Annotated in this window: 84 protein-coding genes, 1 tRNA gene, 2 pseudogenes and 2 riboswitches (1 of these 89 only partly in view); of the genes and pseudogenes, 48 read left to right on the top strand and 39 right to left on the bottom strand. The window is 38.0% G+C overall.

What is annotated here, in order from left to right; all coding sequences use genetic code 11:
- From GWJ05_RS15855 to GWJ05_RS15770, 17 genes are all read left to right on the top strand, one after another.
- Positions 1–300: lysis protein (locus tag GWJ05_RS15855; RefSeq protein WP_202612569.1), on the top strand; the 300-nt coding region annotated here is incomplete at its 5' end.
- Positions 297–716 carry a hypothetical protein gene (locus GWJ05_RS15850; protein WP_161681352.1) on the top strand — a complete coding sequence of 140 codons (420 nt, stop codon included), beginning with the start codon at positions 297–299 and terminating at the stop codon, positions 714–716. The genes GWJ05_RS15855 and GWJ05_RS15850, both read left to right, overlap by 4 nt.
- Positions 717–786: 70 nt before the next feature.
- Positions 787–1059, top strand: a complete 273-nt coding sequence (locus GWJ05_RS15845) for a DUF2829 domain-containing protein (RefSeq protein WP_161681499.1) — start codon at positions 787–789, stop codon at positions 1057–1059.
- A gap of 114 nt (positions 1060–1173) precedes the next feature.
- Positions 1174–1401 carry a DUF2560 family protein gene (locus GWJ05_RS15840; protein ID WP_161681498.1) on the top strand — a complete coding sequence of 76 codons (228 nt, stop codon included), beginning with the start codon at positions 1174–1176 and terminating at the stop codon, positions 1399–1401.
- 94 nt (positions 1402–1495) lie between these two features.
- A complete protein-coding gene (locus GWJ05_RS15835; protein WP_069368037.1) occupies positions 1496–1879 on the top strand; it encodes a ubiquitin carboxyl-hydrolase in 384 nt (127 codons plus the stop codon).
- A gap of 1 nt (position 1880) precedes the next feature.
- Complete coding sequence (locus GWJ05_RS15830; protein ID WP_124743771.1) at positions 1881–3293, top strand: PBSX family phage terminase large subunit; 1413 nt, start codon at positions 1881–1883, stop codon at positions 3291–3293.
- 2 nt (positions 3294–3295) lie between these two features.
- Positions 3296–5497, top strand: a complete 2202-nt coding sequence (locus tag GWJ05_RS15825) for a portal protein (protein WP_161681497.1) — start codon at positions 3296–3298, stop codon at positions 5495–5497.
- A gap of 10 nt (positions 5498–5507) precedes the next feature.
- Positions 5508–6407: a phage capsid protein gene (locus GWJ05_RS15820; RefSeq protein ID WP_161681496.1), complete on the top strand. Its 900-nt coding sequence runs from the start codon at positions 5508–5510 to the stop codon at positions 6405–6407.
- A gap of 14 nt (positions 6408–6421) precedes the next feature.
- Complete coding sequence (locus GWJ05_RS15815; RefSeq protein ID WP_115065253.1) at positions 6422–7693, top strand: P22 phage major capsid protein family protein; 1272 nt, start codon at positions 6422–6424, stop codon at positions 7691–7693.
- Positions 7694–7746: 53 nt separating this feature from the next.
- The gene (locus GWJ05_RS15810) at positions 7747–7938 is read left to right on the top strand and encodes a hypothetical protein (protein ID WP_161681495.1); all 192 of its coding nucleotides are present in this window, start codon (positions 7747–7749) and stop codon (positions 7936–7938) included.
- Positions 7919–8401 carry a packaged DNA stabilization gp4 family protein gene (locus tag GWJ05_RS15805; protein WP_161681494.1) on the top strand — a complete coding sequence of 161 codons (483 nt, stop codon included), beginning with the start codon at positions 7919–7921 and terminating at the stop codon, positions 8399–8401. Before GWJ05_RS15810 ends, GWJ05_RS15805 begins: the two co-directional genes overlap by 20 nt.
- Positions 8373–10154, top strand: a complete 1782-nt coding sequence (locus tag GWJ05_RS15795) for a packaged DNA stabilization protein (RefSeq protein ID WP_237585134.1) — start codon at positions 8373–8375, stop codon at positions 10152–10154. Before GWJ05_RS15805 ends, GWJ05_RS15795 begins: the two co-directional genes overlap by 29 nt.
- On the top strand, positions 10154–10852 hold the full coding sequence (locus tag GWJ05_RS15790; RefSeq protein ID WP_161681493.1) for a phage tail protein: 699 nt from the start codon (positions 10154–10156) through the stop codon (positions 10850–10852). Before GWJ05_RS15795 ends, GWJ05_RS15790 begins: the two co-directional genes overlap by 1 nt.
- Positions 10852–11313 carry a DUF2824 family protein gene (locus GWJ05_RS15785; protein ID WP_161681492.1) on the top strand — a complete coding sequence of 154 codons (462 nt, stop codon included), beginning with the start codon at positions 10852–10854 and terminating at the stop codon, positions 11311–11313. The genes GWJ05_RS15790 and GWJ05_RS15785 overlap by 1 nt, the downstream gene beginning before the upstream one ends.
- Positions 11307–11987, top strand: coding sequence for a DNA transfer protein (locus tag GWJ05_RS15780; RefSeq protein WP_161681491.1), 681 nt, complete (start codon positions 11307–11309; stop codon positions 11985–11987). Before GWJ05_RS15785 ends, GWJ05_RS15780 begins: the two co-directional genes overlap by 7 nt.
- Positions 11987–13435 (top strand): phage DNA ejection protein, encoded by a 1449-nt coding sequence (locus tag GWJ05_RS15775; protein ID WP_161681490.1) that lies wholly within the window; start codon positions 11987–11989, stop codon positions 13433–13435. Before GWJ05_RS15780 ends, GWJ05_RS15775 begins: the two co-directional genes overlap by 1 nt.
- Positions 13435–15465, top strand: a complete 2031-nt coding sequence (locus GWJ05_RS15770; RefSeq protein WP_161681489.1) for a lytic transglycosylase domain-containing protein — start codon at positions 13435–13437, stop codon at positions 15463–15465. Before GWJ05_RS15775 ends, GWJ05_RS15770 begins: the two co-directional genes overlap by 1 nt.
- Before the next feature lie 22 nt (positions 15466–15487).
- Here the strand turns inward: GWJ05_RS15770 and GWJ05_RS15765 are convergent, their stop codons facing one another.
- Both GWJ05_RS15765 and GWJ05_RS15760 read right to left on the bottom strand, forming a co-directional pair.
- Entirely contained in the window at positions 15488–16420 is a 933-nt protein-coding gene (locus GWJ05_RS15765) for a hypothetical protein (RefSeq protein ID WP_161681488.1), read from the bottom strand.
- A gap of 17 nt (positions 16421–16437) precedes the next feature.
- Positions 16438–16689, bottom strand: a complete 252-nt coding sequence (locus tag GWJ05_RS15760) for an Arc family DNA-binding protein (protein WP_115065261.1) — start codon at positions 16687–16689, stop codon at positions 16438–16440.
- Between the two features lie 109 nt (positions 16690–16798).
- Here GWJ05_RS15760 and GWJ05_RS18630 point away from each other — a divergent pair, with 109 nt between their 5' ends.
- The 4 genes and pseudogenes from GWJ05_RS18630 (at position 16799) to fliZ (ending at position 21575) form a co-directional block, all read left to right on the top strand.
- Entirely contained in the window at positions 16799–18805 is a 2007-nt protein-coding gene (locus GWJ05_RS18630; RefSeq protein ID WP_237585133.1) for a phage head-binding domain-containing protein, read from the top strand.
- Positions 18806–19065: 260 nt separating this feature from the next.
- A pseudogene (locus GWJ05_RS18755) lies at positions 19066–19821 on the top strand (flagellin); the annotation flags it as partial.
- Between the two features lie 442 nt (positions 19822–20263).
- Positions 20264–20986 (top strand): RNA polymerase sigma factor FliA, encoded by a 723-nt coding sequence (locus GWJ05_RS15745; RefSeq protein ID WP_036912728.1) that lies wholly within the window; start codon positions 20264–20266, stop codon positions 20984–20986.
- 58 nt (positions 20987–21044) lie between these two features.
- Positions 21045–21575, top strand: a pseudogene (gene fliZ, locus GWJ05_RS15740) (flagella biosynthesis regulatory protein FliZ).
- A 440-nt stretch (positions 21576–22015) separates the two neighbouring features.
- Here fliZ and putA read toward each other — a convergent pair.
- Positions 22016–25978: a trifunctional transcriptional regulator/proline dehydrogenase/L-glutamate gamma-semialdehyde dehydrogenase gene (gene putA, locus GWJ05_RS15735; RefSeq protein ID WP_161681487.1), complete on the bottom strand. Its 3963-nt coding sequence runs from the start codon at positions 25976–25978 to the stop codon at positions 22016–22018.
- A 469-nt stretch (positions 25979–26447) separates the two neighbouring features.
- Here putA and putP point away from each other — a divergent pair, with 469 nt between their 5' ends.
- Complete coding sequence (gene putP / locus GWJ05_RS15730; RefSeq protein WP_036935943.1) at positions 26448–27932, top strand: sodium/proline symporter PutP; 1485 nt, start codon at positions 26448–26450, stop codon at positions 27930–27932.
- 121 nt (positions 27933–28053) lie between these two features.
- On the opposite strand, the gene GWJ05_RS15725 is transcribed toward putP, so the two are convergent.
- The 3 genes from GWJ05_RS15725 to GWJ05_RS15715 all read right to left on the bottom strand — a co-directional run bounded on the left by GWJ05_RS15725 (position 28054) and on the right by GWJ05_RS15715 (position 31324).
- A complete protein-coding gene (locus GWJ05_RS15725) occupies positions 28054–28887 on the bottom strand; it encodes a hypothetical protein (protein WP_161681486.1) in 834 nt (277 codons plus the stop codon).
- 554 nt (positions 28888–29441) lie between these two features.
- The gene (locus tag GWJ05_RS15720; RefSeq protein WP_036935949.1) at positions 29442–30272 is read right to left on the bottom strand and encodes a hypothetical protein; all 831 of its coding nucleotides are present in this window, start codon (positions 30270–30272) and stop codon (positions 29442–29444) included.
- A gap of 218 nt (positions 30273–30490) precedes the next feature.
- The gene (locus GWJ05_RS15715; protein ID WP_158482377.1) at positions 30491–31324 is read right to left on the bottom strand and encodes a hypothetical protein; all 834 of its coding nucleotides are present in this window, start codon (positions 31322–31324) and stop codon (positions 30491–30493) included.
- Between the two features lie 346 nt (positions 31325–31670).
- On the opposite strand from GWJ05_RS15715, the gene GWJ05_RS15710 reads away from it, so the two are divergent.
- Positions 31671–32114: a DUF6386 family protein gene (locus GWJ05_RS15710; protein ID WP_052038479.1), complete on the top strand. Its 444-nt coding sequence runs from the start codon at positions 31671–31673 to the stop codon at positions 32112–32114.
- Positions 32115–32349: 235 nt separating this feature from the next.
- Here the strand turns inward: GWJ05_RS15710 and GWJ05_RS15705 are convergent.
- Positions 32350–32425 (bottom strand) — tRNA-Lys (locus GWJ05_RS15705).
- Positions 32426–32684: 259 nt separating this feature from the next.
- Between GWJ05_RS15705 and cycA the strand changes: the two genes are divergently transcribed.
- From cycA to GWJ05_RS15690, 3 genes are all read left to right on the top strand, one after another.
- On the top strand, positions 32685–34097 hold the full coding sequence (gene cycA, locus GWJ05_RS15700) for a D-serine/D-alanine/glycine transporter (protein ID WP_036935958.1): 1413 nt from the start codon (positions 32685–32687) through the stop codon (positions 34095–34097).
- Positions 34098–34386: 289 nt separating this feature from the next.
- On the top strand, positions 34387–34821 hold the full coding sequence (locus GWJ05_RS15695; protein WP_036935960.1) for a universal stress protein: 435 nt from the start codon (positions 34387–34389) through the stop codon (positions 34819–34821).
- Positions 34822–35013: 192 nt separating this feature from the next.
- Complete coding sequence (locus tag GWJ05_RS15690) at positions 35014–35832, top strand: MBL fold metallo-hydrolase (protein ID WP_036935963.1); 819 nt, start codon at positions 35014–35016, stop codon at positions 35830–35832.
- Positions 35833–36019: 187 nt separating this feature from the next.
- Here GWJ05_RS15690 and GWJ05_RS15685 read toward each other — a convergent pair whose 3' ends face one another.
- Entirely contained in the window at positions 36020–36466 is a 447-nt protein-coding gene (locus GWJ05_RS15685; protein WP_036935966.1) for a universal stress protein, read from the bottom strand.
- Positions 36467–36702: 236 nt separating this feature from the next.
- Here GWJ05_RS15685 and psiE point away from each other — a divergent pair, with 236 nt between their 5' ends.
- Positions 36703–37116 (top strand): phosphate-starvation-inducible protein PsiE, encoded by a 414-nt coding sequence (gene psiE / locus GWJ05_RS15680; RefSeq protein ID WP_036935969.1) that lies wholly within the window; start codon positions 36703–36705, stop codon positions 37114–37116.
- A 144-nt stretch (positions 37117–37260) separates the two neighbouring features.
- Positions 37261–38076 carry a 23S rRNA (guanine(745)-N(1))-methyltransferase gene (gene rlmA, locus GWJ05_RS15675; protein ID WP_036935972.1) on the top strand — a complete coding sequence of 272 codons (816 nt, stop codon included), beginning with the start codon at positions 37261–37263 and terminating at the stop codon, positions 38074–38076.
- A gap of 95 nt (positions 38077–38171) precedes the next feature.
- On the opposite strand, the gene mntP is transcribed toward rlmA, so the two are convergent.
- The 4 genes from mntP to pabB all read right to left on the bottom strand — a co-directional run bounded on the left by mntP (position 38172) and on the right by pabB (position 42930).
- The gene (gene mntP / locus GWJ05_RS15670; protein WP_052038480.1) at positions 38172–38759 is read right to left on the bottom strand and encodes a manganese efflux pump MntP; all 588 of its coding nucleotides are present in this window, start codon (positions 38757–38759) and stop codon (positions 38172–38174) included.
- A gap of 59 nt (positions 38760–38818) precedes the next feature.
- A riboswitch (yybP-ykoY riboswitch) is annotated at positions 38819–38957 on the bottom strand.
- A gap of 497 nt (positions 38958–39454) precedes the next feature.
- Positions 39455–40816, bottom strand: coding sequence for an L-serine ammonia-lyase (locus GWJ05_RS15665; RefSeq protein ID WP_036935978.1), 1362 nt, complete (start codon positions 40814–40816; stop codon positions 39455–39457).
- A 184-nt stretch (positions 40817–41000) separates the two neighbouring features.
- Positions 41001–41564 (bottom strand): CoA pyrophosphatase, encoded by a 564-nt coding sequence (locus GWJ05_RS15660; RefSeq protein ID WP_036935981.1) that lies wholly within the window; start codon positions 41562–41564, stop codon positions 41001–41003.
- Positions 41551–42930: an aminodeoxychorismate synthase component 1 gene (pabB, locus tag GWJ05_RS15655; RefSeq protein WP_087802195.1), complete on the bottom strand. Its 1380-nt coding sequence runs from the start codon at positions 42928–42930 to the stop codon at positions 41551–41553. The genes GWJ05_RS15660 and pabB overlap by 14 nt, the downstream gene beginning before the upstream one ends.
- Before the next feature lie 118 nt (positions 42931–43048).
- Here pabB and GWJ05_RS15650 point away from each other — a divergent pair, with 118 nt between their 5' ends.
- Positions 43049–43231: a YoaH family protein gene (locus GWJ05_RS15650; protein WP_036935987.1), complete on the top strand. Its 183-nt coding sequence runs from the start codon at positions 43049–43051 to the stop codon at positions 43229–43231.
- Positions 43232–43327: 96 nt separating this feature from the next.
- Positions 43328–43717, top strand: a complete 390-nt coding sequence (gene yebF / locus GWJ05_RS15645; RefSeq protein WP_036935990.1) for a protein YebF — start codon at positions 43328–43330, stop codon at positions 43715–43717.
- Positions 43718–43816: 99 nt separating this feature from the next.
- Here the strand turns inward: yebF and GWJ05_RS15640 are convergent, their stop codons facing one another.
- Entirely contained in the window at positions 43817–44050 is a 234-nt protein-coding gene (locus tag GWJ05_RS15640) for a DNA polymerase III subunit theta (RefSeq protein ID WP_087802196.1), read from the bottom strand.
- 1340 nt (positions 44051–45390) lie between these two features.
- Here GWJ05_RS15640 and GWJ05_RS15635 point away from each other — a divergent pair.
- Complete coding sequence (locus GWJ05_RS15635) at positions 45391–46863, top strand: alanine/glycine:cation symporter family protein (RefSeq protein WP_036935996.1); 1473 nt, start codon at positions 45391–45393, stop codon at positions 46861–46863.
- A gap of 100 nt (positions 46864–46963) precedes the next feature.
- Positions 46964–47803 carry an N-acetylmuramoyl-L-alanine amidase gene (locus tag GWJ05_RS15630; RefSeq protein ID WP_036935999.1) on the top strand — a complete coding sequence of 280 codons (840 nt, stop codon included), beginning with the start codon at positions 46964–46966 and terminating at the stop codon, positions 47801–47803.
- A gap of 107 nt (positions 47804–47910) precedes the next feature.
- Here GWJ05_RS15630 and brnQ read toward each other — a convergent pair whose 3' ends face one another.
- The 3 genes from brnQ to GWJ05_RS15615 form a co-directional block, all read right to left on the bottom strand.
- On the bottom strand, positions 47911–49257 hold the full coding sequence (gene brnQ, locus GWJ05_RS15625; protein ID WP_036936002.1) for a branched-chain amino acid transport system II carrier protein: 1347 nt from the start codon (positions 49255–49257) through the stop codon (positions 47911–47913).
- A gap of 302 nt (positions 49258–49559) precedes the next feature.
- Positions 49560–50366 (bottom strand): sugar-phosphatase, encoded by an 807-nt coding sequence (gene yidA / locus GWJ05_RS15620; protein WP_036936005.1) that lies wholly within the window; start codon positions 50364–50366, stop codon positions 49560–49562.
- A 127-nt stretch (positions 50367–50493) separates the two neighbouring features.
- On the bottom strand, positions 50494–50880 hold the full coding sequence (locus GWJ05_RS15615) for a helix-turn-helix domain-containing protein (RefSeq protein ID WP_006533085.1): 387 nt from the start codon (positions 50878–50880) through the stop codon (positions 50494–50496).
- Positions 50881–51219: 339 nt separating this feature from the next.
- On the opposite strand from GWJ05_RS15615, the gene mgrB reads away from it, so the two are divergent.
- Together mgrB and GWJ05_RS15605 are read left to right on the top strand one after the other, a co-directional pair.
- Complete coding sequence (mgrB, locus tag GWJ05_RS18750) at positions 51220–51396, top strand: PhoP/PhoQ regulator MgrB (protein ID WP_164526450.1); 177 nt, start codon at positions 51220–51222, stop codon at positions 51394–51396.
- 148 nt (positions 51397–51544) lie between these two features.
- A complete protein-coding gene (locus tag GWJ05_RS15605; protein ID WP_036936012.1) occupies positions 51545–52927 on the top strand; it encodes an amino acid permease in 1383 nt (460 codons plus the stop codon).
- Between the two features lie 104 nt (positions 52928–53031).
- On the opposite strand, the gene pagP is transcribed toward GWJ05_RS15605, so the two are convergent.
- Positions 53032–53667 carry a lipid IV(A) palmitoyltransferase PagP gene (gene pagP, locus GWJ05_RS15600; RefSeq protein WP_087802197.1) on the bottom strand — a complete coding sequence of 212 codons (636 nt, stop codon included), beginning with the start codon at positions 53665–53667 and terminating at the stop codon, positions 53032–53034.
- Between the two features lie 1072 nt (positions 53668–54739).
- Positions 54740–54828, top strand: a riboswitch (TPP riboswitch).
- A gap of 51 nt (positions 54829–54879) precedes the next feature.
- On the opposite strand from pagP, the gene thiD reads away from it, so the two are divergent.
- Positions 54880–55677, top strand: coding sequence for a bifunctional hydroxymethylpyrimidine kinase/phosphomethylpyrimidine kinase (thiD, locus tag GWJ05_RS15595; protein WP_036936018.1), 798 nt, complete (start codon positions 54880–54882; stop codon positions 55675–55677).
- Between the two features lie 48 nt (positions 55678–55725).
- Here thiD and fbaB read toward each other — a convergent pair whose 3' ends face one another.
- The 8 genes from fbaB to GWJ05_RS15555 form a co-directional block, all read right to left on the bottom strand.
- Positions 55726–56775: a class I fructose-bisphosphate aldolase gene (gene fbaB / locus GWJ05_RS15590; protein ID WP_036936021.1), complete on the bottom strand. Its 1050-nt coding sequence runs from the start codon at positions 56773–56775 to the stop codon at positions 55726–55728.
- Between the two features lie 49 nt (positions 56776–56824).
- A complete protein-coding gene (gene yegS / locus GWJ05_RS15585; protein ID WP_036936024.1) occupies positions 56825–57718 on the bottom strand; it encodes a lipid kinase YegS in 894 nt (297 codons plus the stop codon).
- A gap of 302 nt (positions 57719–58020) precedes the next feature.
- On the bottom strand, positions 58021–59400 hold the full coding sequence (trhP, locus tag GWJ05_RS15580; RefSeq protein ID WP_036936027.1) for a prephenate-dependent tRNA uridine(34) hydroxylase TrhP: 1380 nt from the start codon (positions 59398–59400) through the stop codon (positions 58021–58023).
- Positions 59401–59520: 120 nt separating this feature from the next.
- Complete coding sequence (gene baeR / locus GWJ05_RS15575) at positions 59521–60228, bottom strand: two-component system response regulator BaeR (RefSeq protein WP_036936029.1); 708 nt, start codon at positions 60226–60228, stop codon at positions 59521–59523.
- A 23-nt stretch (positions 60229–60251) separates the two neighbouring features.
- Complete coding sequence (gene baeS / locus GWJ05_RS15570) at positions 60252–61628, bottom strand: two-component system sensor histidine kinase BaeS (protein WP_161681485.1); 1377 nt, start codon at positions 61626–61628, stop codon at positions 60252–60254.
- Positions 61625–64708, bottom strand: coding sequence for a multidrug efflux RND transporter permease subunit MdtC (gene mdtC, locus GWJ05_RS15565; RefSeq protein ID WP_036936035.1), 3084 nt, complete (start codon positions 64706–64708; stop codon positions 61625–61627). Before mdtC ends, baeS begins: the two co-directional genes overlap by 4 nt.
- Complete coding sequence (locus GWJ05_RS15560) at positions 64705–67836, bottom strand: MdtB/MuxB family multidrug efflux RND transporter permease subunit (RefSeq protein ID WP_036936038.1); 3132 nt, start codon at positions 67834–67836, stop codon at positions 64705–64707. Before GWJ05_RS15560 ends, mdtC begins: the two co-directional genes overlap by 4 nt.
- The gene (locus GWJ05_RS15555) at positions 67836–69071 is read right to left on the bottom strand and encodes an MdtA/MuxA family multidrug efflux RND transporter periplasmic adaptor subunit (protein WP_036936041.1); all 1236 of its coding nucleotides are present in this window, start codon (positions 69069–69071) and stop codon (positions 67836–67838) included. The genes GWJ05_RS15560 and GWJ05_RS15555 overlap by 1 nt, the downstream gene beginning before the upstream one ends.
- Positions 69072–69634: 563 nt before the next feature.
- On the opposite strand from GWJ05_RS15555, the gene dtpA reads away from it, so the two are divergent.
- A complete protein-coding gene (dtpA, locus tag GWJ05_RS15550) occupies positions 69635–71101 on the top strand; it encodes a dipeptide/tripeptide permease DtpA (protein WP_036936044.1) in 1467 nt (488 codons plus the stop codon).
- 175 nt (positions 71102–71276) lie between these two features.
- Here the strand turns inward: dtpA and GWJ05_RS15545 are convergent, their stop codons facing one another.
- Positions 71277–72650, bottom strand: a complete 1374-nt coding sequence (locus GWJ05_RS15545; protein WP_036936047.1) for an MFS transporter — start codon at positions 72648–72650, stop codon at positions 71277–71279.
- Positions 72651–73419: 769 nt separating this feature from the next.
- On the opposite strand from GWJ05_RS15545, the gene GWJ05_RS15540 reads away from it, so the two are divergent.
- Positions 73420–73641, top strand: coding sequence for a hypothetical protein (locus GWJ05_RS15540; RefSeq protein WP_036936049.1), 222 nt, complete (start codon positions 73420–73422; stop codon positions 73639–73641).
- A 74-nt stretch (positions 73642–73715) separates the two neighbouring features.
- Here GWJ05_RS15540 and mgtE read toward each other — a convergent pair whose 3' ends face one another.
- The 6 genes from mgtE to purM all read right to left on the bottom strand — a co-directional run bounded on the left by mgtE (position 73716) and on the right by purM (position 81457).
- Positions 73716–75179: a magnesium transporter gene (gene mgtE, locus GWJ05_RS15535; protein ID WP_036936052.1), complete on the bottom strand. Its 1464-nt coding sequence runs from the start codon at positions 75177–75179 to the stop codon at positions 73716–73718.
- 232 nt (positions 75180–75411) lie between these two features.
- Complete coding sequence (gene ppx / locus GWJ05_RS15530) at positions 75412–76944, bottom strand: exopolyphosphatase (RefSeq protein WP_036936055.1); 1533 nt, start codon at positions 76942–76944, stop codon at positions 75412–75414.
- 4 nt (positions 76945–76948) lie between these two features.
- Positions 76949–79030, bottom strand: a complete 2082-nt coding sequence (gene ppk1 / locus GWJ05_RS15525; RefSeq protein ID WP_036936058.1) for a polyphosphate kinase 1 — start codon at positions 79028–79030, stop codon at positions 76949–76951.
- A gap of 46 nt (positions 79031–79076) precedes the next feature.
- A complete protein-coding gene (gene speG / locus GWJ05_RS15520; protein ID WP_036936060.1) occupies positions 79077–79667 on the bottom strand; it encodes a spermidine N1-acetyltransferase in 591 nt (196 codons plus the stop codon).
- Between the two features lie 106 nt (positions 79668–79773).
- Positions 79774–80403 carry a phosphoribosylglycinamide formyltransferase gene (gene purN, locus GWJ05_RS15515; RefSeq protein ID WP_036936063.1) on the bottom strand — a complete coding sequence of 210 codons (630 nt, stop codon included), beginning with the start codon at positions 80401–80403 and terminating at the stop codon, positions 79774–79776.
- Positions 80404–80416: 13 nt separating this feature from the next.
- Positions 80417–81457 (bottom strand): phosphoribosylformylglycinamidine cyclo-ligase, encoded by a 1041-nt coding sequence (gene purM / locus GWJ05_RS15510; protein ID WP_036936066.1) that lies wholly within the window; start codon positions 81455–81457, stop codon positions 80417–80419.
- 232 nt (positions 81458–81689) lie between these two features.
- Between purM and upp the strand changes: the two genes are divergently transcribed.
- The 4 genes from upp (at position 81690) to hda (ending at position 86136) form a co-directional block, all read left to right on the top strand.
- Positions 81690–82316: a uracil phosphoribosyltransferase gene (upp, locus tag GWJ05_RS15505; RefSeq protein ID WP_036936069.1), complete on the top strand. Its 627-nt coding sequence runs from the start codon at positions 81690–81692 to the stop codon at positions 82314–82316.
- Between the two features lie 116 nt (positions 82317–82432).
- A complete protein-coding gene (gene uraA / locus GWJ05_RS15500) occupies positions 82433–83734 on the top strand; it encodes a uracil permease (protein ID WP_036936071.1) in 1302 nt (433 codons plus the stop codon).
- 268 nt (positions 83735–84002) lie between these two features.
- Positions 84003–85208 (top strand): mechanosensitive ion channel family protein, encoded by a 1206-nt coding sequence (locus tag GWJ05_RS15495; RefSeq protein WP_036938960.1) that lies wholly within the window; start codon positions 84003–84005, stop codon positions 85206–85208.
- Between the two features lie 220 nt (positions 85209–85428).
- Complete coding sequence (gene hda / locus GWJ05_RS15490) at positions 85429–86136, top strand: DnaA inactivator Hda (RefSeq protein WP_036938961.1); 708 nt, start codon at positions 85429–85431, stop codon at positions 86134–86136.
- Between the two features lie 201 nt (positions 86137–86337).
- Here hda and GWJ05_RS15485 read toward each other — a convergent pair whose 3' ends face one another.
- From GWJ05_RS15485 to GWJ05_RS15475, 3 genes are all read right to left on the bottom strand, one after another.
- Positions 86338–87588: an MFS transporter gene (locus GWJ05_RS15485; RefSeq protein WP_036936074.1), complete on the bottom strand. Its 1251-nt coding sequence runs from the start codon at positions 87586–87588 to the stop codon at positions 86338–86340.
- Positions 87589–88278: 690 nt separating this feature from the next.
- Positions 88279–88635, bottom strand: a complete 357-nt coding sequence (gene arsC, locus GWJ05_RS15480) for an arsenate reductase (glutaredoxin) (RefSeq protein WP_036936077.1) — start codon at positions 88633–88635, stop codon at positions 88279–88281.
- A gap of 8 nt (positions 88636–88643) precedes the next feature.
- A complete protein-coding gene (locus GWJ05_RS15475; protein WP_087802199.1) occupies positions 88644–90116 on the bottom strand; it encodes a beta-barrel assembly-enhancing protease in 1473 nt (490 codons plus the stop codon).
- 154 nt (positions 90117–90270) lie between these two features.
- Between GWJ05_RS15475 and GWJ05_RS15470 the strand changes: the two genes are divergently transcribed.
- The gene (locus GWJ05_RS15470) at positions 90271–91347 is read left to right on the top strand and encodes an AI-2E family transporter (protein ID WP_087802200.1); all 1077 of its coding nucleotides are present in this window, start codon (positions 90271–90273) and stop codon (positions 91345–91347) included.
- 70 nt (positions 91348–91417) lie between these two features.
- Here the strand turns inward: GWJ05_RS15470 and bcp are convergent, their stop codons facing one another.
- Both bcp and GWJ05_RS15460 read right to left on the bottom strand, forming a co-directional pair.
- Positions 91418–91888 (bottom strand): thioredoxin-dependent thiol peroxidase, encoded by a 471-nt coding sequence (gene bcp, locus GWJ05_RS15465; protein WP_161681484.1) that lies wholly within the window; start codon positions 91886–91888, stop codon positions 91418–91420.
- A gap of 18 nt (positions 91889–91906) precedes the next feature.
- On the bottom strand, positions 91907–92464 hold the full coding sequence (locus GWJ05_RS15460) for a glycine cleavage system transcriptional repressor (RefSeq protein WP_036936091.1): 558 nt from the start codon (positions 92462–92464) through the stop codon (positions 91907–91909).
- A 215-nt stretch (positions 92465–92679) separates the two neighbouring features.
- On the opposite strand from GWJ05_RS15460, the gene dapA reads away from it, so the two are divergent.
- From dapA to purC, 4 genes are all read left to right on the top strand, one after another.
- Complete coding sequence (dapA, locus tag GWJ05_RS15455) at positions 92680–93579, top strand: 4-hydroxy-tetrahydrodipicolinate synthase (protein ID WP_036936093.1); 900 nt, start codon at positions 92680–92682, stop codon at positions 93577–93579.
- 16 nt (positions 93580–93595) lie between these two features.
- Entirely contained in the window at positions 93596–94642 is a 1047-nt protein-coding gene (gene bamC, locus GWJ05_RS15450; protein ID WP_036936096.1) for an outer membrane protein assembly factor BamC, read from the top strand.
- A gap of 281 nt (positions 94643–94923) precedes the next feature.
- The gene (locus tag GWJ05_RS15445; protein WP_036936098.1) at positions 94924–95514 is read left to right on the top strand and encodes a phosphatase PAP2 family protein; all 591 of its coding nucleotides are present in this window, start codon (positions 94924–94926) and stop codon (positions 95512–95514) included.
- Between the two features lie 532 nt (positions 95515–96046).
- The gene (gene purC / locus GWJ05_RS15440; protein WP_036936100.1) at positions 96047–96760 is read left to right on the top strand and encodes a phosphoribosylaminoimidazolesuccinocarboxamide synthase; all 714 of its coding nucleotides are present in this window, start codon (positions 96047–96049) and stop codon (positions 96758–96760) included.
- 142 nt (positions 96761–96902) lie between these two features.
- Here the strand turns inward: purC and GWJ05_RS15435 are convergent, their stop codons facing one another.
- Positions 96903–97514 (bottom strand): glutathione S-transferase family protein, encoded by a 612-nt coding sequence (locus tag GWJ05_RS15435; protein ID WP_103004671.1) that lies wholly within the window; start codon positions 97512–97514, stop codon positions 96903–96905.
- Positions 97515–97592: 78 nt separating this feature from the next.
- The gene (locus tag GWJ05_RS15430) at positions 97593–98291 is read right to left on the bottom strand and encodes a helix-turn-helix transcriptional regulator (protein WP_036936103.1); all 699 of its coding nucleotides are present in this window, start codon (positions 98289–98291) and stop codon (positions 97593–97595) included.
- A gap of 260 nt (positions 98292–98551) precedes the next feature.
- Here GWJ05_RS15430 and ypfJ point away from each other — a divergent pair, with 260 nt between their 5' ends.
- Positions 98552–99436 (top strand): KPN_02809 family neutral zinc metallopeptidase, encoded by an 885-nt coding sequence (gene ypfJ / locus GWJ05_RS15425; protein WP_161681483.1) that lies wholly within the window; start codon positions 98552–98554, stop codon positions 99434–99436.
- A gap of 61 nt (positions 99437–99497) precedes the next feature.
- On the top strand, positions 99498–99768 hold the 5' portion of the coding sequence (locus GWJ05_RS15420; protein ID WP_036936105.1) for a DUF441 domain-containing protein. The gene runs 182 nt beyond the window's last position; the window shows 271 of its 453 coding nt (coding positions 1–271); the start codon lies at positions 99498–99500; the stop codon falls past the right edge of the window.

Raw genomic sequence — 99768 nt, 5'->3', positions numbered from 1 at the left:
CAAGCCCGTATCACTCGATTAAATCAACTCGATATTCGTCACTCACAGGAGTTAGCCAGTGCAAAGAATGAAATCAACACTCTTCGTGATGCTGTTAGCTCTGGCTCTAAGCGGGTGTACGTCAAAGCCGAGTGTCCAACAGTTACCAAGAATTCCACCGAAAGCGGAAGCGATGAAGCCACCGCACGACTTAACAAAGCAGTTGAACAAGATTATCTACGTCTCAGAGAAATGATAGTCGAGAACGAACAGCAAACTTTGTATTTACAGGATTACATTAAAACGGAGTGTTTACGATGAGCGAGCAAGCATCAAAGGTGCTGATTGATTTACTGGAAAAGGCATCTAGTGGTATCGATTCTGCGGTGGCATTTAGTCAGGCGCAAATTCCTGAAGTGATTAGTCAGTTATTAGCATGGAAGATGGCGATGGGTATCATTTGGTTTGCTTTTGGCTTGGCGACTATTGCATTCGCTATATTTATTCCCGTATGGGCTGGTCGTCAGCGTCGAAAAGGTGCTTTATGGACTTATTATGATGGAGATGCTCGATTTAATCTGAGTTCAATTTCGTATGATTTCATTAGAACACCATTTCCACTTGGTTTGCTTTTTATTGGTGTGCTCATTTCAGTTGTGAGCTTAAATTTTTGGCTGAAAATACTAATAGCTCCGAAGTTATATCTAATCGAATACGCAGCTTCACTAATTAAGTGACAAACAATAAGGCAGAACAAAACAAACCTCGCTCAATAGCGGGGCTTTTTAATACCTAAAGGAGTATGAAATGGTTAATTTTGGCAAGGCGCTTGAAGCTGTCAAGGCAGGAAAAAAAATCTCACGGTCAGGATGGAATGGTGCGAATCAATTCGTAATTAAAGCAGGTGGCTACACAGTAAGCGAGCCTCGTGAGGGGAGCGATTACCATCGAGCAGGAATTACTGGTGAATTTATTATTGCCCCACACCTTGATTTAAAGAATGCGCAAGGAATTATGCAGCCCGGCTGGGTTCCGTCGCAAGGTGATTTATTCGCAGAAGATTGGGTAATTCAAGAATAACCCCGACAAGGTAACAGGAGGTGATCCTTCTTGCTGACGGGTAAGCCGTAAGCGACCAAAGTAACGTAGTGATACGTGATGATGGTTGCGATTAACTTCACACAGGAACATCAAATGACAGAAATTACAGCACAGAATCAAATGCGCTTAGAGCTATTACGACTGGTTGGCAATGATACTGCAGCGGCTCAAGCGGCTATCGAGTTCGTAAAAGACGACGCTCTCAAGTTTGAGTTATTCAAAGACTCATATAAGCAGTGTCAGACTGAAAGTGAATTTGTATCACGAGCACAGAAAGCGGCGCGAGAAGCTCAAGAAGCACTGGACCTATTCGCAAAGTAGTTAATTACACAGCTCATTTACGAGTGGGCTGGATAATTGATTAAAGGAGGTCACTGTGACAAAGAAAAATAAAGGTGGTCGCCCGTCTGATTACATGCCTGAGACTGCTCATGACATTTGTTCAAAGCTTGCAGAGGGAGAAAGTTTGCGATCGGTTTGCAGGAGACCTGGAATGCCAAGTAAAGCGACAGTATTCCGTTGGTTATCCGAAAATGCAGAGTTTCGAGACCAATACGCGAAGGCAACAGAGCAAAGGGCTGATGCATTATTTGAAGAGATTCTAGAAATAGCTGATGACGTGCTTCCTGATTCCGCTGAGGTGGCTAAGGCTAAGCTTAGGATCGACACTCGAAAATGGTCGCTGGCTAGAATGTCTCCCAAGAAGTATGGCGACAAAGTTACACAGGAAATTACTGGTGCTGATGGCGGCGCAATTCAAATAGAAACATCACCTATGAGTTCATTATTCGGTAAATAGCATGACACAGATAAACCCTATCTTTATGCCATTCATTGAGGCGCACCGTTACAAAGTCGCTAAAGGTGGCAGGGGTAGCGGTAAATCTTGGGCGATAGCTAGGCTTCTCGTTGAAGCAGCAAGGAGGCAGCCGGTACGTATACTTTGCGCTCGTGAATTGCAAAACAGTATTAGTGACTCAGTTATCAGGCTTCTTGAAGATACGATAGAGAGAGAGGGCTATAACAATGAGTTCGAAATTCAGCGCACTATGATTAAACATCTTGGCACTGGCGCTGAGTTTATGTTTTACGGCATCAAGAATAACCCGACAAAGATTAAGTCACTTGAAGGTGTGGATGTTTGTTGGGTGGAGGAAGCAGAGGCGGTAACAAAAGAGAGTTGGGATATTCTGATCCCGACAATTCGAAAGCCTAACTCTGAAATATGGGTGAGCTTTAACCCGAAAAACATTCTTGATGACACCTATCAGCGTTTCGTTGTTAACCCACCTGATGATATTTGCTTGCTTACTGCCAACTATACCGACAACCCTCACTTCCCTGATGTATTGCGATTAGAGATGGAGGAATGCAAACGCAAGAATCCAACGCTATATCGGCATATCTGGTTGGGTGAGCCAGTAAGCGCTAGTGATATGGCTATTATTAAACGTGAATGGTTAGAGGCTGCTACCGACGCACACAAGAAGTTAGGATGGAAAGCTAAAGGTGCGGTCATTTCAACTCACGACCCGTCTGATACTGGCGGTGATGCCAAGGGGTATGTTTCACGCAGGGGATCAGTAGTTAACAAAGTTGCAGAAGGTTTGCTAATGGATGTTAACGAGGGCGCTGATTGGGCTACGGAGCAAGCTATTCAAGATGGCGCTGATCACTTCCTATGGGATGGTGACGGATTGGGTGCGGCATTACGCAGGCAAGTTACTGACGCATTCACTGGAAAGCAAACAACAGTAACCATGTTCAAAGGTAGTGAGTCTCCTTTCGATGAGGATGCGTTATATCAATCTGGCGCATGGGCTGATGAAGTAGTTAGCGGTGACAATAGTCGAACCATCGGCGATGTATTCAGAAACAAGCGCGCACAATTCTACTATGCATTGGCTGACAGGCTCTATTTAACTTATCGAGCAGTAGAGCATGGCGAATATGCAAACCCTGACGACATGATTAGCTTCGATAAAGAAGCGATTGGCGAACAGATGTTAGAAAAACTATTCGCAGAGCTTACGCAAATTCAACGTAAGTTTAACGGTAATGGCAAGTTAGAGCTAATGACCAAGGTTGATATGAAAGTCAAACTTGGCATTCCATCGCCTAACTTGGCTGACTCCCTCATGATGTCTATGTATTGCCCTGTGATTATTCATGACGATACAGAGATTTACGTCCCATCATCTTCTAGTTGGTAACTATGGCTGAAACACTACAACAAAGACATGAGCGAATAATGCTCAGGTTTGACCGTGCGCACTCACCGCAAGAAGATGTGAGAGCGAAATGCGTCGAAGCAACACGGTTTGCACGAGTTCCCGGTGGTCAATGGGAGGGTGCAACTTCTGCGGGTACTAAACTCAATGATCACTTTGAGAAATACCCTAAGTTTGAAATAAACAAGATAGCCACTGAGCTAAACAGGATCATCAGTGAGTATCGCAATAATCGAATCACAGTTAAGTTTAGACCGGGTGACAAAGAAGCAAGCGAAGATTTAGCCGATAAATTAAATGGTTTGTTTCGTGCTGACTACGAAGAGACTGACGGTGGTGAGGCTTGTGATAATGCATTTGATGATGCAGCAACAGGTGGATTTGGTTGCTTTAGGTTAACAACAAACTTGGTCAATGAGTTAGACCCGATGGATGACAGACAGCGAATTTCTATCGAGCCTATTTATGATCCGTCTCGTTCTGTGTGGTTTGACCCTGACGCCAAGAAATATGACAAGTCTGATGCCGAATGGGCTTTTTGCATGTACTCGCTATCCACCGAGAAGTACAAGGCTGAGTACAAAAAAGACCCAGCAACGTTAGATGTAGGCATTGATAGATCATGGGATTATGACTGGTTTGATTCTGATGTCGTCTATATTGCTAAGTATTATGAGGTAAGAAAAGAATCAGTTGATGTTGTCAGTTTCCAAAACCCAATTACTTCAGAGGTTGTTACCTATGACAGCGAACAACTTGAGCAGGTTGGTGATGAATTAATTGATATCGGCTTTGTTGAAGTTGCTCGAAGAACAGTTAAGCGCCGTCGAGTTTATGTGTCAGTGGTCGATGGTGATGGATTCCTTGAGAAATCTCAGAGAATACCCGGTGAACACATTCCTTTAATCCCTGTTTATGGTAAACGCTGGTTTATTGATGACGTCGAGCGAGTTGAGGGGCATATTTCAAAAGCAATGGATGCACAACGCCTTTATAACTTGCAGGTGTCAATGCTTGCTGACTCAGCAGCGCAAGACCCAGGATCAGTTCCTATTGTTGGCAAGCAACAGATTAAAGGGCTTGAAAAACACTGGGCTGATAGAAACTCAAAAAGGCCTGCATTCCTTCCTCTGAATGAGATAACCGATAAGCAAGGCAATGTTATTGCTCCAGCATCAGCAATTGGTTATACGCAACCACAGCCACTTAATCAGGCAATGGCTGCGCTGCTGCAGCAAACAAGCTTAGATATTCAGGAAGTAACTGGTGCTAGTCAGGCAATGCAGCAAATGCCTAGCAATATTGCCAAAGAGACCGTTAATAGTCTTATGCACCGATCGGACATGGCTTCGTTTATCTATCTGGATAACATGGCTAAGAGCTTGAAACGTGCTGGTGAAGTATGGCTGTCGATGGCTAGAGAAGTATATGGATCTGATAGGCAAGTTCGCGTAGTTAATGAGGATGGTACTGATGATATAGCGCTGATGTCTGTGATGATACGAGATAAACAAACAGGCGAAATTGTAGCCATGAATGATTTATCTACTGGTCGTTATGATGTCACGGTTGATGTAGGCCCATCTTATACAGCAAGGCGTGATGCCACTGTTTCAGTGCTGACAAATCTTCTTGCTGGGATGCTTCCTCAAGATCCTATGCGCGCAGTTGTTCAGGGGATTATCTTGGACAATATGGATGGTGAAGGTCTTGATGAGTTCAAGGAGTACAACCGCAATCAGTTGCTTACTCAAGGTGTCGTAAAACCTCGCAATGTAGAAGAAGAGCAAATTGTCGTTCAGGCACAGCAACAGGCGCAACAACCTAACGCTGAGTTATTGGCAGCGCAAGGTGTGTACTTGCAAGGACAGGCAGAAGTCCAGAAGACGAAAAACGAAGAGCTATCCATCCAGGTTAAAGCATTCCAAGCACAAACAGAAGCTAGAGTTGCAGAGGCTAAAGTTGTCCAGCTTCTGGCATCAGCAGATAGCACAAAGCGCGCTGAAATTAGAGAGGCGCTTAAAATGTTACATAACTTCCAGAAAGAACAAGGCGACTCATCACGAGCAGATGCCGAGTTAATTCTAAAAGCAACAGACACGCAGCATAAGCAAAGCCTAGATGTTGCGAAAACTATTCAATCACAAAGTAACCAACAGTCTCCTGCGGACTTCTCGCAGAGTTAAGGAGTAATAAATGGAAAACGAACTGATCATTGATGGTCAGGCTGTACCCATGTCTGAAAATCAGGAATCACAACAGCAGGAAAATACAGAACAATCAACGCAAGTTAGTGAGAATAATGCCGCTAATAATGCCGAGGTTGTCACTGGTGATTCGGCTGAAGTAAAACCAGATCAGAGTGTCGAGCAGGAGCAAGATTACTCCTTGCAAATCGGCGATGAAGAAATATCGTTGACTGATGAAGAAGATTTAATTGAAGACCAGTCTACGGCTAAATGGATTAAAGACCTTCGAAAAGGCTTTAAAGATACTCAGAAAGAAAACCGTGAACTAAAGCGCCAACTTGAGGAAATTACAGCCAAGCAAACGCAAGATCCAGCGGTTAATCATAATGATGAAATACCTCAGAAGCCAACACTAGAGTCATGTGATTGGAGTGAAGAGGCATACGAGAAAGCATTAACTGATTGGTATGAGAAAAAAAGCCGTGCTGATCAGAGCAAAAAAGCCAAGGAGAAAGAGCAGCTCGACTATAAGGAAAAAATCCTTAAGCGACTGGAAGATCATAAGCAACGAGCATCTAAGTTACCTGTAAAAGATTACGCTGAGATGGAAGAGATTGTCACCAATGAAGTTCCTATCATCCATCAGGAAATTTTACTTAGAGCTGCCGATGAAGGTACAGAGCTAATTGCTTATGCACTTGGTAAGAATAAAGAATTGCGCCAGCGGCTTACAGCTGAGAAAGACCCAATACGTGCAGCATTCCTACTTGGTCAGCTTAGCCAGAAAGTTAAGTTAGCACCAAAACCAAAGAAAGCACCTAAACCTGAGCCGGAGGTTAAAGGTGGAGCGGGAAGCGTCACGACTGATGAATTAAACAAACTGTGCCCTGGCGCAATTATTGAATAAACAAGGTGTAAAACATGGCTAATAACTTAGATTCAAACGTAAGTCAGATTGTACTTAAAAAGTTTTTACCGGGCTTTATGTCCGACTTAGTTTTATGTAAGACAGTTGATCGCCAATTGCTGGCTGGAGAAATCAACTCAAGCACTGGCGAAAGTGTCAGCTTTAAGCGCCCGCATCAATTCAGCTCTGAGCGTACGGCTGATGGTGACATCACTGGTAAAGCAAAAAATGGTCTTATTTCAGGTAAGGCTACTGGTCGGGTTGGTAATTATATCACTGTCGCTGTTGAGTGGGCGCAAGTTGAAGAGGCGTTAAAGTTAAATCAGCTCGACCAAATCTTAGCACCAATTCATGCCCGAATGGTCACTGATCTTGAGACTGAATTAGCTCACTTCATGATGAATAATGGTGCATTGTCACTTGGTACGCCAAATTCGCCAATTGCTAAGTGGTCAGATGTTGCTCAAACAGCTACATTCCTGAAAGACATTGGAATTAAAGTTGGCGATAACTACGCAGTAATGGATCCGTGGTCTGCTCAACGTCTTGCTGATGCACAAACTGGCCTACATGCGTCTGACCAATTAGTGCGTACAGCGTGGGAAAATGCACAAATTCCTGGTAACTTTGGCGGTATTAAAGCCCTAATGTCAAATGGCTTGGCATCTCGTGAGCAAGGTGATTTTGGTGGAACACTGACTGTTAAAACAGCTCCAACAGTGGATTACACTGCTATTAAAGATTCCTATCAGTTCACCGTCACTCTTACTGGCGCAACAGCAAGCAAGACTGGATTCTTTAAGGCTGGTGATCAGGTTAAATTCACTGCAACACATTGGTTAAATCAGCAAAGCAAGCAAACTCTGTATAACGGTTCCACTGCTATCAGTTTCACTGCTACCGTTCTTGAAGATGCAAACTCTGATGGTACTGGTGATGTCACTGTTAAACTTTCTGGTGTTCCGGTGTATGACGCAGTAAACACACAGTACAACGCAGTTGATCGCAAAGTAGCAGCAGGTGATGAGGTTGTGGTGATCGGTACTGCTAAGCAGCAAATGAAGCCTAATCTATTCTTTAATAAAATGTTCTGTGGTTTGGGCACTATCCCACTGCCAAAATTACACAGCATTGATTCAGCAGTGGCCACATATGAAGGTTTCTCTATCCGTGTACACAAATATGCTGATGGTGATGCTAACAAGCAAATGATGCGTTTTGACTTGCTGCCTGCCTATGTGTGCTTCAACCCACACTTTGGCGGTCAGTTCTTCGGGAACGTCTAATATCCTCGTTGTTTATTTGGGGGCTTCGGCTCCCTTTTTTATTTGAGGTAAATATGGAACGTAAAAGCGTTTTCGCATGGGCTAACAATGAAAATGGTTATGTACAGGCTGTCATTGTGGCTAGTGATTTTCCTGCATTTAAGGAACTTGGCTTCGTCGCTTCGGTTGATGAGGTTGTTAAACCAGAGGTAAAGAAATCTAAGGCAACTAAGAAGGCAGAAACAAATGGCAGTGACACTGACTAAAGGTGAAATTGTTCTATTTGCGTTGCGCAAGGCTGGCGTTGCTTCCGATGCGACGCTAACTGATGCTGAGCCGCAATCGGTAGAGGATGGTATTCATGATCTAGAAGATATGATGTCCGAACTACAAATAACATTTGGTGATTTGGGTTATAAGTTTTCACTAGAAGATGAGCAACCAGCACCAGGTGATGATTCTGGCTTACCTCGCAAATACAAACAAGCTATCGGCTATCAATTGTTACTCAGAATATTAACTGATTACGGGCTAGAGACAACACCAAGACAAGAGGCATCAGCGTCTTCTTCTTATGATGCATTATTACTTGATACGCTTAAGGTTCCATCTATTGATAGGCGTGGGGATATGCCAGTTGGTCAAGGTAATAAATACACAGCTTTAGGCGTAGATAGCTATTACGTCGAAAGGGGGTTTAATGCCACAGGTAAAGATTCCTCTTGCTAGAGGTTTGCGAAAAGACCCGCACACAGCAGATTACATTGACGGTCTTCCAGTTAATATGTTGGCCACACCAAAAGAAGTATTAAATGCGTCCGGTTATTTGCGTTCGTTTCCTGCATTAGAAAAACGTCATAGTGTTGATGGTGTATCTCGTGGTGTTCAGTACAACACGAAAAACAACACGGTCTATCGAGTGTGTGGTAACAAGCTTTATCGTGGACAGAATGCCATTGCTGACATTCAAGGTGAAGATAGGGTTACTATGGCGCACTCTGGTTACAGTCAAGCAGTGGCGTCAGGCGGAAAGTTAAAACTCTATCGTTATGATGGTGAGGTTAAGGAGTTATCTAACTGGCCTGAGGAAAAGGTAATTACCGAAGGCTATAAACGCGACGTTAAAAAATGGACTCATAAAGACGGCAATGATGATTTCGTGCCACTCACAAAGGATGGTCTGGATGGGTTCTTAACGTTAAAAATCACGCCTAAAACTTCTGATGGTAAAACCGGTAATGAAATGCTTATTACTGAGCAGATGGTGGGCGTTAAATTATCTCAGCAGGAAGATGACGAGAAACCTTATCTTACTGACGTTCTGGTAGAAGGCATTAAGCGTGCTGGAGGTAAAATTACAGTCACGTATAAAATTAACCTTGCTAAATCCAGCGAACAAACAGCCAAAGACGTTACTGAATTTGTAATGACACAAGAAGTGTTAGAGGTAGTCGAAAAATATACTCAATACGAATTAGGTGATGTTGTTGACGTTGCTCGTAACCGAGGTCGTTACATTTGGTTACAGAAAGGCGGTGAAAGGTTCGGAGTTACTGATTTAGATGATGAGTCAAAGCCTGATAAATTCCGTCCATTTTACACCGCTGAATCTCAACCTGACGGCATTATTGCTATCGATTCTTGGCGTGACATGGTGCTTTGTTTTGGTTCATCAACTATCGAATACTTTACAATTACCGGCTCAACGAGTGCGTCGCAAGTAATATATGCGCCACAGCCATCTTACATGGTTCAGACAGGTATTGCTGGTCGTGATGCTAAGTGCAAGTTCGGTGAATCATTTGCGTTCATTAGTAACCCAGCTAACGGTGCGCCATCTGTCTATATCCTTGGCTCTGGTTCTGCTAGTCAAATATCTACCGCAAGCATTGATAAGATCATCCGTAGTTATACTTCAGACGAGTTGTCACTGGCAGTTCTTGAGACTATTCGCTTTGATGGTCATGAGTTACTCATTGTTCACTTACAACGTCACACGCTTTGCTTTGACGCAGCAGGAAGTCAGCAATATCCGCAATGGTGCATTCTAAAGTCTGGACTGTATGACGAAACCTATCGTGCAATTGATTTTATGTATGAAGGTAATCAGATCACTATCGCAGATAAAACCGAGGGGGTTATTGGCAATCTTGCTTTCAATAAATCATCTCAGTACGACAAGCAGGTAGAGCATATTCTATACACACCTATGGCTAAAGCCGATAACGCAAGGGTGTTCGATTTAGAGCTTGAGGCATCAACAGGCGTTGCTCAGATTGCCGATAAGTTATTTCTCTCTGCAACAACTGACGGCATTAACTTTGGTCGAGAGCAAATGATTGAACAAAACTCACCATTCCAATATGACCGCCGTGTGTTATGGCGACGAGTAGGAAGAGTGAGAAAGAACATAGGGTTTAAGGTTCGCGTTATTACTAAGTCGCCTGTAACACTGAGCGATCTATCGATGAGGGTTGAATAATGGCTAATGAAAACCTTTCTAACCCCATAGAGATTCAAGCCTCTTATATTGTTCCAAATATCCTGCCTGATAACTTTAGCGAAACCTATCGACGCATAGTCTTGAGTGGTGCTGATGACATGGCTAAGGTAGCTGGTCGTGCAAATGAGGCTGGCGCCGAAGCTTTTGATGCTCAAAAGAGGAATGATGATCAAGATATTATTCTTGAAGATCATGAGGAAAGGCTTGGTGATGCCGAACAAACAATTGTTGAGCATGGTATTCAGCTAGCGAATCATGAAGAGAGAATCACAAAAACAGAAGAGGATTTATCTAAGTTAGAGGTAAGAGTTCTTAACGTTGAGCAGGACATTGATGGGCTAAAAATAAAGATACAAGACCTTGATGGTCAAATATCTGAAATTAAAGTTGATTACGTTTCTCTCAGTAAAACAGAAAAACAGAAGCTTTTATCTCCTATCGATGTTTCAACATCCTACTCAGTAAACGGAACTAAAGTTGTCGGCACTCGTGTTACTGGCTTTACATCAGCAACAGGTACATCACTTAAGGGCTCGTTTAACGCTAACCAGTCCTACTCATTCAGCGCCGATTACACTCGCTCAGAAATGCAAACTCTAGCAAGTGGGTTGGTTGAGGCGAGGCAACGTATCAAGGCGCTTGAAGATGCGCTTCGATTACACGGATTAATAGACTAATGGAAATTAAAATTATTGATAATCCTATTCGACTATCTGAGTTTTTAAATGATAAGTCGAACACGGGAAATATCGTTGATAGCAATGATCAGTATTTCATTAAACCTGATGCGCTTTACTTGGGTATTTATGAGGGAGTTCTGTTGGTTGGTGTTTTCGAGGTGCGCAATTTTTGGCATACAGTTGTTGAGTGTCACGCCATCTTTGAGGCTGGGTTCCGTGGTAAGTACGCATTTGATGCACACAAATTATTCTGCAAATGGTTACTGGAAAACAGTCAATTCACTAACTCAGTAACTATGGTTCCTGATACCACAAAATATGGTCGCGTTATTGTGAAAATGCTTGGCGCTACTCGTGTCGGTCATTTAGATGATGCGTATATCAGTAACGGTAAATCAGTAGGTGTCACCATCTATCAACTAAAACGCGAACAGTACGAGGAGTTATTAAAATGCTGATTATTTCAGAGAAATTCAGAAACTCACTGCTACCAATGCATGGATATATGAAAGGTGGTGGTGATGGTGGTGCAGGCGCTCAAGCTGATGCGACTCGTGAAGCTACTGCGTTACAGCGTGAAATGTGGCAGACGAACATGCAAAACCTTGCACCGTTTACGCCACTCGCTCAACAGTATATTGGTCAATTGCAAAACTTATCTTCTTTAGAAGGTCAAGGACAAGCATTAAACCAATACTACAACTCTCAAGCATTTAACGATTTATCAAATCAAGCGCGTTATCAGCAATTAGCTGGAGCGGAAGCTACTGGTGGGTTAGGTTCGACAGCAACAAGCAATCAGCTTGCATCTATTGCCCCTACGCTTGGTCAAGGTTGGTTGGCTGACCAAATGAATAACTACCAGAACTTAGCCAACGTTGGGCTTGGTGCTTTGCAGGGTCAGGCTAGTGCTGGCCAAAACTACGCAAACAATATGGGGCAATTGCTACAACAAAATGCAAACGCTCAAGCGGCTATTGCTAATCGACCGTCATCTATGCAACAAGGAATGATGGGAGGTCTTGGTGGTGCTATGGCAGGCGCTCAACTAGGTAGCGTTGTTCCCGGTCTTGGTACTGCGTGGGGTGCTGGTATTGGCGCTGGTGTTGGTTTATTGGGAGGATTGTTCTAATGGCTACATGGCAACCATCAGTTAACTCAGGTGGCTTTCTTGGTTCGATAGGTCAATTTAATGACAACGCACCAAGAGCCAGTGATGCAAATCCTGTTATCAACTCAATTAATCAAAGCAATGAACTAGCTCGCTCTGGTGCTAATAATATGGGCTTACAAGCATTAAATGGACTTGTAGGTCTTGCTGGTATCTATCAGGAAAATAAAGCCAAAGAGCGACTAGGTGAATTCCAAAAAGCATGGGGTGAGGCATACGCAAATAGTGATCGTGATGGCATGAGGCAATTACTAGCGACTTATCCTGAATACGCTCAAGCTATCACTGGCGGTATGCAGGGTGTTTCTGCTGATGTTCGTGAATCTTTGGGTAACTTATCATCTGGCTATCGCAATGCGGTAATGAATGGTAATGCCACTGATTACGTTAGACAAAATGCAGATACATTTCGCCGCCTTGGTATTGACCCTGTGGAGGCGGTTTCTATTGCAGAGAAAGACCCTAAGGCGGCTGTACAGTTAGCAGATCACATTGGCATGTCATCACTTGGTATTGATGATTACTTTAACTTGCAAGATAAACAACTTGGCAGACAGATTGACCAAGGTCGTTTAGATGAGCAAATCAGAAGCAATCAAGCTGGTGAAGCACTAACAAGAGAAGGTCATCAGATACAGGTTCGTGGCCAGAACATCTCTGCTCAAAACTCGATGCGATCCGCTAGCTCAGCAGGAAGTAAGCCAGCGGCAGTTCAGGAGTATGAGTACATGATGACACTTTCACCCGAACAACGTAAACAGTTCCTATCATTAAAAGGCAAGTCGGGAACTGAAATGCAACAAGCTCAACTGTCTAACGGGCAGACTGTGATGATAGACCCCAATGCGCAAGGCGCTGGTGATTCCAAATATTACAAAGGTTTTGATGCGAATGGCAATGTGGTAACTATTCCAGTAAAAGCATTATCAAGCATTTCTCAGCCTGAAGGAATGGCTACAACCAATATGATGAGTTCTGATATGAAGAAGTTGCTTGATGCAGATGATAAAACCCTGTCTTCAATAACGGGCATTACTGGTGGTGCTGGCAAACTTCCTATCACATCGGACTATAGAACCAAACTAAACGATGATGAGACAAGAGACTTATATAATGCAGCTGAAAGGGTTTTAGGCAACATGCAAAATATGAGTATTGAAAAAGCAAAAGCAATGGGTGCCAGTGGCATTAATACTGTAGCTGAATTAGAGATATACAAGAAAGGATTGCCACAGCCTGACTTCTCCAGCCCAAGAGCCATACGTGAGACTTTAAAGGCAATCGAGCAATACAACAAGGACTTCAACTCTGGGAAAAATGCCAACTTAAGCGCACCAGCAAGTCAGAAACCAACACAACAAGCGCCTGCTAATAATCAAGGTGGGTATTCTAATCTCTGGGGTGGGTAATGGCTAAACCATGGAAAGAGGTGATCTCATCACCTGAGTATCAATCACTATCTAACGAACAAAAGGTATCAGCACAGGAGCAATATTTTAATGAAGTAGTTGCTCCTAATGTTGGCAATGATGTAGATAACGCAAGACAACAGTTTTATACGGCATACCCACTCCCTCAATCACAGCCAGAACAAGAAACCCAGCAACCACAGCCAGAAAACAGCTATATTGCTGGCATGAAACAAGCCAACCAGAACCTTTCACAAGGTTTACAACGATCATCTGAGGATGCTAAAGGTTTCCGTGAAAACGTAATAGATGCATTTACTGGTGAAAGCAAGATGACTCCCGAGGTTCAAGGACTTGAGGGGATCATGTCTTCGCCAGAAATGAACGCATTTAATACTGATGCAATGAAAGCGGCTTGGGTGCAAATGTTCGGTAATGATAACGACTTTGTAAAAGTTATCGGAAATATGGGCGGGCAAGTATCTCAAGATGAGAAAGGGAATTTACTAGTTGATTTACCTTCGGGTCGCTACGCATTAAACAAGCCCGGTTTGTCATCTGAAGATGTCATGCCATTTATCGCGAACGCAGTTGCATTCACTCCAGCGGCCAGAGCGCCAACAGTGTTAGGTGCTACTGCAAAATCAGCAGGTACAGATTTAGCTCTACAATCGTCTGTTAATATGGCAGGTGGTGGTGATATCAATCCATTGCAAACAGCTCTGTCAGCTGGTCTTGGAGGTGGGTTTAAAGCGGCAGAGAAGCTTGTTAATAGTGGTTATCGGGTAGCAACCGGTAAGCCAACTCAAGAGGCATCTGAGCTGTCAGAATTCGCTAAGCAGAATAATGTCCCTTTATACACGACTGACGTTGTTCCTCCGCAATCAAAAACTGGAAGATTAGCTCAAGGTGCCGCTGAAAACATTCCTTTTGCTGGTACGGCAGGTTTGCGATCAAATCAACAAGAGGCTAGGAGTAAACTTGTTCGTGATTTTGCAGACAGGTTTGGTGAGTACGATCCTAGCCAAGTTGTTGAAAGCTTGAAACGAAAAACTTCAACAATAAAACAGGCGGCGGGTGAAAGGCTGGAATCAATCCAGAATGCGTTATCCGGTGTACCTATCACACCTAACCGAGCAATAAATCAGATTGATAGCGAAATATCTAAATTATCTAAACTTGGTGAGGTTGCTGATACACAGACCATCTCAAAATTACAGTCTTACAGAAATGAACTTGCATCTGGTAATGTTGATATTTCTCAACTAAGAGACTTAAGAACTCAATTTAGACAGGACGTCAAGGGTGAGAGAATGGCTATGCCTAATCGCTCTGATGCCGCGATAAATAGAGTTTATAAAGCTATGTCTGATGATGCTGGTGATGCAATATCAACAAACTTAGGCGCTGATGCTTTGCGTAAGTATAACCAAGCCAATGCTATCTACGCAGATGAAGCTAATAAGATATTAAATACTAGACTGAAGAGCATCTTAACCAAAGGTGATTTGACGCCAGAGGTGGTTAACAATATTTTATTTAGCAAAAACAAATCTGAAATTAGAAGTTTGTATAACTCAGTTGACACCCGAGGCCGTGCTCAAATGAGGAACGCCATTATTGGTAAAGCAATTGAGAAAGCGGGTGATTCTCCTGATCAGTTCTTAAGGCAACTAAATATCATGTCAAACCAAACTGGAATAGCATTTAGAGGTCAAGAAGCTATTTATATAAATGGGTTGAAGAAGTATTTAGAAGCTACACGTCAAGCGTCAAAAGCTGGTGTCACAACGCCAACTGGTCAGCAAGCAATCCCATTCATACTTGGTTTAGGTGCGGCAATAAAACCATCAACGGCAATTGGCGCTGGAACTTATGGCGCACTAGCTCGCATTTATGAAAGCAAACCGGTTAGAGAAGCAGTGATGAGATTGGCAGGAACTCCAGCAGGAACAAGTAAGTTCGAAAAGGCAGTCTCTACAATCTCACAAAGTTTAAGTGCTGGTTCGCAATCTGAGGCTAGGAAATAAAAGGAAGGGCAATAGCCCTTCTTTACCAGATAAACTTAAACAAAAACAAGGCAATCAAAAATATTAACAGGTATGACATCACTCTAATATTTGAGTTTATAGATGTTAGCAAAACGGTATTTTCATATGTATTTCTATCTATAAGCTCAATTTTAGATGATACTTCCTTAATAATTTCATTGTTATCATCATCCACTTGATAATCATTTGTTTCTACTTCAGACATGTCGTTGCTATCATCATTTGTAGAAATATCTTTTGATAACAATGATATGTTTTTTAGCGCTACAAAGTTATCTCCCATGCAGGATGCGTCTATAACACATGTGGAAGGGGCGATTATTGCTGACATTCTATTAATAGTATCTGCATAGCCAAGGAAATAAATCGACACATAAATGGTATTGTTACCATTCTCAACCCCTGTAAAGATATTAGAAAATATTTCTGAGCTTACAGGCAATAGTATCTCAAGAGAGTCATTCCCTTCCTTTATTGAATACTCTCTTTCTTCTCTTTTATCATCAAAGTAACAATGACCTACAATGTTGCTCATTGCTTTTTCAGGGTTGGATTCTTTTAGTATCAGATGTATTGATTTTGGTTTTACTGCTAGCATTTCATCATTAAAGTTAGATAGGCAATACAGGTTATCAGAAAGGGAATCTGTGTCTATTTCAACTCTTATTTGCTTTGATGTTGACTCTTCAGAATCAAAAAGAGACTCAAAATACTTACGAGATTCAGAGTGTTTTTCATTGAATTTCTTTAATTCACTTTCAATAAATTTTTTAGATGATACAGAGTGATTTGTAATTGCTGACACAAGCTTTGATTTCATATGCACTGATGTTATGCAATATTCAAAGTCAGGATAATTTTGTTCTTCACTTGCGTTTTCTGGGCTACTAAGTCCATTTTTATGTGGAACTAAAGTTTTATCACTAAATATCATCACCACAGCCTCACTGTTTATTTTTTATCATTATATAGTTTAACTAATGTATCGAACACCACCTTTTTAACTTCTTCTGCTTGGTGATTTGCTAGTTTTTCAGCATCACTTCTATACCCAACTACTGATGAAGGAGTTGATAAATAAATATCAATTATGTGAACAAGCTCAGAGTTCAAAGATCTACCATTCATCTTTGCTCTTTGTTTTAGCTTCTCTTTTGTTTCAGCAGTAAGTCGTAGATTGAACTGCGTATCTTCTCTTGCCATTTGTCTCACCCTATTTTTTGGTGGACAAACATAATATAACCTACTGTATTTATTCACAATAAGACCACGGTGATATCATTGCCGTGACTACTCACGCTTGGAGAAAGCAATGTCAGATATTATCCCTAATGTCGTCGTGTCAATGCCGTCACAATTATTCACTCTCGCAAGGAAATTCCAAGCGGCGAGTAATGGTAAAATTTACATTGGAAAAGTTGATACCGACCCAACACTACCAGAAAACCAAATTCAGGTTTATTTAGAGAGCGAAGATGGATCTCACATTCCAGTTCCTCAGCCATTAATTATCAATCAGGCTGGATTTCCTGTTTACAATGGTCAGATTGCTAAGTTCGTGACAGTTGAAGGCCATAGCATGGCTGTGTACGACAGTTACGGAGCACAGCAATTCTATTATCCTAACGTATTGAAATATGATCCTGACCAATTGAGGGCTGAAATAGGTATTATCCATCGTAGATTTAAATCTATAAATGACGCTATTAATGACATCAGTTTGAAAATTAGAGATAGGGTATCAGTCGAGAATTACTACGAAAATGGGAATTCTGGTGAATTATTTTTTACGGTTGTTGAGTCAGGATCTGGTGTTGAAGATGGCGGTAAATTTATCAATTTGCATAACGGTTTGCAATTGAGGCAAAACATAAAGATGCCGTGCGATCCTCGTGCGTGGGGTGCGGTTGGTGATGGAGAAATTAGCAATGCAACAAAAGATACGAAAGGCCTACAGGGGGCGATAAATTACGGCTCAGTTTATGTTAATGATGGTAAGTATTTTATTAATAAAACAACAAAAATAACAAGTAATAATGGCGTTAATTCTAGTCGTGGAGCTGTTCTTCATTACATCAACGAAGTCGGTGAGTGTATTTACATAAATAATGGAAATAATGAGATTGCTGATACTGAATTTAGAGTGCGCATCATTGACGGCGGAAAAGATAGAACAAATTCATGGTCAGTAGTATGTGAAAAAGTTACTAGATCAGTTATTGATTTTGAAATAATTCCAGACACCAAGGAGTACGCCAATAACTATGGTTCATTATCAGAAGATGAAAAACTAGACTTGAAATTTGGTTTGCATCTGGCTGGCATATCTTATACGAATTCAGTTATATCACATATTTATGAGGGAACCATAAGAGTTGATTACTCAGATAATAGTATTATATGGCCATGTGTTGTTTGGTCAAACAATCGGCGCCATTCAATAGTATTAAATGCCGCCAGTACTTTGATTAGTGAAGTTCAAATTGTTCCTGGAATGGATGCTGGTATTTACTCAGAACTTAACGATGTTACCCACACTCAGGTTTTAAATAACTATTTTGATGGCAATACCAGACTTGTGTCTGTAATTCCAACTGGAACGCCAATAAAGCTCAAAGGAAATTTAAGAAGAAGTCTAATTAACGATAATAGATTTTTCATTTCAGCGACTGAAAGTATCAATATTAGCGGTAGTCTACAGAGTTCAACAATCAACTCTAATTTCTTTTCTAATGGTGACTCTGCTGACACTGGTGCTGGTGATATTATCATAAATCACTCAACAGGTAGTAGTATTGTAGGGAACACATTCTTTAGAAATAGCGTGGCGGAGAAAACAGGAAAAGCAAGAATTAAACAACCTCAAGCGCCTATTACAATAAAAACATCTCAAGAATATGATGAGCCAACAATAATTACAGGGAATGGGTTACAAGGAAATAATTTTTATGCCGATTCATCTTATCCAGAAGTGAGTTCTATTCTAACAAAAAACAATCACAGAAGGATTAATAATAAAGGAACATTTAGCAGTTATTACTCTGATAACCAAGATTTAAAATGTTACAAAATATCTTTAACAAAGTCACAACTGGATAATTTGCAAACAAGTGAGTTATATACCGATTCTTTATACGCACTTGGTATTACAGGGCAACCGGATCTCAATTCTGGATATGTTAAAACAACAATAGTTCAAGATAGTGCTAATCTGAAGCCTCAAAAATATGGTAAACAAGAGATCATGGTTGAAAAAAATATGTCGGTATATTTGCGAACTATGATTAATGGTGTTTGGGGGCAATTTAGAATGATGTGAAATTTGTTAATAGCTAACAGATCTGATTAGTTTTTGGAGAGTATAGCAGGGTGTGGAATTAAAAATGAGGAGGTGTGACATACTGTGTCGAGATTGTGACACAATATATGTGAAATGATGGTAAAAATGATTAAATTCTGCAAAGTCAAAATTTGCTGGCTGGCATGGATAGTGGCTTTGTAGGCTAAATAGCGTTAATCAATACTTTCACATCATCCGACATTAAATCTATTCAGGAAGAAGTGAATCAACGTACCGCAGAAATTAATCGTATCTCAGAACAAACACAATTTAATGGCGTAAAAGTGTTAAGCGAAGACAGTACATTAAATTTACAAGTGGGTGCGCATGATAAAGAACAAATCAGTGTTGCTCTGAAAAAAATGGATGCGACTACATTAGGTATTGATAAATTGGATTTATCAGTAAAAAGCAAAATTGGTTCTAAAGCAACCAACGTGGAAGTGACTCCAACAGGGGGTACAACACTACCTAAAGAAATGCAACAGCTTAATACTCAAGCGCTAGATGACAAAGTTACACAAGGTACAATTAAAAGCTATAATATTTATTATGTAAAAGGTGCCGATGGTAAAGACGATAAATCAAAACTTATCGTACAAACTGTAGATACAAAAGGCGTTGAAGGTTACTTCAATGCAATGGTAACCTCAGGTGCCACAGGCGATAAAGCAACAGTGGATGTTACTACAACAGCGGTAGCAGGTTTAGATATAGTTAATGAACAACCATTATCAACACTAGATAAAGCATTATCTCAAGTTGATAGCTTACGCAGTGCCATGGGTGCTGTGCAAAACCGTTTAGATTCTACCATTGCTAATTTAGGCAACACTGTTAATAATCTGACCGCATCACGTAGCCGTATAGAAGATGCCGATTATGCGACAGAAGTGTCTAATATGAGTAAAGGTCAAATACTGCAACAAGCAGGCACTTCTGTATTAGCGCAAGCAAACCAAATGCCTCAAAACGTATTATCACTGCTTCGTTAATTTCAATCTTAAATAATCCTCAAATGACACCCATTACATTATTCTGTAGTGGGTGTTTTATCATCAAAACAATCGTTTTTTTAATTAATCATTTATGAGTATTCCAACTCATGAATTAGACGCTAAAATCCCACAAAATAAAATACTATGATTTATATGTTATTTTTTTATGAACAGAATGCACATTCAATGCATCAATTTCTTTTAATGAGATAAATTATCAATTTAATTAACGGTTTTTCCAAGGATTAGCAGTGGATGTTTTAAGGTAAAGTAGTTCTCGTAATGCAATGACAAATTAATTTATCAATGAAAACCCGATTATTGCTAAAAATTTGGCATAGGTGAAAAAGAGACGCTTTTGCTTCACTGTTCAGCCGATTGCTAAATTTATTTCGCCAGATAATGGTTTCCGGTCTTTTATCCAAAGGTGTCTTTTGTTGTGAGTGATTTGTATACCGCCGAAGGCGTGATGGACAAAAATAGCCTCTGGGAGCGATATGTCCCGTTGGTTCGCCATGAAGCATTACGATTACAGGTCAAGTTACCTGCGAGTGTTGAATTGGATGATCTTTTGCAAGCGGGTGGAATTGGGTTATTAAACGCCGTTGAGCGTTATGACTCAATGCAAGGCGCTGCCTTTACCACTTATGCTGTTCAACGTATCCGTGGCTCTATGTTAGATGAGCTACGCAGTCGAGATTGGGCGCCACGCAGTGTGCGTCGCAATGCAAGAGAAGTGACTCATTCTATTCATCAACTTGAGCAGGATCTAGGACGACCACCATTAGAACAGGAAGTTGCTGATCATTTGCAGATTGAGTTAGCAGAATACCGGCAGATCCTATTGGATACGAATAACAGCCAATTGTTCTCTTATGACGAATGGCATGAAATTTACGGTGAAAGCTGTGAGCCGTCTCAAGACGAAGATCATGATGACAATCCGCTACAGATGTTATTAGAAAGTGATATTCGCCAAAGAGTCATAGACGCGATAGAATTGCTTCCCGAAAGGGAAAAAATGGTTCTTACCCTGTATTATCAGGAAGAACTTAATTTGAAAGAAATAGGCGCAGTGCTTAATGTCGGGGAATCCCGCGTGAGCCAGCTACACAGCCAGGCCATAAAAAGGTTGCGAGCACGCTTAAACCCAGAGAAATAGAAGTTTTGCTTATTTTTGTTTTTGTTTATTAAGACTACAACACAGGGCTTTATCTCTTATGTCTGTTTCAACACAAAAGAAACGGCCGCTAAGCCGTTACATTAAAGACTATAAACACAGCCAGACTCATTGTTTACATTGCCACAAGGCGCTTGATCGGATCTCTCTCGTATTCAATCGCCAAGTTATCAATAAAGAAGCCATTTCTGAAATGACGGATTTAATTGATGATGAAACGTGGGAAACGTTACAAGAGAAGTTCTCTGCGCTATGCCGTTTTTGTAGTGAGATTTACTGTAATAGTGAAACTGACTACTTTGACATTATGTCTTTTAAGCAGTATTTGTTTGAACAAACGGAGATGAGCCACAGTACTGTTCGTGAGTATGTGGTTCGTTTACGTCGGCTCGATGAATTACTGACTTCAACTAATTTTCCTCGTCAAGAGTTTACGACGGAGAAAATTCAGTAAGACCTGAGTAAAAAGCTCACTCCCTCTGCATTTAGTAACTACAATATTGCACTACGTAAGTACGAGCAATATCTCGACTGGTGTCAAGAGCCATCATCGATCAGTAGTAGTCACTAATTGCGTTCAAGAGAGACCTTAAAAGGAGTAGCTTAGCCTACTCCTTTTTTCTTTTGACTTAATTCAACATCCTTTCTGTTTTTTCTTGCTTCATCTTTGTTTTTTCTATTTTTTATCGATGTATTAAATACAATATTGTGTTGATGGTATGACAACAATAAGTAAAAAAAACGCCCCGGAGGGCGTAACTTTTAAGGTATACATAAAGATATAATTCAATCAACTTCTAGGCTTTGGTTGACTTGGTAATCAGTATATTTACTAAATAGATTGTCGGCGATAGATAAAGATTAAAAGAGTGAGAACAATCACAGCATTGAAACTACTATCATCTTAGTTATTTCTTTAGAAATAATAATTTAACAAAAGAAAAAACCACCTTTAAGAAAATGATATTTAAAGGTGGCCTCAAAATAACAAGAGAAAAAGAGGAGTGTTAATTAACTAATAGTCATTAAACTCGCATTACCACCTGCGGCCGCAGTATTAATGCTTAATGCTCTTTCATGTAGTAAACGTTCTAACAATAAGCCCGTATCACCTCGTGAAAATCCTTGAACAGAGATGATTGCGCCTTTACGTTGTGCAATTTTCTGACAAGTTTCACGTAACTGATCACTATCACCATGATAAATTACTGCATTAATTTTCAATCGATCATCTGTCCAGTTTTCAGTAAGCGTAATTGTTTTTCTGACAATATCAGGTAATTCACGGTATGTTTTCTGTGAGAATGAGCTATTGGCGACAATAGCATGACAACCCGAAGCAAGCACACCTGCAATTTGGGTTAATACATCTTGTTCATTATCTGAAATACACAGTACATTGCCGCAAGGAACTAGTTGGTAAGTATTACGTTCACCCGTAGGACCGGGTAATACTCGTAAGGTCCCCGTTTGTGATGCAAGTGCGTATTTCTTTAAGGCATCGTAATGCACTTTTTCCGTTTTGTTTTCAAGCCATTCCATATACTTATTATAAGTTTGTAAGTTACGCATGGATGTATCAATAGGGTATTTTTCATCTTGGTGCGCGAGTGTTTGTGTTGCCGCATTTTCGGGGCGTTTTGATAATAGGCGATACAGATAAACCGGGCCACCTGCTTTCGGGCCTGTACCAGATAATCCTTCACCACCAAAAGGTTGAACGCCAACGACTGCACCGACCATATTACGATTAACATATAAATTACCTACTTTGGCATTTGAGGCCACATAAGCAATAGTTTCATCAATACGTGTATGGACACCCATTGTTAAGCCATAGCCTGTTGCATTAATTTCTTCAAGTAATGCAGGTAAATCTTGGCTTGCGTAGCGCACAACGTGTAATACAGGACCAAAAATTTCTTTTTTTAGTGAACTGACTTTATCTAACTCAATTAAAGTAGGTTGAACAAAGGTACTGTTATTTTCAAGTTGTTTTGGCAGACTATTGTGTGAAGCTTGATAAATCTCGTGGCCTTCAGCGCGCATTGTTTTAATATGCTTTTCAATGCCAGTTTTTGCATCTTTATCAATAACTGGACCAATATCAGTCGATAATAAACTCGGATCACCTATCATCGCTTGCGCCATTGCACCTTTAAGCATCTCGATAGTGTGGTCAGCCACTTCTTCTTGAATACATAAAAGACGCAATGCAGAACAACGTTGACCGGCACTATCATAAGCTGAAGCCATAACATCCGTAACAACCTGCTCGGTTAATGCGGAGGAGTCAACAATCATTGCATTTAAACCACCCGTTTCTGCAATTAAAGGCACTGGACGGCCTTCGCTGTCTAACCGACCTGCTAAGGTTTTTTGTAAAATATGAGCAACATCCGTTGAACCTGTAAACATTACGCCACGTACACGCTCATCAGCCACTAAACGTGCACCAATGGTTTCTCCTTGACCGGGTAAAAGTTGTAATGCAAAGCGAGGAATACCTGCTTGATGGAAGAGTTCTACTGCTTTTGAGGCAATTAGCGGTGTTTGCTCTGCCGGTTTAGCCAGTACAGTATTACCCGCAGCTAAAGCAGCTGCAATCTGCCCACTAAATATGGCTAATGGGAAGTTCCAAGGGCTGATACAAACCACAGGCCCTAAAGGTCGATGTGTATTGTTATCAAAATCATGCGTAACTTGTGCTGCGTAGTAATAGAGAAAATCAATGGCTTCACGGACTTCAGCAATGGCGTTACTGTAAGTTTTCCCCGCCTCACGAACTAAAACGCCCATGAGAGGTCCCATTTGTTGTTCCATTAATTCCGCAGTTCGGATCAAGAATAATGCTCTTTGCGCTGGGGGGGTTGCAAACCAGATTTCACCCTTTTCCTGAGCAATGGTTAAAGCAAAATCTACTTCAGCTTCTGTAGCTTCTCGTACAGTACCCACTGTATCAGCATGATTTGCAGGGTTTAAAATAGATTGAGTTTCTTGAGTAGTTTCTGAAGAGTTATAGGTATCACCTAACAACGGTTCACAATGTCTATTTTCAGAGGCTGAGGTTAATAATGCACTAGAGAGTGATGCCAAACGGTGCTCATTTGACATATCAATACCGGGTGAATTTTTACGTTCATCACCATAAAGTTGATGAGGGAGTGGAATTTTAGGATGCGAAAGCCCAATTTGGCCTTCTGTTTGCGCCATTCTATTCACTTCTTTTACGGGATCAGCAACTAATTCATCGAGGGAAATTGTGTTATCTGCGATTCGGTTTACAAATGAGGTGTTAGCCCCATTTTCAAGCAAGCGACGCACTAAATAGGCAAGTAATGTTTCATGCGTTCCTACAGGGGCATAAATACGACAAGGGCGACCTAATTTTCCATCAACAATTTTACCCACAACTTGCGCATAAAGCGGTTCTCCCATACCGTGTAAACATTGGAATTCATATTGTCCTGGGTAATAGTTTTGTCCTGCCAAATGGTAAATTGCAGAAAGGGTGTGTGCGTTATGTGTTGCAAATTGAGGATAAATAAAGTGTGGAGATGCAAGTAGTTTCTTTGCACAAGCAAGATAAGAAACATCGGTATACACTTTGCGAGTATAAACAGGATAATCTTCAAGGCCATCAATTTGAGCGCGTTTCACTTCGCTATCCCAATAGGCGCCTTTAACTAAACGAACCATCAAGCGGCGACGACTCCGACGTGCTAAATCAATGACATAATCAATGACTAATGGACAACGTTTTTGGTAAGCTTGAATAACGAAGCCAATTCCATTCCAACCCGCTAATTCAGGTTCAAAACAGAGTTTTTCAAGTAGATCGAGTGAAATCTCAAGTCTATCTGCTTCTTCTGCATCAATATTAATACCGATATCATATTGTTTTGCTTGTAATGTTAATGAGAGCAGGCGAGGGTAAAGCTCTGACATAACACGTTCATATTGTGCACGACTGTAGCGAGGGTGTAATGCCGAAAGCTTGATAGATATTCCTGGGCCTTCATAAATACCTCTACCATTAGACGCTTTACCAATGGCGTGGATAGCTTGCTGATAAGAAACTAAATAATCTTGTGCGTCTTTTTCTGTTAATGCTGCTTCTCCTAACATGTCATAAGAGTAGCTAAAGCCTTTTTCTTCAAGTTTGCGTGCATTTGCGAGTGCTTGAGAAATAGTCTCACCTGTAACGAATTGCTCCCCCATTAAACGCATGGCCATATCAACGCCTTTACGCACTAATGGCTCACCACTTTTGGTCAAGATGCGATTCAAAGAGTTAGAGAGTTTTTCTTCATTATGAGTCGAAACTAATTTACCTGTGAATAATAAGCCCCACGTTGCAGCATTCACAAACATCGATTGGCTTTGTCCTAAGTGTGAGCGCCAATTTCCATGACTAATTTTGTCACGAATAAGAGCATCACGCGTGGCTTTATCTGGAATACGCAGTAATGCTTCCGCTAAACACATCAAAGCTACACCTTCTTGTGAGGAAAGTGAAAACTCTTGTAATAGACCTTGTACGAGCCCTGATCGCCCAATGCCGTTTTTTTGTTTACGAAGTTTTTCAGCAATGGAATAGGCTAATTTATGTGTTGCTTGAGCTTCATTTTCAGGTAATGTCGCTTGTTGCAATAACATAGGAACAGCCTGTATTTCAGGCATACGATATGCAGATGTAATGGCGGAGCGTAAAACAGATTGCGGGTGAATATGTTCAGCAAACTCTAAGAAAGGCTGATAATGATTCGTTGGTGTTTCAGTGTCTTCGTTAATATCTTGTTCATCAAATGTGGTATTGCCAATATTCACCTGATTATTTTCAATTTGTTCAAGATAGTTGAAGATGGCTTGCTTAATTAACCAATGCGATGTTCTATCTAATTTCTGTGCAGCCTCTTTTAATCTATTGCGGGTTTCTTCATCAAGTCTAACACCCATTGTTGTGCTACTCATGCAGTGCTCCTCATATTCTATTTCTAATTCACAAGTACAGTTACCCGTTATTTTTATTAATATCATTCATGTTGCAACTTTGTGCAACATTGTTAACAATTTATTTATAAATAATGTGAAAGTAGTCAGGTTTTATGAGTGATTAAAATAGTGTAATTTGTTTTATTTTTAATATTTAATTATAAATCAATAAATTATATTTATTTTATTGATATTTGCATTTATAATGCAACCTCGAATTAAGACAAATAGTGTGAAGTCATAAACAAAATTTAAACATTAAAACGTTAATTTCTTGTTAAATGCGGTTAACCTATTCTAGGATTGATGTGAATGACTTATCTGTTGCTGTAAGAAATTATTTTAATTAAAAACTGAAAAGATCATTAATGCGCAACGAAGTGCAACGTTCCTGTACAAGTCAAAAGCATATCGATGATCGGAAACAGATTTATGGAGAACTGCAATTATGGCCTTAACTTCGCCAATGCTAATTACATTTACTATTTATATTCTGGGTATGCTTTTTATTGGTTATCTAGCCTATCGTTCAACCAAAAATTTTGATGACTATATTTTAGGGGGACGACGGTTAGGGAGTTTTGTTACTGCTCTTTCAGCGGGTGCCTCTGATATGAGTGGGTGGCTATTAATGGGGCTACCCGGTGTGGTTTTTTTTGCGGGTATTTCTGAAAGTTGGATAGCTATCGGCTTATGTTTAGGTGCATGGCTAAACTGGCGTTTAGTTGCAGGTCGTTTACGTTTACAAACTGAAAAAAATAATAATGCATTAACATTACCAGATTATCTGACATCGCGTTTTGATGATAAAAGCAAAATGTTGCGTATTGTCTCAGCATTAGTGATCCTTACTTTTTTTACCATCTATTGTGCGTCAGGTGTGGTTGCTGGTGGAATGCTGTTTGAGTCAACCTTCCATATTCCTTATCATGAAGCAATGATTTATGGTGCGCTTGCAACCATTGCTTATACTTTTTTAGGTGGTTTTCTGGCGGTAAGTTGGACTGATACTGTTCAGGCCACATTAATGATTTTTGCCCTGATCTTAACGCCTATTATTGTTATTTTCTCTGTTGGTGGCATTGATACCTCTATTGCAATTATTAAAGCCAAAGATCCTTCTTACCTTGATATGTTCAAAGGACTTGATTTTATCGCTATTATCTCTTTATTAGCGTGGGGATTAGGTTATTTTGGGCAACCCCATATTCTTGCTCGTTTTATGGCCGCTGATTCTAATCAAACTATTCGTAAAGCACGTCGTATAGGGATGACATGGATGATCCTTTGCTTAGGAGGAACGGTTGCTGTTGGATTCTTTGGTATTGCTTACTTTGAAATGAATCCTGCACAAGCAGGTGGTGTAACAGCGAAAAATGAACGCATTTTTATGGAGCTAGCTTCACTGCTCTTTAATCCATGGATTGCCGGTATTTTACTGTCAGCAATTTTAGCCGCCGTAATGAGTACATTAAGCTGTCAGTTATTAGTGTGTGCTAGTGCGTTAACAGAAGATTTATACAAGCCTTTCATTCGTAAAAGTGCAAGTCAAAAAGAGCTGGTTTGGGTAGGGCGTGGTATGGTGTTGCTCGTTGCAATTATTGCAATTTTCTTAGCACGTGATCCTAATAATAAAGTTCTTGATTTAGTTAGTAATGCATGGGCAGGATTTGGTGCCGCTTTTGGCCCAGTTATTCTTATCTCTGTGATGTGGAAGCGTATGACGCGTAATGGTGCTTTTGCTGGGATGCTGATTGGTGCTTTAACCGTATTAGTGTGGATGCAATATAAATGGTTTGGATTATATGAAATTATTCCCGGTTTTGTTTTTGCGTCTATCGCGATTGTTGTTATCAGCTTAATGGGAGAAGTGCCAAGTAAGGCGAATCAACAACGTTTTGATGAAGCAGAAACTCAATATCGTAATACGTAATAACTCAGAGACTTAATATAAAATTCAGTATAAGTTAGATTGGAGGTCACTGAAGACAATAAAGTGACCTTTATTTTTTGATAACAGGACATATTTAAAAGTAAATTAATAAAAATTTAACTTATTCATAATATTCTAATTTATAATATACCGTAGCTGTACTGGTATCGATTAACTTACCGCGTTGTTTAATTGTACTAACCATGTCCCATATCACACAATTATTATATTCATCCCATTCTTTACATGTTTTATCATACTCTCTTATATCATCATATAAGAGAGTATATATTTGTACATGCTGTAAAATTTTACCATCTTCGCCATAACGAAACTCTGACATAACATCATTGTTTTTATTTGTTGTTTTTAATAAGCGACCTTGCTTATCGTAATAATAATGAATGACATTTCCTTTGTTGTTAGAGTTAGAGTCAATAATTGTTGATAATGTAATTTTATTATCTTGGTATGAAAATTGGCTGATATCAGTACCCATTAATGAACCATCATTATCGTAAAAAAAAGATGTTTTTCCTGTTAATTGATTTTGCTTATTTTTATTATAAAATTCACTGAGGTAGAGAGTATGAGTTCGATGCCGATTTTTTAATTGATATATCTGTTTTATATTATCAGATGTTGGCATTCTTAATAGATTTGTCTCTATATTTTCATGGATATATTCTTGTGTAGAGAAGCTATATTTGGTGATAAAACCACACTCATCAAATTGAGTTTCACCTTTAAAGGCTTTTAATCGACCATTCTCAGGTAACTTGCTGGTAATACTAATTGACTTTATTGGTCCATAAATAAAATTGATTGTAATGAATGTGCTATTAGTGGTATTTATCTGCTTTTGTGATTCATTACAAGACGTTTGTATCGCAAAAGTAGAAGGTGTAATAAAAAGAGTGCAGAGAGAAAAAGTAAAAATTAATGGTAATTTCATGTAATGAGCCATTTCAAATTTTTATTAAAGAAAATCGCGCTACAGAGCATATCATCACTAATTGACCTAGGTAGTTTTACATAAATCATTTTTTAATGAAAGTATCATAGGAGAGTATTTATCATGTGCTGAAAAATATAGGATAAATATATTTAAAACCAATCTAAATGTGATGATTGATAAGTGACTTTTTTTGCATAAAGAGTTGCATTATTACATTAATTCGTTTTTCAGTAATTTACTGTTATCTAAATTATTTTAAAAAGTTATCGCTAATAACCATTAAAAGTAACGAGTGAGTTTGTAATTAATTTATTGATTTATCATTAATTTTTTATTTTTATGACTTATATAGCATTCTTTGTAATTAGAATAATAAACAATATTTTGGGTGAGTTGAAGTCAAATATAATAATGCATCGTATAGCTAATACAATGTTTTATCAAAAAAAGAGTATTGATATAAATAAGTACTTTTTTCTTACATAAAAACCTTATTTTTTGACAACATAATAGATTTAAATAAAGCTTTTTTATCTGCGAAATTCGAAAGTTTATTCATAATATTCAAATTTGTTATAGACAGTTGCGGTACTAGTATCGATTATCATGCCATCTTTTCTTACTTCACTTACCATATTCCAGATTAAGCAATTATTATATTTATCCCACGCTCGACAAGTATTGTCATATTCTCTTATATCATCATATAAACTGGTGAATATTTGCATTTGGCGCAAAATCTTACCATCTTTACCATAATGGAATTCTAAGGTTACTTCATCATTATCAATTGCTTTTAAAAGACGTCCTTGCTCATCATAAAGATAATGAATTGAATTTCCTTGGTTTGCTGCTGTAGATTCAATAATAGTTTCTGCTGAAATTTTATCACCTTTATAACTCAGTTTAGCAAAATCAGTACCCATGAGTGAGCCGTCATCATCATAAAAATAAGATGTTTTATCTACCAATTGATTTAGATTATTTTTATCATAATATTCAACTAAATAGAGCGTGTGTGTTCTATGACGATTTTTTAACTGGTATTTATATTTGATATTGTAAGGTGTTGACATTCTTAAAAGATTTGTCTCAATATGCTCATGAATATATTCTTGTGTAGAAAAGTCATATTTGGTAAGCATTCCACATTCATCAAATTGAGTTTCACCTTTAAAGGCTTTAAACCGGCCTTTTTCAGGTAATTCGCTGGTGGTGGTGATTGTTTTTATCGGTCCATAATTGAAATTAATCGTTATGAACATATTGTTAGATGCATTCACTTGTTTTTTTGATTTATCACAAGATATTGACATCGCAGAAACGGGGAGTGTAATAAAAAACGTACATAAAGAGAAAATAAAAAATAATGGAAATTTCATGTAATGAACCATCTTAAAAATTTATTAAAAATAACTCTTCAGAGTCTATTTATCATTTATTGATTTAAGTAGTTTTACACAAATTGTTTTTTAATGAAAGTATCACTTAGTTTAATTGTAGATAATTAATATAGTAGTAAATATAAAAACCAGTCTATTTTTGATAGTCTGATTTTTATATTAATAGTTTATTATGGGAATAATAAAGTATCTTTATATTATTCGTAGTAAGTAAATTCGTTATGAAGCACAGCTTTACTGTAATTAATCATTTCATCATCAAATTTTATAGTGCTTTCGAGTTGCTCTTTCGTACAGTTATCAAAATCATCCCATTCAAGGCAGGTAGAGATAAAAGCTTTATCTTCACCATTCATTCCTTTTATATAGTTTGCTTGTTTAATAACTTTCCCTTGATCGTCATAATGGTACTCAACGTTTATTTTTTCATCTTCTTTTACTAAACGTAGTCTTCCTTGTGGATCATAAGTATATTCTGTTGTAAAAAACTCGTCGGAAGAGGTTGAAGAGTGTGCAATCTCTTTAACAATACGCCCTTCTTTATAGTCGAATTGGCTAGTGAGTGTATCTATTAATTCGCCATCATTAGCGTAGTATTGAGTGATCTTTTTATTGAGTCGATTTTGCTGATCTTTACTATAGGTTTCCTGCATATATATAGAATGCGAACCATAGGCATTTTTTAGTTGGAATTGATACCGAATAACGAAAGGATTATCAGGAGTTGTTCTTATTAAATTAGTTTCTACGTTGCCTTCAATGTATTCTTGCATTGATGTGCTATCTTTCAGCAAGTTTCCACATTCATCAAGCTGAATTTCGCCCTTAAATGCTTTAAAACGACCATCATTGGGTAACGTGCTTGTCATCATGACTGACTTTACCGGACCATTAAAGGAAGTGAGTAACATAATTTGCGTATTAGCAATATTTTGTTGTTTTTCAGCATCCGTACATTGAGTTGAAGTTGCGATAGCTGAAAATGAGGAGAATGCATATAGTGAAAGGGTTAGGAGTAATTGTGATTTCATAAGACCGTCCATGTATATACTCATTATACTTCAAGCCACAGCGTTACTCGTCATACTTCAAGTTGCTGTAGCGTTATTGCTACGTTCATTCACACTAGTTGCATATTATATATGCCCTTAGTGACTCATTCACTTGTCATCTGGCTACATCTTAGTGCCTATTTGTATGCATTTAAGTTGTCGCCTGGCTGTATCTTGAATTATTTAGAGTATAAGTAGTGTATAAATATAGGCTCAGTATAGGTAATTGGTTTACTAAATAGTATAGATAAAATCCTATATGATTAACTGATATAAAAGGAAAAAATATTTTGGTACGATCAGAGCGACTTTTTGGAGCATTAAGATGTCAAACGTGTTTTCTTTTACGACAGATACGGCAACGCTAGCTATTTTTGATTTACAAGCGATCCAGCATCGAAAATCAGATACTGCAGATTGGTGGAGTATATTGGATGATGAGATAGGTGAAATGAATAAAGGCAATATTGCCTTTATTGGTCTAGGTTGTGATGGTTTCTACACAATCAATTTATGCGACAACATTGAAGAAGCGGATGTGAAGATAAATATAAGTTGTCCTTCAGGGCGCTTATTTATAGGGGCAGGAGAAGACACAACGGGCGGTGATTTAGAGCCAGATGCTCCTGAATATCGTTCTGGTGAGGTTATTTTTTTACCAACAGGTAATTATGAGATTTCGGTAAAAAAGAAAGATGATAATTTATTAATTGCTTTTAATAAAAGTAAAATAGGTATTAATTTATTTAAGAGCACACTTCGTATCTAATCGGTAGCGTTAATGACTATTAATGAATGACAGGTTAGATGAATATTTTATATTCTTATTCTGTGTTTTTTAAACAACTGTGCGAATTATAAGCAAAGTTGTAATTAGATATCATTGTAATTCTAATGCAAAAAGTAAAACTAAAAAAATAGCCATTTTGTCGCCACTTTCTTCCAGATACAAAAAAGCCACTTATCTCTAAATGGCGTAAATGTCTGATTTATCAGCTTAAAATTGGTGGGTTGTGGGAGGCTCGAACTCCCGACCAATTGATTAAGAGTCAACTGCTCTACCGACTGAGCTAACAACCCGATGCGCAGATTATTCTCCTCTAAAAAGCGATGGTCAAGCTCTTATTTTAATTTTTTTTCAAATGGATAAAATATCGCCAAGTAAATTAAAGAAAGGATCTTATCTGGTTATCAAAGCATCATTCATTTTACTAAAAGTGATCTTTTCATTACTTATACTGAGATTTGTGTCACAATAATTTCGCAAACACATTGCCACGTCAAAAAATAAAATAGTGGCAAAACAACATCAAAAATATGAACACATTTCAGGTATGGTATGGAAGAGCAAACAGAAATTTCTCCTCCCGCTAGAGTGAAAAATGCCACTCTACAACGCGGGCTAACAAATCGTCATATTCAATTAATTGCTATTGGTGGAGCTATTGGTACTGGTCTATTTATGGGATCAGGGAAAACCATTTCATTAGCAGGGCCATCAATTATTTTTGTCTATATGATAATCGGCTTTGTCTTGTTCTTTGTCATGAGAGCGATGGGAGAGTTATTATTATCAAATTTAGAATATAAGTCATTTAGTGATTTTGCTGGTGATTTATTAGGGCCTTGGGCTGGTTTTTTTGTTGGTTGGACTTATTGGTTTTGTTGGGTCATTACAGGGATTGCCGATATTGTTGCCATAACGTCTTATATTAGCTATTGGGCACCGAATTTTCCTGAATGGGGAACATCTTTTATTTGTGTGCTGACACTGCTTATTTTGAACTTAGCGACAGTAAAATTATTTGGGGAAATGGAATTTTGGTTCTCCATGATAAAAATAACAGCAATTGTTTCTTTGATTGTTGTGGGGATTGTTCTTATCAGTATTGGGTTTGAATCGCCAGCAGGGCACACAGCCGCGTTACAGAATATCTGGAATGATGGGGGGATGTTCCCCAAAGGGTTAAGTGGTTTTTTTGCGGGTTTCCAAATTGCTATTTTTGCTTTTGTCGGAATAGAGTTGGTAGGAACCGCTGCCGCTGAAACGCGTAATCCAGAAAAATCGTTGCCTAAAGCGATTAATGCTATTCCTATTCGTATTATTACTTTTTACGTATTGGCCTTAGCAATTATTATGTCGGTGACACCATGGCGCTCAATTTTGGCTGATAAAAGCCCATTTGTTGAACTGTTTGTTATGATAGGAATACCAGCCGCGGCAAGTTTGGTGAACTTTGTCGTATTAACGGCTGCAGCATCTTCTGCTAATAGTGGTATATTTTCCACAAGCCGTATGTTATTCGGTTTATCAAAAGAAGGCGAAGCACCAAAGCAGTTTAGTCAATTATCTAAACGGGCTGTACCTGCCAATGGACTGTTATTCACCAGCTTATGTTTATCATGTGGAATTGTATTAATTTACTTTATCCCTGATGTAATGCATGTATTTACCTTGGTCACGACAGTGTCGGCGTTATTATTTATGTTTATCTGGAGTATGATTTTATGCTCTTATTTAGCGTATCGTAAAAAACGCCCACAACTGCATGAGAAATCTATTTATAAAATGCCATTGGGTATTATTATGTCATGGCTATGTCTTGCTTTCTTTGTCTTTATGACCGTGCTCTTAGCCTTTGAGCATGATACTCGCCAGGCATTAAGTGTGACACCATTGTGGTTTATTGCTCTAGCAATAGGCTATCAATATGTTAAAAAGAACAAACAGAAAAAGAATGTTCAAAAATAACATGTTAATTGCATAATAAAAGAGAAAAGCCTTATTTATTTAATAAGGCTTTTTTTTGTGGATTTTATTATTTATAAAATGGAATAATTTTAAATAAAAACATAAAATTTATATTTTAATGACTTATTCATAGCCTTATTTCTTAATTTAATAAGTTAACGGTTTATTATTTATTAAGTGAAAGGATAGACATTATTTGTACCTGATAAAATATTTTTAAATTATGTTAACTGCATCCAGCAATTTTTTAAAAATACACTATCCTACAATTAAAATAAAAGGAGGCGGTATGTATAAGAATATTTTGGTTCCCATTGATATTGATGAAGATAACCTGATGAACAAAGCAATTCCGTTAGTGGAAGACATTGCAAAAAATGAAGATCCTTATGTTCACTTTTTGTATGTACTCCCGAAGCTTCCACAATCTTCTTATTATCGACTAGTTATGAGCGGTGATCAATTAGATCAAGGATGCTTAAAAACGTCAGCTAAGAAAGAGCTAAAAAAAATTATTGAACGGTTTGATTTACCTGAAGATAGAATGCAAACACATATTTGCATAGGCACACCACGAGATGTCATATTGCAGGTTGCCGATGAAGTAAACGCAGATTTAATCGTGATTGGTTCGCATAATCCTGAAGATGATTCTTATTATTTAGGTTCAACTGCTGCAGATATTACACGTTATGCAAAGCGTTCTGTTATGGTAGTAAGATAAGTCTAATGTACCTATAAGCGTTAAATAAGAATATTTGTAGGTCTAGTGTTATCGCTGTTATGTTTAGCTAACACATAACAGCGATTATGTAACTAGAGATATAAATTAACCATGTTAATCAGCATGTTTTATATTTGGAAAAATTTTCTTAATGACTATAAATGATCTCCTGATAATAATTAAAAAATCCCTATGTTAAAAATCACTGCATTACTAGAAAACAAATCAATTAATCCTGAACTTAGTCATTACCCAGGTCTGTCATTCTTGTTGGAAGATGATGAGTATCAAACTAATATTCTCTTTGATACAGGAAAAGATCTAACGTTTATCTCAAACGCAAAAAAAATGGGGATTGACTTAACTACACTAAAAACAATTGTTGTTTCTCATGGGCATTATGATCACTTCGGTGGCTTAACACACTTACCAGTCGATTTTTTTACTCATAAACCACGAATTGTCGCTCATCCTTACCTATTTTCAGTCCGCTATTCAGCGCTTTTTTTAGGTAATAAAAATATTAAATTTAAACGTTTAGCACCTTTATTTGATCGAGCAAAACTTGAAGCTCAGTTTTCTTTTGAATTAACGCAAACTCCGTTAACAATTGACGAAAAATTTATCTATTCAGGGCAGGTAACTCAACGACAAGTGAATAAACGCTATGGCGTTATTATTCATGAATCAGGTGAGGAAAATGATTACGTGCTTGATGATAGTTTTCTGGTTTGGCAAGGAAAGAAAGGTTTAGTGCTTATAACCGGTTGTAGTCATTCTGGTATTGAATCCATTATTGAGCACGCAAAAAAAATAACAGGGAATAGCCAAATTCAAGCGATTGTAGGAGGGCTACATCTGCGTTGTGCAACGCCTTTTGCATTACAACGCGCTAAAAAAGCAATAGACAAAAATATTGATGTGTATGGATGTCATTGTACTGGCGTATTAGGGCGAAGATATCTTAATGCGAAAGATTTTAATGCAGGACAATCTTTATCTTTTGAGTAGAATTAATGTAAATATGGAAATTAAAACAGGTATGAAAATTTTGTTTTTTGAACCATAATTTAACAAATTAATGCATTGAAACAAAAAAATAAAAGTACTTTTAGTGCTATTTGTAATAAGAATACGCTAATAGCTTTGGCAATAATTGATTTAGTATTATTGCCAAAAGAGAAGCGCGCAAGTGACTTTACTTACGAATAACCATCACTGAACGTGAGGTGTTATTGACAATATAATCCGCAGTAGAGCCTAACAATATATTACGTTGATTGCGTGAGCTTGAACCTATAATGATAGTGTCAGCATCAATATTTTCAGCTAGCTCTAGAATATTATAGTTGGGTGTGCCAATAACGGCATGGCATTGATATTGCTCTTTGGGTAGGTTAAATTGTTGTTTTACACATCGCTCTAATTTCTCAGTTAATAAAATTAAAGCTTGTTGTTTTTTTTCAACGACAGAAGGGCTGTCACAATTAAGCCCATAAGCTTCTAAAGAGCGTAAATTAGGCATCACTGTAATAAAATGGAAATAATTTTCTGGTTTTGAACCAAGAAATTGAATATCTGCGATCATACGTTGAATTCTGTTATCTTCTAATAAATCAATTGCAACAAGGTATTTGTTAGCCATAGTTTGCCTTTTCAATAAATTAGCGCTTAAATTAAGTATAAGTAAACAAGCTTATAAGTTGAAATTTAAAAGCAAATATTGCGATTATTGCATCATTATTTGGGGTTTTTAGGCTCTAAAAGATAAAAAAATGATGTAGTGAATGCATAAATCCTTTAAAATTTATTCGAATTGCCTAATAGGCATTTTTATCATTTTTACACATCATGGAATGATCCCATTAGGTTATAGTTTATATGAGAAAATCAAGCGAAGACTTACTGAAATGTATTGCTACCATATTACAGTGGGTGCTTAATATTGGGTTACTTATTTTAGCGATTGTATTAGTCAGTTTTCTTATAAAAGAAACGTATGTAATTGCTTCATTATTATTTAATTTAGGTGCCGAAGAGTCCTCTTATCAACTACTCGAAGGTATTTTAATCTACTTTCTTTATTTTGAGTTTATTGCACTTATTGTTAAATATTTTTTATCTGGTGGGCATTTTCCACTTAGATATTTTATTTATATCGGTATAACCGCAATTGTACGTCTAATTATTGTTGAGCATAAAAACTCAGTTGATACGTTAATTCAATCAGGTGCAATTTTACTGTTAGTTATTGCGCTATTTATTGCTAATACTGAAAAACTAAAACGAAGTTGATCATTTGATAATTATGCTTGCTGAGCGACTTAGCATAGAAAGCGAGACGTAAGGCAAAAAATAAAAATAAGGTTTTCCGCATGATTGAGAGAGGTATGTTATTATCTTTCTCAATTTTATCCGGGGTTATACAAAAATATTACTATGTCTTATCAATGTCCATTATGTTATCAGGCACTTTCTCTTCGGGCACACAGTTGGGTATGTGAAAACAATCATCAATTTGATTGTGCGAAAGAAGGGTATGTGAATTTGCTACCAGTGCAATTTAAACGCTCGAAAGAGCCGGGTGATAGCGCTGAAATGATAAATGCTCGCCGTGAATTTTTAGATGCAGGCTTTTACCAGCCAATGAGAGATAAAGTGGCTGATTTAGTACAAACATTATTGCCTGAAAAGAATAGCGTTGTGTTGGATATTGGTTGTGGTGAAGGTTATTACACTAACCAGTTTTATCAAAATTTAAAATTACATAATCCACAAGTTTATGGTTTAGATGTTTCTAAAGTTGCGATTAAATCTGCTGCTAAACGTTATTCATCAATTCATTTTTGTGTAGCATCAAGTCAGCGTTTGCCTTTTTGTGATGCTTCTTTAAATGCAGTTATTCGTATTTATGCGCCTTGTAATAGTGATGAATTAGCAAGAGTGATTGCACATAATGGTTATATTATTACAGTTACACCCGCGCCTCGTCATCTCTATCAATTAAAAGCATTGATATATTCAGACGTACATCTTCATCCATTAAAAGAAGAACATTTTGAGGGATTTAATAAAGTATCAGAACATCAAGTTGCTTATATGATGAATTTAAACGGCAAGCAAGCAAGTGATTTATTGCAGATGACGCCTTTTGCATGGCGAGCAAGTGAAGAAGTAAAAAAACAATTGGCTGACAGTGCACAGGTTGAATGTGAAACAGATTTTTTAATTCGTGTTTACCAACGTCATGCTTAATAACGAAAAATAACAAATATTTTATGATGTAAGTAAAAAGCTTAGGCGTAATATTTCAAACCTAAGCTTTTTATTGGGCTCGATTAGACTGACACTTATTTAGCGTACATAAATAATTCAAGATGTTCGAATACAATATTAAAGCCAATAGCAATTAATACGATCCCACCAATAATTTCTGCTTTTTTTCCAAGCACTGGGCCAACATAGCGACCGATTAGCATACCCAATGTAGCCATAATCATGGTCATCATACCAATCGTCATTGCAGTATGAACGATATTGACTTGAAGGAACGCTAAACCAACACCAATTGCCATTGCATCAAGGCTTGTTGCAATACCTGTTGCAATTAAAGACAGTGAGCCGTGGCGTTGTGGTGCATTTTCTTCACAAGGGCACTCATCACCACGTTTTACGCTTTGATAAATCATACGGCTACCGAGTACAAATAGTAGTCCAAAAGCGACCCAATGATCCCATTGAATAATATATTGGCTAGTATATAAACCTAACGCCCAACCAATAACGGGGGTGCTGGCTTCAATAATACCAAATATAAATCCAGTGCGGAGTGCTTCACGAAAACGAGGTTTATGTAATGTGGCACCTTTACAGACTGCAACAGCAAATGCGTCCATAGAAAGGGCTAGGGCGAGGATGATAGTAGCATAGAAACTCATAATAAAGCCTCGGTTGGGGTATTTCCATATACACACAATTGACCCCCAACCAAAGAAGTACAATTATGTGTCTATGGTCTTGCCAACCGTATTACGGCATCTGCACCACGCTAGATGAAAATAAGCGAGTATGTTGATACAGATTTCTTAGAATAATAATTCTTATTTTAAGACAGGCTACTCCCCAATGACTTGGTGCAGAAGATAACATATTATTTCTGAAAGGCAACATATTATTTATTATATTTTAAAGATGATATTGATAATAATTATCATTATTAAAGGTGACGATTTTAAATATATTAAAATTGTTTTGTTATTGTTAAAAAAAGGATAAATATCAATGTGATAAATTATTAACCCTATAATAAACAATGGGTTTAAATTATATTTATGATAAAAAATTAATTTTTAAATTAAGATAATACACCTAAAAATAATAAGCTTTAATTTCTCTAAATATTAAATGGACATTAAATGAATCTATATTTAATACACCTATATTTAATACGTATATTTTATATTTAATAAAAATATGAAAATAAAAATTTAGAGTGTAAAAATAGAGGTTATTTGGTTTTAAATATTATTTTTTTTGTTTTTCTTTATTTATAGGTTAAAAGATAAATAAGAATAAAATTAATAACCATAAAAAAGCCATTCAAAATGAATGGCTTTTTGTCGAAAAAGGTTAATTAGTCACATTGTACTTTGATTGCCAGACCACCGCGTGATGTTTCACGGTATTTAGCATTCATGTCTTTACCTGTTTCATACATAGTTTCAATGACTTTATCGAGAGAAACACGAGGTTCACTGGTACGACGGATAGCCATACGTGCGGCATTAACGGCTTTAACAGAAGCAATAGCATTGCGTTCAATGCAAGGAACTTGAACTTGGCCTGCAACAGGATCACAAGTTAAGCCAAGGTTATGCTCCATACCGATTTCAGCGGCAATACAGACTTGCTCTGGGCTTCCACCTAATAATTCAGCGAGTCCTGCGGCAGCCATTGAACACGCAACACCGACTTCACCTTGACATCCCACTTCTGCACCTGAAATAGAGGCATTCATTTTGTAAAGAATACCAATTGCTCCTGATGCTAAGAAATAACGTAAGTAAGTTTCTTGTGTAACTGGTTCGATACAACGATCGTAGTAAGCTAATACTGCTGGCACAATACCACATGCGCCGTTAGTTGGTGCTGTTACAACGCGCCCGCCTGCGGCATTTTCTTCATTCACGGCCAGTGCAAACATGTTGATAAGATCAACGACTTTCATGGGATCGTTTGACAGGCTGTTGCTTGATGTTAATAAACGATTTAACGCTGCTGCACGGCGAGGTACACGTAATGGCCCTGGCAATACACCTTCTGTATTTAAACCATGCTCAATACATTCTTGCATTGTTTTATAAACATCTGCGAAATAAGCATTAATTTCTGCTTGTGTGTGCAGATCTAGCTCGTTTTTCATCATTAAGCTAGAAATGGATAAACCTGTTTCTTTGCAGTGCTTTAATAACTCTTCTGCACTAGCATAAGGGTATGAAACTGGTTTACTATTAAGTGTTGATTTACCAAAATTTTCTTCATCAACGATAAAACCACCACCAATAGAGTAGTAAGTTTTTCTATACACTTCTTCGTCGCCAGAAAAGGCATGAAGAGTCATACCATTTTCATGTAATGAGAGGTTGTCATTACTGAAATGCATACTTTCTGCTGGGAAGTCGACAACTTTTAAGCCATTTGCTAATGATAGTTTACCGGTTTCTTCAACGTTACGAATAAAGCCGGGAATACTGTCAATATCGACAGTCGCGGGTGCATTACCTGCTAATCCCATAATAATGGCGATATCAGTATGGTGACCTTTGCCTGTCAAAGACAAGGAGCCGTAAACATCAACAGCTACGCGAGTGACAGACGCAATCAATTCCTGGTTGACTAAATCATCGACAAATTCTTTACCCGCTTTCATTGGCCCTACGGTATGAGAGCTAGAAGGTCCGATGCCCACTTTAAACATGTCGAAAACGCTAATCACGTCAGACTCCTTAATAATAAGAGAGAGGGTTAAAAAGAATAAAATATAGTTATTTATAGTAAAGGGATCGTTTTTACGATTATATCGTCCCGTTAATGATGTAGTTTACAACATTTTTTTAAAATAGCTAAGTACAGTTGTGAAGGTGATGATAAAAAGCACAAGCTGAATATAAAATATTGTATTAAGTGATATGTAAGGCGAGTTTATGCAAAATGGCTGCGGTTAATCCCCAGACTAGATGCCCATTATAGGGATAAAAATAGATACGGTGATTTTTACCAGAACGGTGAAAATCGAGGGGTTGATAATGTTGGGCGTTAAGTGCGTGACTTAGTGGCATTTCAAAGATAGATGCGACTTCAGCAGGGTTATGGCGTAGAGGTAAGCCGGCAGGAATAACCCCTACAATAGGGGTGACGAGATATCCACTAGAACTTTGTAAAGGCGCTAATTGGCCAATAACGGATACCGCACTGGGAGGGATAGCGATTTCTTCATGTGCTTCTCTTAATGCAGTTGCAATAAGATTGATATCTTCAGGATCTCGTTTACCTCCGGGTAACGCAACTTGCCCTGCATGAGAGCGCAACGTTGACGCTCGTTCTGTTAATAATAAGGTTGGATTAGGTTTATTGATAATCGGCAACAAGACTGCTGCCGTTTTTTGAGTATGGGGCGACTGATTTACCTTATCATCAGGTAATGTGAGTTGAAAACGATTGATAAAGGTATCAATGGGGGTCATCGATAGTAGGCTCACTTAAAACAGTTAATATTTTCCCAAGTTTATCGAATGTTTCTTGGTACTCTTTTTCAGCAACGCTATCAGCAACAATACCACCACCAGCCCAGCAGTAAATCTTATTTTTTTCCGTCAATAATGTACGAATACTGATATTGGTGTCCATTGTGCCACAAAAGCTAATATAGCCGATAGCACCACAATATCCATGACGTCGATGTGGTTCTAATTCTTCAATAATTTCCATAGCTCTGATCTTAGGCGCGCCAGTGATAGAACCGCCGGGAAACGCTGCTTTTAATAAATCTGTTGGCATTAAATGCGAGGGAAGTTGTGCTGTAACGGTACTGACTAAATGGTGTACCGCAGGAAAACGCTCAACTACAAATAATTCTGGTACTTTAACGGAACCTGTAACCGCAACTTTTCCAATATCATTACGCATAAGATCAACAATCATTAAATTTTCAGCGCGATCTTTACGTGAGTTTTGGAGAAGTAGAGCTTGTTCATCATCTTCTTCTGGCGTTGTTTTGCGAGGTAGTGTTCCTTTTATAGGACATGTTTCTATTTTATTATCCGCTAAATGAATAAAACGCTCAGGTGACACACTTAACACAAAATTATTAGGTAAACACATAAAAGACGAAAACGGTGCTTTATTTGCTTTATTCAATGTTAAGAATGCACTCCATTCACTACCAGTATAATTTGCGCAAAAACGTTGGGCTAAATTAACTTGATAGCAGTCACCAGAAAGTAAGTATTGATGAATTTTAGCAATTTTTTCGTTGTACTCATCATTGCTAATATTTGATTGCCAGTTTGTGGTTAAGGAAAAATGAGTATCGACCGATTCGGGGGCTTGATTTTCTAGCCACTGTAAGCGGTCATCAATATTGTCATAGCTGATTAAAGTGGCTTTTTTTAATTGGTGGTCAACAATTAATGCCCAGTTATAAATTCCAATCGCCATATCTGCAAAATTGAGTTCATTTTTAGCGTTTTCAGGTAATTTTTCAATGCGACGACCTAAGTCATAGCTCCAAATACCCAAAGCACCGCCTAAAAACGGTAATGAGTCATTATGTTCTGGATGAAAATTAAACTGTTCTAATGCACGTTGTAGCAGTGTAAAAGGATCTTTTTTAGAACGTTTGACTGTGCCATTTTTTTCTTTGATTGTTGTGGTTTGTTTGCGTGTTTCTAAAGTGACAAGAGGATCAGAGACAATAATATCAAAACGGTTATGAGGATGTTCGGCAAAGCCAGAATGAAGTAAACTAGACCAAGGCAATGAAGCAATGGGAGAGAATATCCGTAATGCTAGGTCTGGGGTATAAGTGAGTTCACGTTGTTGTAATTGCATATCTATCTTATGACCATGTAAACAAAGTATGTAGTATCATTCGCACAATGAATTGTAATCAAATAGATTACGTTCATGTAAATACAAAATAGAAGTTGATAAAGATAAGAGTAACATTATGTTTCTAGGAATGCCTACATTAACACATGAAGAACAACAAAAAGCAGTAGAAAAAATTCAATCTCTTATGGCTGAGGGAATGAGCAGTGGAGAGGCTATTCAATGGGTTGCTCAAGAATTAAGAGAGAAACACATAACTCGTGAATCGGTTTCTATCATATTTGACGACGAGAATGAATAAAACATTTTTTTAACAAATGTCACAAATATGTTGTTAACCCTATGCTATGCTTAATGGAAATACATCCTGTTTTAAGGGATATTTTCGGGAGGTTATATGAAATTAAGCAAGTTAGCAGGTCAAACAGGGATACTTGGTGCAGCTCTTTTACTTGCCGTTTCTTTTGGAGCATTTGCAGAAAGTGTCGATAATGTTAATAAAGATATTGTGCGCTCTGCACCCTTTTCGAGTTGTGTTAATTTAGATAATAATCAACTTGTTACTAGAGTGAAAAATGATTATCTACAAAATCGCCTCCCTCGTTGGCAAGAGGATAAAAAGGCGTTAGGTCCAAAGCCTGTGGCAAGTATTAATGCTAATGAAGTTATCAAGATGGATAATAATTATCAGATGGTATTAAATGTCAGAGGGGCGAGAACCGATCTTCGTTACAATGTTCAAGTTAATTGTGACGACAACACCATCACTTATGTTTCACCTAAATAATAAACAAGTGATACTTTTTCGTTATTGATAGATTGTAAAAAGAGATAAACGGAGGTTTATCTCTTTTTTTTGCGATTAAAAATAATAAACAACGTTTAATTATTTTTTCATTTGAGGTTCATAAGGCAAACGAGAATAGTGTTGGCTTCTTGTACGATAAAACACCAGCCTTTCTTGAAAAAAAGCATGGAAAGCTTGAGGCTGTTCTCTTAAGACGGTATCAGCAACAACAGGCATATTATATCGCTCTTTAAAGGCAACGCCAGAAGCCGCCAAACTTACATTTATTTTGTCTTTTTCTTCCTGTGTTAATTCTGAAAGATTATAACCCATCATTCCTCTCCTATAACAATAGGGATAAGGTAAAAGAGCATGCTTATTAATGCAAGTAAATAAAGATATTAGTCATTATATAATGATAAAAAAGGTGTGTTTTATTTAGGTGGATTTTTAATCAATAACATTAAATATAGCAATAAATAATATCATTTACTAATGGGTATACTACTTTATAGTTAATAAATATAATGCAAATGATAAAAATCGCATTTATTTAAATTACTAAATTGATTTTTGAAATAGCATAAAAAACAAATATTCTCATAAAGAGTAAATAAATATAATGTTTATCTTGATTTAGATCAATGAAAAAAACAATGAATTTTGCATTAAAAATAGATAAATATTTTTAATTTATTAAGAGCTTATTACCTCGGATTTATTTTGTATTGCTTGACAATGGGTTGCAGTAAGATACTGAAATATTAAGATAAAAAAATGCCCTGTTGGGGAAACAGGGCGAAAAATAATACAACACCAGGGAAAAATGTAGTATAAATAAAATTAACCAAATGGTTAATAAGTAAATTTACGTGATTCTTCATTTTTTTATTAATAAAAAATAAAGATTTATTAAATTTTATTTCCTGTTCAAAAAAAAAAGAGTGCTATTAATGAATAGTTAGTGAATAAAAAATAGAAAGAAAATCCATCAATAGAATTCGTAAAAATGAGAAATGAAAAGATATATTAGAATCTAAATATTTGGATAAAACTATAAGAAAATTATAAAGTATACTTTTTTTCTTATTTCAATATCTTATTAATATTAAAGTATTTTATCGATTAAGCGATATAAAATGTTTATTGTTAATTGTTACATAAAAGCTTATTTCTTAAATGTTAATAATAATATTGATTAATCAATATTTCAAAATATTACTTTACCAAATCATTTTGATTTTTCGTCTTTGATCTTATTTTAGATAAATAAAGAAAGTTATTGTCTGATGTTTTTTTAAGCTATTTGTTTTTTTTCTAAAATGACTGATTAACTTCATTACTAAAGTGTTTATTTTTCTGTTTTGAGTTAATGGAAATAAAGAGAAAGTTATTTATCTCAATGATATATATGGTTTTTTTATTTTAAGCTACTGTTTGTTTTGGTTAATGAAATAATTAAATTAAAATACTAAAATGTAAAAAAATAAACAAAAAATATACATGGTGCACAATCTTGTGTTACATTTAATTCGCTTTTCACTCAGTAATTTTTGATATTACATTAAGATATACTCGAATCATTAATTGATTCTATTACACGGTGTTTATTCGTTTTATTTCAATAGCGATGTAAGGATAGGTTATATACGTTATCATACAGGGGGATTAATTTGACTGGGCTAATAAACGTTGCAAATAACATTTTATGGGGATATGCCCTTATCTACTTACTCTTAGGAGTCGGTATTTATTTTACTATTCGTACTGGATTTATACAAATCCGACATTTTAGCCATATGTTCTCTATTTTAAAAAATAGCCATAAGTCAGATAAATCAGGGATCTCTTCCTTTCAGGCATTATGCACAAGTTTAGCTGCGCGCGTGGGGACAGGAAATTTGACCGGTGTCGCCATTGCATTAACTGCAGGTGGACCTGGCGCTATTTTTTGGATGTGGGTTGTTGCTCTAATCGGTATGGCAACATCTTTAATTGAAAGTACATTAGCACAACTTTATAAAACAAAAGATGATGAGGGTAATTACCGCGGAGGCCCCGCTTATTATATGACGAAGGGATTGAAAATGCGCTGGATGGGCGTTCTCTTCGCTATTTTCTTAATCATCGCTTTTGGTTTAGTTTTTAATGCAGTTCAAGCTAATTCGATCGCGCAAGCGACAGCATCAGCCTTTAATTTTGATCCATTTTATGTCGGTATCTTTTTAGTGGCAACCAGTGGGTTTATTATTTTTGGTGGTCTACGTTGGGTTGCTCGTGTTGCAGAATTAGTTGTTCCTATTATGGCAACAGCTTATTTATTATTGGCATTCTGGGTTGTTGCTGATCATATTGACCGCTTACCTGAGGTTTTCCTCTTAATCTTTAAAAGTGCTTTTGGTTTACAAGAAGCAGCAGCCGGCGCAGTCGGTTATGGCATTAGCCAAGCAATGACTCAAGGTATTCAACGAGGCTTATTTTCTAACGAAGCAGGGATGGGATCTGCGCCTAATGCTGCTGCGTCTGCCACACCTTATCCGCCACATCCTGCATCTCAAGGATATATTCAAATGCTTGGTGTATTTATGGATACATTGGTTATCTGTAGCGCAACAGCGGTGATCATTTTGTCATCAGGAGTACTTGATAGTTATCCTGATGGTATTAACGGTATTCAATTGACACAATTAGCACTGTCATCAAGCGTTGGCGGTTGGGGAAGTACCTTTATTGCTATTGCTATTTTCTTCTTTGCCTTTACGTCGATTATTGCCAATTATGCTTACGCTGAAAGTAATATGATTTTTCTGGGACGTAATCATACAACGGGGTTATTCCTTTTACGTTTCGCAGTATTAGCGATGGTGATGTTCGGGGCTTTAGCAGATATGCCCCTTGTTTGGAAAATGGCTGATCTCTCTATGGGATTAATGGCAATGACGAATTTAATTGCCATTATCTTACTTTCTGGTGTCGCATTAAAATTAGTCAAAGATTATAACCAACAACGACAAGCCGGTTTATTGCCAACTTTTGATATACGCCAATATCCAGAATTACAAGCTGATATTGAAGACGGTATCTGGGAAAATAATATCATTCCAGATGAGCCTTTAGTTCGATGTGAAAAAGTAAGCAATAATTGAAATAAATAACAAAAAAACGACAAAACTCAAAACCCATATTCTTTAATATGGGTTTTTTTATTACAATTTAACTTTGGGAATAGTTAATCAAGGATCAGAAATGCGATTTAGTCGATGTTATATAGGATTATTTATTGCAATAAGCATCTTAACCGGTTGTGCCAAACAATCAGAGTTTATTGATAGGGGCGATTACATAGCTAAAATTATTCCTAATAAACAGGACGCTAATGAGTGTGTAAAATATCTTGTGATGCATTATACCGCACTAGATGATGAACGCTCACTTAAGGTACTTACTGATGGTCGAGTCAGTAGCCATTATTTGATCCCTACACACCCTTCGTCTATTAATGGAAAACCTGTTGTTATCTCTTTAGTGGATGAAAAACAAATCGCTTGGCATGCAGGAGTTAGTCAATGGGGAGAAGCAACTAGCTTAAATAATTGCTCTATTGGTATTGAAATCGTTAATCTTGGTTACCGTGACAAGGGTAAGTTTAGGTATTGGTATTCTTATACCGCAGATCAAATAGTGACGATCTCAGTAGTGATGAAAGATATAATTACACGTTATGGCATCAAACCTCAAAATGTTTTAGGCCACAGTGATATTGCGCCTCTAAGAAAAGTCGATCCTGGTCCTTTATTCCCTTGGGAAAGGTTGGCAAGTCAAGGAATAGGAGCCTGGCCTGATAAACAGCTAGTACAATTGTATTTGGCTGGTCGAGATCCCTTTGAACCCGTTGATATAGCAAGTTTTCAAAAATTATTACAACAATATGGTTATCAGACGCCAACAAATGGTGTATTAGATGAAAAGGCGTTAAAAGTAGTGAAAGCTTTTCAAATGCACTTTAGGGCTACAAGAGCAGATGGTATTCCTGATGCACAATCAGAGGCGATTTTAAAAGCGTTAATTGAGAAATACCGAACTTAACACCTCCTGTTATGGGGAGAAAATATAAATAATAAAAAAGCGCCTCCAATATAAAATTGAGAAGACGCTTTTTTAATCTGTGTGACGAATGATGTGTTACACGCTGATTATTGCGCAGTATTTTCTACAGAGCGTGGCTCTTCTTTCAAATTTAAACTCACTATTAATGAGATCGCGAAAGCTATCACACCAGGTAATACCCAACCTAGCCCATAATCAGAAAGCGGGATATAGCTAAATAATTGTAGTAAGTCAGCATTTAACCACTTTAATTGTTTCAATGTGTCGAAAAGACTCATTAATACGATGATGGCAATAGTAAAACGATAGGTAAAGCGCGGTGATTTTAATTTATTACGAATAAATTGTAGCAATACCAATGTGACTGATGTTGGATAAATCATTAATAACGCAGGAATGGTCACACGTAATAAAGTATCAAGGCCGAACGTTGATACAATTGTTGTCATTAATGTAAAGACAACAACCCAAAAGCGATAGCCTAAGCGATGGTGGAATGTCGCAAAATAATCAGCCGCCGCACTTGTTACACCAACGAGTGTAGTCATACTCGCTAATAAAACAATTCCACCCATTAGCCAAGTACCAATAGGGCCAAATAAGGCATCAACATAGCGAGAGAATATCTGACCACCATTAGTTGCATTGAGTGCAGGATCTGCAAAAACAGAAACAGAATGGCTAGTGGCGCCTAAATAGAAAAGGCATAGATAAAGTGCAGCTAACAGTAAAACTGATATCAATCCGGCCTTTACGGTAATAAAACCGATTTGGCGAGGTTCAGTTATCCCTTTGGTATACAGCGCTCGTGCAACAATACCACCAAATGCCATAGCAGAAAGGACGTCCATGGTTTGGTAACCGTCTATAAAGCCAGAGAAGAAACCATTAACAGCATAAAGGCCTGTTGGTTCACCGATAGGTGAAATAGGTTTTGCGACAACGGCAATGCCTACAACAACCAGTAAGATTAACAGTGCTGGAGTCATAAACTTACCAATAGCACTTATCATCGTACCTTGTTTTAGCATGAAGAACATACTTGTGATATTGAACACAAGTGCAAAAGTAAGATGTGTTGCCGTATTTTTTTCAATAAGCCCTAAAGGTAAGAAACCCATTTCATAAGCGGTATTGGTGACACGAGGCATCGCAAAAGTAGAGCCTACGATAAGGTACAGTGCTACCCAGAAAATGACGGCAACCCATGAAGGTAAATCAACAGAAAGGCGCTCACCACGTCCACGAATTGCTACAATAACCAAAGTAAGGAAAGGGAGTAAGACACCCGTAACAAGAAAACCTAAGGATGTACTAAACCAGAGGTTTCCCGATTGAAAACCCGCCATAGGGGGGAAAATAATATTACCAGCGCCGAGGAAGAGTGCAAAAACCATCATTCCAAGAACGAGCATGTCTTTTGTAGAAAGCATAACTAAAACTACCTGTCTGTGAAGAAAATATATTAATGATTTATATGTGTTATTCTACTTTTAGCCTATTTAATAGCTGAATATGTTGTAAAAACGCAGTTTGAATAACGAAAAGTGAATTGATAGTAACAAATTCTGAAGGATATGTAAGAAGAAAGGCAGATTTAACGCTTATTTAACAGCAATTATAGAATAATAAAAGGCTATATTTTTGGTCAAAAAGCAGTGTGATCCTCTACTAAGGATCACAATTACTATATAATTTTGTAGACATTCGCGATAAAACACAAAAAAGATCGTGTTTAAATAAATTTATTAATAGCGACTGCAACACCGTGCTCTTCATTAGAAAGTGTGACGAATTTGGCGACTTTTTTCACTTCGTCAGGTGCATTGCCCATGGCAACCCCTAAAGCTGCATATTTCAGCATGGCTAAATCGTTACCTTGATCACCGATACACATAATTTTTTCTGGCGTAATTTTTAAATGTTCAGCTACTTTTTGGACAGCACTTCCTTTATTGACATGGGTATTTAGCACTTCAATAAAATAAGGGGCACTACGTAATATACTGTATTGTTCGTAAATGTTAGTGGGCAAATATTGGATGGCGTTATCTAAAACGGCAGGGGCATCAACAATCATAAATTTACTAAAATACATATCAGATTGCATTTCATTAAGAGGGCGATAATAAAGCGGTGTCCAAGATAAGAACGCCTCTTGGCAGGTGAAATGGCTAATATGGCGATTAGTGGTATAAATTTTATTGTCACTAATGACGTGAAAATGAACGCCTATCTCACGAGCGAGATTTTCAAAATAGAGGTAGTCTTCAAAATTGAGTAAATCCTGAATAATGACTTCACCATTATCTGCTTGATGAATTTGGCTACCATTATTACTAATACAGTAACAATCCGAAGTATCAAGACCGAGTATTTTTAAATAAGGGGAGATGCCATTAAAAGAGCGCCCTGAAGCCAGTACAATCTTAACACCCGCTTCTTTGGCTCGTTGAACAGCATCTTGTACTTCGGGTGTGATTTCGTGTTGTTTGTTGAGTAAGGTTCCATCTAAATCAATAGCGATAAGCTTAATACTCATTAGCATCCCCATATAAAATAAAAGCAATCATGATAAAGGAAGGACGAAGCGGTCTATCATCACATAGCTTGAGTATTATTTATGTGACATTTAAGGCTATCTGCATAATGCCACACAAATAGAAGGGTTAATCACAACAAGGTGATTGTAAATGTAAAGGTTGTTTGGTTTCTAATACGATCTCTTGATTTTGCCGAAAGTCGAAAGGCGTAATGCCATACTCTTTACGGAACATATAAGTAAAGTGAGATTGTGAACCAAAGCCAAAATCGAGGGCGATATCAAAGATAGAACGTTCACTTGTACGTAATAAATGGATAGCGCCAGCAAGTCTACGTTGACGAATATACTTTCCTAAAGAGGTGCCTGTGACTTCTTTAAAGATTTTCTGCATGTGCCAAAGAGAATACCCAGAATAAGCCGCCAACTCCTCAAGATGGATAACACGGCCTAAATGCTCCTCAATCCATTTACTTAGCGCGCAAACTAATGCGAGATGATTATCTTGTGGCATTACAGTTCCATTTTATCAATGAAGTTAAGGTAAAAATCAAAATTAACTCCCTAATCTTATACAAAAAGTGGCAGACAGAGAAATCCATATTAATGGATAGCTATCTCTTCTCGTTGGCAAAATGTGTAATTAAAATAAAAAGTGTTCATTTTGCCGACTGTTTAAAGAAAAAAAGTACAAATTATCGAGAGTCTGTCGAGGAAGCGTTTACCTTTCATTATGAAAGGTATGCTAAATTTACTCATAGAGATAATTGATTGCGAATTTTATAACAACAACTCCCCGTGTTGTTATCGTATTTAAGCGAATGCTTATAATGTTATTCATCATACTAACAAAATGTATTTAAAGGATTTTAAATTGAACGCAAAGAAAATAATTATTAGTTTAATTATTGCATTAGCCATCAGCTTTGGTCTCTATCTTATGGCTTTAGATAACTTTTGCGATCGCGGAGAAGATTTTCAGCAAGGTCTTTGTCGGTTTACCACATTATTCCCCTCCAAACATAGCTAGAAAATCACTTTTCTTATTATTTTTCGCCTAGCATAAAATGTATTTGTTATTCAAGTCAGATTAGTGTTTTAATGGGGGCTTGAAATAAACAAAATCGTAAATATTAGTTTACATGTTAAGTTGATAAAATAATAAGAGAAGAGGATGTATGGCGAGAAAGTCGCAACAGACAGAACTTAAGCGCGGTCTAAAAAATCGACATATCCAGCTCATTGCGCTGGGTGGTGCTGTCGGCGCTGGTCTGTTTCTTGGTATAGCGCAAACCATTAATATGACGGGCCCATCAGTAATATTAGGATATGCTATTGGTGGTTTTATTGCGTTTATGATCATGCGCCAACTGGGCGAAATGGTTGCCGAAGAGCCAGTTGCGGGCTCGTTTAGTCACTTTGCTAATAAATATTGGAGCCCTTTTGCTGGATTCCTATCTGGTTGGAATTATTGGGTGATGTTTATTCTTGTCGGTATGGCAGAGTTAACTGCCGCAGGAAAATACATTAACTATTGGTTACCCGATATCCCTGTTTGGGTTTCTGTGGCTATCTTCTTTGTCGCAATTAACTTAATTAACCTGATTAACGTCAAAATGTATGGTGAAACAGAATTCTGGTTTGCCATTATTAAAGTGTTGGCGATAGTCGGTATGATTTTATTTGGTAGCTATTTACTGGCCAGCGGTAATGGTGGCCCACAAGCATCGGTCAGCAATTTATGGGAGTTAGGTTTCTTCCCCCATGGTTTTACTGGTTTTATGTCGGCTTTAGCGATTGTTATGTTCTCTTTTGGTGGGCTTGAGTTGGTGGGGATCACTGCAGCCGAAGCTGAAAATCCGAAAGTGAGCATCCCGAAAGCGACTAACCAAGTTGTTTATCGTATCTTAATTTTTTATATCGGTTCATTGTTGGTACTACTTTCACTTTATCCTTGGACTCAAGTTGTGAAAGGTGAAAGCCCATTCGTACTGATTTTCCATAATTTGGATAATTTCTTAATCGCTAATATTTTAAATGCTGTGGTATTAACAGCAGCATTATCTGTTTATAACAGTGGCGTTTATTCTAATAGCCGTATGCTTTATGGTTTGGCAAAACAAGGTAATGCACCACATTCACTTGCTAGTGTGAATAAGCGTGGTGTGCCTGTGATGTCATTACTATTATCAGCAGTTGCAACTTCATTAGGTGTTTTAGTTAACTACTTATTACCCGATCAAGCATTAGAACTATTAATGGCGTTAGTGGTGACAACATTAGTCCTTAATTGGATCATGATCTGTTTAGCTAATTTAAAATTCAGAGCAACAAAAATTAAAGAGGGTGTAGAGCCTTCCTTTAAAGCGCTTTGGTATCCATATGGTAACTATATTTGCCTTGCTTTCTTATGCATGATTTTGGTGATTATCTTATTTATGCCACAAGTGAATATTTCAGTTATTTTAATGCCGTTCTGGATTGCGTTCTTGTGGGTTGGATTTAAGATTTCCCGTATGAAGAAAGCACCAGAGAATGCTCAAGCAAGCCAGGATATTTAAATATTATTGGCTTATTTGATAATAAAAAACGCATCATTAGATGCGTTTTTTTGTGTTTTATTTATATTGTTTGTATTTCTTCTGATAGGAAAAAAGTAAGAAAATTATTGCCAACGTAACCAAGCAAATAATACGTTACCATTGTTGTACGTACCAGGTACATATGTTGCTTGTAGTGAAAGATGACCGTAACCCACAGAGACTAGCGGTAATGGCAGTGGCATCGGAATATAGTCATATTCATGGCGTGCTGTAATACTTAGTGTAAATCCTGCCCCCATACGGAAACCGTCTTTATCACCGGGATACCACATTTTCTCAAAACCATAACCTATAATAGGTTGTACTCGGTTATTTGAGTCCATAAATGCCATCGCATAAAGAGAGTGCCAATCACCATCATTGTCATAACGATATTTCCCCATACCAAAACCCCAAGGCGTTTCGTTATAGCGATCCGTTTTTTCTTTATCGTAAGTAAAACGGTTATGCCAAGTCCACACAGGCAAATAGTAGTTATATTGGTCGTTGTCCCAAGTCTGATTGATATTACGTTTGAATTTCCCCCAGTAACTCTCTTCGCTATTAGATTGAGACATATTATTGGTTGTTTGGTGGTTTTCTGTCGTAATAATCTGATGTGGGGTTGAATTATTTTCAGAAGCGAAAGCAGTAGTTGTTAACGCAAGCGAAAACAACGTAGTTGCTAATACGCTAGGGTGAAAATAGGTTGAAAACATAATATAACTCCGAGTACGGCATTGCTATGATTCTGGTGATGACAAATAAACGTTACTAATAGTGTTATTTAATCGACAAGTATTTAAGATAAGAGGTATCTGAAACTTGACTTCTTAACTAAAATCTTAAGGGATAAGAATCGGTTATAAAAAAAATAAATAAATTTGTTATATTTATGAATGCATTTATTTGGAGCATTCAATATTGTTATCTTTTAATGGTAACGTATTGTTTTTAATTTAAAATTAAGTTTTTATTAGATTGAAAGTAAATAGCTGATAAATAAGGATAAAGAGATATTATTTAAGATGAGTCATTTTCAATATAAAAAATTGACCAAATATCTATTTTTATAAATTTATTGAAATATTAGTAAAAATTGATATTAATAACATTAACTTATAAAAAAAGTATTTATTTTCGACGGGATAATAAAGTAATGAATAAAAAGAGTTAAATAAAAAAAAGAAAAATTCCGTGTTGGTTTATAAATTGTTTAAGTTAAGTGAGTTTTATTTAGTGGTGTGTCGATTTTTTGTGCAGATTATCCTAAGGCAAAAACGTGTGAATAATGTTTACTCACATGTTTTCAGGAAATAGATTACTTATTATTGAGATAATTTTTCTTGGCTTATGATAAGTAGCCGATATGGGTATGAGTATCGCGATCTTTGCCCCAGCAGAAAGCATCCCAGTTATTATAGAAATCTTCAATACTGCCAATTAAGTATAGTGGTCTATCTTCCTCAGTTCCATCTGAAGCATAAATATAATGGCCTTTGCTAAAAGCCCATAAAATCATATCAACCCAAAAACCTTTACCATCAGAGATTTGTTCTTCATCAGTAACGACGATATTATGAACTTTAAAAAGATTACAGAAAAAAGTACGAGGTAATTCTCTGATCTCATCACGATGTTTAGGTATACGGGAATGCCAAACTTTTACTTGAGCTGATTTATCTTACTGAATAACAAGCCTCAAAAGTAGGGAGTTAATAAATCGAGATTAGCTATCAAACTAGCATCTTTATCTTGAGCATGCGATACTCCTTATCGCCTGAATTTATAGGCTTTGGCTCGGGGCGCCTTATGGCTGAGATGAACCCGTATAACCTGATCTGGATAATGCCAGCGTAGGGAAGTCAAGGTAACTCTGCTGATTAACAGAGTCCGACTTTTCTGTAACTGGTGAAAGGAGGAGTTAATCAGTGAGATTCAATGCATTGTCTATCGCAGGTACTGACCCTAGTGGTGGCGCAGGTATTCAGGCTGATCTGAAAACATTTTCCGCACTGGGTGTTTATGGTACAACAGTAATGACAGCACTTGTTGCTCAAAATACCTGTGGTGTCCGTAGTGTCTATGATTTATCCCCTGATTTTGTTGCAGCTCAATTAGATGCTGTTTTGTCTGATGTTCGAATTGATAGCGCCAAAATAGGTATGCTCTTTAATGCCTCAATTATTGATGTGGTTTGCGACAAAATTCAGCAATATGCCATTCCTTTTGTTGTGCTTGATACGGTTATGATTGCAAAAAGCGGTGATCCTCTATTACAGCCTGATGCGGTTAATAAAATGGTCAGTCAGCTTTTACCGTTGGTTGATTTGATCACACCTAATTTACCTGAAGCAGCTACACTGCTAGGTTGTGAAGTCGCTCAAGATGAAACAACGATGAAGCAACAAGGTTATGCATTGCTAAAGCAAGGATGCAAAGCCGTGTTAATGAAAGGAGGACATTTAACTGAAGATGAAAGTCCTGATTGGTTATTTACTCAAGATGGCGAGTGGCGATTTACCTCAAAACGCGTTAATACGAAAAATACCCACGGTACAGGATGCACGCTTTCAGCCGCTTTAGCCGCTATTCGTCCTCAAGTCGCTAATTGGCAAATTTGTGTTGAACAAGCAAAAGCCTATTTACAACAAGCGCTAGAACATGCGGATAGTTTAGAGGTTGGGCAAGGTTTTGGTCCTGTACACCATTTTCATCGCTGGTGGTAACAATAAAGCCCCTAAATAATAAGGGGCTTTCATCGTTGAACTTATTAATTAAGCAATAGTGACAGATTTATTCAAATAAACATCTTGTACTGCATTAATCAGGGCAACCCCGTCTTTCATTGATTTTTTGAACGCTTTACGGCCTAAGATCAGCCCCATACCGCCAGCACGTTTATTAATAACGGCGGTGCGAACGGCATCTTCAAGGTCATTATTACCAGAAGCGCCACCAGAGTTAATTAATCCTGCACGGCCCATATAGCAGTTTGCTAATTGGTAGCGAACTAAATCAATTGGGTTTTCAGTAGTGAGTTTCGTGTAAACACGCTCATCAGTATGACCAAAACCAATCGCTTTAAAGCCACCGTTATTTTCAGCCATTTTTTGTTTAACGATATCAGCACCAATAGTTGCCGCTAAATGATTTGCCTGACCCGTTAAATCTGCACTTGCATGGTAATCTACGCCATCTTTTTTGAATGCTGGGTTGCGTAAATAAGCCCATAGTACAGTGACCATACCCAATTCATGAGCACGTTCAAAGGCCATTGAAATTTCTTCAATTTGTCGACGGCTTTCTTGTGAACCAAAGTAAATAGTTGCACCCACTGCAACAGCACCCATTTCAAAGGCTTGCTCTACGCTAGCATACAGTGTTTGGTCATATTGCGCTGGGTAGCTTAGGGTTTCGTTGTGGTTTAATTTCACAAGAAAAGGGATTTTGTGTGCATAGCGACGAGAAACAGAAGCAAGAACACCATAAGTAGAGGCAACACAGTTACAACCTGCTTCAATTGCTAATTCAACAATATTTTTTGGATCAAAATAGAGAGGGTTTGCTGCGAAAGAGGCTGCCGCAGAGTGCTCAACACCTTGGTCAACAGGTAGAATAGACAGATAACCCGTTCCCGCTAAACGTCCGTGATTAAACAGGGTTTGCATTGAACGTAACACGCTATTAGGGCGATTATTATCAATCATGACACGATCAACAAAGTCAGAACCTGGCAGATAGAGATTTTCGCTCGGGATGGTTTGGCAACGATGGTCTAATAATGATTTTGCATCAGCACCTAACAAACTTACTATATCAGTCATTACATACTCCAGTTCATGATGAGATGAGAGTGATTGTCATTTATCTACATTAAGATAACAAGTCACATTGAGGCGGTAACCGGCAGTGGATCGCTTCAGGTAACACAATAAATTCAAATTTATTCCCTAAAAGGGGTTCTCCATCTAAATTAAATACCATTTCATGAGAAGCGCTAATGTTTACCCAGTGACTTTCAAGCTCGATTATCTTGTCATTCTTTTTACGATCAAACAGGCTACTTAGAATAGAAGGGAGCAGTTCGTGAGCTTCTACAATGGTGATATTGAGTTTATTGTCGTTAATTAAGGCTTCAGGGCATAACTGTTGGCCTCCACCAGCTTGACGACCATTGCCGATACCTAAAATAAGAGACTCACCTTTCCAATGAAAGTTTTCAGCTTCAATGGTGCAATAGTCAGCTTTTAAAGTATCAATACGCAAAAGCCCATTAATAAAATAAGCCGCACCACCTAATGCTGATTTTAACGCTTCGGGTGTTTCGGTTGTGATTTTTGTACCAAAGCCACCAGACGCCATATTAATAAAATAGTGGGTCTTATTCACATTGATAATATCAATAGGTACTGAGCGACCTTTAACGGCTAGGTTAAGCGCATTTTCCATATCACGGGGAATTTGTGCGCTGGTAGCAAAATCGTTTGCTGTACCTAATGGAATAATACCAAGCGTAGGTAGAGACGAAGGAGAAAGATGAATGAGTTCAGATGCAACGCTATTTATTGTGCCATCACCTCCTGCTGCAATGACAGTTTCTGCATTCATATTTATAGCTTCTTGTACAAAACGCCGTATATCACTGGATTCCCATGTGACTCTTACTTGGAGGTTAAAACCTTCGTTACGTAATTGGTAAACGGCTTTTCTCAATGCACCGTTGTTAGCATTTTTTCCATTAATAATTAGCAAACTAATTTTACTCATCGATGAGTTCCTTTAATTGAATCACTCTTTTAAAGGTAATGGATATCGAGAAAATTACTATTTTTTTTACAAAGGATAACGAAAAAGGAAAGTGTTTTACGACAAAGCCGATGAGGAAAAAAGAAGAAAGTGAAAAAAGAAAAGGCAAATCCAAGGGAGATTGGATTTGCCAAGGAGGTGGTTCCTAGTCTTACTGTATTCATTCTAGTTCTTTATTTTTCGGAACTGATGATACGGTAAACAAATCATTATTGATGTGATCTGTATTTGAAATTGACCACTTTAAATCAGATTATGACGCTTTACTTCACTTCTACAGCATCAATCTTATGCGGTTGACGTGTTGTTGTACCTTGTAGGTTGCGAATAAGCAGTGCGAAATCTAAATCAACATCTTCCGGAACAGGCAAATAAACCATGTGACCATTACCTGGTGCAACATCTGTTGGCTGTTGTTTTTTGTTAAACAGCGATCCTAACGTGAACTGAATATTTCCGGTTGGTGTCATTAATTCTAGGCTATCACCTAAAACAAATTTATTTTTAACATCAACTTCGGCTAAGCCGTTTACACGTTTACCTGTAAATTCACCGACAAATTGTTGGGTGTCAGAGACAGAATAACCATATTCATAAGTTTGGTACGCATCATGGGTATGACGACGTAAGAAACCTTCTGTATAACCGCGGTGTGCTAAGCCTTCTAATGTTGTTAGCAACGTTGGATCAAATGGTTTGCCTGCAACGGCATCATCAATTGCACGACGATACATTTGCGCTGTGCGGGCACAGTAATAGAAGGATTTAGTACGACCTTCAATTTTCAGAGAGTGCACACCCATTTGTGTTAATTGCTCAACGTGTTCAATTGCACGTAAGTCTTTAGAGTTCATGATATAAGTACCGTGCTCATCTTCGAACGCAGTCATATATTCACCAGGACGTTTCGCTTCTTCGATTAAGTAGACTTTATCTGTTGGCGCGCCAACACCTAAAGTAGGCTCAACATTTTTAACTGGGATTGGCGTGTATTTTTCAACGATATTGCCCACATCGTCTTCTTTGCCTTCTTCGACTTTATATTCCCAACGGCAAGCGTTAGTACAAGTACCTTGGTTCGGATCACGCTTATTGATATAGCCAGATAGCAGGCAACGGCCTGAGTAAGCCATACATAATGCACCGTGAACGAAAACTTCTAATTCCATATCAGGAACTTGCTTACGAATTTCAGCAATTTCATCAATAGAGAGCTCACGAGACAGGATCACTCGCGTTAATCCCATTTGACGCCAGAATTTTACGGTTGCCCAGTTAACGGCATTGGCTTGTACTGAAAGGTGAATATCCATTTCAGGAAAGGCTTCACGCACCATCATGATCAAACCCGGATCAGACATAATCAGCGCATCAGGGCCCATATCAATGACGGGTTTTAAGTCACGGATAAAGGTTTTTAATTTAGCATTATGGGGTGCGATATTAACCACGACATAGAAGCGTTTACCTAATTCATGGGCTTCTTGAATACCTTTGGCAAGGTTTTCGTGGTTAAACTCATTATTACGCACACGTAAGCTATAACGTGGCTGACCTGCATAAACGGCGTCTGCGCCATAAGCAAATGCATAGCGCATATTTTTTAATGAGCCAGCAGGAGAGAGCAATTCGGGTGTAAACATGGTTAATTTCCTGGTTCTGATTTCAAGTCAGTCCCCCCACACATTGGGTAGGGGTATATCATAAAGGGGAGGATTCTAGCGCTTAAGTGTAGCGAGGTTCAATGTATTACTGAAAAAATATCATCGAAAACGATAAGCTTGGGTCTCCCAACGATACCCTTGACCATAAATTGAGCGAATAAATTCTATTTGATCGTTAAGTTGCTCAAGTTTACGTCGTAAGTTTTTAATATGACTATCAATGGTTCTGTCCGTCACAATGCGGTAATCATCATAAAGGTGATCCATTAGCTGATCACGAGTTAATACTTTTCCAGGCTGTGTGGCTAACGCTTTGAGCAGACGAAATTCCGCTGTGGTTAAATCGAGAATTTTATTGTTATATTGGATTTGATAAGCTTGTTCATCAATCATAACTAACTTATCACTTTGAACAATGTCTTGTGGTCGATAATAACGGCGCAATAAGGTTTTGACTCTGGCAACCACTTCTCTCGGGCTGTAAGGTTTACAAATATAATCATCAGCACCAATTTCAAGTCCTAGTAATCTATCCACTTCTTCAGTTTTGGCTGTGACCATAATAATAGGAATATCAGAAAACTGACGTAATTCTTTGCAGACAGTAATGCCATCTTTTCCAGGAAGCATAAGATCTAATAATACAAGGTCGTAATGTTGTTGTTTTACACACAAGTTAACCTCAGCACCATCTGCTAGCCAGTGAGTTTGATAACCCGAAGCTTGAAGGTAATCAATAAGTAATTGGGCAAGTTTAGGCTCGTCTTCAACAATCAGGATTGAATAGGGTGATTCAGATGCTGTCATTTATTGGCTCAATAGTTATAGGCTTAGAGATCATCAGAATATGCGGGTAATTCTATAAGAATTTTCATGCCACCTAAAGATGAAGGCATCGCACTTATTTTGCCATTATGAGCTTCAACGATATTTTCGCAAATCGCAAGGCCTAATCCAGAACCTCCACTGGCACGATTTCGTGAACTTTCTGCGCGATAGAAACGTTGGAAAACGGCTTGATATTGTGAGCCATCTAATCCAGGCGCGCTGTCTTCTAAGATTATTAATACGCAGTTGTTCTCTTTTTTTGTCTTGATATGCAACTGTCCGCCAGAATAGGTATAACGCACACTGTTTTCTAATAGATTATGAAAAAGCTGAATAAGTCGGTCAGGATCGGCTTGTACAATTAATGGAGATACATCATCTAATTCAGTGTATAAGGTAATATCTTTAGTTTGATATGTGTGGCGATAAGACGCGACGGCTAATAAAATCACCTCATTGATATCAATAAAATCTTTACGATAAGTTAAAGAGCCTCTATCTGATAATGAAAGCTGGTGGAGATCATTCACAAGCTTTGTTAGGTTTGTGACTTCAAATAAAAGGGAGTTTAATGTCTCTGCTGTGGGCTTTCTTACTCCATCTTGTAAGGCTTCAAGCTCACCTTTTAAAATGGCGAGAGGGGTGCGTAATTCATGTGAGATATCGGCCATATAATCACGACGAATTTGCTCATTTTTCTCTAGCGTGCTGGCAAGTTGGTTAAAGTCTGTGGCGAGTTGGCTGATTTCATCTTTGCTACTGGGTGTTACGCGAACAGCAAAATCACCGGCGGCTAATTTATGTGTCGCCTCAACAAGTCGCTTAACAGGGCGTATCATATTGCGAGAAAGAATAAGAGTGATCAATAAAGCAAAAAGAGCTGTTAGGCCAGCAATAATCCAACTGGTGCGTAGTTGCTGTTTATCAAAACTAATATCTGCTTCACTACTTATTTTATCAGCCGCACTCACTATTACCCAACCCACAATTTCATCATGAGAGGTAATGGGCTTTTTAAATGTTTCTGCGGGAAATTGATTGTCATGACCAAATAAACGCTTCATGTCTTTATCAACAACCCAAAATTGTGTTCGCCAGCCTCTTGGTGGGGGCCCCTCACTACTTTGGCTTATTTGGTCAATACTGCGTAATATTTGATAAAGAGAACGATCATCTCTATTGAGAAAACGCCAATCACCAGTCAAAGCATATTGATCTGTCAAAGCTTCTGCTAAAAGAGTCGCACGCTGTTCACTGTTTTTCTTGATATAGCCAATAAATCCTTGTTGAAAGCTACCTCGAATACCAATATGCATTGCAAGAACGACAACCATACAGGTGGCGAAAACGACCAAGAACAACTTACTTCTCAGTTTCATGCTTTAGCCTCTTTCTTGCTGATACGTCGTTGTTGCCAACGTTCACGCAGCCCATCAAAAAATAGATAAATAACTGGGGTCGTATAAAGTGTTAAGAGTTGGCTCATTAATAACCCGCCTACGATTGTAATTCCCAAAGGCTGTCTTAATTCTGCGCCATCTCCACTTCCTAGCATTAATGGCAATGCACCAAATAATGCAGCGAGGGTTGTCATAATAATGGGACGAAAACGTAATAGACTGGCTTGAATAATAGCCTCTTTGGCCGACAATTTGCCTTCACGTTGTGCGGTGATCGCAAAATCCACCATAATAATGGCGTTTTTCTTCACAATACCAATCAGCAACATAATGCCGATAAGCGCAATCAGACTAAAGGGAGTATCAAAAAGCTGTAACGCTAATAATGCGCCTACACCGGCAGAGGGGAGAGTAGATAAAATAGTGAGTGGATGAATATAGCTTTCATACAACACGCCTAACACCAAGTACACCGTCACAATAGCTGCTAAGATAAGGATAAGCTGAGATTTTATCGTTTCTTGAAAGATCTGTGCAGTTCCTGCAAAGGTGCCTCTTACTGTATTGGGTACACCTAGCTCAGTCATAGTACGTTCAATAGAATCAATAGCATCAGCTAATGTGTAGCCTTCAGGGATATTAAATGCAATCGTCGAGGCTGCGGATAAACCTTGATGATTAACACTTAATGGTGCATTCGCGGGATACCAATTTGCAAAAGCTGATAATGGAATGCGCTCACCTTGGTTATTAACCACATACATTTTATCTAATGCAGAAACGTCTTGTGTATATTGTTCAGACACTTCCATAACCACCTTATATTGATTCAATGGGGCATAAATGGTGGAGATCTGACGTTGGCCAAAAGCATTATTAAGCAGGTTATTCGCATCACTGACATTAATACCCAGTTGCGCCATGGTATCACGATCGTAAGTCAGTGCCATTTCAGCACCTTTGTCCTCTTTATCTGAGTTAACATCTACAAGCTGAGGCAGTTCACCCAACGCTTTACGCACAATGGGCTCCCATTTGCGCAACTCACTTAAATCATCAGCGAGTAAGGTAAATTGATAACTGGCATTGGCTTGGCGTCCTCCCGCTCTGACATCTTGTACTGGCATTAAAAAGAGATTAGCGCCGGGCTCATCAGCAAGTTTTGCACGTAGGCGATTGATCACTTGGTTGGCACTATCGGTACGTTCTGACAGTGGATTGAGGGAAATAAACATAAATCCGCTGTTAATCCGACCACCTCCAGTAAAACCCGTTACGCTATCCACATCTTTATCTGCATCTATTTCTTGCATAAAACGGGTCATCTTTTCTTTCATTGATTGAAATGAAATACTTTGGTCAGCACGCACAAATCCCATTAATCGGCCTGTGTCTTGGTCGGGGAAAAATGTTTTAGGTGCGCTGATATACAGGTAAGCGTTCAAGCCTAAAGTCGCAAGGAAAATAGTCATAACCCAGCGTCGATGGCGCAGTGCGGTTTGTAATGTGACACTGTAACCTTGCTGAGCACGGAAAAGTAATTTACCAAAACCCCGTAAATGCGATTGCGCTTTAGGTTTCATTCCTTTAAGTAAATGCGCGCACATCATTGGAGTAAGCGTTAAAGAAACAAATAAAGAGATAGCAATTGCTGTGGTTAATGTAATGGCAAATTCTTTAAATAATCGTCCAACAAGACCATCCATTAACAGTAATGGAATAAAAACGGCAACAAGAGAAATACTCATCGAAAGGACAGTAAAACCGACTTCGCCAACCCCTTTTAAGGCTGCATCTTTAGGTTTTAAACCATTTTCAATATGACGAGAGATATTTTCGAGTACCACAATGGCATCATCAACCACAAAACCGGTAGCAACGGTTAATGCCATCAATGAAAGATTATTTAAACTAAAGCCACAAAGATACATGGCTGAAAAAGTACCAATTAATGAAACCGGTACTGCAACCGCAGGAATAAGCGTGGCACGACCTGAGCGTAAAAATAAGAACACCACTAAAATGACGAGTGCTACCGCAATAGCTAATGCGCGTTCAACTTCCGCCAATGAAGCACGGATAGTGGGAGTTCTATCTTGGGCAACTTTTAAATCGACACTGGCGGGAATAAGTTCGCGTAATTCAGGGAGTTCATCACGAATGCGGTTAACCGTTTCAATAATATTAGCGCCTGCTTCACGGCGAATAACCAGCAAAATAGCCGGTTCACCGCCACTCATCCCTGCTGCGCGTGAGTTTTGTACCGAATCAGTGACTTGCGCCACATCGCCTAAACGCACAACAGCCTCTTGATTATAATGTACGATGATTGGGCGATATTCAGCCGCTTTGCTTAGCTCGTCATTGGTTTGAATTTGCCAACGATTTTCATCATTATTGACAAAGCCTTGAGGCCGTCGCACATTCGCTTGATTAATTGCTTTTCTAACATCATCAAGGCTAACATTTTGGTTAAATAACGCATCAGGATTGAGAGCAACACGTATCGCAGGTAATGATCCTCCACCAACCGAAACTTCACTCACACCTTCAATTTGTGAGATTTTTTGTGCCAGCCTTGTTGAGGCGAGATCGTAAAGCTCCCCTGTGTTTTGGGTATCAGAGGTCAACGTTAAGATCATAATCGGTGCATCAGAAGGATTCGATTTATAATAACGTGGACGACTTGGCATTCCTGAAGGTAATAAGCTTTGTGAAGCATTTAGTGCCGCTTGTACATCTCGCGCTGCTGTATTGATATCTTTATTTAAATCGAATACCAACGTAATGCTGGTACTGCCAAGCGAGCTACTAGAGGTCATCTCATCAATACCCGCAATTCGCCCTAAAGAGCGTTCAAGCGGTGTTGCCACTGATGATGCCATGGTTTCTGGTGATGCTCCGGGTAATGAGGCATAAATATTAATAACGGGATAATCAACCTGGGGCAAAGGAGCAACAGGGAGCAACATAAACCCTAATGCACCACATAGAGAAATCGCCAAACTGAGCAATGTAGTTGCTACAGGTCGTTGAATAAAGAGGGCAAAGAACTTCATGATACAGCCCCGCCGTTATTCTCAATCTGTTTATTGCGGTTTACATAGAGTGATAATTTATCAAACAGTAGATAAATTACTGGCGTAGTAAACAGAGTTAAGATTTGGCTCATAATTAAGCCACCAACCATACAAACCCCTAATGGCTGGCGTAATTCTGCACCCACACCCGTACTTAACATTAAAGGTAAAGCCCCTAAAAGGGCGGCCATTGTGGTCATTAAGATGGGACGAAAACGTAATAAACATGCCTGATAAATAGCTTCGTAAGGTGTTAAACCTTGTTCTCGCTCAGCAGCAAGAGCAAAATCTATCATCATGATCGCATTTTTCTTTACGATCCCGATAAGTAAAATGATCCCAATAATGGCAATAATATCAAGCTCGTTGCCCGCGGCCATTAATGCAAGTAGTGCGCCAACACCTGCGGTTGGCAGTGTAGATAAAATGGTAATGGGGTGAATAAAGCTTTCATATAACACACCTAACACAATATACATGGCCACAATCGCTGCGATAATCAGCCATAACGTGCTAGAAAGCGCACTTTCAAATGCCAACGTCGCACCTTGGAACTGTGTAGTAATATCTTTTGGCATGGAAATCTGCTCTTCAGCCAATTTTACCGCTTTCACTGCTTCTTCAAGCGACGATTGTTCAGCGACATTAAATGAAAATGTTGCTGAAGGAAATTGTTCTTGATGATTAATCGAAAGTGGCGCCAGACGTTGTTCTACAGAAGCGATAGAAAGTAATGGTACCATCGCACCATCTTTACCGGTTAAATGTACCGCTGAAAGTGCCTGTAAACCATTACCACTGCGAATATCTTGTTCTAATACCACGCGATACTGATTGGCTTGTGTGTAGATAGTTGAAATTAAGCGCTGACCAAAAGCATTGTAAAGAGCGTTATCAATTTCACTCATTGAAATGCCTAAACGACTTGCTGAATCTCTATCTACCTTGATATACGCCATCATTCCGTTATCTTGCCAATCACTGCTGATATCCGTTAATTCAGGGCTATCTTTTAGTGCTTGAGAAAGTTTAGGCACCCAATAAGCCAATTCATCTAACGATGTTGCTTGTAGTGTAAATTGATACTGAGTACGAGACACTTGCGTGTCAATCGTTAAATCTTGAGTTGGTTGCAGATAGAGTGTTACTCCCGAAATAGAGGCGATGCGTGCTTGTAGACGAGGGATTATTGTATCGACACGCGAGTCGCGTTGATCAAGGGGTTTTAATGTGATTTGTAATCGGCCCGTGTTTAGTGTTGCGTTACTGCCATCAATACCGACAAAACTGGCAATGTTATCAATCGCGGGATCTTCGATTAGTTTATCAACCACGTGTTGCTGTTTCTCGACCATAGCTTGATAAGAAATAGATTGTGAGCTTTCAATCGTACCTTGCAATAATCCATTATCTTGCAACGGGAAAAAGCCTTTAGGAATAAACAGATACAGTAAGATGGTCAACACCAAAGTGCTGAGTGCAACACCCAGTGTTATCCATTGATGGTTTAAAACACGTTTTAGCCAAACGGCATAAACAGCAATCATTTTTTCAAAAAAACGTTCACATGCCATTTCAAAACGATTGTGTTTGATTTCATTTTCGGGTTTTAGTAATCGCGCGCACATCATTGGTGTTAATGTCAGCGAAACCACTGCAGAGATTAAGATGGCAACCGCAAGGGTGATTGCAAACTCTCTAAATAGCCGGCCAACAATATCCCCCATAAATAACAGCGGGATCAGTACGGCAATCAGAGAGAAGGTTAGCGAAATAATGGTAAAACCAATCTCACCAGCCCCTTTTAGCGCAGCAGTTAATGGTTTATCACCACGCTCAAGGTAGCGGGAGATATTTTCAATCACAACAATGGCGTCATCGACAACAAAGCCTGTCGCAATCGTTAATGCCATTAAGGTGAGATTATTGACAGAAAAACCGCAGAAATACATCACTGCAAATGTACCGACTAATGAAAGTGGTACGGCAATGCTTGGAATTAAGGTTGCGACACCATTACGTAAAAAGAGGTAAATCACCATCACCACAAGGGCGATAGCTAAGCCAAGCTCAAATTGCACATCTTTAACTGACGCGCGGATCGTTGTGGTTCTATCAGTTAAGATCTCAACATTCACTGATTTAGGTAAATTAGAGACTAAATCTGGTAATAAATTACGAATATTATCAGTGGTATCAATAACGTTAACGCCAGGTTGACGTTGAACATTTATAATAATCGCCTGCTCATTATTTGCCCATGCACCTAACTGATTATTTTCAGGCGCTTGCTCGATAGTTGCGATATCAGATAAGCGAATAGGCGCATCATTTTTATAGGCAACAATGAGTTGGCGATAATCTTCTAATGATTTCATTTGGTCATTAGCCGATAATGTTACCGAGCGAGTAGGGCCATCAAGGCTTCCTTTCGCTGAGTTAACGTTCGCGTTATTGATTGCTACACGAATTTTCTCGCTATCTAAACCGTAAGATGCGGCTGCTTGAGCATTAAGTTTGACTCTAACCGCAGGGCGTTGTCCTCCCGCTAAAGCCACTAAGCCCACCCCATTAACTTGAGAGATTTTTTGCGAAACACGGGTTTCAACCATATCTTGCAACTGTGTCATCGGTAATGTTGAGCTAGTCACCGCTAAAGTTAAAATTGGTGGATCGGCTGGGTTTACTTTGCTGTAAATCGGCGGGTAAGGTAAATCAGAGGGTAGTAGATTAGTCGCCGCATTTATCGCAGCTTGTACCTCTTGTTCTGCAACATCTAAGGGCAAGGTTAATTGGAACATCAGTGTGATCACCGATGCACCGCCCGAGCTTTGTGACGACATCTGTTTTAACCCAGACATCTGCCCAAATTGGCGTTCAAGTGGTGCAGTGACCGCTGATGTCATTACATCAGGGCTTGCGCCAGGATAGAGAGTAACAACCTGAATAGTTGGATAATCAACTTCAGGTAACGCAGAGACAGGTAGCATTCGATAGCCGACAATCCCAGCTAAGAGTATGGCGACCATAAAAAGGGTTGTTGCAACAGGGCGCAGAATAAATAAGCGAGATGGGCCACCGCCTGTACCGTGTTTTTTTTCGGTCATTACGCTTTCTCCGCAATTACACGGTCATTTTCTTTATTTTGAGGTGCTGTAGGTGTCACGATTTCGACTTTCGCACCTTGTGTTAATCTATCCACACCATCTGTTACAACACGCTGATCTGCCGATAAACCAGACGCTATCACAACTTTTTCTGCATTTTGTAGGGCGACTTCTACGCGTAATTTACTAACTTTATTTTCGTTATCCACAACCCAAACAAAGTGACCTTCATTACCCATTTGCAGAGCAGCATTCGGAATAACAACCGCTTTTTCTAACGTGGTAACATAAAGACGGACATTGACGAATTGATTAGGAAATAATGTCGCCTCTTGTTGCGGAAAACGCGCTTTTAACTTAATGGTGCCAGTTGTAGCATCAATTTGGTTATCAACACTAAATAACTTTCCTTGCGCTAATTCAAATTGGTTATTTCTATCTAATGCGGTGACAGGCAAGTCAGCATTATTTTTACGTGCTTGAATGACCTTTGCTAAATCTTGTTCTGGCAATGTAAAAAGCACATCAACGGGATCCATTTGATTGATGACCACAATCGGTGTTGATGAACCACCTGAAATATAGTTACCCACATCAACTTGTTTTAATCCCACTCGGCCTGAAATAGGTGCCGTAATTTTGCTGTAAGTTAATTGCAGTTGTGCATTACTGATCGCAGCTTCATCAATACGAATACTTGCTTCTGATTGTTTCACTAAGGCTTGTTGATTATCCAACTCTTGTTGTGAAACTAAATGAGTTTTTGCCAGTTTCTGATAACGCGTTAAATCAAGTCGCGCATTGGCCAACGTGGCTTGATCTTTTGCGAGTTGTCCTTTGGCTTGGGCTAATTGCACTTCAAATGGGCGAGCGTCAATTTCTGCTAATAAATCACCTTGTTGAACGTGTTGTCCTTCTGTGAAATGTAAAGCCATTAATTGACCTTCAACACGACTCGTCACTATTACGCTATTGGTTGCTTTCACTGTGCCTAAAGCCGATAAAAATTGAGGCACATCTTCTTGTGTTGATGTTGCAACTTGAACGGGAGGCATAGGAGGACGGCGAGATCCAGCTGTACCTCGACTTTGCGAATGTGTTGCTTGAGCCCCTTTATTTTCAGGCGACATTGTTTTTGCTGTATTAAATTGCCAATAAGCGTAACTGCCTGCGATGACGGCGATTAAAGCGATAATAAGAGAAACTCTTTTTTTAGCATTTTTATTTTTATTCATTACTTTTGTGATCCTACTGGCAACTAGCTAATCAGAAATACTGAAATGAAAATCTGGAATGGTGACATTCTACCTGTTTCTTCACAGTTAAAAATGGAGGAAATATGGAAATTAAGTCAAGGAATGTGTTTTGTTGGCTCTATTTTAAGCAGTTAAAATAAAAAGGCACTGGCATTATTTTATCATTGTTATTTAATAAGCGATTATTTATTGAAAAACACACAAACAACAGCGTGGGTTTAATTGTTTATATAGGAATTATTAAGTGGAAAATAATTTATTGATAATCAGTAGGTTATTTTGCTTGATGTTTTTTTAACCGCATAACTATTTTGTACAAATGCCCTTAACTATGATAAAACGCAATAGTTAGTTATAATTCTTAGATAATTATGCTTTCCAGTGATAGAATGCCAACCTTGTTTTTCTCTGTGTTTGAACTCTTCTCAAAGAATAACAATCCAGTATGAAATTCACCGAGCTTTAACTCTGTCTTAAAATAATCATTTTTTGTAAAAATTAGCCTAAATATAAAGGCGTAATAAAATAATTAGAGGTTTTTAGTGTCAACTGCAAACACACCTGACGATGGACAAAAACCGAGCCTGAATGCATTTAAACAGCCTCGCGCATTTTATCTCATCTTCTCAATCGAATTATGGGAACGTTTTGGCTATTACGGTCTGCAAGGGATCATGGCCGTTTATCTGGTTAAAATGCTGGGCATGGGTGAGGCTGAAGCAATCACCGTTTTTGCCGCATTTACCGCATTAGTTTATGGTTTTGTTGCTATCGGTGGATGGCTGGGTGATAAAATCCTTGGTACAAAAAGGGTTATTATCCTTGGTGCTATTGTTTTGGCAATTGGCTATGCAATGGTGGCTTTCTCAGATCACGATAAAGATGTGATTTATTGGGGGCTAGCAACCATTGCTGTAGGTAATGGTTTATTTAAAGCTAACCCATCATCGTTATTAGCAACCTGTTATGAGAAAGACGATCCGCAATTAGACGGTGCATTTACGATGTACTATATGTCTATCAACGTGGGTTCGTTTTTATCTATGTTGGCAACACCATGGCTCGCTGCTAATTATGGTTGGGATGTAGCGTTTGCATTAAGCGTTGTTGGCATGATGATCACCTTAGCAAACTTTATGGTTTGCCGTGGTTGGATCAAAGATAAAGGTTCTAGACCTGATTTTGAACCGCTTAATTATTTAAAATTATTATTAACGCTGGTGGGTATTGTTGCACTAACCGCATTATCTACTTGGTTATTACACAATAATGAAGTGGCGAGTTGGTCTTTAGCGATTATCTCATTAGGTATCATCCTGATTTTTGCGCGTGAAACCTTTATGATGAAAGGTGCTGCACGTCGTAAGATGATTGTTGCATTTTTACTGATGGTTGAAGCTGTGGTCTTCTTTGTTCTTTACGATCAAATGCCAACGTCTTTAAACTTCTTCGCAATCCATAACGTAGAACATTCGATTTTAGGTTTCAGCGTTGAACCAGAGCAATTCCAATCACTTAACCCATTCTGGATCATGTTAGCAAGCCCACTATTAGCGGCTGTGTATAACTTTATGGGTGATAAACTGCCAATGCCATATAAGTTCACCGTAGGGATGTTCTTAAGTGCAACCGCATTCCTAGTGTTACCACTGGGTGCAAGCATGGCAAATGAAGCAGGTATTGTGTCATCATGGTGGTTAGTCGCAAGTTATGGCTTCCAAAGTATTGGTGAGCTAATGATTTCAGGGCTGGGCCTTGCAATGGTTGCTCAACTTGTCCCACAGCGTTTAATGGGCTTTATAATGGGGGCTTGGTTCTTAACGTCAGCAGCAGCTGCCATTATTGCTGGTAAAGTTGCAAGTTTAATGGCGGTGCCAGAAGATGTACAAAGTGCACACGCATCATTAGAAATCTACAGCAGTGTCTTCTTACAAATCGGTATAGTAACGGGTGTTATTGCCATTTTAATGCTTTTAACTGCACCAATGTTGAGCAAAATGACACAGTAATTTGTAACATTCAGAAATGAAAGCTTAAGAAAATAAAGGATGCCACAAGGCATCCTTTATTATGTTTATGGTGATCCCATTCAGAAAAATTGGCAACCATAAAAAATACCGCCCGAATAAGGGCGGTTTTGTATAAAAGGATACTTATAGAACATATTTATACATTGATAAAGACTTAACCAACCACTTTATCAATTTGCAACGCAACGTCCTTTTCTTGGGTTGTTGGCTTTACAGCTGTCCATCCTTTATAAGCTAAAGGTAAGAACGCAACGGCAATAGCTAAGAATGAGACACCAGCGACATAATAGGCACCTGCCATAGCCGTCTTTTCTAACCATGCTCCTGTTAGCATTGGGGTTAATCCACCGAATACGGCATAAGCCATATTGTAAGCAAAAGACAATCCCGAAAAACGAATCGATGGTGGAAATGCTCTTGTACTTACAATTGGTGTTGTTGCAATCGCTCCCACAAAAAAGCCCATTAAGCCATAATTAAATGCTAACTGAAAACCTGACATAGCTGTATCTAAACTGCCATAGAAGTGGAATGCAGTAACAATCAAACCACCCCATGATAATATCATTGAAATTCGTGTTCCTAATTTGTCGCCAATCCAACCCCAGAAGATACAACCTAAAGTTAAGGTTAATGTTGCCACACAGTTTGCTTCTAATGAGGTAGTTCTATCAATTTTGTAAATCCCTTCAACAATCACGCTAGGTGTCATCAATATGGTGACAACAATAGCTGTTGATAAAGACCAAGTTAATATGGCTGTAATTAAACATGCCTGTTTGTGGTTTTTAATAACAGAAACGACAGGCATTTCTTGTGCTAAAGCTTTTTTCGCCGCCATCTCTTTAAAGATAGGGGTTTCTTGCAAAAAGCGACGTAAGTAAACAGAGATTAAGCCGAATATTCCCCCTAAGATAAAGGGAATACGCCATGCAAAGTCATTAACTTCTTGAGCGCTATAACTACGCTGAACAATAATCGCAACAATTGATCCTAATAAAATGCCGCCAGTAATACCTGATGTTAATGTCCCGACACCTAAACCATAACGTTGTTTTGGTGTATGTTCTGCAATAAAGACCCAAGCTCCAGGCATTTCGCCACCGATAGCCGCACCTTGCATGATACGCATCAATAACAACAATAAGGGGGCAGCAACACCAATGCTGGCATATGTTGGTAATAAACCAATAATTAATGTTGGAACAGCCATTAAAAAGATACTTAAAGTAAACATACGCTTACGGCCAATAATATCACCGTAGTGCGCCATAATAATGCCACCTAAAGGGCGAGCGAGATAACCTGCGGCAAAAATACCTAATGTTTGCATTTGTGCGATAAAGGCGTTGTCACCAGGAAAGAACAAGTGGCTCAATGTTTTCGTAAAGAACACGAAGATCACGAAATCATAGAACTCCAAAGTTCCTCCTAGTGAGGATAAACCCAACGTTTTATAATCGTTGCGATTTAATGGTCTTGCCGTAGGTTGACTCAACGGCTGAGTGGAGTGTGATTGTGATGTCATAATAACAACCTATAATAATCATCGTAATAAAATTAATAGCGAATAAAGTCACAAATACATTCTTTTAGGATCAGCAAATAAAATAAGGTAGAAATAAATAACAATAAGTGGTTATTTATAGGTTATTTACGTGAGAAAGAATAATGTTGTGATGATAGTTTAAGTTATAACAGGAAGCTCTTAATGATGTAAATAGGTCAAAATAAAACAATCAAATAGACTTTAAAATTAAACATTATTGGATTTAATTGTTTTTATTTTTAAATTTAATGGTGTTTTATTTTGATATTTGTCTTTTACTATATATAATATAAAAATATTGCACATTATTCTTAATGGAGAGAATTTTAATATTTTTAAATAAAATGGAGGTGATATTGAATATATTCATTATGTTTTAAATAAACGATTAAATAATAAAATTAGCTTAATTTTAATTTATTATTTTTTGTAAAAAAAGTTATTATTAGATAATTAAGAAAGTTATTCTTATTAATAATGAAAGATATGATCTGATAAGAAATAGATTACTAGCATATTCCACTATATGTTAAACCTAACCCATTAACATTAAATTTCAATAGATTTATAAATATTGAAATTTAATGCCAGTGAAATTTATAATGCTAATCATATTTTTGTGTTTTTATGCACAATGTGTTTTTTGATACTTAAATTGCTAATTAAGAATAAAAACAAAATCAGGCATCAGAAAAGCAATTTTTGGCTATAATTACATCGATAGGTCAATTGATATGTCGGAGGATTTATGGTCTCTATTTCTATGAGTGCTGTTCTCTTAGCTGCAATTGTTCTGTTTGCATCTCTTTCTATCGTCGCATTAGGAGGGGGATTAGCATTAAAAACAATGCTGGATAACACAAAACACAGTGATAACTATGTATTGCATACTTCAGTTAAAAAGACATTTATCACATCACTGATGATTGTATTGTTGCTTGTTTACTATTACCTCTCAACAACGGGTTAATGATTTATTGTTATTTACACAAAAAAACGCCACTGTATTTTATTCACAGTGGCGTTAGTGTAATAAGCTTTATTTTAAACTAGGAAAATAGTAGCTAAACCTAAGAAGATAAAAAAGCCACCAGTATCGGTAATAGCCGTTATCATGACACTTGAACCAATTGCTGGATCTTTACCTAATTTAATCATGATCATTGGGATTAACACACCCATCATAGCGGCCATTAAGAGATTAAGCACCATCGCCATTGTCATTACGGCACCCATAGCAAGGTCACCATAAAGGAAGAAGGTGACAATCCCCATTATCCCCCCCCAAACAACGCCGTTAATTAAGGCGACGCCAAGCTCTCTTAAAATTAAGAATGAGAAGCTTCCGGTTTGAATTTGGTGCAGTGCTAAGGCACGTACAATCATTGTAATAGTTTGATTACCCGTGTTACCCCCAATACCTGCAACAATTGGCATTAGTGTGGCAAGCGCAACTAATTGCGAGATAGTATCTTCAAAGACACCGATAACACGGGAAGCAACGAAAGCGGTACATAAGTTGATAGCAAGCCAAGTCCAACGTGTTTTAACGGCTTGTCCGACTGGAGCGAAAACGTCCTCTTCTGGGCTCAACCCCCCCATACGACGAATATTGGTATCACTCTCTTCGTGCATGTTATCAACGATATCTTCAACAGTTAATCGACCCATTAAAAGACCATTACTATCAACAACAGCAGCTGAAATTAAGTCATAACGTTCGAACGCGCCCGCAGCATCTTCGCCTTTTTCTTCGGGCATAAAGCTCACAGTATCTGTTTTCATTACATCTGAGACAAGTTTGTCAGGAGATTGCGTTAAAACAGTGGTTAATGGAAGTTCGCCTAACAGATGATTTTTATTATCAATAACGAAAATTTTATCCGTTGCTTCAGGAATAGAGCCTCGTTGGCGTAAATAGCGTTGTACGGTTTTTAGCGTTACATTGCCTCGCACAGTGACGAACTCAAAGTCCATCATTTGACCCACGCTGTCTTTGGGATATTGCAGGACTTCTCTTATCCTATTACGCAGGCTTGGTTCTAAATAGGTAAGAAGGCGACGCATTGTATCGCGGGGTAAGTGCTCTGCAATGTACGCTTGCTCATCCACATGTAATGTGGCAACCGATCGTAATAATTCACGGTCGGTCATATCTTTAATTAAGCTGTCCCAAACGGCGACAGACGCTTCGACTAAAACAGCACCACGTTCATTATTATCAACCAAATGCCACAATGCGAGACGTTCGTCATAGGGAAGGGCTTCAAGAATATCTGCAATATCTGCCGCGTGTAGATCTTGTAGTAATTCTCGAACAGTGGTGATTTTTTCATGAAGTTCATGGTGGCTCAGCCTATCATTTTCACTTGCTTCCCCTAAAACGGTTTCAACAAAATGATCATCTTCAAGAAAGATACTCAAAATTTGCTGACGCAGGAGTGCCACTTTTTGTGAATACGGGTTGATGGCAGCCGCAGTATCATTGTTGATAGCTGGTTGAGACATGTTATTCCTTTTTAATTCTTACGAGGGAGATAACCATTAACAATAATTATTCCATTTTAGGATGATTATCGGTTTTCTCCGTATAAAAAATATGAATCTTGAACAATATTGCGTCGATGATGTTCATATTGTGGTCACAAATCAAACCCATGTTGTTATGTGATAGTGGTTGTAAGATAGATGCAACAAAAGACGCATTGGATAGCGTCTTTTTCTGTATAATATCATATTGTTAAGCAGATTCCTCTTTTATATCCAGTTTCCAGCCAGGAACTGACTGCCAATGCTCTTGTTCTTTTTCTAAATCCAATTCCATCAATGTGTTATCGGAAAGATATTTTTTAGGAAAATAAAGAGTCCAATGATTTTCATCAGTAACTAAACGCAAAGATGCTGGTTTTGTTGTCGATTGTCGCTGATTATTAAGTAAAGTTGCTAATCTCAGTATTTGTACGAGTGGGAAATACTGTTTCTTTTTATAAAGATTAAATTTAGGTAGCTCATCCAATTTAATCCCTTTACGGTGATAGCGAACTAAGGTTGTTAATAAGAGTTGTTGTTCTTGATTAAAACCCGGTAAATCTGTATTTGAAAGAATATAGGCTGAATGGCGGTGCAACCCACTTAAATTAATGCTTAATCCGACTTCGTGTAACATAACCGCCCAAACCAAGATGGCTTCTAGATCAGGGCGAACGAGTTTTGGGTTTTGTTGCGCCCATTGCTCGTAAAGGGATTGCATCGTTTCAAGCACCCGCTTTGCTTGCTCTCTATCAATATTATAGTGTTCGGCAAGGCTCTTGGCTGTACGTTGGCGAATATCTTGATGGCGAAATCTACCTTCCATTTCATACAATACACCTTCACGTAGTGCTCCATCGGAGAGGTGTAGCGCTTTTAATCCCAAAGAATCAAAAATACCGCATAAAATCGCCAAACCGGGTACGAAAACATGCTTACGCTCATCAGATAATCCCGGTAACGAAATATCTTTAAATCTTTTAAAACGTAACACTTGCTTTGTTAACATAAGTAGGCGTTCAGGTGTGATAACACCGTCTTTTTCGCCAAACTCAACTAAGATCTCATGAGCAGCTTTAATCGTACCTGATGCCCCTAAAGCAACATCCCAGCCGGTCATTTTGTATTGCCATGCTATTTTTTCCATTTTACGCGCAGCTTTTTCTCGTGCTTTACGAAAAGCAGACTCGCTGATTTTTTGTTCAGGAAAAAATTGGCGACTAAAACTGACACAACCCATACGTTGGCTTTCAATTAATATAGGCTCAAAATTTTCACCAATAACTAATTCCGTTGAGCCACCACCAATATCAATAACAAGCTTTCGGCCTTTTTCAGATTGCGTATGTTCAACGCCCATAAAGATAAGTCGGGCTTCTTCATGTCCTGAAATAATTTCTATAGGGTAAGGGATGACTTCTTTTGCCCGTTGAAGAAAGACTTTTGCATTAGTAGCAACACGCAATGTATGCGTACCGACAACGGTCACATTTTCTGCAGGAAAGCCCTGTAACCTTTCAGCAAAAAGAGAAAGGGCAGAAAGTCCACGTAACATAGCTTCTTCGCTTAACTCATTGTCATCGTCAAGACCATCAGCGAGATAAACGCGCTGTTTTAAGCGACTTAATACTTGCAATGCGCCATTAACAACACGTGCAATTATCATATGAAAACTATTAGAGCCGAGGTCTATAGCCGCAATTTCTAAAGGACGAGGTGAAGAGTCATCTTGTGATAAAGGCATAAAATTACGCTCGTGATCCGGGTTGTTCTAACAATTTAATGTACTCATAGACAGCAAGCTGGGAACGAATTTTACGTTTATTTCCACGAGGAACATAGCTATTTGTTAAATCTTTATCGATAAAACGCGCTTTAACGGTGTCATTAAATTGAATATCTAATATATCAAGAACGCGTTGTTTCAGTTGAGGATCAAGTAAAGCCACCGCAACTTCAATACGATAATCAAGATTTCGCGTCATCCAATCGGCAGAAGATAAGAAAATTTTCTCATCACCTTTATTGGTGAAAACATAAACGCGATCGTGTTCTAAAAAGCGATCAACAATACTGGTGACTTGAATATTTTCACTAAATCCTGGCTGGTTAGGCACTAAAGAGCACATGCCTCGCACTAAAAGTCGGACTTTCACACCAGCTTCTGATGCGTCATAAAGGCGATTAACCAACTCTTCATCGACTAAATTATTCACTTTTAAAGTAATGCCAGCAGGATGCCCGGCTTGAGCACTGTGAATTTCATTAGTAATGAATTGGTTTAAAAGAGTTCGTGAATTTTGAGGTGAAACCATCAAATGCTCAAAAGTAACAGGGCGGTAAGGGTTTTCAATAAAACTAAAGACGCGACGTACTTCATTGGTTATTTCAGTATTTGCTGTTAATAGCGAATAGTCAGTATAAAGACGCGCTGTTTTTTCGTTAAAATTCCCAGTACCAATGTGGGCATAACGAATAATTTCGCCATTTTCTAATCGAGAAATGATAAATAATTTTGCGTGAATTTTTAAACCCGGTGCAGAGAAAATAACGTGAACACCAGCCTCTGTTAAGCGTTTTGCCCAATGAATATTGGCGGCCTCATCAAAACGAGCTTGTAACTCGACAACCACAGTGACGCGTTTACCGTTGTGTGCGGCGTGGATCATGGAATCGATAATCCGAGAGTCTTTTGCAACACGGTAAATATTGATTTTGATTGAAATAACGCTTGGGTCAAAAGAGGCTTGGCGCAACAACTCCAGCACATGTTCAAAGGTATGATAAGGATAATAAAGTAAGACGTCTCGTTCCCTAATGGCATCAAAACCATTACGAAAATTATCAAACCAAATATGACGTAAACGCGGAATAGGTTTATTTAAGAGAAATTTACTGCCTTCATTTGGAAAGTTAATAAAGTCTTTAAAGTTATGATAACGCCCGCCTGCGATAACGGAGTCGTTATTTGATAAACCTAATTTACTGCGCAGTAACGCCACCATTTCATCTGGCATATCACGTTGATAAACAAAACGCACAGGCTCTGCGGTAAGGCGTTGCTTTAAGGTTGATGACATCATTTCCAGTAAACTAGATTCCATTTCTGTCGCAAGATCGTATTCTGCATCTCGCGTCATTTTCATCGAATAAGCATTTAATGAGTCATAATCAAAAAAGCCTTTAAAAACTTCATCAAGGCAGTAACGTAAAATATTATCCAATAAAATCATGGATTTTTTCTTACTGCGTCCTTGATCAGTAGGTAGGATCACAAAGCGAGGAACTTTATCAGATGGAATTTCTAATAAAGCATAATGAATCGTTTGCCCTTGTGCAATTTCAACGGCTAAATAGGTATAGTCATCTTTAAGAAACTCAACCAAATTAGTTTCAGGATTAATTAAAATGGGCGTAATGTGTTTTCTTAAATTTTGACGAAAATATTGGCGTAACCAGATTTGTTGATTAGGCGAGATTTGACGCTCATTAATTAAGAAGATTTGATTTCGTGCCATTTCGAGCAATAAATCGTTATATAAAGCATCGAACTCTTGGTCAGCCTTAGCCACTTTTGATTGAATTTTTTTGATAAGATGACGAGCATGGCTTGAGGCAGAGCGAGAGCCTCGCTCCTCATTAATTAAAATACGACGTTTGACATCCGCAAAACGGACTTTATAAAATTCATCAAGATTATTTGAGTAGATCCCCAGAAACCTGACTCTTTCAATTAACGGGTTTCGTTTATCAGCAGCTTCTTGTAATACACGTTCGTTGAACGCAAGCCAACTGATTTCTTTATCAATATAGAGTCGTTCCTGGGACATCTGAACTCCAACTAGGGTTAAAGTTAAATCTTAATATCTGAATAAATCAGACATGTTGCTTAATAGTCGCACCCGGTTTGACAAAGTTTTCGGGCTTCGCTTCTTTGGCTTTTTGCTCAAAATAAGGTGCTTGGAATGTACACATTCTAATTGCAGAACGATAAGCACCGTTAACAAAAAATTCATCTATTAAATCACCTTCTTTTTTAAAACCAAGCTTTTCATAAATATGAATCGCTTTAGCATTTTCTTTATCAACGATTAAATAGAGTTTGTATAAATTAAGAACAGAAAAAGCATAATCCATGGCTAATTTTGCCGCTCGTGCTGCATAGCCATGACCTTGATGTGCAGGTGCTATGATAATTTGAAATTCGGCACGACGGTGAACATAATCAATTTCAACCAACTCGACAAGCCCTACTTTAGTGCCTTCACTTTCAGCAATAAAACGGCGTTCACTTTGGTCGTGAATATGTTTTTCATATAAGTCACTTAACTCAATAAAAGCCTCATAAGGTTCTTCAAACCAATAGCGCATCACGCTGGCGTTGTTATCAAGTTTATGGACAAAAGAGAGATCTTCTCGTTCGAGAGGACGTAATTTTATAGGTGGAACTTTCTTACCACCGGACATAAGCACCTCGGTGAATGCATTGAATAAAAAGAGAAAAGGGTGACACAAAAAAAGTCACGCGGGCTACAGTGTAGCACAATGTGACTTTTTAGCTTAAACGAAATAGTTAATCAAGATTGTCGAACAGTGCAATATCATCAAGATAAGCTTGATTGTTCTTCATTGTCAATCGGTCTTCAGCTAACCAACGGATCGCTAATGGGTAGATACGATACTCTTCTATTTGTATTCTAGCTTGTAATGATTGTTCAGTGTCATCGGGAAAAACCGGAATACGCGCTTGAATAATCATTGGGCCACCATCAAGTTCTTCAGTGACAAAATGGACGGTAACGCCATGAAAAGGATCTTTATTCGCTAAAACCTGGCGATGAGTATGCAATCCTGGGTATTTGGGGAGCAAAGAAGGATGAATATTTAATAATTTATGCTGATAATGAGCGACAAAAGCAGGTGATAAAATACGCATAAAACCCGCTAAAACCACGATATCAGGTTGATAAACATCAATTTTTTCAATTAACGCTTTATCGTAATCAGCGCTATCATTAAATTGGGTTGGATCAACAAAATAAGCCGGAATATCAGCCTGTTTTGCACGTTCAAGGCCATAAGCATTCGCTTTATTGCTTAAGACAGCAACCACATTACCTGTGATTTTATTTGCCCTACAGGCGTCAATAATCGCCTGTAGGTTGCTGCCGTTTCCTGAAATAAGGACAACGATATTTTTCATTCACATGTTTTCATTAGTTAATAATAACTTGTGCTTCACCTGTCGCTTGTGGCGCAATTTCACCGATAAGCCATGCATTTTCACCACATTCAGCAAGGTGAGTTAATGTTTTTTCAACATCATTTGGGTTAACAGCAATTAACAGTCCGACACCGCAGTTAAAGGTGCGATACATCTCATGCGTGCTGACTTGTCCTGCTTCTTGTAACCATTTGAAGACAATAGGCCATTCCCAGCTTTTACTTTCGATACGTGCTTGCGTATTTTCTGGTAGTACCCGAGGAATATTTTCCCAGAATCCCCCACCAGTAATATGTGCAACTGCATGAATATCAACATTTTCAATTAATGACAGCAGTGATTTCACGTAAATACGTGTAGGTGCTAATAGGTGATCAGCGAGTGATTTGTCACCAAGTGGAGTACTGTCCGCTTGTGTATTACTGACTTCAAGAATTTTTCTGACTAATGAATAACCATTGGAATGAGGGCCACTGGATGCTAGAGCTATTAATGCATCACCAGTTTTAACTTTGCTACCATCAATAATCTCTGATTTTTCAACTACGCCGACACAAAAGCCAGCGATATCATAATCATTACCGTGATACATCCCCGGCATTTCTGCTGTTTCACCGCCCACTAATGCACAGCCTGATTGCTTACAGCCTTCAGCAATACCCGTTACAACACGAGCTGCGGTATCGACATCTAATTTTCCTGTGGCATAGTAGTCAAGGAAGAAAAGGGGTTCGGCACCTTGAACAATTAAATCGTTGACACACATTGCGACTAAATCAATACCGATGTCATCATGGCGATTTAAATCCATCGCAAGGCGGAGTTTTGTACCCACACCATCGGTGCCTGAAACTAAAATAGGTTCGCGGTATTTAGATGGAATGGCACATAATGCACCAAAACCACCTAAACCGCCCATCACTTCAGGACGGCGAGTTTCTTTTACTACACCTTTGATACGATCGACTAAAGCATTACCTGCATCAATATCGACACCGGCATCTTTATAGCTGAGAGAGGATTTGTTAGTCACGTAGAGCCCTCACGGCAAGTTGCTGTTAAGAAAAAAATGTGTGCGAGCGTTATTCTAACAGGCAAAGCAAACGTTTGCGAGGATCTTCTTTCTAGGTCACAATTATTCATGTTGGTGCGGTTAAAAGCTGTGCGTTTGATCAAAATCAATAGAAAAACGATGGAATGTTGGCAAAAAAGCGGTATAATCTCGCGATTTTTTTGTCAGGCTGCGTCGTACATTAGGAGAAATTATGAAGATCGTTGAGGTAAAACACCCACTCATTCAACATAAATTGGGGCTGATGCGAGATCATGATATAAGCACTAAGCGCTTTCGTGAACTGGCTTCAGAAGTTTCCAGTCTACTGACGTATGAAGCTACCGCCGATTTAGCAACAGAGACGGTAACAATTGAAGGTTGGTGTGGTCCGGTAGAGATAGAACAGATTAAAGGAAAAAAAATCACAGTAGTTCCTATCCTCCGTGCAGGTATCGGGATGATGGATGGAGTATTAGAAAATATTCCTAGTGCCCGAATCAGTGTAGTTGGCGTTTACCGCGATGAAGAAACCTTAAAACCCGTCCCTTACTTCCAGAAATTAGCATCCAATATTGAAGAGCGTATGGCTCTTGTTGTTGACCCTATGTTAGCAACAGGCGGCTCTATGATTGCCACAATTGATCTATTAAAAAATGCGGGCTGTACTTCAATTAAAGTATTAGTACTGGTTGCTGCCCCTGAAGGTATTAAAGCATTAGAAGAAGCTCATCCTGATGTAGAGCTATATACTGCATCAATTGATAGCCATCTTAATGAGCATGGGTACATCGTTCCAGGTCTTGGCGATGCGGGTGATAAGATATTTGGTACAAAATAATAATTAAGCCGACTTTGATAGTCGGCTTTTTTTTGGACCACTTCTTCGCTTTATCTTGTTCTATAGTTAGAAAATATAAACCAATTTCACATTCATATTAAAGAGAGGTCGTAAGCATGACTCGTCGTGCAATCGGGGTAGAAGAGCGCCCACCATTATTACAAACAATCCCGTTGAGTCTTCAACATCTGTTTGCAATGTTTGGCGCTACCGTACTTGTGCCAATTTTATTTAAAGTTAATCCGGCAACAATATTATTATTTAACGGGATCGGAACCCTGCTCTATCTCTTTATTTGTAAAGGACGCATTCCTGCTTATTTGGGTTCAAGTTTTGCGTTTATCTCACCAGTACTTTTACTTTTACCATTAGGGTATGAATTAGCTCTTGGGGGATTCATCGTCTGTGGCGTGTTATTTTGTCTTGTGGCAGGTATTGTAAAAATAGCAGGACGAGGCTGGATTAATGTGATGTTCCCTCCTGCGGCAATGGGCGCAATCGTTGCCGTCATCGGACTAGAGTTAGCAGGAACGGCAGCCGGAATGGCGGGCTTATTACCCAGTGCAGATGCGCCAGTTGATAGCCAAACATTGCTTATTTCTATGGTTACTTTAGGTGTGACTATCTTAGGTTCTGTGATGTTTAGAGGATTCCTTGCTATTATTCCTATTCTTATCGGGGTGTTAGCAGGTTATGCGCTCTCTTTTTTCTTGGGCGTTGTTGATGTTACCCCAATTAAAGAAGCTAACTGGTTTGCACTACCTACGTTCTATTCTCCGCGTTTTGAATGGAGTGCTATTTTTATTATCTTACCCGCAGCATTAGTGGTTATTGCGGAACACGTTGGACACCTTGTTGTTACAGCAAATATAGTACAACGTGATTTAATGAAAAATCCAGGCTTACATCGCTCTATGTTCGCAAACGGTTTCTCTACCATTATTTCGGGTTTCTTTGGTTCAACACCAAATACGACTTATGGTGAAAATATTGGTGTGATGGCTATCACTAAAGTTTATAGTTCATGGGTGATTGGTGGTGCGGCAATTCTCGCCATTTTATTATCTTGTGTCGGCAAACTAGCCGCAGCTATTGCAGCCGTACCTGTTCCAGTTATGGGGGGAGTATCTTTATTACTTTATGGTGTTATTGGAGCTTCAGGTATTCGTGTCTTGTTAGATTCGAAAGTTGATTACAATAAACCACAAAACTTGATATTAACGGCTATTATTCTGATTGTCGGTGTGAGCGGTGCTTCCATTCAAATTGGTGCTGCTGAATTAAAAGGTATGGCATTAGCAACCATCGTGGGTATTGTTTTAAGTTTAGTCTTTAAACTAGTCAGCATTGTTCGCCCTGAAACAGAATTAGTGGATAACACCATTGAATCGGTAAGTGGTACAGCAAATAAAAAATAAGCGATATGCTGAAGTTAATGAAAAAGGTGGATAATTTCCGCCTTTTTTATTGCACTTTACTTTTATGTTAATATGAAAAACTAAGATTTTTGATATTTTAAGTGTTTAAAACTTAGAAAAGCATCATTAATTCAATCATGATGTTTATTTAAATAAAATAAATGAGACAATGGGGGCTAATTCTTGTGCGAAATAGACATCTTATCTGCTATTTGAATGATGTTTGTTTTAAGGTGGGATGCGTCTCAAAAAAGGTATAACGCAATTTATGGAAAAGCTGATTGAAATTTATGATTTCATTACATCAAAGCAGATTTTTACCACAGTATTTTTAGTTATTGTGCTACTGGTAGTCTGGTTTTTCGCCAAGATGATTTTCCGCAGAATAGCAAAGCGATTGCTTTTTTTATTTACTGAACTTTCAGATGAAGAAACTATTGAAGATATCGCTAAAAAGAGTGCCTCTATCGTTGCGGTAACATTAGTTCTCTATATTAATCAGTTATTACCATCTTTTTCACATGAGATGAATGTGATCTTTGAGACGGTTGCTCGAGCTTTTATTATTATCAATATTGCCTCATTGCTTAATAATGCCCTTGATATCTTTAATATTAGGCATGCAAAAAAAGCATGGCATCGGAATAATTCTATCAAAGGTTATATTGAAATTGCCAAAATTGTCGTTTGGATAATTTCTTTTATCCTGATTATTGCTCTCTTTACTGAGCAATCACCACTTATTATTATCTCAAGCTTTGGTGCTATTGCTGCGGTATTAATGTTTGTTTTTCAACATACTCTTATTTCATTTGTTGCCAATATTCTTATTTCAAACGGCAAAGTATTAAAGCTTTATGATTGGATAGAATTGCCAAGTAGCAATATCAGTGGCGAGGTGATTGATATCGCATTACACACCATCACCATACGTAATTGGGATAACACGATTTCACGTATTCCGACAAAGGATTTTTTGACAGAAAAATATACTAACTGGCAACCGATGTTTTCATCAGGAGGACGTCGGATTAAACGTAGCTTTTATATTGACCAATCTTCTATTTCATTTGCGACGGAAGAGTTGGTTCTTGAATTAAAAAATACTGTACCTCTTCGTAAGAGCATAGAAGCGATGCTTGAAGGCAAAGAAGAAGAAATTGGTGATATTAATGTATGGTTAGAAACAAAAGGGGTGACCAATTTACAGCTATTTAGAAAGTACATGCTAAATTGGATAAAAATGCGTGGCGATGTTCGACCTGATATGTATTTGGTGATCAGAACAATGCCACCAACTCCAATGGGATTACCTGTAGAGTTATACTGTTTTACTCGAGCAACGACTTGGGTTGAATATGAAGAAACACAATCTGAAATTTTTGAGTATATAAACGCATCAGCTAAATATTTTAAGCTCGATATTTATCAACAGCCGTCAGGTAATGATGTTGCGAAATTAAAATTCAAATAATAAAGATGATTAATTAAACAAAGAATTCGTTTCGGATTTTGCGCTAAATAATTTTAGCTACGGCTAGGTGACAACAGGAAGTATGAGAAGTATACAAAATAGGCTTATCAGGATAATTTTGCTGTTATCTTCATCAGTATAATGTGCTTTTTTAATATTGGTTCTGACCTTGTGAGAATTTGTGTTAGAATCTCCGCGTTTATTAAACTATTCAGGTGAGGTGCTTCTGAATACGCCGTCACAGCTATCATTACCACTATCTCTGCCCGACGATGAGACATTCGATAGCTTTTATGCAGGAGAAAACGCGTCGTTAGTCGCGGCAATCCAAACCGCCATTCATCAATCTCATGGCAGTTATATCTATTTCTGGTCCCGCGACGGAGGTGGGAAGAGCCATCTATTACATGCTGCTTGTGCTGAACTTTCATTAAAAGGTGATGCTGTTGGGTATGTGCCACTTGATAAACGAGCCTATTTTGTTCCCGATGTCCTTGAAGGTATGGAGCATTTATCGTTAGTTTGTATCGATAATGTTCAATGTATCGCGGGAGATGAAGAGTGGGAACTCGCTTTATTTAATCTTTATAACCGCGTTTTAGAGCATGGTCGAACTTGTTTATTAATTACCGGGGATAGACCACCTCGACAAATCGAATTACAACTTCCTGATCTTGCTTCTCGACTGGATTGGGGGCAAATTTATCGTTTACAGCCATTAAGCGATGAAGAAAAAATTCAAGCATTGCAATTGAGAGCAAAGCTTCGTGGGTTTGAATTACCTGAAGATGTGGGGCGCTTTGTATTAAAACGCCTGGATAGAAAAATGCGGACACTCTTCGAAATGCTCGATGAGCTTGACCACGCATCTATTGTTGCTCAACGTAAGCTCACTATTCCCTTCGTGAAAGATATTCTTAAACTTTAGCTTTACCTTTGTTAATGCTATTTCTCATCGTGTTAGGCAAGGTAAATAACGCAAGCTCGCCTCTATCGTCTAAATTAAAACCTACTAAAAAATCATGTTGTTATGGCGATGTTTTGTATTAGATACAATAAAAAAAACCGCTTGTCTTTGTAAAAGGCAAGCGGCGAGAAATACAAACAATAAAGGAGGAGGGTTAAATAATTAGTGAGCTTCTACTACTTTGGCTTTCTTTTGAGGTATCAGTAAGAAAATCAGATACAGTACAGTAATTGCAACAGTGTAGCCTGTGAAAATTAACCAGAATGATTTCCAGTCAACAGCACCATTGGTGGTATATAAGTCAATGACCCAGCCACTTAACATTGCGCCCAAATAAGTACCAAAACCATTCACCAAGGTCATAAACATGCCTTGTGCTGTTGAACGATATTGTAATGGGATCTCTTTTTCTAAGAATAATGAACCTGAAATATTAAAGAAGTCGAACGCACAGCCGTACACAATCATTGATAATAATAATACGATTTGGCCTAATGATGTGTAGTCGCCATAAGCAAAGAAACCGAAACGTAAAATCCAAGCAATCATACTAAATAAAACAATAGTTTCGATTCTTACACGTTTTAGTAACAAAGGCAGGAATAGAATAAACACGACTTCTGAAATTTGTGAAATAGATAAGAATACAGAAGGATAACGTGCAAAGAATGAATCATCCGCATTTGGAGATTGTGCAATATCTTGTAGGAAAGGTACACCAAATGTATTGGTAATTTGCAGTACTGAGCCTAATAGAGTTGCGAAGAATAAGAAAACAACGACATTTTTCTTTTTAAACACCTGTAAGATATTTGAAAGACTAAATGCGGCTTCTTCCATTTTAATTTCATTTTCATCAGCTGATTTAGTTGCAGGTAAGAACATTGCAAATACAGCTAAAACAAGAGAGGCGAGTGCTGCAACAAAGAGTTGGTGATAACTATTTCCTAGACCTAAGAAACTAATAACCCACATAGCAGCGATAAAACCGACGGTGCCGTAAACACGAATTTTGGGGAAGTAGTTATTAGGCTCTAAATGTTTTTGCTCTAATAGTTCAAAGATGATGCTGTTTGCCATTGAAATACTTGGCATAAAGAACAATAAATGCAACAGGGTAGCAAAAAATAGTGTGGTGACTGTTGTCATTTGCGACATCAACACTAATGCTAATGCAGAAAAAATATGCAGGGTAATAAACACTAATTTGCGGTTATTTATTTTATCTGCAATAAATCCCATGATGACAGGTGCGATAAGTGAGGCGAGTCCAAGAGCACTGAAAATAAGCCCAACATCACTACCTTTAAAATGCAGTTCTCCAAAGAGGTACGAGGCGAATGTGACCAGCCAAGATCCCCATATAAAGAATTGGAGGAATGAGACAAGTTTTAATCTAAGTACGATATTCATCTGTTTTCCTATTAGCCTAGCAATCACCCGACATCATAATGATGATTGGTTGGTTTTAATTGCCCGTAATGTTGGCTATAACGTTGTTTATTTCACATACATCTATAACTTCATTTCATATCGATTAATTGTCATCAATTTAAAAATTAACAACCAAAGAAGAGATAGAGTAAATAACAAATTGAAAGTTTATTGCTGTATTGCAGTATTATTTAAAATGTATTTTTTTTGTTAAATTTTTTCTTGGATGATAATGAAAAAATATTTTGGCGAGAATTTAGCGTTTATCAACTCTGCTATCATATTTTCTGATGCCCATGATATGTAGGAACGTATTTGTGTAAAGAGACTTGAGTCACAATATAAATGAAACAAATGATTATTTTTTCTTTTTAAGGTGATCTATAGCGGTATTGTGTGATCTTGATAGACATTTCAAAAAATGATGATTTATTAGCCATAAAAAATATGAAAATGAGATGAATTTTTTTGAAAGCAAAAAGAGATTACTTTTTTCCTGTTGAAGAAATAAAGAACACTTTATTAATTTAGGTGATTACAATTTAATAACATTTGGTGATTTACGTCTAAATAGGGAAAAGAGAGTAAACGGTTGCGGTATTAATGATAAAACAAAAAGAATAAAGCCTATCTCACACATCGCTAAGTATAGGCTTTAATTTTCTACTCTTAGCTAAATAACTCTTTCACTTGCTCTGGTGGGCGGCCTAAACGGGCCTTATTCCCTACAACCACAATAGGACGCTCAATAAGCTTAGGGTTGTCATGCATTGCTTGGATTAATGCATCTTGTGATGTTTCGTCAGCAAGTTCGAGCGTTTTATAGCTATCTTCTTTTGTGCGCATTAATTTTCTTGCATCATCAAAACCTAATGCCTTAAGAAGTATTTTAAGTTCTGCGACTGAAGGTGCTGTATCTAAGTAGAGAATAACCTCAGGGGTTATTTGCATTTCTTCTAGTAAATGTAAGGTTTCACGGCTTTTTGAACAGCGTGGATTATGATAAATCGTCACTTTCTTGGTCATGTTGTCCCTTATTTAAATTGACTGTCTCTTTGTTGTATTTTTCTTAACTGGTCAATACGCGCGTCAAAGCGTGCTTGATCATTACTGCCTAGTTTAACTTGTCTACTTGCATCACCTAGATAACGGATCGCTGTTTCAAAGTCACCTCTGAGTGCTAAATCTTCCGCATAAGCTGCTAATTCATGAGCTCTATCACCTTGTTTAGCAGCGTTTTCTGCCATTAATTGCCAACCAATGGGATCACTTGGGTTATCAAATGTATAACGGTAAAGCAGTCGATTCGCTTCGTTATATTGCTTATTATGCATGTAGGAATTGGCTAAGTTAGCAATAATGACATTGTTATTTGGTTTTTGTTTTAATGCTAATTGTAATCTTGCGACAGCATCTCTCGCCCGATTTTGCTCTAAATCGATATCGGTTATCGCGTCAATAAGCCAAATATTATTAGGCTCTTTTTCTAACATTGGAGTTAGCAGTTTTCGTGCTTCATCAAATTTACGATCACGAGAGTAAATTAATATTTGCGCATAATTAGCTGCTGATTTTTCAATAGCAGTGCCTTGCTTAAATTGATCAAGCGTAGTTTGAAATGCGTTATCTGAGGCGGGATTTTTATTTAACATGGCGAGTACACGCATTTTGGCAAACAGAAAATCAGCTGACTGAGGAAGTTGGCGTGCAGGATATTGACTAGCTCGGCTTCTCGCATCAGATAATCGGCTATCTGGTAAAGGGTGCGTTAATAACATTTCAGGCGGTTTAGAGCTATAGCGGACCTGGTCGGCAAGAATTTGCATAAAATCAGGCATTCCCTTGGGATCAAATCCAGCTCTGTAGAGTATTTGTATCCCAATACGATCAGCTTCTTGCTCATTCATTTGTGTAAACGTGATCATATTCTGCTGCATCCCCGCCATGCTTCCCGTAAAGGTCGCTAGCCCAGCATTGGGGTTTGCCATAAAAATCAAGATAGAACCTAACACCCCTGCAAGTGCAAGTGGTGATGTCTTTTTTTGATCTTCAAGCATTCGTGCTAAATGACGTTGTGTAACATGCGTGATTTCGTGGGCCATAACAGAGGCTAATTCACTTTCATTTCGGCTATAACGAAAGAGTGCAGAATGCAAAACGATATTTCCCCCAAAATAAGCAAACGCGTTAATATTGGGATTGTTAACCAAATAGAAGTGAAAGGGGGTTTTTACTGAATTGGCATTAGAAACGAGTTTTTGCCCTAAATTATTAATGTAGTTAGAAAGTAATGGGTCAAAAACTAATGGTGCACTATTTCGCAGTTGGCGAGTATAGTAATCACCCATAGCGATTTCTTGATTAATACTCAGCGTTGAACCTGCTGTGGTTCCCATATCAGGTAAGGAGTCTTCAATATCAATTGCAGCATGTGCTGGTACGACTGATGTTGATAGCAACGCAGAAACAAGAAGCGCGACTAATGGTTTTTTAAGTCTGAGTTTCATACAACTGTATCCTGATGGCTATCCTAACAAAAAATTAATAATTAATGATGTATGATAGCAAAACCTAACGTAAAATCTGTCAAAAGATTATTGCTTATGTAAATGAATACATATAGCTCTATTATTCTGATTATTATAAAGGATCTTCATTTTCATGCTGGACTTGCTTGTTCAATGGTACAAACGCCGATTTGCTGATCCACAAGTTATCGCTCTTGTGGTTATCTTAATTGCAGGCTTTTCAATTCTGTATTTTTTTAGTGGCATACTTGCTCCTTTATTAGTGGCAATCGTACTTGCCTACCTTTTAGAGTGGCCAACTCATTTACTTGAGAAATTGGGATGTGCTCGAATTTGGGCCGTATCGATAATTCTGACACTCTTCATCGGTATTAGTGCCATTGTTATTTTGATTTTAGCGCCAACGGTTTGGCAACAAGGGATGACACTGATTTCAGATATCCCAAATATGATCAATAAATTCAATGCATTTGCACATGAATTGCCTGATCGTTTCCCTGCATTAATGGATGCGGGGATTGTTGATATGATGGCAGAAAATTTGCGGAGTAAGTTCTCAACCGTCGCTGAATCTGTCTTGAAAGTATCTTTAGCTTCATTAATTGGTGTTATCACTCTTTCTATTTATCTTATTCTTGTCCCTTTAATGACGTTCTTTTTGCTTAAAGATAAGCAACAGATGCTTAATGCTGTACGTCGTGTTTTACCAAAAAACAGAATACTGGCAGCACAAGTTTGGATTGAAGTTAATCAGCAAATTACTAACTATATTCGCGGTAAAGTGACAGAAATGGTCATTGTTGGTGTCTTTACTTATTTTGTTTTTGCTTTCTTTGATCTACGTTACTCCGTATTGCTTGCTGTTATTGTCGGCGTTTCTGTTTTAGTGCCTTATGTTGGTGCTGTTTTAGCAACCATTCCAGTTATTGTGATTGCGCTTTCTCAGTGGGGATTAGGTTCTGATTTTTGGGCGTTATTTATTGCTTATCTTGTTGTTCAAGGATTAGATAGCAACTTATTAGTACCGATTTTGTTCTCTGAAGCGGTAAATATGCATCCTTTAGTTATTATCTTATCCGTGATTATATTTGGTGGTATGTGGGGATTTTGGGGCGTTTTCTTTGCGATCCCATTAGCAACCTTGATAAAAGCAGTATTACATGCATTACCTGATGAAATTGCAAATGAGCAACATATAAAGAAAAGCTAAATAGGGTATTGCACTAACAAAAAACAGACAGTGAAAACTGTCTGTTATCTTATTAATACGCAATCGCTATTTACGGATGCTGGGCGAGATATTCGAGAACAATTTGATGGTGATTAGTGGTTTTAAAGCTATCAAAAACGTGCTCAATAACACCATTTTTGTCAATTAAGAAGGTTGTACGATGAATACCATCGTAAGTTTTCCCCATAAATTGCTTTTCTCCCCAAATACCAAACTCTTCGGCAACTTTATGATCCTCATCTGAAAGTAATGTGAAGTTTAACATCTCTTTTTCAGCGAAGCGGGAAAGTTTTTCTGATTTATCTGTGCTAATACCCAATACTTCGACTTGTACCTTTTTTAATGCGTCCATTTCATCACGTAAGCCACAAGCTTGAGCCGTACAGCCTGGTGTCATTGCTTTAGGGTAAAAATAAACGAGCACACGTTGACCAGCGAAATCAGATAAATTAATTGTTTCTCCATCTTGGTCGGGCAGACTGAATTGAGGCGCCTTTTCACCGGCTTTTAATGGGTTCATTTGGTCATTCTCCATTTTTTACTGTTTCATCATCAGACTATTTACGATACTTATTGTGCCTTGAGCATTTAGCTCTGTACATAATTGATTGAATTTCTCATGAATAACAAGACCGTGATCATCTAATGGGTTGTGCGCCGTAATTTGTATCTCTAAACGGGCGGGGGTACCATCTTCTGACGGGTGCGTTTTAGAAATTAATTCAGCGAGATTAAAATTATGCTGGCTAAATAAATTAGTAAAGCGTTCTACAATACCGGGTGCATCTTCAATATCAACTTTCGCTGCAATAGTTGAAGGATAGGTAACAGGCGCACCATTTTGAGTTCTTTTCATGACGGTCAATAAATCTAGTTCCGCACTTTTAATTGGCAACAACGCTTCTAACTGGGCGATAGCGTTCCAGCCTCCTGAGAGTAGCATGATAAACGTAAACTCTTGACCAAACATCGCAAGTCGGCTGTCCTCGATATTACATCCGCATTGGCTGACTAATTGTGTAATGGTATCAACAATACCTGGGCGGTCAGCACCTAATGCAGTAATGACGAGAAAATGTTTATCAGGTATGGGCAAAATGAGGTTCCTTTTGACTTTCAGTTTATTCTTAACAGGTAAACACAAAATTTGATTTCTGCCAAGATCCCTTGCTCACTATCTTCAATTATTATCTCTCTTTAATTCATATCAAAGAATATTAGCAAATTTCATTAGAAACCTAGAGTTAAGTAGTTTTCAATAGAGCAATGAATGAGTACCATTGAGTATACGTCTATCTCGGAGCAATGATTATGGTGAATAACGAATTTAATTTTACAGGCAGTATGGTGGCATTGGTTACACCAATGGACACAAAAGGCAATGTTGACCGGGTTAGTTTACGTAAATTAGTTGACTATCATGTTAATGCAGGCAGTGCCGCTATTGTTTCTGTCGGTACAACAGGAGAATCTGCAACATTAAGTCACGACGAACATGTTGATGTTGTTTTAATGACATTAGATATGGCGGATGGACGTATTCCTGTGATTGCAGGTACCGGTGCTAATGCAACATCTGAAGCAGTCTGGTTTACACAACAATTTGAAAACAAAGGTATTGCAGGTTGTTTAAGTGTGACGCCATATTATAATAAACCTTCACAAGAAGGGTTATATCAGCACTTTAAAGCGATTTCTGAAAGTACTGCGCTACCACAAATCCTGTATAATGTACCGGGCCGTACTGGGTGCGATTTATTGCCAGTAACAGTTGCACGTTTAGCTAAGTTGGATAATATTGTGGCAATTAAAGAGGCGACAGGGAACTTAAGTCGGGTTAGTCAAATCCAAGAGTTGGTTAATGATGATAGTTTCATCTTATTAAGTGGAGATGACGCATCATCATTAGACTTTATGCAACTTGGTGGTCACGGTGTTATTTCGGTTACTGCTAACGTTGCAGCGTCAGAGATGGTAGAATTATGTCGATTAGCAAATGCAGGTGAGTTTGCAAAAGCACGTGAACTTAATCGACGTCTGATGGACTTACATCATCAGTTATTTGTTGAACCTAATCCAATCCCAGCTAAATGGGCGTGTCAACGTATTGGATTGATTGAAGACGCCACATTGCGCTTACCTATGACTCCGTTGACATCATCAGGTCAGCAAATTGTCGAGAAAGCGCTGTTAACAGCGGGAATACTGTAAAACTTAGGGAATTTTAATGGCAACACTATTGCATAAATCAAAGATTATGAAGGTCGCGGGTCTGTCGCTGGTGGTTTTACTGGCAGCCTGTTCAAGTGATCAGCGCTATAAACGTCAGGTTAGTGGTGATGAGTCTTATTTAGAGACGGCAGAGCTAAAGAATTTAGCGATTCCGGCGGGTATGGTGTTGCCTTTGCAAAATGGGGAATATGATATTCCAACCCCTAAAAAAACGGAGCCAGTAGGTTTAGCGCTTGATATTCGTCCACCTACTCAAGCACTGAATTTATTAAGCGGTTCACGTAGTGAAAATAACGCAGATAACAGCAGGCTGTTATTGCCTAACGCACCTGAAAATACAACACTGTATGAGCAAGTAACGGCTATTTTAAAAGATAAAGGCGTTGCTATTGCAAAAAGTGATGCTGGGCAAAAAGAAATTCACACTGATTGGATAACGTGGCTACGTGCAGATGAAAACGTGCCTTTCCAAACGCGTCAGCGCTTAGCGATAGCTCAATCGGGTAATGTAATTTCATTAACCATAACAAATGAAGGTTTACGCCAAGGCGAAACAGACGTTACTGATCCGGCTGAAGTAAAACGTTATAATATTTTAATGCTTAATGAGCTGGTTGATGGTTTAAACCGTATGCGTAATTTAACCGAAAATACGGCTACAAGTAATCTTCAAGGTATTATTGATGTCCAAAGTGGCAGTGATAATGCAGGACTTCCAGTGATCATTGTACGTGCACCATTTGATGTTGTTTGGGATAGATTGCCAATTGCCTTAGAAAGTGTGGGAATGAAAATGGGTGATCGTACACGTTCTAAAGGTTTAATTGAAGTAACCTATAAAGGAATGAGTAGCGCGAGCTGGAGTTCGTTAGGGGTGGATAGACCAACGGTAGAAGAAGCGGATTATAAATTACAAGTGGGTGATTTAAATAACCGTAGTAGTTTACAATTTATCAGTGATAAAGGTAAACCATTAACACAATCACAGAACGATCAAATGGTTGCGGCACTGAAGGCTGCTTTCAGTAAACCTGTGAAATAACATCCCGCTTTATAGAATAAAGAGAAGCCACACAATATGATTGTGTGGCTTTTTTATGTTTTTCATTGATAGAAGAATACTACTTTTATTTTTAGAGACTCAAATAGAATACTTCCATTGTATTTTTCGTCAATGGAATACTCTTTTAATGACAATATTTAATTTAGTGTTATTAATAATATTAATCTTAATGCAATACTTTTAAAACTATGCAATATTGCGTCAATTCTTATTCTTAATAAAAATAACAAAGCATTCTCTGACTATATGAAGGAGTATTTATGAGTGCGGGTGATATGATTATTCACTTGATATTAAGTGGGATACTTATTGTTGGTGTTTATCAGTTTTATTTTTTTACTCAACGATATACATTGAGAGAAGTGAAAGTAATTAATTCACCTGTTGATGAAAAAATTCCTTTCTGGCCTTGGTGGTCATGGATTTATAGTTTTTTATATTATCCAGCAATTCTATATCTTAACTGGATTATTCAAGACTCAAGACAGTTTATTATGATTGTTTTTAGTTATATTGTGTTGTTAGTTATGCAAATGTTTTTCTTTGTTGTATTCCCGGTTGCGACGCCAGCACATTGGCGAGCGATTAATCCAGGGAAAACAGCATCAGAAAAATTTCTTAAGTTTGTTCAACACTTTGATGATTCATCAAATTGTTTCCCGAGTATGCACGTTTCAGTGGCAACACTGACTGCTTGTCTTGCTTATGCAACGTTAGGACCATGGGTTTTCTTATTCCCATTATTTATCGCTTTATCTTGCATGTTTACTAAACAACACTATTTAATTGATTTGCCTGCTGGTGCTTTATTAGGTTGGTTTGCTTATGAAATCTATTGCTTTATTATTTAATTAAAACGTTATGTTATTGTGTGAGAACTCATGCTTTGAAAAATATAGTGATAATTTAATAAAGATAACTTATTAGAATTTATTAATAATAAATGAGGCCAAATTAATTTCCAATAAAAAAGAAATTAGTTTGGTTTTTATTTGTCATTACTCGAGATAAGTGTAATGACAAAGGAATTAAGTACTAATTAAAAAGAATGCAATTTTAAAATAGAGATAATGCAGTGATATAAACTAAAAATATTCTTATTTTGACTTTGGGGATCATTTATATTCTGTTCTTATTATGAAATTTTTATTTATAAGTTTTAGTGGTTAATCTTTTTTATTTTTAATATTAAAAGTAATTATTAAAATTGCAATTTCTAATAATGGGCTTTGATTTTCCATAAACAGCGCTGTTATCAGTACGTTCTCTTTGCGATTTTTTTAGTGATAGCTCTCACGTTTTAAAAGCTTTTTTATCGAATCTAGAGTAGAGTATGGGGAGCAAATTTCTTGTTAAACCTATCACATCTTTGGAGTGTGTCAGATGCAGAAAAAAGCTGAGTTGTATCGTGGAAAGGCCAAAACAGTCTATGCCACTGAATCTTCTGATTTTCTTATCCTTGAATTCAGAAATGATACATCAGCGTTAGATGGCCAACGTATTGAACAGTTTGATCGTAAAGGTATGGTAAATAATAAATTTAACCATTTCATTATGAATAAACTGGAAGAAGCGGGTATCCCAACGCAGATGGAACGTTTGCTTTCTGATAATGAAGTGCTAGTCAAAAAACTCGATATGGTGCCTGTTGAATGTGTTATCCGCAATCGTGCGGCTGGCTCATTAGTTAAACGTTTAGGCGTTGAAGAAGGTATGCTTTTAACCCCACCTATCTTTGATTTATTCTTAAAAGATGATGCACGTCATGATCCTATGGTGAATGAATCTTATTGTGAAACCTTTAATTGGGTGTCTAAAGAAAACCTCGCAGAAATGAAACGCCTTAGCTATAAAGCAAACGATGTCCTTAGCGAATTGTTTGATAAAGCAGGACTTATTTTAGTCGATTTTAAACTCGAATTTGGTCTATTTCACGGTAAAGTCGTATTAGGTGATGAATTCTCTCCTGATGGTAGCCGTCTATGGGATAAAAATACCTTAGATAAAATGGATAAAGATCGTTTCCGTCAAAGTTTAGGCGGGTTAATTGAAGCATACGAAGAAGTTGCACGCCGAATTGGTGTTTCTTTAGACTAAATACGCAAACGATTACGTGAAGTAAAAAACAATATAATAAAAAAGGTCAGCTTAAAAACTGACCTTTTTTTTACATGGAGTGTATTAAATGAACATTGCTAAGCAAATAGATTGATAAAATGATATTTAGTAATAAAAAACCTTATCGCAATCCTAAGCTTTCTAATAATTGCTTAATTTCATTATTAAGTGCAAGATTATCAATATATTGATTAATTAGTGGAGTGGGTTTGATGAGGGCATATTTGCATAAGAAGATTAGGAAATAGCCCACATATACATCGACAGCAGTCAGATTTTTGCCACAAATATAAGGATTGGCATTGGCTAATCCTGTTTCTAAACACTGAAATACTCGTTCAAATGAACCAAAACCCGAGGATTTTTGTTTTTCTTCATTCAACACTATACCAAGTTCTTTTACTGTAAATGCGGATTCAATAGGACCGGCGGTAAAAAAGAACCAACGATAATAAGTAGCACGCTCAGGTGAATTAAGTGTAGGCGCAAATCCTTTTTCAATAAATTTATCTGCCAAATAAGCACAAATCGCAGCTGTCTCTGTAACGACGTTTTCCCCATCAACTAATGCGGGAACTTTTGCCATTGGATTGATAGCGAGATATTCAGGGGTACGCATTGATTCGCCATACTCTAATTCAACGCGCTGATAAGGCACATTTAATATTTTTAGGAAAAGCTCAACGGTGTTGCCACGAGACATTGTATTAGTATAAAGAATAAGTTTACTCATAATGTTTCCTTACTGTATTAAGTAACGTAATGTTTATTTAAATTGGGACAGCAAGGTGGATATTACGAAAGTTGAGTGTCAGTTATTGTCAGGAGTGTTTTTGAGGATCTCTTTTTTCCATCTATCGAGTAAATAGTTTTTAGGATAAGGCAAGGTATCATTTAATATTTCATAAGAAATAATTCTATCGAGCCGAAAGTGGCGGTAGTTTTTGCGCAGTTCACACCATGCTGCAATCACTTGTGAGTCTTGGAAGTAGCCAACCGCAATCGGCCAAATAATCCGGCGACTTAATTGCTTTTTGGCGTCTTGATAATCAATTTGCGCTTTTTTTTCTTCACGTAAACTTAAACGCAAATCTTTAGCGATAGCATGATTAATTTCTATAATTCGGTGAATGGGAACGAATAACGTATTTTTCTCAAGTAAACGTTGATGTTGTGCTGTTATCACGGCATTTATCTTATTAATTGCCCGTAATGCAGAGTGACTCAATTCTTGATCTGTATTATTTTCTACCCAACGTAGGCCTAAAATAAGCGCCTCAAGTTCGTTAATATCAAAGGTTAATGGTGGTAGTAATAAACCTGATTTTAATTGATAGCCAATGCCCGCTTCTGCTGTAATTTCAGCGCCCTGATTGCGTAAAGATTCAATATCACGATAAATAGACCTCACACTAATATGTAATTTATCAGCCAGTGCTTCCGCTGTTATTGGGTAGCGGTTTTCTTTTAAAATCTGCAATAAAGTAAGCAAGCGCTGAGTTCGAGTCATTAAATTATCTATTTATTAGAGGAAAATACGCGATAGTAGGGGGAAGAATTCTATTATGAAATCGTTAAAAAGACAGCTTTAATTCTTGGTGTGCTGATTTGTTTGCCGTTATTACTCGCGCGTTTTTTTACACTGATAGTCTCTATCATCTTGTCCTTAAAAAATAGGGAATAGAGATAGCAATTTTTTGTTATTATCTCAAATCAAGTGATAAATTTGCTCATAATAAAATTAGCCTATTAAAACAGTGGGGATAAGCTATGCGTTGGAATGATCGCCGAAGAAGTAATAATGTTGAAGACCGAAGGGGACAACCTTCCTTTGCATCTGGTGGTGGCAATCTCCCATTAGGATTAATTACACTTTTGCTCCGTACTAAATATGGTTTTGTGATAATTATTGTTTTAGTTATTGCCAGCTTTATGGGGTTTGATTTTAATTCATTAACGGGTGAAACCAATCAAGCGCCACAACGTAATGAGCAACAAACCGCACTTTATAATGATGCTGCTGATTTTAGTAGTGTTGTTTTAGCCAGTACAGAAGATTTCTGGCAAACGATTTTTGCACAGGCAGGAAAGCAATATAGTGATCCTAAACTCGTGCTATATACCAATAGTACGACCACACAATGTGGGACTGGCACAAAAATTATGGGGCCATTTTATTGCCCAGCTGATCGAAAAATTTATCTTGATCTCTCTTTTTATAATGAGATGAAAAATAGCTTAGGGGGTGGGGGCGAATTTGCCCAAGGTTATGTTATTTCTCATGAAGTTGGTCATCACGTTCAGCATTTATTAGGTATAACGACCCAAATTCGTGAAAAGCAACAGATGGCCCGTTCAAAAGCAGAAGCTAATCGTTTATCTGTAAAGTTAGAGCTACAGGCGGACTGTTTCGCGGGAATGTGGGGACACTTTATTGCAGGTGAAGGCCGTATTGATGAAAGTGATTTATTAACAGCAATCAAAACAGCGCAAGCGATTGGTGATGATAAATTACAGCAACAACAGCAAGGTTATGCGGTACCTGACAGTTTTACCCATGGTACGGCAGAACAGCGTAAAACCTGGTTTATGCGTGGGTATAACAGTGGCAATATTAAATCTTGCGATACATTTGCTTCTTCGTCTTTGAACTAATACCATTCTTTGGTAAATAAAAGACAATTAACATTATAAAGAGAAAGGGTTAGGAACAAACATGAGCAATGTTGATCCCTCATTATTAATTTTACTGGTTCTCGCAGGGCTTGGTATTATTAGTCATAATATGACTGTGACGTTAGCTATGCTGGCTCTGTTAGTGATTAAAATCACACCATTAAATCAATATTTTCCTGTTGTCGAAAAATATGGCATGACCATTGGGATCTTAATTCTTACCATCGGTGTAATGACACCCATTGCAACAGGGCGTATTTCAGGGCAAGAAGTTCTTAATTCATTTTTAAATTGGAAATCACTATTAGCGA

Origin of the sequence: Proteus sp. G2626, assembly GCF_009915985.1 — a bacterium.
GTDB classification, from domain to species: domain Bacteria; phylum Pseudomonadota; class Gammaproteobacteria; order Enterobacterales; family Enterobacteriaceae; genus Proteus; species Proteus vulgaris.
The sequence above is the reverse complement of the archived record's forward strand: the minus strand, read 5'-3'. Positions and strand labels throughout refer to the sequence as shown.

Coding starts and splice junctions, on each gene's coding strand:
- GWJ05_RS15430 (WP_036936103.1), bottom strand. CDS start 98,291: ATGACTCGAACTCAGCGCTTGCTTACTTTATTGCAGATTTTAAAAGAA.
- GWJ05_RS15435 (WP_103004671.1), bottom strand. CDS start 97,514: ATGAGTAAACTTATTCTTTATACTAATACAATGTCTCGTGGCAACACC.
- GWJ05_RS15725 (WP_161681486.1), bottom strand. CDS start 28,887: ATGAAATTACCATTAATTTTTACTTTTTCTCTCTGCACTCTTTTTATT.
- GWJ05_RS15830 (WP_124743771.1), top strand. CDS start 1,881: ATGACACAGATAAACCCTATCTTTATGCCATTCATTGAGGCGCACCGT.
- purC (WP_036936100.1), top strand. CDS start 96,047: ATGCAGAAAAAAGCTGAGTTGTATCGTGGAAAGGCCAAAACAGTCTAT.
- mdtC (WP_036936035.1), bottom strand. CDS start 64,708: ATGAAGTTCTTTGCCCTCTTTATTCAACGACCTGTAGCAACTACATTG.
- GWJ05_RS15630 (WP_036935999.1), top strand. CDS start 46,964: ATGCGATTTAGTCGATGTTATATAGGATTATTTATTGCAATAAGCATC.
- pagP (WP_087802197.1), bottom strand. CDS start 53,667: ATGTTTTCAACCTATTTTCACCCTAGCGTATTAGCAACTACGTTGTTT.
- mgrB (WP_164526450.1), top strand. CDS start 51,220: ATGTATTTAAAGGATTTTAAATTGAACGCAAAGAAAATAATTATTAGT.
- GWJ05_RS15805 (WP_161681494.1), top strand. CDS start 7,919: ATGGCAGTGACACTGACTAAAGGTGAAATTGTTCTATTTGCGTTGCGC.
- GWJ05_RS15835 (WP_069368037.1), top strand. CDS start 1,496: ATGCCTGAGACTGCTCATGACATTTGTTCAAAGCTTGCAGAGGGAGAA.
- uraA (WP_036936071.1), top strand. CDS start 82,433: ATGACTCGTCGTGCAATCGGGGTAGAAGAGCGCCCACCATTATTACAA.
- GWJ05_RS15770 (WP_161681489.1), top strand. CDS start 13,435: ATGGCTAAACCATGGAAAGAGGTGATCTCATCACCTGAGTATCAATCA.
- GWJ05_RS15850 (WP_161681352.1), top strand. CDS start 297: ATGAGCGAGCAAGCATCAAAGGTGCTGATTGATTTACTGGAAAAGGCA.
- GWJ05_RS15540 (WP_036936049.1), top strand. CDS start 73,420: ATGGTCTCTATTTCTATGAGTGCTGTTCTCTTAGCTGCAATTGTTCTG.
- putP (WP_036935943.1), top strand. CDS start 26,448: ATGGCCTTAACTTCGCCAATGCTAATTACATTTACTATTTATATTCTG.
- bcp (WP_161681484.1), bottom strand. CDS start 91,888: ATGAACCCATTAAAAGCCGGTGAAAAGGCGCCTCAATTCAGTCTGCCC.
- GWJ05_RS15615 (WP_006533085.1), bottom strand. CDS start 50,880: ATGCCACAAGATAATCATCTCGCATTAGTTTGCGCGCTAAGTAAATGG.
- upp (WP_036936069.1), top strand. CDS start 81,690: ATGAAGATCGTTGAGGTAAAACACCCACTCATTCAACATAAATTGGGG.
- GWJ05_RS15845 (WP_161681499.1), top strand. CDS start 787: ATGGTTAATTTTGGCAAGGCGCTTGAAGCTGTCAAGGCAGGAAAAAAA.
- ypfJ (WP_161681483.1), top strand. CDS start 98,552: ATGCGTTGGAATGATCGCCGAAGAAGTAATAATGTTGAAGACCGAAGG.
- cycA (WP_036935958.1), top strand. CDS start 32,685: ATGGAAGAGCAAACAGAAATTTCTCCTCCCGCTAGAGTGAAAAATGCC.
- arsC (WP_036936077.1), bottom strand. CDS start 88,635: ATGACCAAGAAAGTGACGATTTATCATAATCCACGCTGTTCAAAAAGC.
- GWJ05_RS15715 (WP_158482377.1), bottom strand. CDS start 31,324: ATGAAATCACAATTACTCCTAACCCTTTCACTATATGCATTCTCCTCA.
- GWJ05_RS15795 (WP_237585134.1), top strand. CDS start 8,373: ATGCCACAGGTAAAGATTCCTCTTGCTAGAGGTTTGCGAAAAGACCCG.
- GWJ05_RS15650 (WP_036935987.1), top strand. CDS start 43,049: ATGTTTCTAGGAATGCCTACATTAACACATGAAGAACAACAAAAAGCA.
- speG (WP_036936060.1), bottom strand. CDS start 79,667: ATGTCCGGTGGTAAGAAAGTTCCACCTATAAAATTACGTCCTCTCGAA.
- GWJ05_RS15690 (WP_036935963.1), top strand. CDS start 35,014: ATGTTAAAAATCACTGCATTACTAGAAAACAAATCAATTAATCCTGAA.
- GWJ05_RS15560 (WP_036936038.1), bottom strand. CDS start 67,836: ATGACCGAAAAAAAACACGGTACAGGCGGTGGCCCATCTCGCTTATTT.
- ppk1 (WP_036936058.1), bottom strand. CDS start 79,030: ATGTCCCAGGAACGACTCTATATTGATAAAGAAATCAGTTGGCTTGCG.
- brnQ (WP_036936002.1), bottom strand. CDS start 49,257: ATGCTTTCTACAAAAGACATGCTCGTTCTTGGAATGATGGTTTTTGCA.
- GWJ05_RS15605 (WP_036936012.1), top strand. CDS start 51,545: ATGGCGAGAAAGTCGCAACAGACAGAACTTAAGCGCGGTCTAAAAAAT.
- trhP (WP_036936027.1), bottom strand. CDS start 59,400: ATGTTTACACCCGAATTGCTCTCTCCTGCTGGCTCATTAAAAAATATG.
- baeR (WP_036936029.1), bottom strand. CDS start 60,228: ATGACAGCATCTGAATCACCCTATTCAATCCTGATTGTTGAAGACGAG.
- yidA (WP_036936005.1), bottom strand. CDS start 50,366: ATGAGTATTAAGCTTATCGCTATTGATTTAGATGGAACCTTACTCAAC.
- GWJ05_RS15810 (WP_161681495.1), top strand. CDS start 7,747: ATGGAACGTAAAAGCGTTTTCGCATGGGCTAACAATGAAAATGGTTAT.
- GWJ05_RS15685 (WP_036935966.1), bottom strand. CDS start 36,466: ATGGCTAACAAATACCTTGTTGCAATTGATTTATTAGAAGATAACAGA.
- GWJ05_RS15790 (WP_161681493.1), top strand. CDS start 10,154: ATGGCTAATGAAAACCTTTCTAACCCCATAGAGATTCAAGCCTCTTAT.
- GWJ05_RS18630 (WP_237585133.1), top strand. CDS start 16,799: ATGTCAGATATTATCCCTAATGTCGTCGTGTCAATGCCGTCACAATTA.
- fbaB (WP_036936021.1), bottom strand. CDS start 56,775: ATGACTGATATAGTAAGTTTGTTAGGTGCTGATGCAAAATCATTATTA.
- ppx (WP_036936055.1), bottom strand. CDS start 76,944: ATGCCTTTATCACAAGATGACTCTTCACCTCGTCCTTTAGAAATTGCG.
- purN (WP_036936063.1), bottom strand. CDS start 80,403: ATGAAAAATATCGTTGTCCTTATTTCAGGAAACGGCAGCAACCTACAG.
- GWJ05_RS15785 (WP_161681492.1), top strand. CDS start 10,852: ATGGAAATTAAAATTATTGATAATCCTATTCGACTATCTGAGTTTTTA.
- psiE (WP_036935969.1), top strand. CDS start 36,703: ATGAGAAAATCAAGCGAAGACTTACTGAAATGTATTGCTACCATATTA.
- GWJ05_RS15840 (WP_161681498.1), top strand. CDS start 1,174: ATGACAGAAATTACAGCACAGAATCAAATGCGCTTAGAGCTATTACGA.
- bamC (WP_036936096.1), top strand. CDS start 93,596: ATGGCAACACTATTGCATAAATCAAAGATTATGAAGGTCGCGGGTCTG.
- GWJ05_RS15640 (WP_087802196.1), bottom strand. CDS start 44,050: ATGGGTTATAATCTTTCAGAATTAACACAGGAAGAAAAAGACAAAATA.
- GWJ05_RS15695 (WP_036935960.1), top strand. CDS start 34,387: ATGTATAAGAATATTTTGGTTCCCATTGATATTGATGAAGATAACCTG.
- yebF (WP_036935990.1), top strand. CDS start 43,328: ATGAAATTAAGCAAGTTAGCAGGTCAAACAGGGATACTTGGTGCAGCT.
- GWJ05_RS15495 (WP_036938960.1), top strand. CDS start 84,003: ATGGAAAAGCTGATTGAAATTTATGATTTCATTACATCAAAGCAGATT.
- mgtE (WP_036936052.1), bottom strand. CDS start 75,179: ATGTCTCAACCAGCTATCAACAATGATACTGCGGCTGCCATCAACCCG.
- rlmA (WP_036935972.1), top strand. CDS start 37,261: ATGTCTTATCAATGTCCATTATGTTATCAGGCACTTTCTCTTCGGGCA.
- GWJ05_RS15710 (WP_052038479.1), top strand. CDS start 31,671: ATGTCAAACGTGTTTTCTTTTACGACAGATACGGCAACGCTAGCTATT.
- GWJ05_RS15720 (WP_036935949.1), bottom strand. CDS start 30,272: ATGAAATTTCCATTATTTTTTATTTTCTCTTTATGTACGTTTTTTATT.
- GWJ05_RS15765 (WP_161681488.1), bottom strand. CDS start 16,420: ATGATATTTAGTGATAAAACTTTAGTTCCACATAAAAATGGACTTAGT.
- GWJ05_RS15760 (WP_115065261.1), bottom strand. CDS start 16,689: ATGGCAAGAGAAGATACGCAGTTCAATCTACGACTTACTGCTGAAACA.
- GWJ05_RS15445 (WP_036936098.1), top strand. CDS start 94,924: ATGAGTGCGGGTGATATGATTATTCACTTGATATTAAGTGGGATACTT.
- GWJ05_RS15780 (WP_161681491.1), top strand. CDS start 11,307: ATGCTGATTATTTCAGAGAAATTCAGAAACTCACTGCTACCAATGCAT.
- GWJ05_RS15815 (WP_115065253.1), top strand. CDS start 6,422: ATGGCTAATAACTTAGATTCAAACGTAAGTCAGATTGTACTTAAAAAG.
- baeS (WP_161681485.1), bottom strand. CDS start 61,628: ATGAAACTGAGAAGTAAGTTGTTCTTGGTCGTTTTCGCCACCTGTATG.
- GWJ05_RS15470 (WP_087802200.1), top strand. CDS start 90,271: ATGCTGGACTTGCTTGTTCAATGGTACAAACGCCGATTTGCTGATCCA.
- pabB (WP_087802195.1), bottom strand. CDS start 42,930: ATGCAATTACAACAACGTGAACTCACTTATACCCCAGACCTAGCATTA.
- GWJ05_RS15485 (WP_036936074.1), bottom strand. CDS start 87,588: ATGAATATCGTACTTAGATTAAAACTTGTCTCATTCCTCCAATTCTTT.
- GWJ05_RS15545 (WP_036936047.1), bottom strand. CDS start 72,650: ATGACATCACAATCACACTCCACTCAGCCGTTGAGTCAACCTACGGCA.
- GWJ05_RS15475 (WP_087802199.1), bottom strand. CDS start 90,116: ATGAAACTCAGACTTAAAAAACCATTAGTCGCGCTTCTTGTTTCTGCG.
- GWJ05_RS15825 (WP_161681497.1), top strand. CDS start 3,296: ATGGCTGAAACACTACAACAAAGACATGAGCGAATAATGCTCAGGTTT.
- GWJ05_RS15660 (WP_036935981.1), bottom strand. CDS start 41,564: ATGACCCCCATTGATACCTTTATCAATCGTTTTCAACTCACATTACCT.
- putA (WP_161681487.1), bottom strand. CDS start 25,978: ATGAGTAGCACAACAATGGGTGTTAGACTTGATGAAGAAACCCGCAAT.
- mntP (WP_052038480.1), bottom strand. CDS start 38,759: ATGAGTTTCTATGCTACTATCATCCTCGCCCTAGCCCTTTCTATGGAC.
- yegS (WP_036936024.1), bottom strand. CDS start 57,718: ATGAGTAAAATTAGTTTGCTAATTATTAATGGAAAAAATGCTAACAAC.
- GWJ05_RS15820 (WP_161681496.1), top strand. CDS start 5,508: ATGGAAAACGAACTGATCATTGATGGTCAGGCTGTACCCATGTCTGAA.
- dapA (WP_036936093.1), top strand. CDS start 92,680: ATGGTGAATAACGAATTTAATTTTACAGGCAGTATGGTGGCATTGGTT.
- GWJ05_RS15775 (WP_161681490.1), top strand. CDS start 11,987: ATGGCTACATGGCAACCATCAGTTAACTCAGGTGGCTTTCTTGGTTCG.
- GWJ05_RS15555 (WP_036936041.1), bottom strand. CDS start 69,071: ATGAATAAAAATAAAAATGCTAAAAAAAGAGTTTCTCTTATTATCGCT.